Consider the following 115,343-nt stretch of genomic DNA (forward strand, 5'->3'; position numbering starts at 1 on the left):
CTCTTCCATCTAAGTTTTCGGAAGCCGCCAGAGGGAACAAAATTCCTTGTTTCCTGTTTCTTCTGGCTTTTTAGCATAACATATATATTGACGTAATTCTTATTATTGAAAGAGGATTTCTTTTAAATAAAAGTAGTTCTAGGTTTGTTCTTCTCCGTTTCTGAACGAAAAGATCCTGATTTAAGCATTTTGGAATGAAATTTTTACTAAATGGAATTTTTACTGATGATTTGTAAGTTATGGGGAGTTACTTCTTATTAAGTTTACAATTACATGCAGAATTTTCTGTTATATGGTTATACCAGTTTCCCAGAAAACCTTTGTAAGGCACTTTCTGGTTTTGATATCAAATTTTTACATTGACAAGTGTAAGGACAGCGTGACTGATGACAATTTCAAATGAGACCGCAGTCGGTATGGAAACCGTCGAGCTTGAGCCCTTGAGGAAAGATAAAAAGGAAATTTTTGAGGATATTCTAAAATATCTCAAAAACAATCAGAGAGGCTATATCAAGGTTCCTACAGGCTGGGGTAAAACCTTTCTTTCGAAACATATAATGAAGAAGTACTACGACGAAGGAAAAGTCGTGCTTTTCCTTGTCTCGAGAAATAATCCTCTTCTTAGCCAGACCTATTATGACAGGAAGAAAAAACGGCCCCTTTTTCCCAACAGCGCACTTCTCTCGTCCGAACATAAGGTGGACCGAAAAGAACTTGCTGAAACTTTGAGGTTTTTTGGGAAGGAAAAGGATAAAGGTTTTGTTCTTTTTGCCTCGCTTCAGACCGTACTTGGAAAACAGAGCTCTGAGATCAAGAACCTGATTCTTGAACTTGCCGACCTTGCAATAGTGGATGAGATCCACAATTTCATTAACAATCGAGGAAACGATTTTCTCAATGAATTGGGGGAAAGGACAAAAATCCTGGGAATGACTGCAACTCCATTCCAGGGAGTTGTCGGGAATGTCAAGTTCGTGGATGAAATTGCAGGGGATATGAGGGAGGTATACGCAAAAACCCTTCCTGAATGCATCCTGGACAACGAACTTGCCCCACTTAAGTACACGATTGCCGAGAGTTCTGAGGATATCTTTGAAATCTTTGATTTTGAAAGAGGGCTTGATGAACTTGATAAGCAGGACCTTTTCCTTGATTGCAGTACTCCTGACAAGTTGAAAAAGGTAATTCGAAGAACTCAGCTTGCAAAAGATGTGTACGATTCTCTGATAAAACACAAGCATGCAAAAACACTCGTCTTTTGCGCCCCTGTGAGGAAGCGTGTCTATGGCGTAGGGGCTGAAGGTGAGGAAATTAATGCTTTCCATGCAAAGCTTACCTCCTCGGTTTTCAATGGGGAAATTTCAGTTCCTGAATCCGAAAAGGATCCTGAGCCTATCCTGCCCTTAAATTTTGAGAATTATACTCCTGAAGGCGAGTTTCGGGATACGGTTTTTATAAGCTCGGAGCTGTCTAAAAATGAACAAAGTGACATTCTTGCAGCTTTCAGAGAAATGGGAAAGCCTCCTTATGTGCTGTGCACCGTAGGCATGCTGATTGAAGGTTTTGATTTTCCGGGACTTGAAGCCCTTGTTTTGCTGCGTCCTACCCTGAGTATGCGGCTCTTTGAACAGCAGGTCGGAAGGGTGACAAGGCTTTCTTCAGTCTCAGGTAAGCAACAGGGCAATATATTTGAGATTTCGGATAGTATTGACTCTCTCTACCAGCGCTTTGGAGAAGGCGTTTTTTCCGGGGAAAAGGTTGACCAGGTGCAGATGCTCCAGCCTGAGATCCGCCTTGAAGAACTTTTCTCAGAGGGCGATGCAGCTAGAGCAATCGAGGAAGGAAAGATAGAGATTAAGAAGGTAGAACTTGGCTTTCAAGGAAAGGGGAAAGGGAAAGGAAAAAGAAAAGTGGCTCAGTTTCGTGAAATCCCGGTAAGACTTCCTCCGACGTCCATCAGGGCAAAGTATTTTTCGCGTCTGCTCGCACTGACCGAGGAAAAGGACATAGGAGCTTTTGAGCGGGAAAAGCGGGAACTTATGCGAGCTACCCTGAGATTCCGGGTCAGAGAATTCAGGGATGCAGAAGAGCTTGCAGAGCTTGCAGGCAATATAAATAGGCTCAAGAGGGAAGCTTATGAAGACCGCAGGCTAGGGGATGTTTCAAGGCAGCATAAACCCAAGGTTTTCGGGGAAGTAGAATGGCTGCTGAAACTTCAGGCCCTGAACTCCCTCAAGTATAACGGTGGGCACCTCTCGATGCCTGAGAAAAACCAGATCTTAAAAGCTCTGAACTTCGAGCCCGATTTCCGAAAGATAGATAACCTCAGGCTTAAATGCCTGAAGCTCGGTTCGGCTCAGAAGACTATCCCTGAACTTGTAAAAGTGCTGGGGTTCGTAAGCCGCCTCTCGTCTTCGGAAACCTACCAGTTCCTCGACAAGAAGAAAAAAGAGCACTGGAAAAGGGAGTTCCTGCCTGCGGTTTACTGGGGCTTCTGTTTTATAGATGATTCCCCTGAACTGAAGGAGCTTTTTGAGTCTACGGAATGGGACAGGCGGGTCAAAAATATTATCCGGCAAAAATAACATGAGGTTTCCTGACAACTGATGGCTTCCGCAATGATGTTTTCTGACCCGGTGATTGAGATTATTCAGAGCATCAAGAGACCATCAAGAGATCATCAAGAGATCATCAAGAGATCATCAAGAGATCATCAAGCGACCATCAAGAAGCAGGAATCTTTTGTTTTTCTCTTCTTCGCCTTGCAGGACAGAATCGGCTCGCCAGCCGGATAAATACTTAATTTGACCCAGGAAACCGTTGTTTCCTATTATCTGGTTGATATTATTTTCAAATGCTCGTAAAGTAGTTTTCAGGTCCTTTTTGTTTTGAAACTCAGTGCAAATGGAGCTTACTTGTATTCCTTGCACAAAACGCAACTATTTGGCATACTGAATATTTAATCAGGGTAATGTCAACCATGCAATACTGGACGACTAAAGAATTAATTGTCTCTAATTTGATATTTAGGGCTTTATCGTTTTTCCTTTTAAACACCGAATATAATATGGTGAAAAACAAGTTCACTAACCTTAATTTTAAAGAATTTTAACTTTTGAAAAAATAACGCCTTAAATAACTGAACCTGGATTCTTGTAACTTTCTAATTATGGCATTACTATCTTTTTGAAAAGCTTTATATAGACAACGATTTATAAAAAGTTAAAACTGATAGTAAGATGACGACTATGTTCCATGAAATACCTGACCTTATGAAGGAACGAATGAATTACCTTGAGCTTATCGATAAAGAAGATAGAACTGATGGAACACCGAAATCACAAAGGTTAAGACAGATCCCACCTGAAACCGGCAAGTTTATTGCACTCATGCTAGCCTTTTCCCCTGACGGGATAGCTATGGAGATAGGTACAAGTGCAGGTTATTCATCCATGTGGCTTGCACTCGCTTGTATAGAAACAAATCGTAAATTAATCACTTTCGAAATACTGGAAGAGAAAGTGAAATTGGCACGTGAAACTTTCTCAAAAGCTGGACTGGAGGACATCGTAGAACTCGTACATGGAGATGCTAGATACTTAATAAACCAATATTATGGAATATCCTTTTGTTTCTTAGATTGCGAGAAAGAGTATTATCTTAACTGCTATGAGGAAATCATACCTAAAATGGTTAGAGGTGGCATATTGATAGCTGACAATGTGATAAGCCACGCTGATACGCTCAAGCCGTTTCTTGACTGTGTGTATAATGACCACCGAGTCGATGCAGTACTTATCCCACTTAAAAATGGTGAGTTGGTTTGTCGGAAAAAATGAGTTTACCAAAGATGACGAGCAGTCGATAATATATCTACATATACTAAATATACTAAAAGCCGATCAATTCAAGAGCCCATTATCGAATTGTATTGTATCAATTTGGATTAGGTATATACATAACTTGACTATGTCGCATTACAAGGTGAAGCATTATCATTAGATCTCTTATACAAAAGATATCGTTCGTAGTGAAATCGATACCAGCGATTGGATTAATTGTCTAATCTGACAAGTCAAGATAGGTTCCAAGACTTTTCGCAGATGTACACATTTGGACTAGAAATCTAAACGATAAAATGATTAAAAGTAATATTCAAAAAACGTGATAGAAACGTTATGTAGTCGAAAACGAAATCCCCTTAGCTTCCTCTATAATCAGATCGATGTTTTTTATGGCTTCACAGGCTTCTTCTACCGTTACATGAGGTTCAAGTTTGTGAATTCTTCTAGAACGATCCTCAACGCTTCCATCAGTATCTTCCTTCCGAGTTACATAAAGAGCTGTTGATATTTTCTCAAGTGTGGGGACTCCATAAGATGCAAAATTTTCAGAGATAAATTTTACTAAGGGTTCAAATTTTTTTATTGTTTTAGGATACATGTTTTTTATAAGCTGGCTGTTTTCGGCAGGTAAAAGACTCGGCGCATAAAACTGAAATTTTGTTCGTAATTCAATAATATTATCCGCTCTCATAGCTGTTAACTCATCATTAAGATCAAAAGAGTAAGGGCCATGTTTGTAAAGAATAAACTCAAGTCCCAATGGGTCTCCAAAGAGTTCTTCCAGTAGATAACATGCTTTCTGAATATGAACTTCCCCACACCGGCTGCCCTTGATTTCCATATGTTCTATTAATGACAATAAAACAGCATCTACTTGCAGTCTTTTCATTTAATATCACACGCTATTCTTCTGTTGAAGGTTTGAGAATACGTTCTCAGTTAACATTTAACCATTTGGTAGCAGTTATAGACAGTTTGGATTTATATAAATAGAATCTATAGCAGCAATAGGTATTTTTGGTAACACATCAGATATAGATAGAGCGGAAACTATTCTTCTGTTATTCAAATACACGGGAAAAGTGGAATCTCCGCCTCTTTGTTTTTCTGTATCATATATCACATTATTTTCTCCAAATTGTTTCTTGAAGTCATTGTAGATGGCTTTTTGTGCTTCTAGGTTTTTAGAGATATCTTCTTGCTTTCTGTCATACAATAATCTGAAATGATTCCTAGTTACTATTCGTTCTGCATACTCATGGCCCGGATGACTTTGATCATGTGCGACTTCAAATAATCCTACAAATACGTCATTATCGGTCATTTGTAAGTGACTCTCAACTTTAGTGATAAAAACTCCATCTTGCAACCATGTTTTAAGGAAATCTCTCAGGTGGATGTCATAGATCCGCCTAACAGGGTGAAAGTATAATTGTGTATACATGAAATATCTAGCAAGAAGCATAGCTTCAACTGCATGTAATCCACCATTTTCAATACCCAATGCAGGTTCTTTAGATCCATAATTATAATATTTTGGAAGGATCCGCATAGTTTCAATTAACCTATAATGATCAAATTTTCCATAAGCTACACCCGTGTGGTGAGAATCCCTTAAAAGGTAGTCCATTCTATCTACTCCAAGAGCATCACTAACAATTATTTCGGAAAGGATTGCCTCCCAATGGGTAAAGTTGTAGTTTTTATAATATCTCGGCCCTACTGCTAATTTAACTACATCCTCGGTTTGAATCTTGAGATCATTCCATATTTTTGTCATATCCTCACTGCGGATGATCTCGGCAGTTATCATTTCATGATTCCAATCATCTGGCAGAAGTTCTTTTTCGGCCGCATGCGAAAAGGGCAGATGTCCCACATCATGGAAGAGAGCAGCCATACGAAGTGTTCGTCGCCAATACTGCAGTTCAAAGGCAGATTTAGGAACGATGTTTCTTATTGAATCATAGAGTATGTTATTAGGATCAGTAACAACATCATAGACTCGACTTGCGAGTTCCATTACCCCCAACGAATGTTCAAATCTTTTATGGGTAGCTCCAGGATAGACAAGGTAAGTCAAAGCAAGTTGGTGAATATATCTGAGTCGCTGGATAGGTCTTGAATCGATTGCTTTTCTTTCCTCTGTGCTATAATGTATAAAATTGTGTATTGGATCTCGTAATTCATGAATATACTTTAACATTGAATACCCCCCATATAAGTCCTGCAAAAAGTTATTATTAAAAAGCGATGTGTAAATTTTCTTTAACTGTTTTTATGCAGCTATGTTATTTAATTATAATTGATAAGAGAGATTCATGCGTCTTCGTTTAAGTGGGGAATCGTGACAAATTGCGTCAATTTTCTCAACATTTATCAAAAATATTGTATATTGTGAGCTGAAATGGGTATCGATTTCATGTAAATAGGCCAAAATTTAAGGCCGGCTTCTAATGCAAAATCAATAGCTTTCAGGCAAGAAAGTTCCTTAACCGATGACCAATGGAGTTTAATTAAGTAAAATTCGTTTTTAGACAAAAATATGGTGTATTTTTGATGGGAAAATTAAAATTAATTATTTTTCCAAGAATAAAGCGTTTAAACAACTGGTTATCAAACAACTGGTTATCTCAAACAATTTTTAAGGTCCCTAAATTATTCAGTACTTAATGTTCAGTACCTAACGTCAGTACCTATCATTCAGTGCTTGACCAAACTAGAGATTTCCTGAACGTCTTCACAGTGCGCAATTTCGTTTCTGGATGCAGACAGTTTGGACGCAGACAGTTTGGATGCAGACAGTTTGGATGCAGGCAGTCTGGATGTAGAAATTTTATCCGTACTCCTGAGAAACCTGTAATATCCAAAACCTATCAAAAAGATCGGATAAGCGACTTTCCAGGTAAACCCTGAGACCAAAAAACTCAGGGACACGAGTGAAAGAGCCGAAAAAATCCATTTTTTCCAGCCGTTTTCGGTTTTCCAGTATGCAATTATAATGAAAGCGTAGAGGAAAACGTAGTTCTGGCTTACGAATAGCATCATAGTTGATACCGGAATTTTGAAGAGATAACTTCCGAAAACCAGGAAAATTGAAAGTGCATACAGCCCAACCAGGCTGGATACAGGGATATTCCTTTTTGAAAGCCTTCCGAAGACCTCAGGAAAAATTCCTTTCCTGCCCCCGGCGTACAGCAAGCGGCTTGCAGTAAAGTTCCAGGAACAGGCATTTGCTGAAATAACCACTATCATGAGCCAGATGAGCAGTTTTCCTCCGGGCGTAAAAAGCACGAGGCCGGAAAGCCCTGCTGCTCCCTGAAGAGAAGCGCCTGAAACACTGGCTCCCGTGCTGATTAAGGCAAGCAGAAGGTAAATTAAGGTTACAAGGGCAAAACTGAGCCAGTAAAGGCGAGGTACATTTTTTTCAGGGTTTTTGATTTCTCCCAGGGAAAAAGAAAGGTTTTCCCAACCAATAAAAGCCCAGAAAAGGAGAGCTGCAACTTTCCAGATGTTATGCAGGTCTATATGCACGTTACCGCTAATTGCTTCGCTGGCAATCCTGAGGCCCGAGCCCAGAAAATCAAGGTTAAAAGCAATAAGCAGGCCTATTAGCAGAAAAAGGACAGCCAGAGATGCGTAATTGATCAGAGAGATAACCCTCATTCCTGCCATGTTCGAAAGAAACATAAGGGTTACAAGCAGAACCGCAAAAAGGGCTGCTCCTGCTTCTGACAACTGAAAAAGATGCTTCATATATTCGCTGCCTATAAGGGCAACCGCAGGAAGCCCGAAAAAGAAAGAGCCTCCCACAAGGTAGGAAACCGCATATCCTCCCCAGGGCCCAACAGCCTTTTCAGCATAACCTGCAAGTCCGGCTGTTGAAGGAAATTTAAGGCCAAGGCTGGAGCAGACTTCGATAAGAGGGACTGCGACAATCGCTATAAGGAACCAGCCGAGGATTGCTTCATAGACGGTGCCTGCATCAAGTGCCAAGCCTGGCAGTGCAAGAATGCCTGTGCCTATAAGCATGCAGATTGCAAGCCCCATGCCCCGAGTGAAGGAAATCGTTTTCTTAAGTTCGGTCATTTTTATCTCTTAGGCTACCTGTAAAAGGTTTTGTATATTTATTTGTTCGCAAACAGGCTTTCAGATAATTAAAACACATACTAAATATATTTTTCCAAAAAACTCCCAGTAGAAGAAAAAGACTAAAAAATCGAAAAAGAATTAAAATATACCCAGGTAATGCAAGAAAGCAACAGCAAGCGCCACGAAACTAAGAATCAGCAAAAACCCCGAAATCCGGATGTACCTATACTTAATTTTCACCATATCCTCAAATTTTTCCTTTGAGTCCCTGGTCGAATTTATGTTAATCTCATACTTTTTCCTGAAGAGCACCATTACCGCAAAAATCAAACTCAGCAACCACAGCACAAGCGGAGCCAGATAGATCAAAACCGAATACCCTTCTGCTCCCTTAATATCCGAAAAAGCAATAGCGTGAAAATAAATTCCTTGAAGCAGCCCTGTGACAACAACAAACTGTTTTGCCGTATCTTCTACAGCCGAAATAGATTCCCCAACAAGCTTTTCAGCATTCTTTTTCCAGAACGGATTGGGCTCAGCGGGAAAAGAAGGAATCTCTTCTTCACCAGCCCCGCTTTCAACTTCTCCTTCAGTCATACCTTTACTTCCCATTCGAATTCTTTTTTACAATTAGAATTGGGACAGGTAAGATCTATAAACATGCTTTTGGGAGTTTTTCGGCTGAATGCTTTTTTAACATCAGAAAACCCTAAACGTACTGCGATAGCTTCCCCATCTTCAACAATTTTTTCTACATCTGTGAAATATTTGTATCCGCAGTGAGGACATTTAATGAGTTCAGAAGTCATTCATTCACCAGCCTTTCAAATTCGGCATCAAATTCTTCTTCTCCCATCTTATTTCGCAATTCAGCCAGATCACTTGCAGCCAGTTGAACGTATGGAGAATTAAGCGATTTAAAAATCGAAAAAGCAGTTAAATACGCCTGAAGAGCAAGAGATAACTCTTCCCTTTCCGCATATATTCTTCCTAATTGTCCCAGTGTTATTGCAATTCCGCTTTTGTTTCCCAGCTCTTCTTCCATTTTCAGGGACTGGTTATACTTTTTCACTGCTTCTTCGTAGTTGCCCTGAGAATAATGGACATTTCCAAGCGCGTGCAGTGTTATTGCAATTCCGCTTTTGTTTCCCAGCTCTTCTTCCATTTTCAGGGACTGGTTATACTTTTTCACTGCTTCTTCGTAGTTGCCCTGAAGGTGATGAATCATTCCAAGCGCGTGCAGTGTTTGTGCAATTCCGCTTTTGTTTCCCAGCTCTTCTTCCATTTTCAGGGACTGGTTATATAGGTTCACTGCTTCTTCGTAGTTGCCCTGAAGGTGATGAATCATTCCAATTGCGTGAAGTACAACTGCAACCCCCCTTTTATTCCCCCCTTCCTCATATTTATATTTAATGTTATTATATATTTTAAATGCAGTATCTAAATCTCCGAGACGATAATAAATCGTCGCAAGGATGTACTCGGCATTTGTTTTTGTTTCTCCTGATGTCGTATCGATAGAATCATTTAATAGACTCATCGCAAGTTCAATATGTCCCCAGCGAATCAAGAGGTCTGAAGTATTTTCTACAACTTCATTTGCACTCTCCCAATCTCCTGCCTGGAAATAATAGTCGCGTGCTTTTAGATAATCCCAGAGGCTTCCAGTTTGGGAAACCAGATTTTCATAGTATCCAGCAGCCCTGATAAAAAGCTCTTTTTTGTCCAGTCCGCCTTTTTCCAGTTTTTTCCGTGCAAAATCTTTTACAATTGTGTGCTCCGAGTAAACACTCTTACCGTACTCCTGTTCTTTTGAAATGAGACCCCATTGGAGGAGTTTATTTAAAGATTCTCCAACAGAAAGACTTTGATCTTTCTCATTTCCTATAATCCATGACAATGCTTCAATTGAAACAGCTTCTTCGTAGATTGAGGCGTAGAGAAGCAGTTTTTTTGCTTCTTGATTCAGTTTTGAATAAGACTTGTCCAGCAGAGTAAACTCAATAAGCTTTTTTTGGAGAGGTTCAAGCTCTAATAAAAGATCATCTACTCCCTGACTGGAAGCAAGTACAGCAAACTGGCCTATTGTCCAGGGATGACCGCCTATGACATCATATATTTTCTTTTTCTTCCGCATTCCCAGATCTGCCAGTTCAGTAAAATTGTTCATTAACCAGTTTGTCTGGGGGAAACGGAGTTCTGGAAGAGAGATGTGTTCGATTCCGGCAGCAAGCCTGCCATCAAGAGGATCAAAATCATAACGAGTTGTTATGAGGTATTTTGTGTTTCTTGTCGTGGTATTAAGGAGTTGCTGGATGAACGCCTTAAGCTCGGGATTTTCTATGTCGTTCCTTTCTTCGTTCAGACAATCTTCAAAGTTATCGAAAATGACCAAGAACCTTATCTGCTTCAAGATTTCGACCAGTAAAGTAGTTTTGACTTCAATAGGAAACTGCTGGTTAAGGATCTGGTTCAGTTCAGGTCTTCCTTTCATCAGTAAAAAGCTGTTGAATTTGTTCAGGATATCTTCCGGCCTGGTTGTGGGAGTAAATTTTATCCCCAGCGTGCCTTCGAAGTAATAGCCCATTTTCAACGCAAATCGAGTTGCAAGTACGGTTTTTCCAATTCCTCCAAAGCCGTGGATAATTGCAGCTCGTTTTACGTCGGATTTGAAGCCTTTTTCAAGAAGCCTGAGTTCTTTTCTCCTGGCAACAAAGCCTTTTTCCATGACCTGTAAATCCGGCATCATCATGGGTTTGAAAACGAATTCCGAAGGTTCCGGTTTTAAATTCTCTACATTAACGCAGTTGCAGTCTGAAAGATAAAGTACCGGAGTTGCAAAGTCAAGTCCATTACCGTTTTCTAAGTTCTTCATCACGAGTCTTGCTTCTTTTAAAGCAAGGTCAACAGGTTTTCCGCTTGCAATTGCTCTGTAAAAATTGTACGCAAACTTTATGGCGACGTCATCAATTACCGAATACTGCATTGCCACGACAGCAGGAATTCCCTCTTTGGAAAGCATGCTGGCCAGATCCCCAAAAGCTTCTTTATTCGAGCCTTTAGCTGATTCACAGGAACTGAGCACAACAAGCCGGATTCCTCGTTCGGAAAAAAGGTCGGAAAGGGTTTTGTTGTCAATAAGCCTTGCTTTCTGGTCTTCGTTTTCAAAAACAAGATGACCTTTTCCATCTATGCTGATCCCGTGACCTGTAAAATGGATAATATGGTAATCTTGTTCGTTAAGGTAGCCTTCGACGTTTTCAAAGGTTGCATCTTCAGTAAAATCCACTTTTATTTTCTGGTCTCTTTGAAGTTTGTCCACGGCTTCAAGGATTATTTCCTGTTCTTTTTCCGTGTTCAAAGGTGAAATTATGGGGTCATCCGGGCCGGAAATTATTACCAGCATCCTGAGTACGGAATCAAGAGGTTCAAGCTTTTTCTTCTTCACGCCTGCTGGCAGCCTTGAAATCAGGATGTTTCTTCTTCGAATCAGAAAATCTTCGTCGTCGTGCAGGTATTCCCAGGGCAATGCTGAAATTTCCGGAACGTTTTCACCAAACCTGAGTGAAATCCTGAGTCCACTACCGTTTTCCTGAGCTTCCTTTATGGAGTTGTTGAAATACTCCCCGAGTTGACCGGAAAATACCTTGCTGTAAAGCATTTTCCCAAATTCGACATGCGGCTCTTCTCTATCCTTTTCTTCTCGTGCCTCTGCATTTTCTTTATGTTTTTCTGGTTCTTCAGGGCTTTCGGTAACTTTTTTCTCTATACTTTCAAGCATCTGAGAAAGTCTCAGGTCTTTCCTGAGTTCAAAATCGTTGCTCGCTACAACATTTTCATCATTCAGAATCGAGGCACGATATGTATAGGGGGATGATTCGGGGGATCGGGTAATCTGAAAATCAAGAGAAGAGTATTCCAAAAAAATCACCGATTGTTATTTGGATTTCATAATTAATAAATTTAAAGTGTATATATCAATAAAAATAATATTTAAGACTTAAAAATATGAATTAAAAAACAGAAATCCAGCTTTAAAGGTATCAAGGCTCACATAAAACTCACGAAAATTCAAATATATTTTGATTAAAGTTGGTGTAATCTCATATCAGTCTCAAAAGAATCATTTTCATTGGTTATCGGTTAAGGAATTTTCTTGCCAAAAAGCTATCGATTTTGCATTAGCAGCCGTCCTTAAACCTTGGCTTCTTTACATGAAATCGATACCCTTTTCAGCTAACAACTCATTAAAAGATATTACAAACGTTGAGACGTTGCTGCAATTTGTCATGATTACTCACTTAACCGAAGACGTATGAAGCCATGACTAATATTTTAATTGAATTCTTTTTTATATAACTATTAATATAGTACAAAATAGAGGGTGGGAAACCAGAAATGACAGGTATCGGTTATCTTGCAAATAAAAAGACCTTATCAGGTTTATTGAAGGAAAGCAGGCAGAAGGTTACTTTTTCGATCTTCTAAAGGAAATTTTCGTAAAAGCTACATTGTAAAATATAGGAAACAGTAACAGGTTCCTTCATTGATAAGGCTGTGGCTGCTTAGATGAGTTTTTGAAAAAAAGACGAAATTAAGAGTTCTACATTATCTTGAAAATTACTACGTTGTCTTTTTAAATAAGTGTAAGTTCTAATATGGAAATGGGGGTTATTATTTGGCTGACAGAGAAAAGATAACTGCAAAACTAAAAGTCGCAGAAGCTGATCAAAGAGATGTCGGAAAAGGAATTGTCCGGATAGATGATAGTTTCAGGGAAAAGCTGGACCTCAAGCCCTTTGACGTTGTGGAAATAAGAGGAGGAAAATCGACTTCAGCCCTGGTGGGACGTCCATATCCCAGCGATTCGGGCCTGGATATTATCCGCATGGACGGACTTATCCGCACAAATGCAAAAACCAGCATAGGGGAGTATGTGGATATTCGCAAAGCCGACTGGAAAGAAGCAAGGAGTGTAACCCTCGCGCCTGTGGCTAAGGGCATGCAGATCTATGCCCCAAGTGAAACTCTTAAAGCCGTATTCATGAACCGTACGGTTTCCAGGGGAGATTTTATTTCCACCACAAGCTTGAGGCGGTCCCGGGAAAGAGAGACTTTCGGTAAAGGAATCATGTTCGAGGATTTCTTTCAGGACTTTTTTGGTCCAGGTATGGAGCAGTCATTTGGGCTGGGAGAAATAAAGTTACAGGTGGTCTCCACTTCCCCGTCTGGAATAGTAAAGATTACAGATATGACAGAAGTTGAGCTTTTACACGAAGCTGCAGAGATAACTCCGGAACAGAATGTTCCTACTGTCATGTATGAGGACCTTGGTGGAGTTAAAGAGGCTATCACCAAAATAAGGGAAATGATAGAGCTGCCTTTGAAGCATCCTGAACTTTTTGACAGGCTGGGTATTGACGCTCCAAAAGGAGTGCTGCTTTACGGGCCGCCTGGAACAGGCAAGACAATGCTCGCAAAAGCAGTTGCAAACGAAACCGATGCTTATTTTATCTCAGTCAATGGTCCGGAAATTATGTCCAAGTACTATGGGGAGTCAGAAAAAGGGATCAGAGACGTCTTCGAAGAAGCAGAGAAAAACGCTCCTGCAATCATTTTCCTTGATGAAATAGACTCCATCGCACCTAAGAGGGCTGAGGTGACTGGAGAAGTCGAAAGGAGAGTTGTAGCTCAACTCCTCTCCCTGATGGACGGGCTTAAAGCGCGCAAGAACGTGATTGTGATAGGGTCAACCAACCGTCCTGAAGCAATTGATATGGCACTCCGCCGTCCTGGTCGATTTGACAGAGAGATTGAGTTAAGGGTTCCGGACACTGAAGGAAGGCTTGAGATTTTCCAGATTCATACGAGAGGTATGCCTCTTGCCGAAAACGTAAATCTCATGGACTTCGCTCAGATAACTTACGGGTTTGTGGGAGCTGACATTGCTGCGCTTTGCCGGGAAGCTGCAATGAGTTCCTTGAGGCGGATTCTCCCGAAGATTAACCTCAATGAACCTGAAATTCCAAGCGAAATCCTTGACACACTTCGGGTCACAAGGGAAGATTTTGAAAATGCCCTTAAAGATGTCCAGCCGTCTGCTATAAGAGAAATCCTTATCGAAATTCCTAACGTGAGCTGGGAAGATGTTGGCGGCCTGGAAGGAGTAAAACAACTTCTGAAGGAGGCCGTGGAATGGCCCCTTAAAAGTCCGGAATCGTACAGGGATATAGGAGTTGAAGCTCCCAAAGGAGTGCTTTTATATGGTCCTCCGGGTACTGGAAAGACTCTCCTTGCAAAAGCCATTGCCCATGAGTCCGAAGCTAACTTCATTACTGCAAAAGGAAGCGATCTGCTTTCCAAGTGGTACGGAGAGTCCGAAAAAAGGATTGCTGAGGTCTTTACACGGGCAAGGCAGGTCGCTCCATCTATTATCTTCCTGGACGAACTTGACTCTCTTGCGCCTGTTCGCGGGGCTTCCGTAAGTGAGCCACAGGTTACAGCCAGGATCCTTAATCAGCTCCTTTCCGAGATGGATGGGCTTGAAGAACTCAGAGCTGTAGTGGTAATAGGTGCGACTAACCGTCCTGATATTATAGATCCGGCTCTTCTAAGACCTGGACGTTTTGATGAGTTAATTCTAGTTCCCGTTCCGGATGCGGGAGCTCGTAAGGAAATATTTAAGGTCCATACCGCGAAAATGTCGCTTGCAGAGGATGTTGATGTTGATAAACTCGTATCCATGACCGATCAGTATACAGGCGCTGACATTGCAGCCGTGTGCAAAAAGGCAGGAAGAGACGCACTTCGAGAAGACCTTCACGCTAAAGAAGTAAAGCAGAAACATTTCCTTCAAGCGATTGCTGAAACCGGGCCTTCGGTTACTCCTGATACCATGAAATATTACCAGGCTGTACAGAGTGGTCTGAGAAAACGGCAGTCAAAAGAAATAGAGACTCCATTTTATATCTGAGTGCGAGACAGGAAGTTTGGCCTTCTTTTTTCCTTTTTCCTGTCTTCCTTTCTCTTCTCTACTTTTTTATAAACATCCTGACCCCAGCTAACTCAAGTGGTGTAGGTGGAAATAGGGCCTTTTTCGATAAGTAGCGGCAGTGTAACAGTTTTTTTGTAAAATCACAAATCTCAAGAAGTTAGTGGGTGAAAAAGAGCTTCACATGACACCGGGGCCTATCACGCCAATAACTGCTTTTTTGTCAATACCTGAAGTTGTCAATTGATTACCTCATGCTCCTCCTACCGCTTTCCGGTGTCCCGAAGTTCATCCGAACTTACATCAGTCCGAGATCGAGGTTACATGTAGTATTCTTTTTAGGCACACATTTCTATTCTTTTTAGGTACACATTTCTATTTTAGGTACACATTTCCTCGATTTCTGACGGCAAAACCATTTGTAACCTGATCGCTTCTTGCCAGCGTCTCCAGAGGATAAACAATCCAGCAGCACCAATCGCACCCCACGCAATTAACACGCCTAAACCCTGGCCAAAGATAGAAGAAACGACAAGAGGCAGGCCGTCCCACATTGAATGTAGAATGGAAACGAGCAGATAAGCATTAATTACCTTCCAGTTAATGCGGAAGTTGCAGCTCTTGCTTTCCCTGAACAGCACACTGGCTAAAATAGCTGTCCATGTTCCGTGTCCCAGTGGAGAAAGCAGGCCCCGGATTAAGGTCACCTCCACTGTTGCCGAAATGCTCCCATGACTTTCCAGGAGGGCCGTAAAGGCGTAACCATTACTTTCCAGGGCTGCAAATCCCATTCCCGCTGCCGCACCCAGAATCAATCCATCCATTTCCGAGTCATGCCGTCTGCGGCGTGCAATCACCAGCACTCCCAGGATTTTAGCAAACTCTTCGATGAATCCTACTCTTAAAATTGCCCTGAGATCTAGCTGACTGATAAAAAATGGCTCCAGAAGAGCAGCAGCAATGATACCCAGCAGCCCGCCATATATAAAAGCCAGGGAGACCGTTGGCATTGTCAGGCGGCTGAGGTGCCTTCGCTCGTATATGAAAGCTACATAAGCGACAGGGACCATAAAGCTGCCGACCATTGCCAGAGTTGGAAAAAGGTTTGAGTTCTTCGTCAGCAGCAAAGTCACCAGTAAGAGAATGTAGAAGACTACTGCTGTGATTAGAACTTTTAACCATTCATTTCGTCGGACCACTGGCACAGGCGGCTGAACTTCCGTCGTACTGTCCATAATGTCCTCCTGTTTAATTTGTTAATCTTATTCTGCGACATCCAGATCCTGCTGTTTTCAAGGTCTGTTATCAAAGGCTAATTGGGCTCCTGAAATTTTCAGTAACCACATTCAAAGTGCCGCTGCGAATTCAAATTGCTTTCGTGACTACGCAGTCTGTTTTCTGTCTGCCCTTTATAGCCTGTTCTCCAAAACATCTTTCCCCATGGGATAAAATAGCATTAAGATGTAGCTTTTAATGTTAACCCTCCGATAGCTGTACCCAGCAAATTTTATTAAAATCGTGACGAGGAGTGACCCAGTGCAGTAAAGTATAGCCAGATCCTTGAAAGATAACTGGTTTAATGGTAACAATCGAGATCTTTGCTCTGTCAGGATAATCTTTAACCACCCGAACCTGTGATTTCCAGAAACTTGCTAAAGAGTCAGTCCCTGGGAAAGTAAGAAGATTTCTAAAGATATGGCTTGAGAAGTTTCACAGGCATTATATCTGGACCCAGGTTGAATAGATACAAGTTTAATAGATACAGGTTGAATAGATACAGGTTTAACAGATTCAGGTTGAATAGATACAGGTTTAACAGATTCAGGTTGAATAGATACAGGTTTAATTTTATGAATTAATATTTTTTTCCTGGCAGATGTGTTCTTAATTCCGTTAAAGTTTCTATTCCGCGCCTACGTAATTCTTTGAGGTTTTCCTGGTATACGACTGCTGCCGGCACTAATAGTAATGGAATAGTTGCTGCAACTTTAGCTCCTTCTGAAATAGGCAGCGCAGCTAACAAGCTTGATCCAGTAACACCATAAATAGGAACTATAGGAAACAACATAGCTAAACCGAATGCTCTTCTGAAATGGATGCCTAATTTTGCAGCCAGAAAACCATTAGACCCTATAACCACACCGATGCCGATACTTGGTCCTATAGTCCGAAACGGATTATATGATGGTCCGACATATAGTCCAAAATCAACGCCAAAAAAGGAAACAAGTCCATTGAATTGGTCCCTTTCCTGATTGGAGTTTCCTCCAAGCCCTGATACAACTATGCCAATGTCCAGTTGCAGAGGTCCTCTTTCTGCTCCCCTTCCGTCCATTATACCATTACTTTCCTTAAACGGTAATAAGGTTTACCTATATTCTGATTTTTCCAAAAAGCTGTGGCCTTATTTCGGTGACGAAGTTTGCATGCGCACTACTCTAACAGTTTTTCTATTCGGCAGGTCACTCACAATTTCATATTCAAATCCCATGACACCTAAATCTGTAACTTCCCCGCCGCCTTCCTCATATATTTCAATGAATCCTGATTAGAATATTGAACTCGCTTTCTGATTCTCGTTTTCTACAACTTTGATTTTTAAGGTACTTCCTTCTAATTTGTTAAAATTTATAACATGTCAAATATGATTAGAACAATTGCTTGCCGTTGGAAAAATCTACTATACTCGCATAAACCCTGCGGGATTAGTTCTGCAATCGAAGGAATATAGTGTTTTTTACGGACATATAGTTTTGATTTTCCAGTAATAGTGGGAAAAATGGGGACAAATTAGAGTAAATATTAAGAAACGCAGCAAATTGAAATTAGTGTGCTTAGTAATCAATTTTTTATTAAGTCAATTAAAGTGTTAATTGTTAGAGGCTTTGGTAGTACAAATTATATTGATGCTTATAAATTGTAAAGTTTGGAATTCAGTCGTTTGTGAAATTGCAGTTGTCTGTGTACTGCATTTTCTAGAGATTTATATACATATTTTAGAAAATGTGATCGCTTTTCAGTTTCAAGATAATTTGTAAATGGATAGTAATGTAGCTTGGAAGGTATTATATGACTGTAAGCCAAAAAATCGAAAACTCAAAGATCCTGTTAATGCCCGAATCAGGATCAGATAAACAACCAATTATGCTCACTGTCTCTTCAGATTTGATGAAAAATTACGAAGCTGGTTCGCCAGTAAGCATTGAAAACTCTTTTTGTGTAGCCCAGGATAGTAAAGGTGAACCAATCATTGTGTCGGTTGGATCCGATAAGCGACTTTATGCAATCACTCGTGATTCAGGAAGCAAAACTGGCTGGGAGCAGAACGATATTACGCCAAAGGTGGAAGACGAAAAGCCCGGGAATGTAGTTGCATTTGAGATGGTTCAGATGGGTTCTGGACCAATCGTATTAGCCTGCTCAGTTTCATCTTCATCGAACGCGAGCAAGACAACAATGTATGTCTCCTCACAATTGTTGAAATCTGACACAACTATTCAGTGGGACAATTTTGCTCAGTACTGGCACGTTCGACCTTTCCAGGTATCTGGATCAAGAATGACAAAGATCTACATGGGAGAAGATTCCTCTTCAACCACGTCCTCTGTACTTGCTGTGGTAGCAATTGAGAAAGATAACCAAGCTGAATATTATCGACTCAATACCAATCTTGAGGAAAGTGAGATATGGGAACATCTCACAATCCCAGAAAACGCGATTAAAATTCATTTTCTAGCGCTTGGCAAACAACGTGGATATCCAGGTGTCTACTCTCTTTATGACACTATATATGGGCAATCGTTGCAATTTACATCCTTTCCAATTAAACGATTTAATGGAAAGACATTCTCGATTTTTTTTCAACAGCCCTTCGGCAGCAAGATCAACAGCTTTGCCGTCCTGCCAAGTGGCAGCAGTAATGATAATGTCTACGCAGCAGGCGAGGGAGTTTATCTCTTTCGTAAAGGTGCCACCAAACCCATCACGATTGCAGAGAAGGACATAACTCCTACGGTTCAAACATTGCTCGCTCGTCAGGATGATAAGTCTGTAACACTCTGGATGGTCAACAGTGATGGGATGTTAGGGATGACAGTGTCACCTTTCTCTTCTCAGACTACATGGCAGCCAGTTCTGCAAATTTGTAGAGATGTTTCCCAGACTGCAGCGTTACGTAACCGTTATTACAAAGCTAATCAGCTGTTCATGGTCAGCAACACTAATCACCTAATTTACCTGTGGCAGGACCCAGAAAATACTCAGTGGTACGAGACTAATATTCCACTTTACGACACTGAAAATACGCTCAGCTTCGACTGTTATACAACACATATGTCTTTCCGCGATCAAGCTTCTGGAGTTCCCGTGACTGATATCGAGCTGAATCTAAAGTCGTCAGCCTGGACATACCTCAAAGTGAACGGGAAGGCTCACACTTTATTGGGTAATGCCAAAAATCAAATCACCCTCAAGCCAGATTTGGCAGGAAACATCACCATCATTAATAGAGTTTCAACCATCTCAACTCCAGTTTTCGAGTTGAGTGCTGAATGGTTGAAAAGTGTGGTTGATATTGACCCAGCTACCAAGGTGCGCAATACGTTATCCAGGATACAGTCTGGTGACGAGTTGCGGGCTGTGGTTCTAGCTGATGGGAATAAGCTGGTTTCAGATTCCGTAAGCAAAGAATCAGTTGATAGTGCAGCTAGTGCAATCAAAAAACTCACAGATATTGCCAACACGTTACCTAAGGATAGCGCCAGCAGATCTGTAAGCGGCGGAACAGGTGATCCTTCAAAACCTACTACCTTTGCGGCACTCTTACGCGATCCGACAGGAAGTAGTCGAAATCTGCTCTCTGCCTCGAATACTAAAGGTGATTACTTCTGGGGTATGCGTTTTGATGATGATAATGTGACCTATTACGAAGGTAGGGATGCACGCAAAACCATCGTTAATAGTAGCTTCAAGCTTGACTCAGTTAGCCCTGAACTGCTTGGTAGTTCACCAGCTCAGGCCCTGGCTTTGGATATCGGTGATATAGGAAATGCCATTCAGAGCGTTGCCGGTGATGTGCTCAAAGCACTTGAGAGCGGCATAGAAAAAGTGGGCGGATTTATTGTTCAGGTGGCCGAGGGCGTATTTGAGTTTATTGTTGAAGTTGGCGGTAAACTCCTTAAATTTGCAATCGAAACGGTAGAAATTGCGATGAACATTATCAGCTGGGTGTTTCAGAAAATTAAGGTTTTCTTTGAGGATCTCGTCAAGTGGCTCGGTTTCATGTTTGATTGGGATGACATCATTCTGACTAAGAAAATAATCGTTAACGTGACCAACCAAACACTCGAACTTGCCAAACACAAAATAGGTGATGCTGAGACTATTGTCAACAACTTTTTTGACGAAATCGAGAAAGAAATCGACAAGATCGGACCAATTCCAAGTGAAGTAAGCTCTCTGAATTTGCTTAGTGAAGGAAAGAAGTTCTGTGATTCCTACTCGGGTGCCCAAGACTTTTTGGATTCCGCTCCTGGTAATTTTGCAAACTACCATATTATGCAGAGCATGGAGGCATCGTCTAATTCAGATTTTTCTGTCAGCAGTAACACGGATCCACTAACAGTTTTCTTTACTCAGGTGGTCTATCCATTAGGTGAAGACATAGCAAACATAGTTTGTACCTTCACCAGAGATATCTATGATCTGTTCACCACTAATAACCTGACAATAGGTGAATGTTTCACCAAACTGAGTAAAGATATGCTCAAGCAAGTTATAGGCTTGGCTCGTACGACCATAAGCGGTCTCTTGAAAGTTCTTGAAAGTGCATTTTCGCTAATTAAAGAAATCGTTAACTCTACATTACGTATCCCTGTCCTTTCTGCATTCTACAAATTCATAAGTGGTGGTGATGACTTCTCATTGCTGGATGTGGTTTCCCTTATGCTTTCCATTCCGGTTACCATGCTCTACAAGGCGCTAACTGGATGCAGCCCTTATCAAAGAGGGTCTGGCAACCTGGAAAAAATGGGATATCAGGAGTTATTCGATGCTCTTAGCGATGATTCAACACAGCTAACAACGACACCACTCGCGACAAGGTCGAAGGCAGTTGATATTGCTTTATCTGAGGACGAAGTTATTGAAGTTACAGACTTACCAGTTTCTACAAGGTTGAAGGCAGTTAATATTGCCTTAGATGAGGAAAAAATTATCAACATGACAGAATCACCAGTTGAGAGAAAGTCGCAGGCGATTGATATTGCTTTAACTGAGATTAATGATAGAACAGGAGTAAAAATATACAAATATGTAGGTTATGCGGCTTACTTTTTTGCTGATGCCTATGCCTTATTTTTACGCTCCATCAAATATTCAATGGAGAAACTCCCCAAACCTTTGGAATATATTAATTTTTTACTTTCGCTTGTTAAAATAGCTGTTACTTTCCCATTTAAACTAAAAAGGAGTTTGGAAGACGATCTTTACAATCTTAGCTGGGGTACTTCTATTGCGATTTTCCTTGGCAGTTTCATCAAAGTAACTACACCTGGAGATAATGAAGGAGTGAAGGAAGGAGTTGAGGTATGGAATCTTATTTGTTTGCCAATCAGTGGTATTCTGGGATTAATGATATTGATAAACAAATTGATAGACCAAGTTACTGAAGGTCCAAATGCTGGGGAAATTTTACTTGACGTAGCAACTTTTGCTGAAACTTTTGTGCGCTCTCATGGTGGCATGTTAAATGCAGTGGCGACTCTCGATCCGGACAAAGAATCTGGTGCGATTTTCGCAGTTGTCTCAATCATAGAAGGTTTATTAGCAACGACGATACGCGGTGGCAGAACTGTAGCTATTTGCATATCAGAATGAGTTAACACGTTAAAACTGTAGACACATTTGTGCTAATTTGTTGAAAAATATTTGTCTAAGGAGGTAAAAAGAAATGAGTGAACAAAGATTAGATGTAATGGGTGTTTCTGGCCTTTCCAGTAAAACAATAAGTAAACAATCAATTACTAACAATAAAATATATTCGATGCAGGCGGTTTCTTCAAGCAAGAGTCCTGGAAACTGTATCACTGGCTACGACATGGTCGCAGCCATTACTCAGGATACTATCAATCTGCAGCTTTTGTTGCTCTGGGACCTTTTAGATGAAGAATGTAGAAAAATGAAATGGGAATACACATTAAAACATGGAAGGTTTACACTTAACTATTCGTTCGAGGGAGAGATGGATGCACCTGAGGTGATCCTGGGAACCAGTAAGGCGCCGAACTTCCAGGTTAAGCTGGCCCTTAATATTCCAGAGGGCACCCTTACTTATGGAGTAGGTGAAGACAAAGACTCTGTCACAATCAGTGACTGGAAGTACGTATTTGACGTTGACGTCAACTTTGCCCAGATCGAACAAGACCACATTCAGAACAGTATTGCAGTGCCGGATGTGGTCAAAAACATGTTACACAAATTCAATGATGAATGTTTCACTATCCGTCACCTGTTAATGGACTTTCAGAACGCAAACATTGCCAACTATGATGAAGTGGAGAGCAAAATAACTCTCTCAGAGGATTTTACAGAAGATGATTTGATTTCATTCCAGGCAGGTCTAACCAAATACTTCAGGGATCTGGCGGAAACAGACCATCCTTTTGTATTGGGTTACTCGATTGAAGAGAAAACACCTGATTCGGATCCATCTATTCCACCGACATTTACACCCACTGGTGGAACCTACTGGATATTTTTTGAAGAGGATGAATCTAAACGGTCACAAAGCACATTGAACTTTCTTTTGACTACTGATACTGTTAAGAAACCTCTTCCATATCCTACAAAGCCTAATTTCAATAACAATTGGATGAGCAGTAACGAGTACGACGGTAGATTTGTCCTTGCTAAGAGTCTTTTCTTTGGAGAATTCATCCTGCCTAAATTGCAGGAAGCGCTTGGCCATTATATCACTGGCTATCGAGACGGGGACAAATCATGTTTTGCATTTAACTCAGGACTTGAATGGACTGTGACCGAGTCCCCCGAAAAAGGTGGCTCCAGATGGAAATATACATATGACAAAACTTTTAATTGGGACGCAAAAGATGTTGAAGTATGGGCGGTAGTTAAAAACGTCCCAATCGAGGTCGACCACTCGATTACTAATAAATTCTGGTTTACCGTAGAGCTCGGAGAATCGACCAGTAGTAACACGTTACCAATCAAACTCAATGGTGAATTTTATGTCCATCATGAATTTCTATGCCATCCGCTGGGTTTCACTAATGAAAGGATGTCATTAAGCGCCAAAGTGGGATGGGAAGGAACTATCGATGTCACATGCGGGACACAGGGTGTCATCGAGCTGAAGCCATCCATAAGTTTGAAAAAAACAGATATCAATCATGATGGTAATTTTTGGGGAGATATCGACCAGGCTTTGTTAGAAAGCAATGTTAAAGGTCTGGAAACCGTCGCAAACTGGATTAAATCTCAATATGAAAAAGAAGTCAATAATTTGTTAAATTTGTTCGCACCACTGGGGAACCGATTTGTACTGCCCGCTGGAGGTGTCTTTGCTTTTAAAAACCCACAGTTCGACGACTTCCAGAATCTGCTTTTTGATATAACATATAAAACTGAAGGCTTACCATCAGACACGGACAGTGAGGTCGTCTCAAAAAAAGATCAGATTACCCTCCCAATAGATGAAAGAGGATCTAAATCCCTTCCAATAAAGACCCTTCCAATAAAGACCCTTCCAATAGAGATTATTGAGAAAGCTGAGGAGCTTTAAGTAAAGGTCTCCGAGGAAACTGCTGAAGTCCGTGCTATTAATGAAGTAATTCCCGAGTGCTAGGAGCTTGAAGATCTAATTAAAGAAGCCGGGGCCGAAGTAGAAGAGGGGAAAGTTATAGACAAAATAATAGAAGCAGAAATCAAAGAAGAAGCTGAAGAAGAGGCTTTTGGAGACAAAACTGACACCAGTCAAAAAAGATCAATGAATCAAACATGAAAATGCTATGATAAAAAATCAAATGGGATACGATACTCCGAATTAGGACTTACGCACTTGAGGAACAAAATCAATTATGGCAAAGACTGTGGATTAAAGTCACGTTTTAGACATTTAACGGTCCAATGCTGTTGATTTTTCAGTCCAACTGCGTAAGTCCTATGAATATTAGGTAATGGTAAAGGGCATGATTCCAAAGGGATTAATTCTTTAATTAAGAGACATTTTTTTATTTCTTTTTTTTCGATCTATTTTCTAAATGAGATCACCCTAAAGCCATTTAATCTTTAGTTGTTAGAGGCTATTGTTGTTAGAGGCTGCTCGTTGGTTACTTTTAGATCTCTTGGAATTATAGGGTTTTCGGATTTTGGTTCTTGAAAGACGGAAACCAATTCCCGCTATTACTCACTATAAGACAGTCTTGTCTTTTATGGAGTTTGCATGCGCACTACTCTAACAGTTTTTCTATTCGGCAAATCGTTCACGATTTCATATTCAAACCCCATGGCGCCTAAATTTGTGACAAACCACTTAGGAATATGACCGCAAATGACGTCCAGTCTGTTAAATTCTCCATTTTCCAGATAGGGGATCAGAATTTTCTTTGAAGTCAAGTCTGGATTTTTAAACATGACGTCTTCTATATTAATCGAAAAATCACCTTTATTCACATCGGGTTCCAGAAATTGCATGATGTCAAATTTTGGCGGTTCTTTCTGGCGTTCTTCAATTGTTTCAAGCATTTCTTTTTTGATTGAATCAAGAAGATCCGGCACATTACCTTCCACAATGAATATGTCAAATCTCGCTGCTTGAAAAGTCCCGGACGCTATTCCTGGGATTTCACTTGCAACAATTGCTTTTATGTCGCCAAGCTGTTTTATTGTATCCGCTACAGCCGTTCGTACCGCAGCCATGCCTTTCGCGTTGAAAACTTGATTTTCAAACCGGGTCATAACTTTCCATTCCCCGCCGTCTTCCTCATATATTGCAATGAATCCTGGTTCGAATATTGAACTCGCTTTCTGGTTCTCGTTTTCCACAACTGCTATTTTCAAGGCGCGTCCTCCTATCGTGTTGAAATTTATGAGATTCGGAATGTGATTAAAACAATTGCTTACCATTTGATTATTACTCGATTTATATAAGCTCTGCTGGACTCATTTAGCAACCTGTGATATATCGTTTGTGGACGCGTTTTCAGTCCATTTTATCAGGCGAACAATGATCCTTTTATATCTTTTCGGAACGCGCCGACTATCTGTTTTAGAGAAACAATGCCGACTATCTGTTTTAGAGAAATAATACCGACTATCTGTTTTAGAGAAATAATGAACTGTGAGATTTCCGGAAAAAAACATTGACTATAAACAAAAAAACCAGAACAGATTAAAGCCAGAACAGATTAACTCCGCCAAAGGATATTGCAACCGGGGATGGAAAGCTGCATAGAACTGGAAACCACATGAAAATACAAAGTCTGTTTATCGAAATCTTTGTGATAGGTTTCAGGTTAGAAAGCGAATACAATTTTCCGAATAAAAACCCCAAATCCTGTGAATAAAAAATCTGAAATCTGTAATCGTTACAATAAGAGAGCATCAGTTACTTTAATTTAAATTTCAGAAAAAAACCAGGGTTATCCAGGTATCGGTGACTTTGAATTCGTTTAACTTTGAGGTTATTTAACTTTGAGTCCATTTATTTACTTATTTAATTCTCCCAACACACAGAACCTGGTCTTTCCACTGGATTCAGGAGCTTTTCCGCAGTTATTCAGGAGAAACTCAGGCTTTTCTTCGGATAGTTCAAGTTTTTCGGCATTCAGGCAGAAGTATTCCCCTTCAAATCGGAATTTCCTGAAAAGTTCGCAGGTTTCACAGAGGCAGCCCTGTTTTTTTCCCTGTTCCAGATGTTTGCCCCTGGAGCAAAACATCCCTGCACCGCCTGAATAAGAAGGACAGTTTTTGCAGGTGCAGGCTTTAAGGTTATGGTATGAGCCGCAGATCCCGAAGTATCTTCCAAATTCTTCCCTGGTCTGCTGTACAATGTCAGATGTTTTCTCCCCGGATTTTTCCTTTTTCCAGGTATCTTCTTTATTTCCTGCTGCGAGTCTGGAACTCAGAACATTCCTCCTGTGTGCAGAAAGACATGATTTATAAGATGTCAAAATATATTATATATTGCTTAAGGATTTGAAAAGTGTATATTACCTGAGGCGGTAAAAAGATTTTGTATCCAGAAGGGTTGGTGGAGAGGTAGTAGCTATGGGATTCAATCAACTGGCTGAAAGCGACGAACTGATTCTTGGTGAAGCACTGGAAAGACAGCAAGTTCTGGAAACCGTAATTAATAACAGTCCTGTTATGGCTTTTCTCTGGGCTCCGGATAAAAAATGGCCTGCCAGGTACGTTTCGGAAAACGTAACCCAGCTTGAATACAGCGCAGAAGATTTCCTTACAGGAAGGATGGTGTATGCAGACATAGTCCACTCCGAGGATATAGATAAGGTTAGAAAGGAACTTACCCGATGCTGTGAGGCTGGAAATGAAAGCTTTGTACAGCGGTACAGGATTCTTACCGGAAAGGGGGAAGTCCGATGGGTAGAAGAAAAGACCTTTATCCAGCGTGATGAAACTGGAAATGTAGTGAATTTTCAGGGAATAGTCAGGGACATTACTCAGGAGATTAAAAATGAAAAGGCTCTGAAGGATGCTCTTCAAAGCCAGAAAGCCCTCATGGAAAAACAAAAAGCTCTCCTTGAGCGGCAAAAAGTCCTTGAAACCGTAATTAACAATAGCCCGATGGTAGTGTTTCTCTGGAAAGCTGAAAAATACTGGCCTACGTTATATGTGTCTGAGAATGTCAGGCAGTTTGGGTACGCTCCAGATGACTTCCTTTCCGGAAAAATCCTTTACGGGAAGATAATTCATCCCGAAGACCTGCTCCTTGTGGAACTCGAACTTGAGGAAAATTGTGAAGAAGGGGGAAAGGAATTCAACCGCCAGTACCGGATTCTTACTCAGAATGCTGACGTCCGCTGGATTGACGAGAAAACCTTTATCCAGCGCAATGAGGAAGGAGAAGTTACTCATTTCCAGGGCATTATAGAAGATATAACCCGAAATGTAAAAAGATCCTGACCTGTAGACTGAAATCAGGGAAGATCAGAAGCAATCTTCAGGCTTTAAGGGTCGGAATTGAAGTGATTTTCATGCGTCTTCGGTTAAGTAAGGGATTGTGAAAACTACGTCCAATCCCACGACATTTATTAAATAATTTAACAGTTGTTGTTACATATTTTAATATTCGCTGACTGGAACAGGTTATATATTTTATACAAAGAGATGAAAATTTAAAGCCGGTTTCTAATGAAAACTTGATAGTTTTTTGCCACGAAAATTCCTTAACCGATAACCAATGAAGTGATTTTAATTATTTTCGGAATTTCATGAGTAAAAGTAAATTTCATGTATTTGCTGAAAATTTAAAAATAGATCTAAGTTTCAAAAACGACTTCAAGCAATGGATTAAACTGTATAACTGTATGGTAAAATTGTTGCACATTTTTCGAGTTGAAAAAATTCCATTGTATTTAAAGAGGATACCTTTTTTATCTTTCAGGCCCAGTTTAATTATATAAATATATATAAAGTAGATAAAAAACTCAAGTACTTTCCAGAGTCGCTGAATTCCCATGAGATTGAGTATGTTTTATATGGCTGCTGTTACGGAACTATTATAAAGTATAAAGCCTGAAAACCGTACAATCTCAAAAAACAGTATAATTTAAAAGCAAGTAGAGTATAAAGGATACAAAATATTATTAAACTATAATATTATACTAATTGAACTATAATATTACACAAATATTACACAAATCCGAAATCCAGATTATACTGAAATAAATCCCAGGTTGTACTAACCTGAAACGGACGAAGCATAAAGCAGGCATCCGAATTATTCAAAATACCATACACAGGAAAAATTATCATAAACAGGAGTAATTTAATGTATCATCTTAAATGTATCGAATGCGGTGCAGAGTATTCCAAAGACGAAGTAATCTATACATGCAGCAAATGTGGTGGGCTGCTTGATGTAATTTATGACTATTCCTCAATAAAAATTGACATGGAAAAACTTAAGACCGAATGCCCTTCGGTCTGGAAGTACGCAAAACTTCTTCCTATTGAAAGAGAGCCTGTAACTATCAGAGAAGGCGGAACTCCCCTCTACAAATGCGACCGTCTAGCTGAAAAAATCGGAATTAAAGAGCTTTATGTAAAACATGAAGGTATGAACCCGACGGGCTCTTTTAAGGACAGGGGTATGACTGTAGGAGTTACAAAAGCACTTGAACTTGGCATGAATACCGTTGCCTGCGCATCTACAGGAAACACTTCGGCAGCCCTTGCAATCTATGGGGCAAAAGCCGGGATTCCTGTAATAGTACTTTTACCTGCAGGAAAAGTCGCTCTTGGAAAAGTAGCCCAGGCTCTTATGCACGGAGCAAAGGTCCTCAGCATTCGCGGAAATTTTGACGATGCGCTTGCCCTTGTACGTACTCTTTGCTCCCAGGAAAAAATCTATCTCTTAAACTCGATCAACCCCTACAGGCTGGAAGGCCAGAAAACTATCGGTTTTGAGATTGCAGACCAGCTCGGTTTCAAAGTACCTGACAGAGTTGTCCTGCCCGTAGGAAATGCAGGAAATATTACAGCTATCTGGAAGGGCTTCAGGGAGTTTAAGAAGCTTGGCATAACGGATTCGCTCCCAAAGATGACCGGAATTCAGGCCGCAGGCTCCTGCCCGATTGTAAATGCCATAAAGAGTGGGGCTCCTGAAATAACTCCAGAGGAAAACCCCGAAACCGTTGCAACAGCAATCAGGATAGGAAACCCTGTTAACGCGAAAAAGGCCCTTGCTGCCATCAGGGAATCCAGTGGGACTGCAGAATCCGTTACTGATGAAGAAATCCTTGCAGCCCAGAAAGACCTTGCAAGGCTTGAAGGAATAGGTGTCGAGCCTGCAAGTGCAGCTTCGGTTGCAGGGCTTAAGAAACTTGTTGATATGGGTGTTATAAGCAGAGACGAGACCGTTGTCTGTATTACTACGGGACACCTGCTTAAAGACCCGCAGACTGTAATTGACGTCTGCGAAAAGCCTACTGTTGTGGATGCAAATATAGAAGCCATCCGGAAAGCTATCTTTGGAAAGGCAGAATAAGATCTGAAAACCGCTAACATTAGGAATAATAGTGGAATAAATAATAGTGGAATAAATAATCGTAGAAGATAATAGTGGAATAAATAATCGTAGAAGATAATAGTAGAAAGATTGACCTGACCGAAATCCGGCTCCTTCAATCCTTCATGGTTTACTGGGAGAGGTTATAACTCCCAGAAACCTCTTACTGTTATTTAGATTCAGACTGTTATTCAGATTCAGACGGTTTATCAAATTCTTTTGGTAATATCAAATTTAATCGAATCAAATTTTTTCAATATAAGAATAATCAATGGGCGTGAACATGAATGGAGCAGGATTATAAGCCTCACGAGATCGAAAAGAAATGGCAAAAAAAGTGGAATGAGAGCCAGATTTTCCAGGCCGAGCCCGATAAGCGAGAAAAATTTTTTATAACCATCCCTTACCCCTACCTGAACGGGAACCTGCATGCAGGGCATACCCGGACCTTTACCATAGGGGATGTTGTTGCAAGGCATAAGCGGATGCTCGGGTATAACGTGCTTTACCCTATGGGCTTTCATGTGACAGGTACACCCATTGTGGGTCTTGCCGAACTGATTGCAAATCGGGACCCTCAGACCATGGACGTTTATGAGCGCCTTCATGGAATTCCCGGAGACATTCTGCCAACGCTCGATACACCTGAAAAAATTGTTGATTATTTCAAGCTCGAATCAGAAAAAGCTATGCGTAATATCGGGTACTCCATTGACTGGAGACGTAAGTTTACGACGACTGACCCGACATATAAGAAATTCATAGAATGGCAGTATATCCGGCTTGAGGAGAAAGGTCTGATCGTAAAAGGCTCCCATCCGGTAAAATGGTGCCCGAACGATAATAACCCTGTAGAGGACCATGATATTCTGCATGGGGAAGAAGCCACTATTGTTGAATATACGCTGATCAAGTTCCGGTATAAAGACCTGGTCCTGCCCTGTGCAACCCTCAGGCCGGAAACAACGTACGGTGTAACTAACCTGTGGGTCAACCCTGATGTGACTTATGTAAAAGCAAAGGTCACACTGGACGGAAATGAGGAGTTCTGGGTTGTCAGCAAAGAAGCTTTCAGAAAACTGACTTTTACGGACCGGACAGTCGAGTATATTGAAGACATGCCTGCGGAATCCATAATAGGAATAAAACTCACAAACCCGGTTACAGATGACGAAGTAATTTCCCTTCCTGCATCCTTTGTCAGGCCTGAAAACGGAAGCGGAATAGTAATGAGCGTGCCTGCCCACGCACCTTTTGACTACCTGGCCCTTCGCGACCTTTATGATGTTGACCTGAGCGAGTACGGGATAACCGAAGACCTCAGGAAAATCAAACTGATTTCCCTTATCAAGGTGCCTGAATTTGGAGAATTCCCTGCAAAGGAAATCGTTGAAAGCATGGGAATTACAAGCCAGAACGACCCGAAAGCCGAGGAAGCTACAAAGATCGTATACAGAAGGGAGTTCCACGGTGGAGTACTTAAAGAGCTTACAGGAAAATACGAAGGACAGGCTGTCTCCAAAATCAAGGATATCCTTACAAAAGACTTCATCAGCTCAAACGCCGGGGAGATCTTTTACGAATTCAGTGAACCTGTTGTCTGCCGCTGCGGCACTTCCTGTGTAGTAAACATGGTCAAAGGCCAGTGGTTCCTTAATTATTCAAACCCCCAATGGAAAGCAAAGGTCTATAATTGCCTGGACCAGATGCGAGTTATTCCCGAAGAGTACAGGGTCGAGTTTGAAAACAAGATTGACTGGCTTAAGGATAAAGCCTGCGCCCGCAGAAAAGGCCTTGGAACTCACCTTCCCTTTGATAAGGAATGGCTGATTGAATCCCTTGGGGATTCGACAATTTACATGAGCTATTATATTATTGTCAGGTTTATCGAAAGTGGAGAACTGAAGATAGAAAACCTTACCCTGTCATTCTTCGACTACGTCCTGCTTGGAAAGGGCGATCTGGCAGCAGCCAGTGCGGATACTGGCCTCAGTCCTGAGCTTCTTGAAGAGATCCGCAGGCATTTCAATTACTGGTATCCGGTTGACCTGCGTTCTTCAGGCAAAGACCTTGTCCCGAACCACCTGCTTTTTTTCCTATTCCACCATGTAGCCCTCTTTGAAGAGGAAAAGTGGCCTAAAGCTCTTGCAGTAAACGGCTTTGTCTCTCTCGAGGGACAGAAAATGAGCAAGTCCAAAGGCCCGATCCTGACAATGGAAAGCGCAGTAAGCACTTACGGAGCGGATATAACAAGAATGTATATCCTTTCCACAGCCGAACAGACACAGGATGCGGATTGGCAGAAAACAGGTATCGAGTCTGCCAGAAGGCAGGTGGACAGGTTCTATTCTTTTGCAAAGAATGTCATAGAAAGTGGAAAACGTGCAGATCTGAGCACCGAGCTAAAGCAGATCGACCGCTGGATACTCTCGAGGATACAGAACTATATCCGGGATACAAATGCAGCCCTTTACTCTATCCAGACAAGAGAAGCAATCCAGAACTCTTTCTTCCTGCTGCAAAACGATATTAAGTGGTACCAGAGAAGGGGAGGAGAGACCCTGCTCTACTATGTGCTGGATAACTGGGTCAGGCTTATGTCTCCTTTTACCCCGCATCTCTGTGAGGAAATATGGGAATCAATGGGGCATAAGGACTCGGTCTCTCTTGCCCAGTACCCGCTATATAATGAAGATCTGATAGATGACGGTGCGGAGCTTGCCGAAGAAACGATAAAGGGAACCCTGGAAGACATTGAAGAGATTATAAGGGTAACAAAGATGATCCCGCAGAAAGTCCACCTCTACACGGCTCCTGCCTGGAAAGCCGAAGCGATAAGGTGCGCCTGCGAGATGCAGCTTGAATGCTCTCTCGAAGTAGGTACCCTTATTAAAAAGCTGATGGTAAACCCCGACTTCAAACGCTTCGGCAAGGAGATCCCGAAGTTCGTACAGAAAATCGTTCCGGAGTTCAAAAGCGGAAGCTCAGACAGGTATGAAATCCTTACAGGCCCTGATATTGATGAACAGGCTCTCTTGAAAGAATCGGTTTCCTTCATGGAAAAAGAGATTGGATGCCCTGTTGAAGTCCACAGTGCGGATTCTCCTGCCTTTGACCCTGAAAAGAAGTCAAGGTTTGCAGAACCACTCAGGCCTGCAATTTATATTGAAGGAAAAAAGAAAGAAGAGTAAAAGTCGATAAATAGGAGAACTTGATCAAGCTGCTTTATCTAAAACCAAAAAACCTTTACAACCATAAAAGATGCGAAAAGCACTGAGAAAATGTGCACCGCATTTACTTTCCTTTTTTCTTTTTTTCAGTAATTTTTTGCACGTTTATCTTTGTGCTCTTTAGTGTCATACCAGAGAGACTCTGGGGTTATATTTCTTTTGAAAAAAGATATGCCCTCTTTGTGAAGCCAATATTTTCATAGAATTTATGTGCATCTTCACGGTGAAATGCTGAATCGAGTTCGATTAGTTTGCATCCTTTTTTCTTTGCGGCAGCAATAGCAGTGTCTAATAACTCAGTGCCAAGATTCATGCGTCTAAATGATTTGTCGATTATCAATTCATTTATATGTCCTACTAGATCTTCCTGCCAGAGACTCTCTCTAATTATCAAAGAACAGAACCCGGCTACTTTATCATTAACTTTAGCACATAGATAGATACTATCTTTAGATTCAATGCCATTGGAAATTATTTTCATTAATGCATCGCAGTTCAATGTTTTGTCGGGCCAAAGCTGCTTAAGAAGCTCGATAATCTCATCAAAATCACTTAATACAACTTCATAGATCTCAGCAATCATCTATCCATCCTCCAATTTTGCAACCACAAAAACTTTTGTTTTACGATAACATTACTTAAATCCATAAGAGTATAAAAAAAGGCAGTTAGAGATGCTCCATTATCGGTGTTCTACGTATTTTAGTATCAGAGCTCATCCCAAAACTTAAAATTGCTTCTCTGAATTTCAAATGTTTAATGATCTAGTTTTGGCTCATGGAAATGGTTCTGAAACTCTTTTTATGTGAAAATAAAATTGGTTATGGAATGAGCTTTCAGTATTAAAAAATGGAAAGTATGAAGATAAATATCGTCTACCCAGGTCATAGAACGCCGTTTTATATGGCACTATTCACTTTAAGACACTCTCTCAGAGACGGTTATTCTCTATAAGGATTTTCAGTCCCAATTATAGGTTATAGGCTTCTGATAAGTCAACAAAAATTTCTATTACTGTTAGTAGTAAGCGGTAATTAGGTTTAGACTGCCTGTAAAAAATAGGGAAAACAAGTGGATAGAAACAAGTGGATAGAAACAAGTGGATAGAAACAAGTGGATAGAAACAAGTGGATAGAAACAAGTGAGTAGAAACAAGTGGATAGAAACAAGTGAGTAGAAACAAGTGGATAGAAACATGTGGATGGAAAAAATGCTGGCTGGTTGGATAAACAGTTCCACTGATCCCCAAAGTCGATAAAATCCAGATATTCGAAAGTGTTCTTTAACTGACCCGACAATGCCTCTCAATAAACAAAAAAGAAATTAGAGTGGAGTGATAATGAAACAACAAAATATAATTGAAAATGTACTTGAAAAAGCAGGCAACAAAAACTTAATTAATGAACTTACAATCAGGCTGTCACAATCTGAAATTAATACACTTCTGCTTGCTCTTTCAAAAGAAATAGCAAACAAAAACACTCCTAATGATATCTTAAACAAGTATAAATATAACCGATTTGTAAAGCCATCTGAACTTAGTCCTATTAAGGTGAAGCAAGTAGAAATTTTAATGCTCGAAATGGCTGAAGCCTCAGGTTTTTCGTCTATTTTGCTTTCTCCTGCAAGCCTTTTGGGAAGCTGTTCTGTTATAGCTAAAGTTGATCAAAACAATGTTATCTCCGCAACAAGAGGGTTGGAGCTAATTGCAGATAGCACCAATATGCTCGCCATATACCTTGCAAATGGAATAAAGAATAAAACCATTGATAACACAAAAAGTCCTGTCCATTTATCCGCAACCTGCAGAGTTACTCGCGGACAAATGTATAAGACTGACGAATTTGTTTCTCATTTTAGCTTGTTTACTATTGTTAGTTCTGGCAAAAACACAGGTTCTTATGGTTTTGAAAAGGATGCAATAGCCAGACATATGCAGTTTTATATAAACTATTTCGAAGAGAAATTAGGGCATAAACTCACAGTAACTCTGAACGTAAGAAATGGCTATACTGATAAAATTGGATTTATTGATAGAATTCATTGCCATCTTCGCGAGATATATCCATATACTGATTTTATCATGAATGTAGAAGAAACTGAAAACAGTTACTATCAAGGTATTAATTTCAAGATTATTGTTGAAGGTATAGAACTTGTAGACGGTGGCTTCGTTGACTGGACACAGAAGTTACTTGGCAATAAAAAAGAACGCTTACTAATCAGTGGAACAGGAATTGACTTACAGCTTATTACTGGAATGCTGGACAAGATAATTTGATAGCTTGGTAACTGAAACTTGTAACGCATTTTCCGCAGTAAAATTTACAGATTTTGTATTTATTAGGACTTACGCAGTTGAACTGAAGAATCAACAGCATCAGACAGTCAACTGCCTAAAACGTAACTTTAATTCACAGTCTTTGTTGTAATTGATTTTGTTCCTCAAGTGCGTAAGTCCTATTTATTAAAAAATCATGCGGGTACTTTTAATAAAATTTCTACCATTTATGAGGATTTCCGTCATTGACCCATCTAAAAGAAGAAAATTACAGGTTTTTTGGGTCATTATAACATTATCTGCTATACTGGATCGTTCTTGCAGGTCCGCCACATAAACAGGCAGAAGGTCATTATTGAAGGGAGGTCATTATTGAAGTTTGAGTGAAATGGTTCCGATGAACAGGAAAATTTTCATTGAGTCAGGAAGCATTTCTCATAAATTTTTTTCTTAATAAACAAGTGAATTCCTTCTAATTTATCAGCCAGGCTGAAAGTATAGGTCTATGGCCGAATCCGGACTTTCAACATATTCTAATCTTTTTATTTTCTCGTTTTGCCAGATCAATAAAGCAATCATAGAGATCATTAATCCGGAGATTAGAAACATAAGGGCAATCCCCCTGTTTTCTCCTGTTCCAGTAATAAGACCTGCCGTTTCAACCAGTAGACCATCCACCTCTAAAAGGGGGTTGAAAACTTTATCGGCTAAAAAACCTGCAACTGCAAAAGCCATTATGGAACCAAGATAAGTAATCATGGAAATGAGAGACCATACGCGCCCCTGTTTTCTATTGTCAATATTTTTTCGAATTAAGACCTCAATAGAGGTGTTAATAAAAGGCAAAGTGGCAAAAAACATGAATCCTGCTAGAGTAACAAATATGATATTCTTTGAAAGTCCTAAGTTTGCAAAGAATATACCTGACAGGAATAAAGAGATAGATAATGTTTTTGCATACCTGTTCTTGCTGCCAAATACTCCAATAAACAAGCTTCCGATTAGTATGCCTGAAGCACATATTGATTGAGAGATCCCCACTGTTTTTACTGTTGTTAAGCTCAGCAGCAGTGGAATAAAAAGAGACTGAAGCAATCCGACAAAAAAAAGTGTGATCATGGTAATAATAACCAGATTAACTACGCCTCTATTATTAGAGAACTCTTTCATTCCCTCTTTAAGGTCCGCTATGATATTTTGTTTATGCTGGTCTATTTTTACCTTGCCTGAAATATTTCTTATCCAGATGACAATTGAACTGGAAATTAAGAGAGTGGTGGTATCGATTAAAAATATAAATTTAATATCAATTATTGTTAACAAAATTCCGGCTAAAAAAGGAGAAATTAAATATTGAGCAGAACTTGCTAGCTGCACCAGCCCACTTGCTCTGGCATATTGAGCTTCAGGTAAGAGGTCAGTAATTAAAGCTTTATAGGCTGGTTCCTGAAAAGCCGAAAAAACAGAACTTGTTGCAATTCCAAAGTAAATTTGCCAGAGTTGAATGTTTCCTTTTAGCATCATAAAGAATATGAAAAGAAGCCCAAGAGTTGCTCCTAAGTCTCCTAAAATCATCATTAAACGTCTGTCGTAACGGTCTGCCAGTATCCCTCCATAGGGCTTTAGCAGAAAGGGCGGTAAAAAGACACACATTAGTATGAAAACATAGCTGGAAGTAGTATTTGTTTGCTGATATACGTATACCCCTAAAGAGAAAATGGTAAGCCCGGTGCCTATTACTGAGATAAATTGTCCAAACCAGATAAATAAAAATAAGGAATAAAGATTTTTTTTGTTCAACCGTCGTTTTTTCGGATTCGTCTGTCATTTAGTGAGCCTCATAAACCGGATTTTGAGTTCCAGGAGCGAGATTTTGAGTCTCAGGAATAGGGCTTACTTTTGAAAAAAACATCTCTTTGTCTAATACAATAATAATAGCAATAATTACAGTAATAACCAGAGTCTCAATGCACTTGGTCGTCTGAGTCATATTCAGTGCTTCCTGGAAGATATTTATAATAAAGTGAAAGAGAATTGCTGCAGGAATACTTTTTCCATTTTTAATGCATACCCAGCTGACAAATACTCCCATAGGGATAATGCCGACAAAAAAGTTCACCGCATACCATATGTTTTCATGATAAATTTCATATTGATAAAAATGGTTGACAAATATCAGAGGGAAGTGCCAGAGCGACCATAGTATACTGAAAATTACTGAAGCCGTAAAGTAGGTGTATCGGCTCTGCAGACTGTCAAATGCATACCCTCTCCATCCAAGCTCTTCAAAACATGCGGTAAGCATAAGAAAAATCAATACCGGTATAGACCCTGTGGAAAAAGAGAAACCATTAGCAAGTTGAAATTGCGAAATTGATCCTCCAAACGGAAGCGAAAGTAAGATAGATATGATAACAGTGATAGGCATTATCAAGAAAAATAGTGGAAGCATTCTTGGTTTTATTAGCCTGAGGTTGATAAGCCTATTAATAAACTCCCTTTTTAAATTCGAATTTTTTGACGTAAAAATCATAAAATGTGAGATCAGAAAAGGTACCACCAACCCAAGAAGCGTAAATAACAAATAAAGTCCATTTTTATCATCCTGAAAACTTAGATATGCTCCTGCAAACCAGAAAGCATAAGTTACGATAAAAGTCGCAGCAAAATAGACCTGGGGCTTGTATCTGTAGTCAGAGACCATTTATATATTCCTCCAAATTTAAAAATTCACTGCATAGTTTCTATTTTTCAACTCAATGCAGTCTTGACGCCAAAAGTAACAAATTGTTCTTAATTTTGTTATCTTCGACAAAAAATGTAGTAAATTCCATTAATTTATTGAATTGTTCATAATATATACATTTTTTTATCTGGTGATTATATTGTATTCTGAAACGTGAGGATGAAATGTAAAAAAGCAGGCTCTGATTGGACGTAATAAACGCAGATTCTGATTAAACATAATGAAAAAAACATCTGGTTGAAAATAATGAAAAAAACGTCTTATGTTTCGTGCATCAAGCTTGCTATTAACCTTATTTAATTGCACAAAAAGCATGATGCACCACTAAAAGTGTTTTGGAAACAACATCAACTAACTAATAATATGCGAACTGCTTCCAGGTCTTCCATTTTTATAAAAAGCACAATATATCTCAATCTCGCACACTATATATTCCTCAAGAAAGTGGTAATAATGCATACCCGAAATCCTGACGAACTGACAAAAAATAGATAGGTAGAAAAATAGATAGGTAGAAAAAGTTGACAATACATTTATAATTAAAACCACTGGCCAAGAATTTATTATCTGATTCATGATGCGACTTTAAGACATTCCGCAGCTTTTTGGGGAATCTAAGGCTTATAAGGTAATAATTAGCTGGTTTTCTTCTGTGTATCTCAAAAAGAGTTCAGCCACTTCTTTTGAACAGATAAATTCGATTCCAGGGATCACTTCTTCTTTCTTAAGCCCAATCATATCAGAGGCAAGCTGGCAGCATTTAAACTCTACTCCCATATCGATGCATTCCTGAACAGTAGAATCATATTTTGGTGATCCTCGGTTTTTATCTTTTTTTGCAAGTAGCACTCCCATAGGTCCCCAGAGAATCACCAGTACTTTGAATCCCTTACTCCGGTAATACTTTGCAAATTTGAGAGTTTCCTGCGGGCTGGTGCTTTCATACACCATATTTTTAAGTAGTAATAATACCTTTTCGACTTTTGCCATAGAACTCCAGGTCTAAATTGATACCGGATAGTTATATTAAACGAAAACAAAAATTTTTCTTTTCCATCATTGGATTTAACCTGTGTTTTCAGGAAGGAAATTCGAACGTCCTTGAAACGATGCCTAACCATCTTCAGGAAAAAAATGGAGGAATATGAAGAGATTTTGAACCTCGTATAGAGGCTCCAACTTTGATTCTTTTCTGTTTCAATGCTTTTTCGATGCTTGAGAAAAAGTTCTGGAACGTTTTTCTCCTGGTAATACTTCTGGTTTATACCGTTGATGCTGATTTCTCAGTACCTTCCAGATAAGTTTTTGAAGCGGTAGTTGTACTCTATTTTTTCAGCTGGGATTAACATGTATCTATTCAGGAGGTATTTATTCAGGAGGTATTCGGGAAGTTTAAGCTTAATTTTTGTTTCCTTCGTTTCTCAGTAGTCACAAGTAATTAAACTGGCCAATACATTTACTTCCAATCCCTTATTATCGTAGTCTCTTTATATAAATTTAACAAAACTGATAACAAGTTTGAGCTTTAAAGGTAACAGATACTTGATCAAACTCATTAAACAAGAGCTAAATCATTAAACAAGAGCTCATCATACACGGTATATGTCAATGCAAGTAGATACAGCCAATGCAAGTAGACACCGTCAATGCAAGTAGACACAAAAGCAATATGGAGATCTCAATAATAAGTCCCAGCTAATTGAAAAGTATAATTTTAGCTTGGTTTTTTACAATGAGGATAATAACGTTCCAGATAAACCCATCTTTTGCGCTCTTCTAAAACAAGAAAATCTGATGAAAAATGTCATAAATTATCCTGGTAAAGCGGGAGTCTTAGAATGAATATTGCCTGGATAAAAAAACTAACTTTATTTCAAATATCAACAGACTTGAATCTTTAAAAATCAAATTTAATTTTTAAATACATTTATTACGCATAAATACACAATTAGTAAACGGACAATGCAGATTAGCCAATGTATTGTCAAAATTACGGCAGATAATAATAAGAAAATGGAGGAGATAAAATGTATCAATGCTTTATAGTGGAACATTACCTTAACAAGGCTGTAGACGTTTACTGCGGTGGACCAGATATTTTCAAGGGAACCATAGAAGCCTGTGCCGATAATGTCCTCACTCTCAAAAACGACGGAAAGTATACCCATTTAGCCATAGATAAAATAATCGCCCTGTGGCCTCAGTAAATATATAAAGAAATTTAAAGACTTTTTATTTTTCTGTCCTTCTTTTTTATTGGTCATCCAGTGTTATATGGTTGATATTGCCATTATTGAATATTCAGTATAACAAATACTTGCGTTTTTATGCAAGGAGCGAAAGTCAGCTCCGGTTGCACCGAGGTTCGGACAAAAAGGTCCTGAAAACTACTTTATGAACCTGGGAATAATATAAACCAGACAATAGAGAACTACCGGTAAATTAATAGGAACGTTTATTCTACTTTATTTGGGTTCTAACTACAAGTTCTATTTTGTAATCATACCTCAAACGTTTCAGGGCTGTCCTTAGTCTCTCCGATCCACTGATAATCTTCTTCCCTGTTAACCACTCCAACAGTAAACTCTATCCCGCTTGTTTCCACATACTCCTTTATTCTCTTAAGGGCGTGGTCAACCATCCCGCCAGCCGTAAGGATAAGGCAACGTTTTCCGCAAAGGGCCGTCAGGATAGTTTTGTCTATAACGCCTGAGGAAACGTCCAACCTGATTCCATCATGCTCAGCAAGAATTTTACTTTTTTTACCCATTGCTCCGACAAAGACGATTTCTCCCTCTTTAAGGATTTGTTTTACTTCTGGCAGGGAATAATTATCAGTGTCATAAATCAGGACTCCTCCGGCTTTGATCCCTTTACGCTTTAACTCAACAATAGCCCTTCCGTCTGGATGTATATGCAGCACGGTAGCGTTAACAGCTTCGTAAGGAGACTGAGTCGCATACTGTCCGTACATGATCCCTAAGTTCAGGCTATCTCCTTCTTTGATTCCCGGAGGGACATCAACCCATATAAGGTCAATAGGTTTTAGGGTATTGACAAGGTCAGGGATGGTTTTTGGGGAATTTCCTCCAGATGCAAGCCCTCTTCTTTCGATTTCATGATAGATCTCAAGAGTAGTAGGCTGTCTGAGCCCGGTTTTTTTGAGGAGCTCAAAGTCTTTGAAAACTTCTGCCGGAGTGCCCTGTCCTATAATTTTGCTGTTTGACAGCAGGAACACGTAATCAGACCAGCGATATGCTAAATCCACGTCATGAGTGGAGATAATAATGGTGCTCCCAAACTGGTTAAATTCATTAAGCAAATCCATGATTTCATCCGCGCCTACAGGGTCAAGATTCGAGAGCGGTTCGTCAAGGATAATCACTTCAGGTTCCATTGCCATAATCCCGGCAATTGCAACCCGTTTTTTCTGTCCTCCACTGAGGTGATGGGGCGGCTTATCTTTTAAACGGGAGAGCCCCACCTGTTCAAGGGCTTGCTGTACGCAGGTATCAACTCTTTCTTTTGAATAACCCAGGTTTGCTGGCCCGAAAGCTACATCCTGGTACACTGTAGGGGCAAAGATCTGGTCATCCGAATTCTGAAAAACAATTCCTATGGATTTTCGGATTTCCCTGAGGGATTTTGAATCGTACTTAAAAGGAACTCCATGAAAAAAGACATCACCTTCAGCTGGTTTTAAAGTCCCGTTAAGTAAAAGAAAAAGCGTGGACTTTCCGGAACCATTTTGCCCTACGAAAGCTACCTTTTTTCCTTTTTTGATTTCAATGTTCAGGTTCTGAATAGCTACAGTTCCGTCAGGGTATGTATATTTAAGGTCCCTGGTCTCAAGAATGATCATGATCTATTACCTCAAAAAATGGATATGTTTTTTGTAAAATAAAACAGTGCAAGAGTTGAAATAAAGTAAGCAGAGGTTAAAAGTAATTCTGTTGCCTTTACCGGCCTCTTAACCTCAAAAAGAGTCATTTTTCCGTCATAGCACCTGGAATTCATTGCCAGAAAGAGCTTATCCCCCTGTTCCCAGGAACGAATGAAGAGAGTGCTTGCAAGCATTCCAAGAGAATTTATAGAACGCTTGAAGTTTGAGTACCCGAGTCTTACAGTCTGAGCATACCTTATGCAAAGAGCCATATCAAGGAAAACAAAGATGTACCTGTATATAAGCATTGAAAGTTCTATAAGAGATTCCGGAAGCCTGGCAGCTTTGAGTACGGCAAAAAGTTCGATCATGGGGGTTGTCAGCGCGAGGAAATAAAGACAGCACATCCCACTTATTGACCTTGCAAGTACCAGCAGGGCAAGCTCAAGTCCATCTGTTCTTACAGAGAGAGGATAACCGAGAAATTTGAATGACAACAATTCAGGCCCCGACCCGGAAAAGAAGACAATAATAATAATACCTGCAATAGCAAAACCCAGAGGAGCCAGCAAGAGCTTGAAATAAGTTTTAAGAGGCGCCTTACCAAGAGCCACTGTTGCAAAACTCATACACAATGCTATAAAAATAGGAGGAATAGGGGACGTGGCTGAAACTCCCGCGAGTAGGCCGAATAATACTATCGCCAATTTCAACCAGTTGTTTCGGTGCCTGAGGGGGCTCATTAGAGCATAATCGTCAAGGATATTGGTCATTAGGGGATCCTCTCAAATAAAATTAAATCAAGTTGAGTTGAGTTTTGTTCTATATAGTGGTTATTATATAATGGTTATGGTGATCAAGAAACCTGATTATTTAAACCTGCATCTCAGGGGATCTTATTGGGGATAAGCAACTAAAATATTCTTTTGTTTCCCATGTATTTTTTCCGGATTTTCATGTCCGCAATGACAGCTTTCCCCTGAGGCTGTAAGTGGATCTACATGAATAGTTGTTCCGGAAAGATAGGAAAAGTTCTCCAGAAGCTTTTCTCTTATCGCGTTAGCAATTTCATGCCCCTCTTCAATAGAAAGAGACGGGGAAACCGAAGCATTGATCTCTGCGTGGAGTTGGTGCCCGATCCAGCGGACTCTAAGGTCCGTAACTTCATAAACGCCTTCAACACTCTCAGCAATATTCTTTACCTTATCGATGATTTCAGGTTCAACACCGTCAAGAAGGCGAGTAAACACGAGTTTGCTTGTGTCAAGGACTATTTTCAGGATTGTTACTGTGATTAGCATACCAATAAGAGGATCAATTATCGGGTATCCTAGCCAAACTCCTGCAGCTCCGATAAGGACTGCAAGGCTGGTAAAGCCATCTACCCGGGCGTGGTAGCCGTCAGCAATAAGAGCTGCACTACCTATTTCTTTCCCGATCTTCATCCGGAACTGGGCCACAACCTCGTTTCCGATACAGCCTATAATTCCAGCAGCAACCACAGCCTGCAAATGATCTATCGGCTGCGGGTTAAAGAAGCGATTTACAGATTCATATCCTGCTACAATCGCACTGAAAAGGATAAGGAAAACAATGATCACGCCTGCAAGATCCTCTACTCTGCCATACCCGTAGGAGAAGCGTTTGCTTGGTTTTCTTCTGGCCAGGGAAAAAGCTATTGCAAGAGGAATTGCAGTCGATGCATCCCCGAAGTTATGGATGGTGTCGGCAAGAAGGGCAACACTGCCTGACATATAAACGATGATAATCTGCAGGACAGCTGTGATCATCAATCCTATAAATGACCATTTGACAACCCAGAGCCCTTTACTGGTAGCAATTACGGAAGGGTCAACAGTTCCATGAGTATGGCTGTGCTTGTGGGAGTGCGTATGGGTGTGAGTACTGGAGTGGTCATGAGAATTAACGTGAAAACTGGAGAGAAAATTGAAAAATCCTTTTTTGCGGATATTCTCATGGAACTGTTCGGAACCGTCCTCCTCTCTATTGGGATAAGAATTAGAATGCTTTTCAGACATAACTGACCTCTTGATTATTTTTATTATAGAGTATATCTTGAAGCCCATTTCGTTCCTGATAATCAGAAATTTCCAGAATTGCTCTTTCATGACAAGAGACTTAATTGGTTACCGAAAAGGACGAAATTCAAAGAGCAAATTTTGATCAACGGTATGAGCTCAATAAGAACACTTGGAGGCCGTTTTATAAATAGGTATTTATCTTTAGAAAATATTTTTTTATGCTGAGATTCATACGTTTTTTTGGAGAAATGTTATATAACGGAGCTTTCCATCACGATCAGTTTGCAGCTAACCTTCCCGAAAGAAGCAAAAAATTAGATATTTATTACTGAAAATTAGAGATGAGATATTCCCGTGTATTGACAATAGTTCTTGATAATGATTTTTCGTATGGACTGACGAGCTCATATAATGCTTTAATCTTTTAGTGCAACGAAAAATTCGAATTTTCAATAAATATCAAAATCTCATTATTACAAATTCTCACAATATAATACAAATTTATGAGGAATTCAGAAAATTAATTATCTGATGAAAACAAGTAATAATGAATTATCAATGAGTATGACGATATCTGAAAAACACATACATGCGAAATAATAACTAAACGAAAAAATAGAGAATACAATTAAATTTGTTTTTCTGCCAAATTTACATAAAAGTTCCATTCCTACTCCCCTAAACAAAAACTTTTATATATAATCAATTTTTGCAGAAATCAGGACTGGGGAAAAAGAGTTTCAGAAATCTGTTTGGAAAACTATATGCAAATACTCCGCAGGAAAACTCAAAATTACAAAGGCAAAGATGTATCAATTGGCCATCGGTTAAGGAATACTCTTGCCTGAAAGCTATCGACTTTGCATTAGAAGTCAGACTTAAATTTTAGCCTGTTTGCATGAAATCGATACCTCGTTCTATCTCACAACTTGTAAAAACATTAGATAAATGCTGTGAAACGGACGCAATTTATCACGATTCTTCACGTAACTGAAGATGGATGAAGCTGTATCTATTTGGAAACAAAAGACTTATTGAGCTGTGGAGTTGCGTATAATCACAATCCGCTTGAGGCAATTATTACATACGAGGTTTTGCCAAAGTTGACAAAATACGTTAAAAATTAAAATAGATCAAAAATGTTTGGTTTGTGTCCGGAAATTATTGATCAATTCCGAAAAAATAGTAAATCTCCCGAATTTGAGAAAAATAGAAATTCTTTTGCTTGCAGTTTTCAATAACTCAAGCCCATTAACTGAATATTGAAAACTGGAAGGGAAAAACTTTCCTTCGTTGAAGGAAGGAAAAAGAATATGGCAAAGAAAAATGTACAGAAGATGTTTTTAAAATGTACAGAAAATGTTTTTAAAATGTACAGAAGATGTTTTTATAGAGATTGCTTTTCAGGTTCACTTCCGGTTTTGAACTCGATTTTTTTTTCATAGTTGTTCTTAGCCCTGTAATAACCAAAGAAGTATCCGAGAATTCCTGCACCTATGGCTGCTTGAAGACCGAAAAGGAGGCTTTCGATTTCCCCGCTTGGAGGTTCCCAAATAGGTTCTGCAATTGGTTTATAGGTCCCTCCAGTAATATCATTAATTGCGTTTTCGGCTTGCCCGTCAGCTCCTCCGTACTCAGCATCCGTAGTTGAAGACATATAAATGAACTGCGCCGCAAAGATCAGGAAAATGGCAAGTACTATAATTTCCAGCTTTCTGCTCATGCAGAAGTCCCCCTCAACTTTTTCACAACTTTATCTTCAATAATTTTCATTTCCACGAGGATATCACTTTTGACATTAACAACATACTTGAAGAGCAAGGCACTTACGGCACCTTCCATGATTGCAAGGGGCACCTGAGTCACTGCAAAAATAGTCGCAAACTTAGTAAATGAAGCAAGGAATCCGCCGGAAGCTGCCGGAAAAGCCAGGGCAAGTTCTACAGAGGTAGTTACATAAGTAGCCCAGTCCCCAAAGGCTGCAGCGAGAAATACGACAAGATATAAATTAAGATTGGCTTTCATGCCTGCTTTATACACATAATAAGCCACGACAGGACCCACAATGCCCATGGAGAATACATTGGCTCCAAGGGTGGTCAGCCCGCCATGTGCCAGGAAGAGAGCTTGATAGATAAGCACAATTGTTGAGAGAACTGCAGTAATAGCAGGCCCAAACATGATCGCACCTATGCCTGTTCCTGTAGGGTGAGAACAGCTTCCGGTAACCGAAGGCATTTTCAGTGAAGAAAGTACGAAAACAAATGCACCTGCGACGGCAAGCAAAGGTAAAATTTCACGTTTTTCTTTCACTAACTTATTTAGTTTGTAAACACCTAATGCAACAACTGGTATTGATATTGCAAACCAAACTATACACCAAATAGCAGGTAAAAATCCTTCCATTATATGCATTGGATCACCATTAAACAGTAAATATAATAATAGTCACTTAAACATGAAAAGTCACACAAGTAAATATTATTGAAGTTAAGACAAGTTAAATTGCGTTGTTTTATATATATAAGTTACGGTAATGGAAAAACAAGAGCGTGAACGCCCCTAAGATTAATTAAAATGTAAGAATGATTTCAAGATGATAGAAAATTAGAGCAAAACAAGATAACTTGAATTAATATTATTTAGAGATTCAAAAAATTTCCCTGCTTTTTTCTATTATGTAATCCAGTTTTGTTGAATACAGGACTAATGATATAAAGTACAAAATCAAGTACGTAAAATAATGTTAAACTTTATGATTTTAATTTACACTTTGAACATTAAAAGGCTTGAGACGATTGATTTTTTAATTAAACTGTATTAGTTCAACTGCTATTTTGATTGCTTGAACCTATTTTTTAGGATGTTATTTGCATTGGTGAAACTTACCCGGGATTCCGGAATAAGAAGTTTTGAAGTTTGTATTTTGAAAAGCGGCGCAAACTAACACGCGCCTTTTTTCTTTTTTTCATTTTCAAGCTCACTTTTAGAATTCATATTTATTTATGGCTTGTTTTTTAACTTAAACATAATTCAAATTATTTTTTGTTTAAATATGGTATAGATCTACTGTTTTACCTGAATAGCTAATAATTATGAGCCAAAAACCCTATTTTATGCGTTTTATCCCCCTAAATGCTCCAGATATTAAAGATATAATACAGAATCGGCTGTTCATAGGTTTCAGAAGATTCTGGGTTTGAATTAAAGGTAAAAATCGAGAACTTTCAAGTTCAATTTTAAAACTTGAATTTTGTTTTGGCATAAGTTCCAAAATAAAATTAATTTCAAATTAAATAGGACTTGCGCAGTTGAACTGAAGAATCAACAGCACCAGACAGTCAACTGCCTAAAACGTAACTTTAATTCACAGTCTTTGCTGTAATTGATTTTGTTCCTCAAGTGCGTAAGTCCTATTAAATCTGCATTGTGAACCCATCATTCTGGTTATATTCTCCTTCCGGGCTGTACCAGGGTTTATTATACATTTTCTGGAGATGTCACATTGAATAGATACATAGTGTCATTAACTTTAGTTCTATTGTTGTTATTAACAAACATTGTATCGGCAGATGGACAGGAAATAAACACTACTGACAGTACCAATGATAGTACCAATGATGGTGCCGATGACAGCATCGATTACGGTACCAATGGCAGTGCCGATGACAGAATCGATTACGGTACCAATGAGAGTGCCGATGACAGTACCAATGACAGTACCAATGACAGTACTAACGATACATTAGGATTAACAACTACAGGAGTTTTGGGTGATGAAAATACATCTATTAACGAATCTTCTGATTCTCAGGTCGTAAGCACAAAACCAGAAATAGCTTACGTGTTATCGAGACCTTATGATGTCACTTTTATGGAAAAAGTGGCAAGATATCCAGAAATAAGTTCACAAATGAATATAAGTGTCTACCTTGGGACTTCATATTCAGATCTAAGTTTTGACCTTAGTGATAAGGACATGGTTGTCCTATCAAATTTGGATTCCTATGTAATTGAAAATATTATACCTACAGTAAACAATGCCAAAACAAATGGTGCATATGTTATTTCACTTGGTGATACTTTAGAAGCATACGGGCTTCATAACGTAAATACGTCCTCTCCGGAGTATTCAGACATTGATCAGTATCTACAGTATGTATCAGAAGTAAATTTCTATCGTTTCAATACTTTTATCGGAGCTACGTTCTTCGGGTTGAATTATTCTATCGAGGCTCCTGTAGAAAGGCCAATATATGGTATCTATAATCCTTCTGCACCTCAGATATATGAAAACCTCACTGATTATCTGGAATGGTACAATTCAACCGGTATATACAAGCCAGAAAACCCTACGATTGCTGTAATAATTGACAGTTATAAATATGTGGAAAGAGACATGCCTCTTCTTGACCCGCTAGTCAAGGAGATAGAAGAAAGAGGATGCAATGCGATTGTTTCAACTTATGCTTACAAAGACAATCAGTCAATGAGCTACCTGATGCTGGATAATCAGTCTATTGCAGATACTGCAATTGTAATCTCCCGTGGCTCACGCCTGAACTATTCTGATAATGAGCAGGGAATTACTGACCTACAGACACTGAACATTACAGTCCTGAACGGAATCCGCCTGTTCTCGGGAGTAAGTGTCGAAGAGTGGGAGAATAGTACCATTGGAGTGCCAGCTGACCAGCAGTACCAGGTAGCATATGCGGAACTTGATGGGATAATTGAGCCTATAGTCATTAGTGGTAAAGCCATAGACGAAGCAACCGGAATCGAATACAATATGCCAATAGACTACCAGGTGGACTGGCTTGTTGACAGGGCAATAGCATGGGCCAAATTGCATGAAAAAGCGAACTCCGAGAAGAAGATCGTAATTCCTTACTATAGCCCTGAAGGTGGTAAAGCTAATGTGGGGGCAGATATCGACTACTACCTTGATGCACAGGCAAGCCTGGCAAAACTGCTTGAAGCTATGAAAGAACGTGGATATGATGTTGGTACTGCCCCGCTTCCAAATGCTACCGAAATTGCGACACTGATGGTGGAAAGAGGGCATAATATCGGCAACTGGGCTCCCGGAGAACTTGAAAAATGTGTTGAAAACGGCAGTGTGATACTCATACCCGAATCACAGTACATGGAATGGTTTGAAGAACTCCCTCAGGAGAAACAAAATGAAATGACATCTATGTGGGGAGAGGCACCAGGTGACATTATGGTCTATGAAAATTCCACAGGCAAATATCTGGTCGTACCTGTGCTTCAGTTTGGTAACATCATTCTTGCACCCGACCCTCAACACGGATGGTCTTCAAGTGAGAAAGCATTGTATAACAATGCATCGTATCCACCCACCCATCAGTGCTTTGCTTTCTATAAGTATATGTCCAGGGAATACAAGGCAGATGCACTGTTTACTATATTCTCAAGCGTGGAACTAATGCCCGGAAAAGAATGTGGTCTTTCTTCAAAGGACTGGGGAGCACTTTTGCTTGAAGACATGCCTCATGTCCATGTTCTCCCAATGGATGCTGAAGGTGTATTTGATAGAAGGAGAGCAAACATGCTCATCATTGATTTCATGACACCTACTATAGTGCCTTCAGGCCTTTATGGTAACCTTTCCAACCTGCAACAGGAAATAACATTATTTAAACAGACTTCTGACAGCGCGGTGAAAGAGAATTACAGGCAGGATATAATTAACCAGACCAGAAACCTCAGCCTCGATAATGATCTGAATGTTGACGTTGATTCAATTGCAGGTGACACAAACCTTACGGATGCTTTCATTGACAAACTTGCAGATTACCTTTCCGAACTGAAGACATCTTACATGCCTTATGGTTCTCACGTACTTGGAGAAGTTCCTGAGGGAGAAAGCCTTGTTATGCTCATAAAAAGTATGCTAGGGAATGAGTATGTAGAACATGTCGAGGCACTTGGAGGGAGCGAGGAACTTTCAATATCACTTTTGAATGAGACCATATTGAATGGAACATCTCCATATGATGCACAAATAATGGTGCTTGGTCGGAACTCTACAGAACTTGGAAACGACCTTGACCTGTCATTAGAATATCTTGAAAGGATAAAGCAGTGTGACTGTGAAATTACAAAGATACTTGATGCACTTGAAGGCACATATATCACTCCAGGCCCATCCGGAGACCCTATCAGGAATCCAGATGCTTTGCCAACTGGCAGGAATCTCTACACATTCGATGACAGGCTCATCCCGACAAAAGCAGCATGGAATGTAGGGTCACAGCTCGCAGAAGAGACGCTGAAGCTAAAACTTGAAGAGGACGGCCAGTACCCTGAAAAGATAGCTTTTCTGCTGTGGTCTGTGGAAACTACAAGAAACCAGGGTGTTATGGAATCCGAGATATTCCAGCTTCTGGGAGTCGAACCTGAGTATGATGAAAAGGACAGGGTTACAGGCTTAAAGCTCATAGATTCTAAGGAACTTGGAAGGCCAAGGATTGATGTGATGGTAACTACTTCGGGGCTCTACCGGGATGTATATCCAAGCAAGATAGAACTTATAGACCAGGCTATCAAGATGGCGGCTGCAGCAGATAACGATACATATCCCAACTATGTAAGAGAACATTCCAATGCAACATACCAGAGCCTTATTGCAAAAGGATACAGTGAGTCACTTGCATACAACCTATCAGTTTCAAAGATATTCTGTCCGCCGCCCGGAGGGTATACACCAGGCATTCAGGAAGCTATCACCAGTGATACATGGGAAGATGCGGACGAGATCGCAGGTCTCTATATTGACAGGATGGGATATGTCTATGGTCAGGATATATGGGGAGAACATTACTCTGATGTATTAGAACTGAACCTTGCAGATGTTGATACTGCAATTTTTAGCAGGACTTCGAATCTTTATGGTGTGCTTGACCACTCGATGGTAGCTGCCTATTTTGGTGGCTTGAGCATGGCAATTGAAAGTGTTAGCGGTGCTACACCTGACATGTATATTAACGACCTTAGCAGTTCAGCAGAAATTGAAACCCTTAACGAGTTCCTTAGTAAGGACCTTCGTTCACGTTACCTGAATCCAAACTGGATAGAAGGAATGATGGGGAACGGATTTGACGGTACGAGATATATGGACTCAGTATTTGAGGTCATGCGTGTGTGGGACGTAACAAACCCGGACCTTGTTACCGATGATACATGGAATGAGATGTATGACACATATTTCATGGATAAATATAATACCGGTGTTACTGAGTTCCTTAAATCTACAAACCCATATGCTTACCAGTCAATGGCTGCTACAGCATTAGATTCTATTCGCACAGGCTACTGGGATGCCTCCGACGAGGTTACACAAAGCCTTGTTAAGGAATACGTGGAATCTGTGGCCGAAGATGGTGTCACATGCTGCCACCATACCTGTGGAAATGCCCTGCTTGATGAATATGTACAGGGTGTAATGTCCGTTCCAGGTGTTGTTGACGAGGAGACTGCAAATGAATACAAGAAGTTGATGCAGGAAGCAACGGAATCTTCAGAGCAGTCCATTGAGAGCAGCAGTAGCAGCAGTAGTGGTCATGATCATGACACTGGAAAAGCTACCGTAGTTTCAGAAACCAGCACAACCAGCAACCAGACCGCAAGCGCTGGTGAATCTACTAATAATCAGACTGCTAAGGGTTCAGATACAGGATACGGCATGGATACTTCCAAACCTGTTTCTGAAATTGGAAAATCCGCAGATTCAGATTATGTGGAAGGCTATGAAATGCAGAAAGAGTCAGCTGAAGAAAAAGAAAGTGGAGGTATGTCCTTCTCTGGTGCTGATATTTTTGGAGTTATCGTCGTGGTGGCAGCAGTGGGTGGAGTTTATCTGGGATTCCGTAAAAAGAAGATGTAAATACTTCATGAAAGAAGAGAGCTTTCATTTTATGCTCTTTTCTTCTCATTTTCCTCCTTTTTGCTCTCTTCCTTTTTGTTCTCTTCCTTTTTGTTCTCTTCCTTTTTGTTCTCTTCCTTTTTGTTCTCTTCCTTTTTAACCTGTCAGCCTACTATCTTAGTTCGTCTCTGAATTAATTTCATGCTATAACTCTGGTTCTCTGCTACGATGGGTTTCAAAAATGAGTTTTCCTGGCTTCCGGTATTTTTCAGCCGGTTTTTCAGTATGTAGCCCATTTTTCAAACTTATTTGGACTAAATAATCATAATTTTATAATGTAATCTTATACTTCTTTATTTATTCTTATCTTTTTAACTAATGATTATTATCTAAAATCACAGGTTTTTATATAAATAAAGTAAACTTGAGCTTAAATTACCTGATATATTTCCTATGTTCTCTAAAACGTCTTTCAGAATCACTCATTGAAGGATATATCCTTCAGTGTTGATAAGTAAATTTTACTTTATTTGTATAAAATGAGATTTTTTGTTATTAAATCCGATTTTCCAAATTTGTTATATAAAGTTTAAGCTATTCTTTGAAAAGTACCCTTGAAAACAGCATTCAGTTTCAAGATTATGCTCTGATATTCTAACAGAGCTGGAAGTTAAATTTACTGGAGAAGAGTTTATGATAAAAAAGTTGAATAAAAGAACATCTCCTTTGAGTAAAAAAATTAAAATTTACGGATTAATTTTTTTGATACTTCTTGTACTGGTTTCGACTGCTCAAGCATCTGAAGATAAAGATGAAGATACACTTTATGAGCTGGTTGCAAATACAACCTGTGACGAGAGCGGATATTATATATTTAAAAATATTCCTGATGGCAACTATACTCTTGTTGCAACTAATTATTCTGATGAGAAAAGTAAATGGTACACTGCATCGCTAAACATTACGATAAATAGTGCAGATCTGATTGACCAGAACTTACTCATAAACAGCAGCAACAATATTGACCCTTACTGGGTGCAGAATATACTGAATAATTCTTCTATTTCTGAATCTTCGGATGCTGGTTTCTCTGTTTCTGGGATTTCTTATGTTATGAAACTTGAATATCCGAAAATGAGTACTGTTATTTTACTCAAGAACAAATCCGGCTCTGGATTTGTAGAACTTCCAATTATCTCTGGTTCTTCAGATTCTAATTCTTCAGATTCTAATTCTTCAGACTCTGATTCTTCAGACTCTAATTCTTCAGATTCTAATTCTTCAGATTCTAATTCTTCAGATTCTAATTCCTCAGATCCTGATATTTCGGATCAAAATGATACCGAAGCTCAAGACTCAGAAGAAAGTCAGAACTCTACATCGGAATATCTGTTTGAATTCGTTTCCAACACTACCAGTGATGAGAATGGAGACTATATTTTCTCAGACGTTCCAAATGGGGAATACAGGCTCATGGCTGCAGTATACAGCTCTTCTATGGGTGGGATGTGGCTTACCAATGAAAGTGAATTCGATATTGAAGATGGTCAGCCTGTAAATATCACTTTTACGATGAGAAGTGATGAGAGTATAGATTCCGAAGAGATCCTTGGTTATCTGAACAGGACCACTATCTCTGGTAAAACAATAAGCAAAACAGGAGAAAACAAAGCTGGAACAGATTTAGTCCTTACAACTCAGGCTGGAGAATTCGTTGCCAACACTACAAGTAATGAGAACGGAGAATATATCTTATCAGACATTCCAAATGGAGAATACAAGCTTTCTGCTGTCATATATAGTTCTTCTATGGGTGGGATGTGGCTTACCAATGAGAGCGAAGTAAGCATTGAAGACGGACAGCCTGTAAATGTCACCTTCAGCATGAGAAGCGATGAAAGTATCGATTACGGAGAAATACTGGGATATTTGAACAGGACTATCGTTTCGGGTAAGACAATAAGCAAGACAGGAGATAACAAAGCCGGAACTGACCTTGTTCTTCTCACTCAGGCTGGAGAATTCGTCACCAACACTACCAGCGATGAGAATGGAGAATACCTTTTCTCAGATATTTCAGACGGAGAATACAGGCTTTCTGCTGTAGTATATAGTTCTTCTATGGGTGGGATGTGGCTTACTAATGAGAGTGAATTCAATGTTGAAGACGGTCAGCCTGTAAATATCACTTTCACAATGAGAAGTAATGAGAGTATAGATTCCGAAGAGGTCCTTGGCTATCTGAACAGAACTACCATCTCCGGCAGGACAATAAGTAAAACCGGAGATAGCAAAGCCGGAACAGATCTGGTACTTTTAAAAAAGACATCTGGTTCTCTGACTAAGAGTTCGGATTCTTCACACTCCGGTAATGCTTCCCATCTCAATATTGCCATAATTACGGGATACTCAAATTATGACCTCAAATTAAATGCTTTAGCAGAGAGAATTAACGACAACTCTTCCCTTAACATGAGTGTTTCCTATTACCTACCTACCACAAGCGGAGAAAACGTTGACCTCAGCGGCATGGATCTAATTTATATTAACATGTTTACTGATAGCGCCAGCAAACTTGAAGATACTGTCAACGAAGCAATAGCAAACGGAGCTGTTGTCATAGGTTATAACACTTATTTGCCTGACAGCATAGACAACACTTCCCTACCTTCTTCTTTTACTAATGTAAGCGATTTCAAAGACTATCTCCAGGAATACTGGGTATACGGAGCCACAGATGACTCAAATTTTGATAACCTGATTTTCTATCTGGCCCAGACGTTCTATGACCGGGACGATCTTCAGGTCTCAGCTCCGGAAGGGGCCGAAAGTGCTATTTATCACCCGGGTATGGCTAACAGTTCCTACTTCACGTCCAATGCGAGCGAATACTTTGAATGGTACAGCAACAGGAATGAAAGTGAGCATTCTTTCAATGAGAACGCTCCCACGGTAGGGATACTATTCTACCTCTCCTATTATCCTGCGAACATGCAGCCTATCGATGCACTCATAGAGGAGTTTGAGTCAAGAAACGTGAATGTTATCGCATGTTATGGGTCCAGCAAAGAATACGTTGACAAATTCCTCAATTACAGCAATTCCACAAAAGTAGATCTTATAGTTTCGACTACCTATCGTAGCCAGTACTTTAATGTTGAAGAGCTGGGAGTTCCGGTTATCAACTGTGTCCTCAATGGTTACATGAACCTTACCGAGTGGCAGAATGTCAGTGACCCTCTGACAAGCACTTATATGATAAGACTCTACAGGCCCGAAACCTGGGGCTGGATCGACCCGATAATGATCGCTTCTAATGAGGTAGATCCTGAAACAAATACTGAAACGTATGTCCCTGTTGAAGGTCAGGTGGACTGGCTCGTTGACAGAGCGGTTGCTCAGACCGAGCTTTCCGGAAAGAACGAATCCGACAAAAAAGTTGCAATTCTCTATTACAGCCACGGTTGCGGAAATGACAGCATAGGAGCTTCTTATCTTGAAGTTATCCCGAGTATCAACAACCTTCTTGAGGGAATGGCAGATGCAGGATATGATGTTGACAGGTCTTCTATTCCGAATGAAACTGAATTAACGGACTTGATGTTAAAGCAGGGTACGAATATAGGGACCTGGGCTCCGGGAGAACTCGAAAGGCTTGTTGAGTCCGGGGAAGTAGAATTAATTCCCGAATCTACCTATCTTGAATGGTTTGAGGCCCTGCCTGAAACCTGTAAAGAAGAAGTTATTGAAACGTGGGGACCTGCTCCCGGGGAAATAATGGTTTACGAAGATGATTCAGGAGACAAATTCCTTGTAATTCCGAAGATTGAGGTCAGTGACAATGTAATCCTTGCACCTCAGCCAACAAGAGGATGGCTTTCGGACAATGAAATCCTCTACCATGACGGAGATCTACCTCCTACTCATCAGTACATTGCATTCTATCTCTGGCTCCAGAATGAGTACGGAGCAGATGCAATTGTAAATATGGGCCGTCACGGGACCGTGGAATGGCTCCCCGGAAAGGAGTTTTGCCTTTTCAGTGATGAGTGGCCTGCAATTATTAACGGGGACATTCCGGTAATCTACCCCTATATCATGGACGGTATGGGAGAAGGAATGCAGGCCCAGCGCAGGGGAAATGCAGTGATTATAGATCACCTGATTCCGCCTGTGGTGCTCTCGGAAAGTTATGGGAATTACACTGAATTAAGCAGCAAGATTTCCCAGTACCAGACTCTGCCCAGTGAATCGGAATTGAAAGAACTCCGTATGCAGGAAATAGTTAATCTTACAAAGGAACTCAATCTGGATGGCTTTGTAAATGTAAATCTCTCCGAGAGTGAGGATACGGAAGAAGAATTCCTCGATGAGCTTGAAGATACCCTGGAGGATCTTAAGACCACTTCCATGCCCTATGGGCTCCATATACTGGGGACTGCTCCAGAGGGAGAAAACCTTACACAGATGGTATATGCGATGCTGGGAGACGAGTTTGCCGAAGAGGTAGCCGCTTCCAATAATTCCGAAAATGCTTCTCTTGACCTTCTGGATCTTGTCTTGCTGCAGAATGTGAGCATTGCAGACGCCCAGCAGCAGGTTCTTGGGAACAGTTCCGAGGAAGTTAATAATTCTCTTACTACAGCTCAGGAATACGCAGAAAAACTCGGAGAAAGTAAAAATGAAATTCAGCAGGTTCTTAAGGCTCTGGACGGTAAATACATAGAGCCGAATATTGGTGGAGACCCCATACTCAGGCCGGATACGCTTCCATCAGGAAGGAACTTCTATGCCTTCGATGAGCAGCTTCTTCCCACAAAGCAGTCATGGGAACTAGGTAAGGAAATGGCTAACCAGACAATCGAGGCGTACCAGGCCGAGCACGAAGGCCAGTATCCAAAGAAAATCGGTTTAGTTCTCTGGGCTGGAGAATCTACCCGGAACGAGGGTGTAACGGAAGCTGAGATCTTCTATCTGCTTGGGGTTAAGCCAGTCTGGGATGATGATGGGGAAGAGGTCATAGATGTTGAACTGATAAATTCTTCCGAACTGGGCAGGCCGCGTATTGACGTGCTTGTACAGATTTCGGGGCTTTACAGGGATACTTTCCCTCATAAGGTCGAGCTGATCGATAAGGCAGTTTACCTTGCTTATAATGACCCTGATAATCAGTATGGAGAAGACGAGGAAAGGCCTGCTCCCAAATATATATCCTATGATCCGGAAGAAAATACGAATTATGTCCGGGAGAATACAAATGATCTATTCCTTGTCCTTAACGAGTCCGTCCAGAATGAGACAGCCTCAATGACCGTGGCTCTTTTGCGGGTTTTCGGACCTGAGGATGGGACTTATGGGACCGGACTGGCAAATGTTGTTTCTGCGAGCAATTCCAGCACTAGTGAGCTTGCTGAACTCTACATAAACAGGATGAGTTATGTTTATGGTGAATATGTTTGGGGAGAAAGTGTAGCTGAAATTCTTTCTCAGTTTCAGGTTGATAGCAGTTCTGTTAACAACACGGAGATCTTTAAGAATAACCTTGAGGATGTGGGGACTACTGTTCTGAGCCGCAGTTCAAGTACCTACGGTGTCCTGGATAATAGTGATGCCTTTGAATACCTGGGAGGTCTTAACCTTGCAGTTTCCTCAGTTTCAGGAGTCTACCCCGACTCTTATATAATGAATCTTCAAAATTCGGGCTCTGAAGAAATAGAAACCTTGAGTGAGTATCTTACGAGGGAAATAATCACTCGCAGCCTGAACCCGAAATATATAGAGGGAATGCTGGAAAGTGGTTTTGAAGGTGTGAGCCAGTTATCAGAATTTGTCGAAAACCTCTGGGGCTGGGAAGACACTAATCCTGACCTTATCAGTGATGATGTCTGGACCCAGGTGTATGAAACCTATATCGCTGACTCCGAACTCAGCAGTGAACTCAAAGAGAGCAATCCCTATGCATACCAGTCTATGACCGCCAGGATGCTGGAAACCGCTCGCCAGGGCAACTGGGAAGCTTCGGATGAGGTAATTGAAAGCCTGGCTACCGAATATGCAGAGTCCGTGGTCGAAGACGGAGTCGCCTGCTGTCATCATACCTGTGGAAATCCAACTTTAAATAGCTATGTTGCAGGTTTGGTCTCTGTGCCTGGTTTCACCGAGGAAATAGAAAAGGCAACATCAAGTGAATCTTCACAGCAATCCAATGAGAGCAGTAGCAGCGACAGTAGTAGCAGCAGTTCTCATGATCATGATACTGGAAAAGCTACCGTAGTTTCAGAAACCAGCACAACCAGCAACCAAACAATGAGCACGAGTTCCGAGGAATCATATAGCAATCAGAGTTCTCAGGCTTCAGATACAGGATATGGTGTGGATTCTCCAGAAGCTGCTCCTGAGATTCAGAATTCCGCAGATTCCGATTATGTGGAAGGCTATGAGATGCAGAAGGAAGTCACCGAAGACGCAGAAAAGGGAAATTTTTCTTTTTCGGGTTCTGACGTTTTCGGAATTATTTTCGTGGTAGCTGCCGTGGGTGGAATCTATCTGGGATTCAAGAAAAAGAAGTTTTAATTTTGTATTTGAAAAGCGGCGCAAACTAATAAAGCGCCGTATTTTTTTCCGGGGGAACAACCCCTGTTTATTTCAGCCATATAACCCGTAACTTGCTGTGGGATGCACAAGTATAACTCAGGAAATAGTAGAACCTTACAGGAAAGGATAACGTTTGTTACCCAAATAATCAGATCTAAATAATAATATTTAAATTCTTTTTTAAATCCGCTAGTATATCCATTAAATATCATTTTTTAGGATTAGCTGGGTGCAGACTGTGATGAATTGCTCGGCAAATAGACTTTTACTTCTTTATCCTCGAAATTTGTTCAAACCTCAGATGTGCCGAGTAGAAAGCCTCTCCCGACTTCCTTCTAGAACTCATGAGCGGAAACCAATCTGAATTTCTATAGGAAGATGATAACTCTTGAAAAAGAAGAGAATACTCGTATTAACTGCCGTTTTTGTATTGTTAATCCTGGTATCAAGCTCTGCGTCCGCAGCTACTCTCTGCGTGAATGAAGGGGGAGGTACGGGAGAATACGGAAGCCTGCAGGAAGCCATAAATGCCGCTGCTGAAGGGGATGTCATCCTTGTCAGGGAAGGAAATTACAGTGAAAATGTACTTGTAAATAAATCCCTTGATATAATCGCCAGGAATCCACGCCCCGATAAAACCGTAATCACTGCTCTGGACCCCAAGCGCCCTGTATTCCATGTGGTTTCTGATTCCGTAAATATCAGTGGATTTACTTTGAAAGGAGCAGATTCAGCATATGGAATTTATCTTGACGGAGTTTCAGAAAACAATATCAGCAACAACTATTTTTCAGGAAACTGGAGAAATATTGTACTGAGAAATTCATGTAAGAACTCTCTGGAAAACAACTGTTTATCTAACAGTGATAATGGAATCTGGCTTGAAAGCTCGGAACAAAACTCAATAAAAAACAACAGGGCAGATTCTAATCGTCATTACGGTTTCTATTTGAACGCATCCGAAAACAATACTCTCCAAAATAATTGCGCATTTAAGGGAGCAATTGGCATTTACATGGAAAACTCTTCCGGCTGCCGTGTTATTGACTCAGAAACCTCAAACAACTTTTACGGGATCTACCTTACCGGTTCTGGAGAAAGCCTGCTCGAAAATAACACCGCAAACTCAAATGAAATGTATGGCATATACCTCGGAAACTCAAATGGAAGCACTCTGGAAGGAAATCTTGCAAACTCAAATAAATGGGGGATTTATCTCGACTCAAGCTTCAATGTGCTTAAAAATAACACAATGTCTGGCAACAACAGAAATTTCGGAGCCTATACCTATCACTACACTGGAGAGATGAATAACACAATAGATACCAGCAACACTGTAGATGGAAAATCGATATACTACCTTGTAGGGGTTTCTAACCGGACTCTTGATTCCGACTCAAATGCAGGAGTTGTCTATTGCATTAATTGCAAAAACATTACCCTAAAAGACCTGGTCCTGAAAAACAACAGTTTTGGAGTTTACCTGTACAATACTCAAAACTCACTGCTTGAAGGAAACAATATTTCAAACAATGAACACGGAGTTTACCTCGGAAAATGTTCGGTAGTAACTCTCAGAGGCAATGAGGTCAATTCGAATGAAGGTGATGCTTTCATCTTAAGCAACTGCAGTAACTGCTTTGTAGAGGAGAATAATGCTTCGAACAATATGGCAGGTATCTGGCTCTGTGACATCAGCAGAGACAATATCCTCAGAGAAAACACAGTTACTTCGAGCAGCTGGTGCTGCATAGACCTTGGGGATGAAAGCTGTAATAATACTCTTGAAGGAAATAATCTTTCCGGGGCCTATGAAGGAATCTACCTGTACGGGGCCAGTGAGAAAAATACTTTGAGCAATAATACTATCACAGCCAGCTCTTATGGATTATTTACAGAGGGCTGTGGCAACAATACAATTTCAGGAAACAGTATTTTGGGAAATGACGCCGGCATATCTCTTAACCTGAACTGGACCGATGGGACAAATTCGAGTTACAACACCATATATAACAACTATTTGAATAACAGCAAAAATGCCGAAGACTACGGGACAAATATCTGGAATATTTCAAAAACCGAAGGTGAAAATATCGTCGGAGGACCTTACCTGGGTGGGAACTTCTGGGCTTCTCCGGAAGGAGATGGTTTTTCAGAAACAGCTTCGGATGAGGATGGAGACATGATTGCGGACCTGCCGTACAATGTAACGGAAACGAACTATGACTATCTCCCCCTTGTATTCGAGAAGCCTTTAGAAAAAACCGAAAATGAGGATGGGAAGAAGTGAGAGAAAAGCAGGTAAGCCTGGATAAAGAAAGAGGAAAAAAGCCTGTATAAAGAAAGGAGATAAAAATATGTACGGAAAAAATTTCAATTTATTGGTTCTGTTAATCCTGGGTATAATTGTTTCACAATTAGTCCTCCCGATCTCGGCCGAAGCTTCTTGCAAACAAGAAAATGTGAGTCATGGAACTGTCATAATCGGCACTGTTGAAGGGGATTCACACACTTATGTGAAGGATAATGTTGCGACTGCGCTTGAGAATGAAGGTTTTGAAGTAATTGATCTTGGAGAAGGCGTTTCGGCTGAAAGTTTTGCTGCAAACGCGAAAGAGAAGAAAGCTGATTTTGTGTTCAGTTTCGCCTCTATGAGTACTACAATGATCCACCAGATACAGATTGAAGAACAGCTCAAAGCTACAGGGATCAGGGATAAGGTCATAACAGGTGTAGGAGGATCGCTTGTCACTCAGACCTGGGCCGACCAGATAGGAGCCGACATATATATCTCTGGCCCGGAAGACGCTGTTTCCAAAGCAAAATCGGCCCTAGTGAAAAGTAGTAACAACGTTCCAAAAGCCAGTGTTCCAGCCAATAAAAATGCCAGTTGCAAAAAGCCTTAACGCATAAATTTGTGACTATCAAATCTTTGAAGAAGATCAGATTTTGAGAGGAAGGAATACTTATAGGACTTATGCACTTGAGGAACAAAATCAATTACATCAAAAACTGTGAATTAAAGTTACGTTTTAGGCAGTTGACTGTCTGATGCTGTTGATTCTTCAGTTCAACTGCGTAAGTCCTATACTTAATTTAAATCATTTCATGAAACTCTACAATGTAAAAGTTATACAATGTAAAAGTTATACAATGTAAAAGTTATACAATGTAAAAGTTATACAATGTAAAAGTTATACAAAGCCAAAAGTTGTTTAGTAAAATTATTAAAAATTGCAAACCAAAGTTGGTTTTCAACTCTGGTCAACGAGGCTAAAGGGTTGTTTTGCCAGATTTATCAATAATCTCTCACCCTTTAGTCTCGATTTTTTTCTCTTTTTTCAGTTTAAAGGYTTATTCGTTTTCAGAATATATTCCMGGTCTGGTATTTGTTGTCACTGTTATGTAATTTGTTTTTGTTACAGTATTGCTGCCCGCCGCATTGCTTACTGTAAGTACAACCTTATATTTTCCTTCCTGTAAATACTCATGTTCTGGATTCTGGACTGTTGAAGTTTTTCCGTCTCCAAAACTCCATTTCCATTTAGTTGGTATTCCAGTACTTTTATCAGTAAAGGAAACCGTTAATGGAGCTTTTCCTGAGGTCGGAGACGCAGAGAATTCGGCAACCGGCTTTGTTACTACTTTTATATAATCTGTTTTTGTTACCATGTTACTGCCTGCAGCATTTGTTGCTGTAAGCTTAACAGTATAACTCCCTACTTTGGAATACTTATGGGTTGGATTCTGGAGGTATGACTTTGACCCATCTCCAAAGTCCCATGTCCACTTTGTAGGTGTTCCTGTGCTTGTGTCAGTAAAAGCAACCTTTAATGGAGCTTTTCCTGATGTAACACTGCTGGTGAAGTTTGCAACAGGTTTTGTTATCACTTTTATATAATCTGTTTTTGTTACCGTATTACGTCCTGCAGCATTCTTTACTAGTAAGCTAACAGTATAGACCCCTGCCTTTGAATACTTATGAGTTGGATTCTGGAGGTATGACTTTGACCCATCTCCAAAGGTCCAGTACCAGGAAGTAGGTGTTCCTGTGCTTGTGTCAGTAAATTTAACGTTTAATGGTGCTTTTCCAGAAGTTGGAGAAGCAGAAAAGTTAGCTACCGGCTTTGATGGAGATGGACTGGAGACGTCGATGTACCCAGTTTTTACTTCAGAATCGCTTCCACCCGGTCCGGTTACAGTAAGATTGACGGTATAGTTACCAGCTGCAGTGTAAGTGTAGATCGGGTTCTGCTCAGTACTGTCTACAGTTCCATCGTTCTCAAAGTCCCATAAATAGGAAGAAACAGTGCCAGTTGAAACATCAGTGAAGTTCACAGTAAGTGGTGCATCTCCAGAAGTAGGCGTTGCTGTAAAATCTGCAACTGGTGCTCCAGGTAGCGGTTCACTTACGACAATGTACTCGGTTTTTACCTCAGAATCGCTTCCACCTGCATTGGAAACAGTAAGATTGACGGTATAGTTACCAGCTGCAGTGTAAGTGTAGATCGGGTTCTGCTCAGTACTGTCTACAGTTCCATCGTTATCAAAGTCCCATAAATAGGAAGAAACAGTGCCAGTTGAAACATCAGTGAAGTTCACAGTAAGTGGTGCATCTCCAGAAGTAGGCATTGCAGTAAAGTTTGCAACTGGTGCTCCAGGTAGTGGTTCACTTACGATAATGTATTCGGTCTTTACTTCAGAATCGTTACCTTCTTCATTTGCAACCGTAAGATTGACTGTATAGTTACCAGCTGATGTATATGTATGAGAAACGTTCTGGTTGGTAGCATTGGTACCGTCTCCGAAGTCCCAGATCCAGGAAGTTGGAGAACCTGTAGACTGATCTGTAAAGTTGACAGTGAGAGGCGCAGTACCGCTCGTTACATCAGCTATGAATGCAGCAACTGGCGGTTCTGCAGGTGTTGAGTTTTCAGAAACAGTGATATAGTCCATCTTTACAGTACTGTTGCTGCCTACGGAGTTCTTGATAGTGAGATTTACGGTATAGTTACCTGCCTCAGTATAGGTATATATTGGATTTTGCTCGGTACTGTCAATAGTGCCATCGTTCTCAAAGTCCCAGGCCCATGATGTCGGTGAACCGGAGGACGTGTCATTGAACTGTACCGTGAGCGGTGCTTCACCACTTGTCACGTTTGTGGTGAAGTTCGCAACCGGTGAGATGGAAGAGTCCTTGAAGGCATAGACTTTCTGGTCGCCTCCTATACTGAAAAGCATACCGTATGAAAGTGCAGGGGAAGAACCGGCATAAGGAGCATACCAGACTACATCGCCAGTTGAAGCGTCCAGAGCATAAAGGTTTTCATAGCCGAAATACCCGGTTCCTTCACTTCCCACATAAACGAGCCCATCTGCAACAGCTATTGAACAGGTCCAACCTCCTATACCTCCTTCATCTATTGCCTTTGAAGGTGTTGACCAGACAAGTGAGCCTGTAGTCGCATTGAAGCAGTAAGTTTGCAAATTGCTATAACCACTTGCTCCTCCGCAAACATAGACATTTCCATAGGCAAAAGCAGGGGTAGAATCTGTCCTTTCAATTGACTGTTTCCATATTATCTGGCCGTCGGATGCATCTAAAGCAAGAAGCTCTCCATCTCCGTAGAAGTTGTAAGTCGTCAGGTAAAGAATACCATTCTTGTAAGCCGGAGAACCACAGAGGTTATCTACGACATTATTGGTGTGCCAGATTTCTTTCCCAGTTTCTGCATCTACACAGTAAGCATGTCCCTGATATGAAGAACCATATCCCCAGCTTGTCAGATAGAATTTCCCGTCTGCATAGGCAGGCACAGACTGAGCAGCTCCCTTTACTTCAAACCTCCAGAGCAGGTCTCCAGTGTACTCGTCAAGACAGTAATAATGGCTTCCGTCCCAATCGTTGAAGATCACCTTACCGTCAGCAATAGCGGGCCCACTACCGACCACACCTTGAGATCCAAGCGTGTCGTCAAAGCTCCAGAGTTTTTCTCCTGTTTTTGCGTTATAACATCCGAGTTCAGGTCCAGTTGCCGTAAAGACCATACCGTTATCATAAGCAGGAGATGCCCAGGAACCGTACACGGCTTCAGGGATGCTAACGTTCCAGAGTACGTCTCCTGAAGACTCGTCAAGGGCTGCTAACTGGGAAATATCGTCTGTGCCACCGCTCATTGATGCGGGACCGCATATAACAAAGACTTTCCCTCCTGCAATTACCGGCGAGGAACTGCTGATAGCATCGATGTCTTCACTTACCCATTCAGTCCGGTTGGTTTTGGGTCCACTCTCAGAGTAGCCAAGATGGTCTACTTTCCCATGAAACTGGAACCAGGAGTCTTCAGGGATAGTTTCGTTTTCCTGTTCTTCAACATAATTGGAGAACGGAAGCACTAGCGGGTACTGATCGGTTCCTTCATCAGCAGGGTAAGACGTATCCCCTATTCCGTCCCCGTTTGAATCTTTTCCGGTATAGTCGTCGTAGTAATTACCCATATACCCTGTCATTTTTGTTCCATTCCAGAAATATTCCACAGTCTCAGAGCTCTGGAAGAATGAACCTGACCCTCCGGATATGTGGGCATTTGAACCTCCCATTTTCTTCCCGTTGTTGTTAATGAAGGTGTTCTGGTAGATCCTGTTGTCCCCTATGTTATCAAGAACTGCTGCAAAGTCCCAGCAATTGGAAATATTGTTTCCCTGAAGGGTGTTTCCAGTCCCAGTTAACCATACACCTTCGGCGCAGTCATCGATCAGGTTGTCTTCTATCAGAGTACCTTCTGACGAAATACTGATCGCAAAGCACATCTCTTCGGTCCCTGTAATTTTAAACCCGCTGAACTCCACATCGTCAGCGCTGATGGTTACGCCGGAAACACCTGTGAAACCCGAAGCGTTCAGGACAGGGTCTCCTATACCTTTAAAGGTCAGGGTCTTGTTAACGGTCAGGACTTCATGGTATTCCCCAGAATAAACTTGTATTATGTCCCCTGAATTTGCTGTATCAATAACCTCTTGAATTGACTCCCCATTTTTGACCGTCCATGTTGTAGGAGCTTTGCTTGTGTAGATATAGTCTTTGGCAACTTTTGTATCTTCTCCGTGTTCGTTTTTAACAGTAAGGGTTACGGTATAGTTTCCGGCTGTGATATAAGTATGAACCGGATTTACTTCGGTTGAAGTGTTTCCGTCTCCAAAGTCCCAGAGGAATTTGTTGGCGTTAGAAGACGTATCTTTGAAGGAAACAGTCAATGGGAAGGAGCCTGTCTGTTTGTCCGAACTGAAGTTTGCCACTGGAGAGATGGCTTCGCCCTGTCCTATGCAGTAGAGGTATCCATTATCAGTTCCGTAGTAGACCTTGTCGTCGGAAAGAGCCGCTCCCTGAAGGGTATATGCATCATCTGCAGGTGGGTTGTAGTGCCAGGCAAGTGTTCCGTCAGGGTTCAGGCAGTATATAGAGCCGTCCACGATAGCTTCTGTGAAGTAGATGTACGGTTTCCCATTCTTGATAGAAACAACAGGAGAGGACTTTACACCTCCACTAATCGGTGTCTCCCAGATTACCGATCCGTCGGAATCATTCAGGCAGAACATGGACCCGGATTCTCCGTGTTCCCCATGTCCAACATAGACCCTTCCGTTATACACTACCGGAGTTGAAGTTGAAAATCCGATTGAAGTTGCCCAGCCGGTGTTGAGGAACTGGCCTGTATCAGGGTTAAGACCTACTTTGAAGCAGTAGCCTGTTTCCTGTCCTCTTTCAGAGGAGGTGTACAGGGCGCCATCAGCATAGGTTACGGAACTTCTGAACATTCCGGGATCGGTTAGTGCAAAGGATACATCGGAACTGTTGCTGAAGTCAACTTCATCTACAAGAGTTCCGGTGTCTTTATCGAGACAGACGAGTTTCCCTTCGAAGACAGGGTAGACCAGATAGTTTCCTACAACTGCTGCCCCGCTCCAGATAAAGCCGGAAGTGTTTGTGTTTTTGTGCTTCCATACTAAGTTCCCGCTGTCATCGTAACAGTAGTAGTATTTGTCTCCACTTCCTCCTTCAAGACCATCTCCGATGTAGAGTTTATGGTCATAATAGGTAATGGGACACTCAAAGTTACTGTCTGTCACGTGTGTGTTCCAGAGTTTATCCCCTGTTTCTGGATCAAAGGCATAGAGGTCTCCTTCAAGGGTAGGGACAAAGAGTTTTCCATCTCCCAGGGCAGGAGTTGCTGTTTGTACCAGACCGCCGCTAAGCTCCTTTGACCATATAAGATCTCCGGTATCTTTGTTAAAGGCCCAGACAGAGGCATTGCCAGCAGTTACGAAGACCTTGTTTCCTGAAATCAATGGCGGAACATTGACACCCCCGCTCCCGCAGGGTTCCTGAGTTGAAGAAGTAAGGCTTTGCCAGATGAGTTCCGGGTCCCTGGTTGGAGCAGAGCTGAGGATATACCCGCTGTTTGAGCTGTCCTTCTGGAATTCCAGCCATTCGGATTCAGAGCTTGCTTCTTTTACTGTGATATAGTCAGTCTTTGTTTCGGTGTCATTTCCGGCTGCATTTGCAACAGTAAGGTTGACGGTATAGTTACCGGCTGACGTGTACGTGTGTGAAACGTTCTGCTCGGTATCAGTCAAATTGTCCCCAAAGTCCCAGAGCCAGGATGTGGGTGTATTTGTGGACTTGTCAGTAAAATTAACAGTGAGAGGAGCATCGCCAGAAGTCGGTGTTGCTGAAAAGCTTGCAACTGGAGCTGAGGGTGGTTTGTGTGTTTCTGAACTCCCGTAGTTTTCATTTGGAGATATTAGCGGAGCGTAGTCAGTGCCGAAACTGGAAGGTACAGTATAAGAGATGTCACCGATTCCGTTTCCGTCACTGTCAGATCCTGTGTAGGCAGTACCCCAGAAATTGCCTAGGTATCCGGTGTGGGTTGTACCGTTGTAAGTGTATTCCATTGGTTCAGTGGAATTCCAATAGGTTATAGCTGGAGGTGTACCGGACATACCAGAAGTGTTCGCGAAATTGTTCAGGTATATTTTATTGCCATCACCCGCATTTTTCACAACGTTTATAGCAATTCCATTTGAAACTATATTGTTTCTTACTATAGTATTATTCTTTGAAGTTGTTGAATAAAGTGCAATTGCTGCTCCTATATCGTTCAGGAAGGTGTTGTTTGCAACTGTGGAATTTTCTCCTCTTAGATAAACTGGGTTGCTGTTGTTGAAAATATTGTTTTCAATAATATTTTCAGTTGCTGTATTTGGGATATATAGAGAAAAAGTTGATGTAATATTTGAAACAATATTATTTTTAAAAGTATTGTTTTTTCCACCAATGCTAATACCAGAATCAGAGCAACCATCAAATACACAATTTCTAACTATGCAGTCATTAGCGCTAATAGTTATTGGAATCATTGGAACACTAATTGCCACATTTTGAACGATACAACCAGTACTATTCTGGTAGATTGAGATTCCGTTAGGTTTTTGCCCAGCAGTCATTAGCATTCCTGTGAAATTCTCTATTACACAATTTGGTGCTGCCCCGTTACTCCCTCCTACACCTAATATATGGTTATTGGACTTAATAACCACTCCATCTCTGCTCTCACCCCTGAATGTTATATTCGGCACTGTAATAATTTTATTATCGCCGATCTCATATACTCCATTCATGACAAAGATAGTATCTCCGTCTGCACAATTGTTCAGAGCATCCAAGATTTCCTGAGATGTGTTTACATTCCAGGTCTTTGCAGATGCTGGTGACACTACCATTATTGAACTTAATATTACAATTATAAAAATATAATATATTGTTTTCATATTACCGCCTTACTTTTAGAGCCTGCCGCGAAATTATCTATGCCAACTGATCGTACATTGGGACTCTTATTAACGACTTTGAATCCTGAAAATCAAATTTACAATAGAAAACATGCAGAGGTTATTCTGTGACGAGCCCTGATCCCATCCGTAAAAAGAGTAAAGAAAATACAAAGATACTTTCTACAGATATACGGTCAGTGGCTGACTCTCTAAAAAGAAAAAAGATTATGTTATGGTGTTGCCACCAGTTTAACATAATCTGTCTGAATGTTTGAATGCGTGACGAATCCATCATCTTCACCATTCTGAACAACTAGCACAGTTACGTTGTTCGAATTGTCAATGTAATTTCCGATGTTCGATATTACTCCTCCATTCAACGAAAATTCATACTGTCCATTTGCGCCTGCATTCAGTTCTTCATATGTTGATAATGCATTGTTCCATATGTACAACTTGGCACCGTAGACATCATCAGTACTATACGCTTTGCCTTTCCATGTTACATCAATAGAAGTAATCCACGGCTTCTCATTGTCATCAATCTTGAATACAAACCGATGTGCAGAATAATTGTCCTCATCAGTTGTTACACTAGATGCGTAGTCATTATCATCTGCCTTAATGGCATCGTATTCACCAGAAGAGAACTCTATCGTCGGGTCCGTAGCAGTAGTAGGCGTATCATCTACCTGGTACTTGTAAGCCCACATGTCCGTACTTCCGTTAAAGTCGTAGCGAGTATAGTTGGCACGTCCATGGAGATATCCATCATCATTTCCATAGAAGGCCCAACCACCTGAGATGGCAGCTCCGGCCAGGCTGTAATGATTACTGCCTGAGGAAGTTTCACTCCAGGCTGTATTTCCGCTGCTGTCCACGCAGTAGATGCCTCCGCTTGCGGCGTTTGTGGTGACATAGATGTACTCATTGCCCGGACCATAGAAGGTTGATATTGCGGGAGAACTCTGTACCAAGCCTACCGGGTCATTCCAAATAGAATTTCCGTTTGCCTCATTCAGGCAGTAGAGCCCACCACTTGATCCCACGTAAATCCTGCCGTTGTAATATGCCGGAGTGGAGGTACTGTACCCTATACTATGACTCCATTTGTCATTGGTGTTAAATTGGCCTGTATTGGCGTTAAAACCAATGGCATAGCAGTACCCTGCCTTGGAGCTGAAGTAGATCCTGCCGGTATCCGCGCTGTAAGTGATAGAAGAACGGATCTCTTTCACATCAAATCCAAAAACCGTTGAGGCATCGATTTCCTGGATAGTCACAACCTGGTTGTTCGCGAAGTTCGTATAGTCCACCGAAACAAGATGGCCATCATCATCTCCGTAAACCGCATAATCTCCAATTATTGCTGCACCTGCCCAGTAATACCCTTTTGCGGATGAACAGGTTCTTTCCCACTCTTTTGACAAGGTAGTGGCATTGTAACAATAGTATTTTCCTCCATCGCTCAGATTCACAGGGTCCGTTGAACTCATATTCACGGAACCGAAGAGAACGTGCTTATTTCCGTTGCTGTCTTCCGTATAGGTAACCGGAGTAGAAAACTGGATGGGAACGCTAGAAACTACACTAACTCCCGTGCTGCTGCCGTCATCTGCATTGATAGCATAGAGGTCATACGCAGGATCACTGGAATATCCGGTATTCACCACGTAAATTTTCCCGTTGCCTGCCGCCGGCGTGGAATACTGAAAACCGCCATTGACAATGGAAACCGGCCAATTTCCTCCGGCTGCAGTCCCATCTTTAGAGTATTTGTCAAGATAACCGTCGGCCGCAACTGAATATACATAGTCTCCATACACAATTGGACTTGCATCAATTCCAGCCCATCCGTTACCGGAGACGGTATCTACTGCCCAGGATATTCCTGAATCAGGGGTAGCTATCGGAGCGCTGTCACCTGTAACTCCACTGCGTACTTTGTCTTTCTGGAATTGGTCCCAGTCTGAACCCAGCGCCGGTTGGACAACCGCCACCAGGAGCAAGGTTAAACAAACCATTAATACTTTAGTAAATTTATTCATATTTTTATATCTCCTATATTTTCGTGGGTTTTTAACGAGATTCAGCCTGTCTGCGCGGAAATGTCTAATCTCCCGAAGGTCCAATGGGCATTAGATCAAGCAGGAAATTGTTTTTGGTTCAAGGATTTTCGGATCTTTGAAGTAAGCAGATGGTGGCTGAATGTGTTTTTCGGTTTTTGAGTTTCACAGAGTTTAGGAATTCTGAGGATCAGCCGGTTTTGAAATATTGTTTTTGTAAATTTCCGGTGATCGAACAGAAGAAACAGCATTTCAAAATCCGAAAAAAATGCTGAATATGAAAAACACGGCTCTATTTTTGAAAAAATTGTAGCCTTTCAGGTAAAGATTATTAACACTCGCCAAGATTTTTGCTGAAAGACAAACCTGACTTTCCAGTTTTTTGGAAAAATTTTAGGCTTAGAGCTGTGTAAAGAAAAATAAGTGATTTTAGTTTATTTTTTTGAAGACCTCCTATATTTTCATGGGGTTGAGTGGTCTGGGCAGAAGAATCTGACCGCATTTTTGGTATTATGGCTGCGGCAGGATCAGGCTTCGGACCTTTTGAAGTGCCAGACCAACTTGACTTTTAAGAGATTATTGAATCATATGCGCAGGAAATTTTGTTAACTCCTGAAATTTTCCCTGCAGATATCGTATTTGTAATCAGTTAACGAATTTTATACACGACATAAATGCCATACATGTCATTTTTCTAACATGATCTAAACGTAAAAACTATTATAGTTCAGACTTTGATCTCACCTGAATTTTTGTCTCTCACCTATTTTTGTATCTCACCTGAATACAAATAGCGACCTTTGAGTTGGAGTAAACTTTTCTTCCTGAAAGTTCTCAAGGATTTATAATGGATATCTGATTAAACTAATTGTATATGATTAAACTAACTACTTGTTATACATTTCCATAAATAAAAGTCTATGGCTAATTATTCTTAGCTTGTTGGCTAATAACTTATCTTTTAAATTATAAAAGTAAGGATGCTTTTAAATTGAAGATATTTTTAGTTTTATTCCGTATTTTCTATTTCATCGGCTTTCAAGAACCTGAGGCTTGAGATTGCTTTTTAATCAGGTTATGCCACTATCAGATCATAAAAACTTTAAATCATACGAAAAAGATATATTTTCCTATTTCGTTATATAATTCCTCCTATGTTTTCATAGGGGTTAGGTTAGCCTGTGCGGAACCTGTGTATCCCCATAAGAGGTGTACTCAGGAAAGGAATTCGGACTCCTTGAAGTGGCAGGCTAACCGTTATCCGAGAATAATGTGAAATCAATGGAGGATTTTGGACCCCATATAGGAGGGGCCCTTAATTTGTTTCCAAGCCTTTTTTGCGTTTTTTCGAATTTAGAGGGATATTTATGGACCTGTTTTTTTGTTGAAGTTTACAGGTTTATGCAGTTGATACTTATTTTCAGTATCTCCTACATAAACTCTGTCTGTGCTGATTGTATTCGATCTTTTTCATCTGGGCATAACTAAAAGTTCTTAAGAGGTATTGGAAGGTATACTGCTTAACTTTGTATCCTCAGTTAGCAGATATTCATAACGAGTTTAACTGGCCTATTCCATTACTTCCATTTTTCAGCACAGTGATTCCAAAGCATATCCATAAATCTGAAATTTTGAATCTATCTATGGATCAATGAATTTCACATTAATAATGGGTTTATTTTGGAACCTTACAAACTGTAATCTGAATAACTAAATATAAATTTAACAAAACCGATAATAAGTTTGAGTCTTAAAGGTAACATCGAGAAATTATCCTCAAAAAATGTAACATCATGAAATTATCCACAAAGTAATCTCTGTCAAAACCCTAATTTGACAGAAGCATACATTTTTATAATGTACAAATAGGCTTCAAGCTTCTGTTTTCTTCATACAATTCAAATTTATCTTTTGTGTTTATTGATTTTTAACATATTTTATTTTTTGCTTTCCTAAAACGAATACTTTTTGAAATATTTTTTTCCTTATTTGCAATTCATCTATTAAATTTATCACAGCTCAATAAATAGCATTCGATGTTATTTTTTGGTCTATTTTTTAGTCATCATTACCTTTTTAGCTAAGGATTATTACCTAAAATTTTAGTCTTTTATACAAGTAAACTAAAATTGAGCTAAAATTATGTAATTGTTTACGATATTGAGATACGCATTTGAGAATTTGTGAGGCTATTGTTTTTTAAAATATCCTTTAATAACAGGTGTTAAATGGTGTTTTTCTTTGCACTGATAAGTAAAGTTTACTTTATTTATTTGTGTATAATGCAATTTCTCGTTCTTATTTATTGATTTTTTATGCCTTTAAATAAAAAATTTGAAAGTTAATCCGTGGGGATTTCTTCAAATCAGCGTGCAGTCTCAAGATTAAGAATAATATCCTCACAAATCAGAATCTTAAATTATTTTCTGGAGTAGGGATTATGAATGAACAGTTGAATAAAGAAACGAACCTTTTGAACAAAAAAATTAAGGCTTCAATACTGGCATTTTTTATGCTTTTAACGTTGTTTTCGATTCCTCCGGCGGCTGGAAGCGGAGATCTTCAGTATGAACTTGTTGCCAGCACAACCAGTGATGCCGAAGGCAATTACCTGCTTTCCGATATTCCCGACGGAAACTATACGCTTGTAGCTCTTTACAACGAGGACAAATGGCGCCGTGCCGATGAGCAAATTCAGGTTCAAAACGGAACGGACCTTATAGTGAATCTTGATACCTCAAGCAGGAATATCGATGAAAATGAGTCTCAGGCCCTTCTTGACCTGCCTGTCAGTGAGGCTGGCCTTTCTGGAAGTGCCAGAATCAGTGGGCTCACCCGCCAGAAACAGATGAATGCCGACCCTATATCTCGGGGTTCCACAAACGTTCTTTTGTTAAAGGAAGCTGGAACAGAAACTCAGAGTAATTCCAGCGAAACTCAGAGTAATTCCAGCGAAACTCAGAGTAATTCCAGCGAGACTCAGAGTAATTCCGGAAGCAGTCAGCACCTGAACATCGCCATTGTGACCGGATACAGGAGCCATGAACTCCCACTCAAAAACCTGGCGGAAGGGATAAACAGTAACAACAGCCTGAACCTTACTCTTAGCTGTTTTATGGCTGACTACGTGATGGAAAATGACGTTGACCTGAGTACAATGGACATAATCTACATCAACATGCTCAGTCCTTCGACGGCCCAGAAGATCACACCGACTGTGGACAGTGCAATTGCTAACGGGTGTGTGGTTATTGATGACGATACCCTTCTGAATGAGAGCATCCCTCTTCCTGAAGACCAGATTGAAAGCTACAGGGAAAAACTGAATAACTACTGGCTTAATGGGGCTTACGACCAGGACAACCTGAAAAATCTTGTGTTTTGCATCGCCAGTGACTGCTGCGGCAGGTCTGACCTGATATATGAGGATCCGCATACGCTTCCTGAAAGGGCTATATACCACACAAACATGACAGGTTACTTTACCGATTCTCTTGATACCTACTTTGCATGGTATTCAAACAGAAGCTACGGAGGGCATGTATACGACCCTGCAAAGCCTACAATTGCAATTACCATGTACCAGAGCTATTTCCCCTTCCAGATTGAGCCAATTGATGCCCTGATCTCAAAACTGGAAGCAAAAGGCTACAATGTCATTGCCACATACGGATCTGATAATCTTTCCTCCGGCGACTTTTTCAAGCAGGGGGATGAGGTCCTTGTGGACGCAATTATTTCATTTACATACTTTGGCAACAAATTTGATGCCGAAGAGCTCGATGTGCCTGTAATCAACGGCATTATTGATAATTACATGAACAGGACCGAGTACGAAGCCAGCAGCCGGCCGCTTCCTTCGGATAAGATGATGAAGCTCGATTTGCAGGAACTCTGGGGAGCTATTGACCCGGTAATAATGGCTGCAACGGAAGTAGATTCCGAAACTGAGACTGAAACTTCGGTTTCCATAGATTACCAGGTAGACTGGCTCGTTGACCGCGTGGAAAGCTGGGTGAACCTCAGTGAAATTCCGGAGTCGGACAAAAAAGTTGCTATAATCTATTATAACCACGGAGGAGGGAAGGATAACATCGGAGCTTCTTATCTCGATGTCATTCCAAGTTTGTCCAACCTTCTCAGCGCTATGGCTAAAGACGGATATTCCCTGAATGAAAACCAGACCTTAAACGAAACTGAACTCCTGAATTTGATACTTACCCAAGGAATAAACATAGGGACCTGGGCGCCTGGGGAACTCCAGAAAATGGTTGATACCGGCAAAGTCGTTCTTCTCCCGGAAAGTACCTATGAGAAATGGTTCTCGGAACTCCCTGAAGAGAGGCAGCAGGAGGTCATTGACCAGTGGGGCCCTGCACCCGGAAAGATTATGGTATGGGAAAACGAGACTGGAAAATACCTTGTGATTCCCAGAATTGAGGTAGGGAAGAACGTGATTCTGGCTCCACAGCCTTCAAGAGGCTGGCTTGATGATAACGAGGCTCTCTATCATGACAAGGATTTACCTCCTCACCACCAGTACATTGCTTTCTACCTCTGGCTCCAGCATTCCGATGAAGAAGGAGGATTCGGCAGTGATGCCCTTGTTCATTTCGGCAGGCATGGGACTCAGGAATGGCTACCTGGAAAAGAGTTCGGGCTTTCTCGGTATGACTGGCCTTCCCTGATGATAGGTGATAAGCCTGTGATTTATCCTTATGTCATGGACGGGCTTGGGGAAGGAAATGAGGCAAAGCGCAGAGGAGGAGCAGTCATTGTTGACCATCTTGTACCCCCGATTATTTCAGCAGGAAGCTATGGAAATTATTCAAATCTGAGCGAAGCTATCCAGAACTATAAACAGGCAGAAGCAGACGCTTCCCTTAAAGCGGCTCACAGGTCTGAAGTCTTAAACCTGACTCAGTCTCTTTCCCTGGATGAAGAATTCAACATGACAGAGGCAGAAAACAACGAGACTTACTTTAATACAACTTTCCTGGAGGGGCTTGAAGATCTTCTGGACGAGTATAAGAGTCAGTCCATGCCTTACGGGCTGCATGTCCTTGGTACAAGCCCGAAAGGAGAGCAGCTTGTAGGTATGGTAAATTCAATGCTTGGAACTGACTTTTCCGACTCTGTTAATGAATTCAATAAAACCGAAGGGTCCCAGCTTTATTTGCTTGACCTTGTCCTCAACCAGGGAGTCAATTCCACAGCCGCTCAGAAGCAGGTGCTCGGGAAAAGCAATGAAAACGTCAGTACCTTCCTTTCCAATGCGGAAGACTATGCTGCAAACCTGTCTCTTGGAGAAGAGGAAATCGATCAGGTGCTCAATGCCCTGGACGGCAAGTTTATCCTCGGAAACCTAGGAGGCGACCCTGTTCGAAATCCTGAAACTCTGCCGTCTGGAAGAAACTTCTATGCTTTTGACCAGCGGATAGTGCCGACAGAAGCTGCCTGGACTTTAGGGCAGGAGATGGCTGACCAGATGCTTGAAGCTTATGTTGCCGAGCACGGAACTTATCCTAAAAAGGTGGCGTATGTACTCTGGGCAGGGGAAACAACAAGGCATGAGGGAGTTATGGAATCAGAGATCCTCTACCTGCTCGGGGTCAAGCCTGTATGGAACAGCGGCCGAGTAGTTGATGTGGAGGCTATTCCCATGGAGACTCTGGGCAGGCCAAGAATTGATGTGGTAGTGCAGATCTCCGGACTCTACAGGGACATGTACCCTGACAAGGTCCGCCTGCTGGACAAGGCCGTAAAACTGGCTTATGCCCAGGAAGATTCTCCCAATTATGTCAGGGAAAATGCTGATGCACTGAAATCTTCTTTGACGAGTGACGGTTCTCTTAATGAAAGTGAGGCTCTGGACCTTGCCCTGCTCAGGATTTTCGGGTCTTCGGACGGCGCCTACGGCACAGGCCTTCCCAATGCGATATCTTCAAGTGATACCTGGGAAAGCAACGACGCGCTTGCAGAGCTTTACATCAACAAGATGTGCAACGCCTATGGAGAAGACGTATGGGGCGAAGACCTGAAGGAGCTTTTCGAAAAGAACCTTGAAGGGGTTGAAGCTACAGTGCACAGCCGGAGCACAAACCTCTACGGGACTCTGGACAATGATGATTTCTTCCAGTACCTTGGAGGCTTGAATCTTGCGATCAGTTCCGTTTCGGGAGGAGAGTATCCTGATTCATATATCACGAACATGCTGACAAACGGGGACGAGAAAACCGAAACCCTGGAAAAGTTTCTTACGAGGGAAACCTACTCTAGATATTTCAATTCAAAGTGGATTGAAGGTATGCAGGGAAGCGGTTATGCAGGAGCCAGGGAAATGTCGGATTTCGTTGAGAACTTATGGGGCTGGGAAGCTACGAACCCGGATTTGATCAGTGATGACATGTGGAACCAGGTGTATAAGACGTACGTGGCGGACCAGGAACTAAGCGACTGGATTAAGCAGAATAATCCTTATGCTTACCAGTCCATGACAGCCCGGATGCTGGAAACCGCCCGCAAAGGCAACTGGGATGCCTCGGATGATGTACTCGAAAGCCTTGCTACGGAATATGAAGAATCCGTGGTCGAGGATGGGGTTACCTGCTGCCATCATACCTGCGGAAATCCCCTTCTCAACAGCTACGTATCAGGCATGGTCTCGGTCCCGGGTTTTAGCGAAGCAATAGAAAATGCTACGCAGGAATCTCTTGAACAGGAAGAAACTGAAAAACAAAGCAGCGATGGTGAAAAACACAGTAGTAGTGGCAATAAAGGAAGTTCAACGCCTGTAATTCGGAGTACGGAGAGCAGCAATCAAACTGTTGTAGAGAGCGATGCAGGATATGGAATCGATTCTCCCGAACCTGCGCCCGAGGTCTCGAAATCAACTGCTGACCCGGATTATGTTGAAGGCTATGAGATGCAGAAAGATTCCGCAAACGAGCCAGAGGATAATGGTTTCTCATTCTCGGGTTCTGATATTTTTGGAATGCTCTTCGTGGTAGCAGCCATTGGTGGAATCTATTTCGGGTTCTATAAAAAGAAAATGTAAAAATTTATTGAAAGAGAATTGAAAGAGTATTGGAAGAATGTTGAAAAAGTATTTGAAGAATGTTGAAAGAGTATTTGAAGAATATTGGAAGAGTATTTGAAGAATGTTGAAAGAGTATTTGAAGAATATTGAAAGAGTATTGAAAGAAGAGAGCTTTCTTTTGATGCTCTTTTCTTTTATATTACAGTACTCAAAAATTTGACTTTGAATTTATTGAAAGATTGGCACGCTATCCAGTCATCAAATTCAAAATCAAGGGATGCTCATTTTGTAGTCATAATCTGCATCATATTTTCTGTAGTCAGAAGTAAGCTCTTCGCCTGGTTGTATATCTCTTGCAGCGAAAGTTATTCCTTCGTTCTCTTCTATAGGAGATTCATCTATGCAGTTAGGGTCATCTGAGTGATTAAAATAACGAGCATCATCAAGACATAGAATGTATTTATCTGTATCCGGATTAAGATATGCGTATTTCAAAAAACAGTCTTTCGTTATCTCCGACAGTTTAGCAAGTTCATTTTTATCAATTTTGATATCATATCCAGAGTGAAATTTCCATATTACAGTTCCTTTTGGAATAAATTGATTAGCGAAAAGACCAATACCGTTTATCGTACTTGGCCCGATTTTTGTTTTTATTAACAGCATAAAGAAAAATGTGAATTTAAATATTTGAGTATTTCGATAATAATGATAGCATTATAAAAACCAAGGCATGTTTCTTAATACCTGACTTGCCTAGTATCTTGAAAATTTAGTTATTGGTCACATGTTAACTCTGAATCGCTATCTGTTGATGGAAAGCTATCAAAGGTTTGTTCAATAATTACATTTTCATGACACTAGTACATAGATTCTCAAATAAACATATAATAAGAAAATACTTGAAGCCTATGATGCAAATATTATTTAAAAGTCACGTGGAATTTTATAACACGGAAACGCAGCCGGTCGCAGAGTGATTCGATCTGGATATTACAACCACGGAAAGCACGGAAGAAACACGCCTTTACTACTGATTTCCGTGTTTTCTGTGCTTTCAGTGGTTTTCAAAAAATTCATTCTGACTTAGAAACTAATGTCCTCCAGCTGTTCTTTAGCATTACAGCAATTGCAAAAATACCTCCAAATTTGGGAAAAATTCATAGACGTTCTCCCATTCTCCATAGGATTTATTCGATGTTAAGATCGTTGAACTCTTTTCATAACGTATTGAAATTAGCTGAAATAAACAGTGAGCTCCTACTTTATCAAATGGGAGATATTTGAAAAATGTATGCTTTGAAATTAGTGAAAGATATTGAACACCTTATAAGAAAGCCACTTGCAGGAGAAACAGAAAAAAATGTGCTGGAAGAAAAACAAGTCACCTTTGACTTAATCATTATTACAAGGTTTGCACCCAGTTCTAAATTAATCAACAATCTGTGTCTTAATCTGCCTTTTTTGGTTCGGCTACAAAATCATACAGGAACGCTGCGACAAGTGCTCCCGCTATGGGACCTATGATATAAATCGGGAACTGAGTCCAGAGGTTGGCTCCACCCAGCAAGGATTCAGCAAGATAAGGGCCGAAGGTGCGGGCAGGGTTCAGAGAAGAACCTGTAATGTTGCCTACAACAATCACATCCGCAGCTACCACAATCCCTATGGCAAGCCCCGCAAATCCAGGGGGAGCCCTTCGGTCCACGGCTGTACCCATAATAGTAAGCATAAGGAAAAAGGTACACACAGCTTCGCAGAAGATTGCCTGCCCATAACCGACCCCGTAGAACATAGACGTGGCTCCCAGACCTGTATCAACAGCCCTCATCCCCAGGATTGCCACAAGAGAAAAGGACGCAAGGCTTGCACCAATAAGCTGGGCGATAATATAGGCAGGGAGGTCTTTTGTGGGAAAGCGGCCTGTGGCCCAGAGAGCAAGACTTACCGCAGGGTTGATGTGGGTACCTGAAATGTGGCCGAAAGCATAGACCATGGAGGTGATTGCAATTGCAAAAGACATTCCTATGGCAAACCAGGCCGCAATGTCAATCCCTATGTTAAACTGGTTTCCGGGAAAAGCCTCCCAGCCCTCCATAAGAAGCACGGTCGTTACCACCGAACCAGTACCCAGGAACACCAGGACATAAGTCCCTATTAATTCCGCAAGCGCACGTTTCATGAGGTTTGTTACTGCCATATCAAGCTCCTCATTTACTCCACTTCCCTTTGCTCCCGCTACCCTTTACATTCTCTTTGCTTTACCCCAGCTACTCTTTACATTCTCTTTGTCGTTATGGTCAAACTCCGTTAAACTGCCTCTGACCAGTTGCAGTAGTTGCACTTGTAGTCAAAATAGTTCGCCGAACAGAACTTGCAGACCCTTGCCGGAGAATGTGCCTGCTGCTTGTGCAGTGCGATGATATTTGTCATAAGCGTTGCAGTCACAGGCTCACTTGTCAGGAGGCAGGGGAAATCAGCCAGGCGCATAAGAGCCGAGAAACGGACAGTGATTGCACAGGCCGGATAGGTGTAACGCTGAGGGTTTTGCAGGACCTCGTTCCTTTCAATGGGGCTCAGGTCGATAGGCACACCCTGTACAATGCACCCGGCCCCCCTTGGAATATGGTCAATGATTCGTTCACCCTTTTCAATCATGTCAATGAAATCCACGTTATGCAGCTCAGCTGCCGCTCCACGTCTCGGGTTGGTCAGCACAAGGTTGTGGAAGCGTTTGACCAGCAGGTCAAGCACCATCATGGTGGTAAACCCGTCCATCCAGAGGATTTTAGTGACTGCAGCGGCTGTTGCGTCCGTACCGATGGTCAAAGGTGAGTATTCGTCCCTGAACTTGCCTTTTGCCCGGTTCATGGTACTTTCAAGGACGTCTGTTACAGCATTGATAACTGCCAGCACGACGTCGTCTTTTGTCATATTGTACATAGACTGGGAAATGTGGTGGGCTACGTCACCTACGCCATAAGCAGGTACTGTCACAATATTCCCGTAGAAAACATCGGCATTCATGGCATCCTTTACGGTTTTTCGTATCCTCTGCTTATATGTCTCCATATATTTCCTGGTGTCAAAGGACGTATGCCCTGCTTCTTCCATGAGTTTTACCTGAGCATCCACCGGGGACTCGTAGACCATCTTGAGCATGTCAATTTCTTCTTTTATGGCTTCCGAAGGAGTTTTTCCGTCTTCAACCGCTGTCTGGAACTTCGCCCCTACACCATAGGAAGTGTTCATACCCCAGGACTTTGAAGACAGGATCGTCCGCTTGTGCTCCACAGGGATGTCCATTTTCTGGAGGATCCTGTTTACGACATTACTCGTGCTTCCGGGCACAAAGGCAAAGTCTACTACACAGGTCGGACCGTAAAAGCCTCCGTACCTGCGAATTGACTCTTTTCCTATCAGGGCTTCGGATTTTCCTATTTCCTCCACGAACTTCATGACTGATTCATGGAAAGCCGGGTCCTCTTCATAGAGAATTTCGAGGATGGGAGGAGTCTGGTAATGCTCTACAAAAGGGTCATCTTCAGGCCTGACCGTGTCCGTAAGGCTCGTAAGAGTTTCGTAGTGGGTGTTTACAGAATCGATGTGCAGGTCGAAGACTTCCTTACACTGCTCTCCAACCGGCTTCATTTTGTTTACTGCGTCTACGTAGGGTTTTGCATCTTTTATCTTGAACTCAGTGCCCCGCTTTTTATTAATCACTCCCACTACGGCTTTCTGGGCACCTACAGCCTCGTCTGCCATCTTATTATACATTTCCTGAACGTCAACTCTAACTTCCGTTATCATATTCACTCCCCAAAATCACTTTAAAGCTGCCAGGAAATCCGCGAGGGATTCTTAAAACCCTTAAATCCAGGAATTCAGACCTTAAAAACCTGATAACTTAAATCCAATATCGAAATTCATCCAATATCGAGATTCAATAGAAATAAGTCCCCCATAATAAAAACCAGAGATACCCAATCCAGATAATTCCTGTTATTAATCTTCTGGATTCTGCAGCTACTTATATATTCTCATTTTTATACTATGATTCTTTTTTATTCTATAAATAGTTTGATTTAAAGAGTAAAGCCTGATTTAAAGATTCAGAAACTGATTTAAAAGTCTCAATTTGAGAACTATTGTTAAAGGGTTAGAGTTGAAATACTCAGATATTGGCTTTTAATGCTCAGGGATTGGCTTTTGGAGAAAAAAGAAACAGAAAAATCATTAGGGGAGCAGAGTAGTTTGTTTACTCTTTGCTACCAGGCCGTCAAGGTCAAGCCTCTGTTTTATCAGCCCTGCAAGGACTTCATTAGCAAGCCTGATTACTTCGTCCTTATTTTCCCGCATTTCGTATGCAGGGTCATCGGAAGGGATCTCAATTTTCGTTATATCGGCTCTGGCTTTTTTCAAATGTGCTTCCTGAGCTTCACAGACTATGCTGGGTTTTTCCAGGTACTGTTCAAGATGTTTTTGAGTAATTCCTAGAAGCTTCAATTCCCTGCGGAAACAGGGCCTTTCAAACAGTCTGGAGACCACATATACTCCCACAGGAATTCTGAAATCCAGGTTGATTTTAAGAAGCTGGGACCTGAGAATAGAATAAATTTCTTCCGGATCTGAAAGTTCAGGAGGCCTGGGTTCTTTTCTTTTTTCGGATAAAGGCTCTGTGGCCTTTTCAGGTAGGGCATAAATCTTCGAAGGGGGAACTTCAGTTTCTTCCAGAATATCAAGGTCTCTGAGCGCCCTGAGATAGCCTGTAAGAACCAGGCGGTGCTCCTCTATACCTATGGTTTTCAGTTCTCTGGAAAGCCCGCTGATTGAGAGCTTCTTGCCTTCAAGTAGTTCCAGGAGTTTGAGGTGAAGTTTTTCGTCCATCTGTACCGACATCATGTTTTATTGTTGTTAATTGATTCTTCAGGACTCCAGCCGGAAAAACATTGTTTTTCAGATCCGCCGGGCAAAAGAGCCCGTATTTTCCCGAATATTTCAAAAGACCTGACCTTTTTCTATCTATGAGAGGAGTAAGCAAGAAAATTGCAGGGAGTAATACACGATGTAACTATCCTGCATAATATAAAGCTTATGAGAGAGCCTGTAGGGAAGAAGTATAGAAAATATAGGGAAGAAATTGGTGTATTTATCTAAAAAGACCTGTTGAACTTTCAAATGAATATTTAATAGGTGGTATAAGTATACCACTTTCAGTAGCTGTTGATAGAGCAAATCGCCACGATAAAAAGCTTATAAAAAGGATGCATTCCTGGCTAAACAGATTTAGAAGACTGCTTATAAGATGAGATACAAAAATTAAGAATTGCTTTTCTATGTTCCATTTCGCATGTGCATGGATAACATTCAGAGAAGCAGGACTTTTCGTATAGGCTCTAAATAACAATTAAATATATTAATATGTTAAAATGCGCTTGCTGCCGAAAGTAGAAAATAAATAAGAATTGAGCTTTTCCCGGCAGAATTGAAGGGCAACGCTTAAAAATAATAATTGCCATCTGGATTAGGCTTAAATTGATTATTTCACAAGGCTGCAAAGATGATTACGAAATTAATTCCCAAAAAAGTATTTTTTACAAGTGGAGTTGGTACACATCCTGAAAATCTTGAATCATTTGAAGTTGCACTCAGGGATGCAGGTATTGAGAAATTTAATCTTGTAACTGTAAGTTCTATCCTGCCCCCTAACTGTGAGATTGTGTCCAGAGAGGAGGGACTCGAAGAGTTAAGTCCAGGAGAGATCGTATTTTGCGTAATGTCCAGGATTTCTTCCAATGAGCCAAGAAGGACGCTTAGTACATCGGTTGGTTGTGCACTCCCACAAAACATGAACAAGCACGGTTACATATCAGAATATCACGCTTATGGAGAAACCGCTCAGGACGTTGGGGAACATTCCGAGAAACTTGCAAGAAGCATGTACAGCACCTGGACAAACGAATATCCTCTAAAAACTCTCAGCTTTCCCAGGTCATCTTCTGTAGATGAACATGGAGACTGGATGACCGTGATATCCGCAGCAGTCTTTACTATCTGAACATTTGACAGTATGCCTGTAATAATTTCTTAGATTGTTTACGAACTCCTCTCTGAAAATTAAAATATACTCCCCATTATGTTAATTTCACATTCTTTGATCCTGATTCAAACCCTGCAAATTAGTTTTCCTGAAGAAGATTCATCTCTCATGATATCGTCATGGGAAGAAGCCGCATATATTGATATTTAATAAAATAATATAATTATATAGCGTTATTTGTATATCTTACCGCCTGTCGCCAAATGTCTTCAGGTATAAATGTCTTCAGGTATTATAGTCACGCCTGTAATTGTTGCAACAAAAAGCTTCATTGTACCTCATTGGACAGTTGCATTATTCAGGTATGATAAAAATATAACTTCAAATTTGCAGTTCAGAACTTTATCCGTAATTTCAGTATCTCAATAATGATTCTTGGCAACAAATGCCTTGATATTATACTTGAATCATTCCTCAGCTTCGTGACTATATAAATCACATGCAAAACTATCATTATCTGTTTATTAGGAGAATGGTATGCATCTTAATGTGTTCACAGATAACCCAACCGTTCCGATAGATGTAAAGGACAGGTCTGTAAGCGAATTGATGGAAGGAATGCTTAAGACAGGCTTCCAGGGAAGAAAGCTAGCTGAATCTGTCCAGGCCTGGCATAACATGCTAAAAGAAAAGAATATGACTGTGCTGATGGGACTGTCTGGGGCTATGGTCCCTGCTGGCATGCGTAGGGTTATTTCCTATATGATCCGGGAGAGGATGATAGACTGCCTTGTAAGCACAGGAGCAAACCTTTTCCATGATTCACACGAAGCGCTCGGCAAGAAACATTATGTGGGTTCGCATCTGGCTGACGATGAAGACCTCTTTGAGCACGGTGTTGATAGGATCTATGACGTTTTTGCGGTTGAAGAAGAGTTCAGAACCGCAGATAACCTTATTGCGGATTTTGCAGAAGAAATTGGGGAAATTTCCTGTTCCTCAAGGGAGTTCATGTACCTGCTCGGAAAGGAACTGGCAAAGCGCGGAGCGGCTGAGGATTCTATAGTTGTAAGTGCATACAGGCGCAATATTCCGATCTTCGTTCCTGCACTTTCGGATAGTTCAATAGGAATCGGGTTAACCATTGCAAAAAGAAGAGGATTGAAACTTGAAATTGACCAGATAAAAGACGTTGATGAGGTCACTCAGATTATAGAAAAATCAGGTAAAACAGGAGTTGTATACGTTGGAGGTGGAGTCCCTAAAAATTTTATCCAGCAAACCGAAGTAATAGCTTCTATTCTTGGAACGCAAGTCGGAGGGCATGATTATGCAATTCAGTACACTACTGATGCTCCTCACTGGGGAGGACTTTCAGGCTGCACTTTCGATGAAGCTGTTTCCTGGGGAAAAATTGCAGTTCAGGCAAAAAAAGTGCAGGTCTTCGTGGATGCTACTATTGCTCTCCCTATTGTGGCCCATGCACTTCATGAAAAATGCCGCGAACTGAAAAGAAATGCCCCGACATTTAACTGGGAAAGGCCTGAAGGGCTTGATATTGATTACAGAGAGTAATCAAATTACGAATCTTTATTATATTTGAAAGCTTATAATGTAAGACGAGAAGGAGAGGAGTAAATGGGTAAAAGAACTCGAATAATTAACGATCCTTCCTATTTAGTACCATTGCTCAGGACTTTTGGGTCAAGAACTCACAAAAAGATATTTGACGCACTTTCAAACAAATGGATGACAAGAGCAGAGATAGATGAATTCATGGGCGCAGACTCATCAAAAAGCCTCCATATCCTGAAAAAAGCCGGGCTACTGGAGAGCCAGTGGAGAGTTCCGGAGGCAGGGCAAAAACCTTCCAAAGAATACCATAGTTCCTATTCCAAGGTTCAGGTTAATTTCCAGTGTTCTTTTGAGGATTTGAGTGATATCATCATGCTGACCTTCAAGCCATACGAGGAGGTCAAAGATGCAATGGAAGAACTGGAAAAGCTGGTAGAAGAAGGAAACACCTCCATGAGCAGCCTCACACGGACGCTTAATAGAAACCCATTTTATATTTGCGCTGTCGCCCGTAGATCTGAAAGGCTTTCTGTGATGGGACAACGGTTAAAAGTAATTGAAGATGTAGAGGAGAACTACGATTGATGATTAAAATCCTCCAGACTAAAAGCGGAGTAACCAAGTTTCAGGTCCTTATCGAAATTGCAGCCCATCAGCCGAATGTAAGACAAAAAGAAATTGCCGCAAAGATAGGAATAACTCCTCAGGCAGTTTCCGAATATATCAAAGAACTTGTCAATGACGGGCTGATAGTTACTGAGGGCCGGGTTCGCTATAGGATTACAAAAGAAGGTGTAGAATGGGTCCTTGATAATGCCACGGAAATGAAGCAGTACGCCCGCTTTGTCATGGAGGACATAATCAACCATATCTCAACCTGGACAGCGATTGCAAAAGAGGATGTAAAGGAAGACCAGCAGGTATACCTGAAAATGGAAGGTGGACTCCTGTACGTCAGCAGCATGGAAAAAACAGGTGCATCAGGCAATGTAATTTCCGACGCATCTGCCGGGGAAGATGTAGGAGTAACGAGCCTGCGAGGCCTGATCGACCTGGAAAATGCTACAATTACAATCTGCAAGGTCCCGAGGATCGAGCGTGGAGGCTCAAGAAAGGTAGATATTGAACGCCTGAGGTCCCTGACAAGTTCAAAACCCTATATAGCAGCTATAGGCGTGGAAGCACTTATCGCTCTGCGCAAGCTCAACATAGCCCCGAATGTTATGTTCGGAAGTAATGAATCAGTTATTGAGGCTGCATATCACGGCTTATCATCCCTTGTAGTCTCAGTAGATGAGCAGGTTCCTTCCCTTCTTAACAGGCTGGAAACCGAAAATCTTGAGTACGAACTCGTAGACCTGACTCTCGAGTAATTTCTAATTTTTAAGTCAAAATTGCGCTGGCGCACCCCGCTGCAAACTGGCGGGGTATTTGACTGAAATAAATGCACTGCTTTCCTTATTTCTCATTTTTTTTCGTTAACTTATCTAACAGTTCAGAGCCTGGTGCCTCTCCAGTTAAAAGAATAATTGCAATAAGGATAACTGCCATTGTTATAAGAATAGTATATCTAGTTAGGCTCTCTTCAGAATAATACATACCGACAAGCGGAGCAATAATTATGAATGCAATAGTTACCAACCAGCCTTCTAAGCTAGCCGGGCTAACGCCCCAACCAATACGCCTTTTATGAAACCATGCTTTTTTGGTAAGTCTTTTCATTCTTTGCCTCCATTTGTTTTTGTTTCAATCCTTGTTTTCATGTATCTTGCCCGCTAATAACTTTCAATATATTATAGGAATAATTCAAATATAATATCAAGGGTTTTTGTTGCCAAAGATGATTATTTGGGGAAATAGTATAGATAAACTCACAAACTGATAATTTTTTTAGGTTCTTCGTTGTTTTGTGTGGATCTCCTCATAATATTCTCATAAAAACCAGTGCGTTCTTGAATTGAAAATCATCTTATCCATAGGAAATAACGAAGAGCCTATTTTTATATTCCTAAACATGAATGAAATGCCTGAACAGGAAAAAATGATTTTTACCCTTGATCTTTTGTTTCAAAGGTGGTTTTATGATTTGACTTTATAAGATTTAAAAATATTTATGTTTACTTGAGTGGAATCCACGCCGTTGTCAGGGCCTTTTCGGTCAAGCCTTTATTCAAAAGGGTTGTGCTACAACCGTTGCGCCGGTTGATCACGCCGATAGGGTYTAGGGATAAGGTTATCAGACTCAAACARTTCTTGGGGTTTTCGGTCAAGCCTTTTTTCAAAAGGGTTGCGGTCAAACAGTTTTTCAAAAGGGTTGCGGTTAAGCCGTTTTTCAAAAGGCTTACCATAGATTTATCTCAAAATAATATATTTCATATAATCAGGAGATTTTACATGAAGCTGATTGTACTTTCCGATACTCATCTGAAAACTGGAGTAATTCCCCAGCAACTTCAAACACTCCTGGACGAGTGCGACCTTATAGTCCATGCAGGGGATTTCAGTACTGTAAAAGCCTATAATGCCTTCAACGCCAGTGGCAAATTAAAGGCCGTTTTTGGAAATGATGACACTTCCGAACTTAAAAAGCTCCTTCCAGAAAGGCTGAAATTCGAGGTTGAAGGCGTAAAAATCGGAGTTGTACACGAAGGAGGGCTTTCGGTTAACGATACAACTGCGCAGGGTTACCTGGCAAAAGAAATGGATGTAGACATTCTAATTTTCGGTCACCTGCACAGACCCTTGATAGAGAAAAAAGATGTTGTGCTTGTTTGTCCCGGCTCTCCTACCAAACCCAGGATGTCAAACCCAAGTGTTGTAGAACTTATAATTGAAAAAGGAAGCATTAATGGCAGGATAATTACTCTTGAAGGAAGTACCTGCGATTACATAAAGTTCCGGGATTCCCTGGAGAAAAGCAAGCAGGAAAAAAACCAAAACAAGAAAAAGGCTTGAACGTCTCTGAAACTGGCAGGGATAGAACGAAGGAAATCACAATATGGACTACCCTGTAGGACAACCCTGAGCAGGGGCTTATTTACTGCTTGAAATCAGGCATATGCCCTGCTAACCAGGGTTAGGATATTCAATTTTAGCAAGCGCGGTTTACAGTGTTTCCAGTTTGAACATGGCACCTGTGCCCTGAAGACTCAGATATACCTTGTCCCCAAATTCGAGAATTTTCTCGACACTGACACTGCTATTCCAGTTATATACAAAATCGTAGCTGCCCTTCACGGGCTCAAATCCCAGAGACATTAGCCGTTGGTTTACTTCTGACGGACGGGCCCCTTCACTGCTGAACCAGACCAGAAGATAGGTTTTCACAGGATCATCTCACTTATCAGTTTAGTTATTTACTCCTAAGTTTCATTTAAACACAAGTTACTCATTTTATACCATGTCTCGTTTATTTATGTATATTTTGCCTCTTCTGGCTCTGAGACCATTGACAATATCAATATTTACATAATATAGCAGAAGTTAAAAATTAAATAGAAAAGTTGCAAAATGACTCTTCGCTATTCTTTATGGAGAAAACGATTTTCAATTCAAGACCACATTGATTTTTATAAGGAAATTATGAAGATATCCACACAAAACAACGACGAGCTACATTTTGAAGCTAAATGCAAGTTACCCACTCAAAATAGTGAAGAGCCATGTGGCTCTTCGTTTCAGAACTCATTATTCGATGATATTTATTGACTCACGAACTAATCGTTTTCCGGAAAAGGGAAACGGTGGAAATTTTCGGAATCTATCTTTGTACCTTTATATTATGGACTCGCTTGATAGGGAATTGTCCTTCTCCAAAGTTGTCCTGTTCTGATTCTGAGAATAGTACCAGAGCGGGAGATAAAGAGCAAGCACCACGAAGCCAACTATCGTTGAAGTCCAGCCTAACTCAAGGCTGTTCAGGTATATTATCCCAATAAGACACAGAGGCAGGTTAAAAAGCCCAAAGAAAAGGGCTACGTGTCTCCAGCCGTTTGGAGCTTTGAAAGGTCTTTCAAGCTTCGAGAACCTCGGATCAGTTTTTGCCTTAACATATGCGAGCAGACTTATCCCATTGGCACAGACATAACCTATTGCCGAAGCTGCAACTATAGCTGCAGGAGTTCCCAGGCAGATGAAACCCATATTCAAGAGGGCAATGACAATCATTGCATTGACTGGAGTTCCATGTGCATTCATTTTTCCAAAGAACCCTGGCAGATTTCCTTCTTCAGCCATGGAATACATAGCCCTCGAAGCTCCGAGGAAGGCAGTCTGGATAATTAGAACCATTGCCGCAATCAACATGAAGATCGTCAGAGACCCGCCTATGGGACCAAGAGTCATCTGGGCTATAGGCAGCATCGGAGAAACCGGTTCGGATAGTATTCCTTCAATTCCCAGAGCTCCTGTACAGGCTGCCTGGACGAGAATGAAGGTCACAAGACAGATCGCACCGCAGATAAAGAGGGCTTTTGGAACATCCGATTTTGGCTGTTTATATTCGGGCCCGTAGATCGCTGCGGTTTCCCAGGCACAGGCACTCCACTGGGCCATTGCAAAAAGACCAAGCAGTATCAGGATATGCTGAATGTCCCAGCTCCAATCTGTGGGAAGCCAGGCACCGGTAATATTACTGAACTCAAAGTGCCCGGTTACGAAAGGTGCAAGGGCAATAATGATAAGTGGGGCAAGCGAAAGCACGGCAAGAATGTACCCGAGCGTTGCTCCACCGGCAAGCCCACGATAGTTGACCAGGATAAGAAGCACGAATACAACTGCGCCGGATGCCAGGTAAACAACAAGGTCAGGCACGCCTGCAAGTGCAGGGACCAGGCCTTTAAGATAGCTCCCTATCAGGATTGAGTAGATTGCAAGGACCGGATTCCAGGCAAACCAGTAACTCCAGGCGCTGAAACCTCCAAGCAGTTTGCTGAGGTCATACCGGTTGTTTGCATTCCCCGTAAAAACACTCTGGGCGTACCCTGGAAGCCCTGATGCTTTCGGGAACATTGTAGCAAGTTCGCCGTAAGCAAAATTTTGCATGAAACCCTGAAAGACAGATAACGCCCAGATAATGATTGCAAAGGCCCAGACATAATTTGCAAAATAGCCTATGGAAGGCAGGATCAGCACAGGAACTCCCAGGGCAATTGCAAGGCCCTGCTTCCAATCAATTGTTCGCTGGAGCCCTTCGTTTTCACTTTTTTCGTCACTCATCTTCAAGCACACTCCTATAATTACTATAGATGGAAATTGACGATTCGCACAGCTCTTGCAGCACAAATCGACTCATAAAAGCCTGCAAATGGAAAAAGTGGAAAATCCGAAAAATTAAGCTATTCTTAAGATATTTTCAAGAGATATTTTCTCAAGATATTTTCAAGCGATATCTTCCAGAAATATCGCCAAGAAGCATTATCAGGAAATATCCTGAGAAATATCTACAGGAGATCTATATCCGCTTCTTCGTATCTTTTTGGTTATTTCGGAGTTTTTCTTTACGCTATCTGCTTTCTGAATAGGTTACAGGAATTAATCTTAATATCGAGCAACTTTTCGATGTTCATTTTTGCAGCAATACCTTTTGCAGCGCCTGGCACTGACGTTATAACTCCGACGTTGAGTTCTTCACGCAGCTCACGCATAACGTGCTCATCCACAAGGTCCATCTTGTCGACCCCGAGTTTCTTTGCAACGTATTCTTTTGCCTCGCCTATGCGCATATTCTTTGAGAACTCCATCCTTGCAACAAGGTCACCTGCAGCCCTAATTCCAGTCATACCTGAAGCCATTATGTGGGAAATCGGCATACCCATTGGGTCGCCGACTCCGATCTATATGCCGTCGACGCCTGCAATTTCGACCATTGCTTTGCTCGCTCTGGTAACCGCATCAATCGGAGGAGTTTCAAGCATTGGAATTCCGCCAACTCCCATACCCATATTTACATGACAGGGAATTGGAGAAGCTCCTACTGCAGCCTTGATGAAAGTAACTGCACGGGCAAGGTTCCAGGCTGAGGTCTTGCTGGTGTTGGTGTTGCACACTGGCCCGAAAACATTTGCTCCTGCCTTTGCAATAAGAGGAGCCTGCTGATGAGGCCAGAGGCCTGCAAGGGTAACGCCGTCGTACTGAAGGTTTCCGTGCATACCAAGGACACATTCTCCTGCCATGCCTGCTTCAATATACATATCAGGGAACTCTTTTCTAAGAGCCTCGATTGCATGGAGTGTACCATACATGTCACCGTCGCCTGCTGCACCGGTTGTGTCGAAGTTGACCCCATCGGCACCGGAGGCAAAGAGTTTCTGCATGACCCAGACCGTGTCTCTTGTAAGGTGTTCTGCAGCATGTTCCATTGATTCCCAGGCTTCCTGAATCTTAAAAGCCTTCATAAGGTCGCCAGGGTTCTCAAAAGGTCCATCAGGTGTGTAATAAAGTCCCATATTGGGCATTGCACCATAAAACAGCGGGATGACCATGTTCTGCTGGCAGACTTCCATTGCCTGGCATTCATTTGATACGACAGGCTTGACAGGCTTGAAACTGTAATCAATGTGCCCGAGTTCCATTGTGTCAGCACCAAAAGCACGTTCGTGCATCATACAGCCTACAAGGCGGCTGGAAGGAATGCCGACACCGCTGTTGCCCTGGTCGCCGTCAAGCCTGATAGTGCCGATGTCGTGCGTTACTGGGATTTCCATTCCCTGTTCCACACTTACAGCCTTGCCGGGCATTATAAGGATCTCTGCAAGCTTGTCCATTTCATTGGCGCTCAGAGTAGGGATTTCACCAAGATCGGCAGCATTTGCAGTTCCGGCTTCAATCTCTGCAATTATCTTTTCTTTGGTAAGGTAGACACGTTTACCGTCTCCCATACGCAAAGCGTGTTCAGTTGCCATTTTTATCCTCCATAAATTCAACTTAATTTAGACCAACAGATATTCTTGATAATTGGGGTTCAGAGTATTGGGATTCAGAGTATTAGGGTTCAGAGTATTGGGATTCAGAGTATTGGGATTCAGAGTATTGGGATTCAGAGTATTGGGATTCAGAGTATTGGGGTTCAGAGTATTGGGGTTCAGAGTATTGGGGTTCAGAGTAGCATTTCCTTTGCTTTTGCGACAGCTTCGCTTGCGTTTTCAGCATAGCAATTTGCGCCGATTTTGTCAGCCCAGGCCTGGGTTGCAGGGGCTCCGCCTACCATAACTTTTACTTTGTCCCTGAGTCCTTCTTCCTTGAGGAGTTCAATTACAGACTTCTGCCCCTGAAGGGTTGTGGTCATAAGGGCGGAAATTCCAATCATATTGGCATTGACTTCCTTTGCTTTTTCGATGAAGTTCCTGACCGGAACATCACGGCCAATGTCGTATACTTCAAAACCAGAAGACTGGAGCATCGTGGACACTATGGACTTTCCGATATCGTGAACGTCGCCTTCGACCGTACCGTTTACGATAACCCCGAGTTTCTTGCTCTCTGTCCCTGCTGGAAGCTCAGCTTCAAGCACTTTAACCCCTGCTGTCATTGCATCAGCAGCTATCATTACATGGGGCAGGAAAAGTTTCCCTCTCTCAAAAAGAATTCCTACCTGGTTCATGCCTGCAGAAAGACCTTTGTCAATGATTTCAGCAGGTTCCATGACCTTTTTTGCTTTCTCGACAGCTGCAAGAACTGCATCTTTTTTACAGGAGATAACTGCATCAGAAAGCTCCTGAATAAGTTCTTCTTTAGTTGCCATTTTTTGTACCTCCGTGACTGCCAGAAATTCCCTTAGTATTTGAAGAAAAAACTGAATCTGGCACTCTAATTATATATTTAATATATAAGTCCAGAATTATTTAGCCCAACCTGTAGAGTTTTTTCAAAAAAGGCAGGAACTTGAGTACTGCATGTGCATTTGAAAAGCCAGTATGCTATGACACCCCTGATGGACATCACTCAAGTTATGAGATTTTTCAATGGTATTGAAAATTTCAACGGGATTTTGTAGAACTAAATTTCAAGTGCGGTTAATGACTGAAGTAAAAAGACATTTAGAACTTAAAACCTGTAAATTCGATATCTATGTAAAGCCTGGAAAGATAAATCAGTAAATATGCGTCATTTTTGGTATCGTATTTCCGTTGATCTGGAATTCATATGCTACCTCCTCTTCCATTTTTTAAATGCTCTTGATGCTCTTTTAGTTTCTGGAGTTTTCGGTCAAGCCTTTTTTGAAAAGGGTTGCGGTCAAGCCTTTTTTTAGAAGGCTTGTGACCAATCCAGGCAGTAAGTACTGGGTTTCGTTAGTATTAATTATCTATCAGGATAATAAACTACAATTATGATATCAAGACGGCTTCAGGATTCTGCAAATCGTTTATTCAGCAAAGCAGTCGCGTTCATTAAAGATGGAAAATATGACAGAGCGCTTGAGAGTCTGAAAGATGTTGAGAAACTCATGAAAAAGGAAAAAGACCCTGAAATTTCTTTCCAGACCTTATTTTTGAAGGGGTACACTATAAGGGAAGCTGGAGATCCTGAAGGAGCTCTGGAATTTTATCAGGAGGCTCTCAAAGTTATCGAACCTCTGTTTTCAGAAGAACCTGAGAAAGAGGAATATCAAAAATTCATAAGTAATACAATTGAGGAAATTGGGAATTCACTTGACGAACTTGACGACGAGGAAAGTGCAAAAGAGTTGCTGGAACCGATGAAAAAACAGCTCGAAACAGTTGTCCAGATATTTGAAGAACTGACGAAATCAGGCCCTGAAAATAAGCAACGGCTTTCCAAGTTCCTGAAGGTTATTGATAATCTGGGAGTATGTTATCAGGCAGGAGGTTTGATGGATGAGACGGTGAAGCTTTTCGATACAAAAATAGATCTCTACGAAAAACTCTTCGAGCTTGAACCTGGAGAAACGGATCTTCTCGACGATTTTGATGGAGACATCGAACGTTATGGGTTTTTATTCCGGAATTCCGGGTACATGAAGGAAGCCGAAAGCAATTACCTTAGAGCGGTAAGCATTTACAGAAAAATAATCGAGAAAGCCCCTGAAAACGACATGGCTGAATATTACCTGAGTTATACTTACAGCTACCTTGGGAGCATGTATTCAGGCATGGAAAATCTGGAAAAGGCAGAGCGGTATTTTGAAGAAGCTGTGGAACTGATGGAAAAAAGTTATAAAAAAGATCCTGAAGACCATGCATATGCCATCTCTCTCGCCAACATTTATGAAGACTTTGGCAATGCATTTTCTGGGAGTGAAGAGCTTGAAAAGTCAATAGCGAATTATACAAAAGCAAGGGAAATTTACCGGGACCTTATAACAAATTATCCCTCAGAATTTGCATACAACAAAAAAATTGCGATATATCTGGATGATCTAGGGGGCTTATTTTCAAAAATAGGAGAATTCGAGAATGCAGAACTCTGCTACAAAGACAAACTGGAGATTTACCAGAACCTGCATGAAGAAGATCCTGAAGACCTGAATCCCATAATTTATATTTCCGATACCTACGATGACCTGGGAGAACTCTTTGCAGAACACGGGGAAATCGAAGAAGCAAGGAGCTACTATGAAAAAGAAATAGAAATCTACGAAAGCCTTCTGGAAAAAGAACCTGATGCTCTGGATTTTAAAACATATAAGGCTGGGATACAAAATACTATTGGAGAGCTTTATCTTTATGAAGAACCCGAAAAAGCACAGAAATATTTTGAGGATGCTTTTCCCGTGCTTAAAAACAATTTTGAGCTGGAACCGGAAATGGATATACATTATTCAGGGTTCAAGGAAGTACTCAACAACTTAATAACACTGTTCAAAGGCCGGAAGGAGTATGAAAAAGCAGTCGAGATGTACGACAAAATGCTTGCAGCCCAGCAGCGTGTGATTGACCTGAAACCCGATGAATGGGAATACAGAAAAGACCTTGCAGCAACTTACACCAGCCTTGCACTTCTTTACTCTGAAAAAGGGGATCTTGAAAAAGAAGCTTATTATCACAGGCTGTCTCTCGATATTCTGGAAAAAGTAGTGGAAAAATATTCTGACGATCCGGAAGAGCTTTGCAGGTTTGTGACTGGCCTTTATGTTCTGGGATCAACTCTCAAACTCGGAGAAAAAAACAAGGAAAAAGAAAGTTCTATTGTCAATGAGTACCTTGAGCTTGCTCAAAAAGCAGATGAAAAACTTCAGGCTGCCAAACCGGAAATAATAAGAGAGAAGGAACTGCTTGCCGAAATCAATGAAAGGATGGGTATTGCCTTAAGAGAGAACGAGATGTATGAGAAGGCGATTGAAGAATTCAAAAGTTCCCTTGCAATCCGTGAAAAATTGCATGAAAAAAACCCTGAAAATCTGAATTATTTAACGGTTCTTGAAAGTACATATTATCAGATGGGAATAACATTCTTAGCCACGGAAAATTTGGAAAAAGCAAAAGAAGCTCTCGAGAAAGCAATGAATCTCAATGCACAACTGCTTGAGACCGATTCAGAGGACTTTGACTACCTGAGCCGTGCTTCAATGATTTTTGAAAAATATTCAGATGTGCTTGAAAAAATGGGCAAATCTGAAGAGGCTGCGCAATACCTTAAGAAAGCCGAGGAGATTAATACAAGACTGGAAGAAGATTCTGAATAAGCCTGTATAACCAGGCTTTTTCTCACATTTATGTATAAATTTTTGCAGGATTTTTAGAATTTGGTTTTTGTTTCCGGCGGTTGGTTTTTTGTCCGGAGGGGAGGGGGCGGTGGACCTATTTTTTAGGGGAACACACAGTACTTTTTCCCCTAAAAACACTCGATAGACAGTCTCATATCTGCGTTTCTTATATTTTTTGCGTTCGATGGAGAAGCAATTTTTAGATGATAATTTTTAGATTAATGTTACTTCAGGTATGACCTTACCGCAATTGAGAATATTTCCTGGGAAGGGGTGTATCCTTTTTCTTTATGTTCAAATTTTGTGTCGAATTCTTCTGCATCAATTTCATTAATTTCCAATACCGGACTGTATTTATACTTCCAGTTATGCCCTTTAACAGATCCTTCTTTTAATTCTAAAGCGAGCATTCCGTAAGGGTATTCGCCATTCAGATCACTAATATTGAAGTCTTTGCTGCTTTTAAAACCGTGCTTGCAATAGTTATGGGGGTCGCCGAATATAACAATTATATTTATTCCATCGTTTTTAGCAATATCAATTGTGTGGTGAATTAATGCACCGCCTACGCCTTTCCGCTGATATTTCGGTAATACACTTATGGGGCCAAAACTTGCAATTTCCATCTGACCGCCATCTTCCGAATACAACCAGGCTCTGGTGTACATAATGTTACCAATTATTTCACCATTATATTCTGCAACAAAATCAAGTTTCTTAATAAAATCAGGATGATCTCTCATGATATGTACCAAATAATGTTCATTACAGCCAGGTACATAGAGGTTCCAAAATGCTTCTCTCGTTAAGTTTTCTACTTGATTGAAGTCCTCTACTTTTTCATTGCGAATTGTAATATCCATGATTAATTCCTTTTTATTGTTTTATTCGGTATATGTGATTAGTATTATTACGGCAATTAAATGATATTAAATATTAGCATATTGGGCTTTATATCGTTTTAAAGCGATGGTTTTTGCCTAAGGTTACTGTATTTTTCATTTTATATCAATAAATAGTCCTCAATTACAACTCTATTCAGGCAAAAATCATGTGGGTTTACGAAAACAAGTGTACACTACGTAATATAGACCCTAGCTGCACAGGATGACCAGATTACGTAACTTAATGAAATTACACAGAAACAGGCTGTTCATATTCAGAGTTTCATTCAAGAAAACAGGATGTTGAATGCTAATATTTTGTCTGAAGTCATTGAGAAAAAAACTTGATGGCTTTTTTGGTAGATCACAGAACAACCGATATAAACTAAGCAAACAGATTTAACAGTTTTTAACTCACATACGAAATGCTTTCCAAATCATCTAACCGTTTGTTATCCGATTAAATCTCTAATACGAGAAAATAACCCCAAAAGCGAAGCTTTTCTAAACTGAGTAGGAATTATGGTGAAGCTTCTCATAATCAAATACATGAGCCTAGAATAAGCATTCCTTTACTCTTAAGCAGCCAGGATTTACTCCGGATTTTTTGAAATCTTTCCCATTACGTATTTTCCTGTATACGTCAATGCAACTAAGTATATCCCGGATAACCTGTCAGCTTCTGGGAATAATATATGTGGAATTGATAACATGAAAACAAAGATTCCGAATATAAGCCATTTAACTGAATTCACTATCCCATTTGACGGGTCAGTGGAAGAAGAACGTTTTATTTTATAATATGTCCACGCTCCGAGAAGAATAGACACCGTAAAGCAAAGTGCAGCTAGAGACAATATTGCTTTTATTAATGAACCGAGATCATATAATGAACCGTCGGCATACTCGTTAAAATTGATTGCTTTGATTACGTATACTACAAGCCATAGCAATAATGAAGATAACACGATAATTTGGACTATGTTCTTATTTATAAAAAATGAAGATGGTTCAATTTTTTTATAATTTCTAAGATTTTCAGTAACCAATAAATCACCTATCTCAACACTTAACGATTAATCTTAAACACGTCTTCCTAAATTTATCTTTTGATTTTAACCAATTTTTACTGAAGATTTTCTGAACTCGATCATTCCATAGACAATAAGAATATCTGAGTTTTCACCGATTAATAGGTGGTTAAAGATCTAAAACAAGATCTAAAGCAAGATCTAAAAAGTAGGAAAATAAGCCCAAAAGCAAAGCGTTTTTGGACTGGGTAAGGATTATGGGTAGCTTCTTATAATCAAATACAGGAGCTTAGAATAAGCCGTCCTTTACTCTCAAGTTAAGCCAGAGTTTACTCACAGATATTTTGAAATCTTAGACGGCTTTTTCCTTTTTTACATGCATGTCTTTTCGAGTTCAGCCCCCATTTTTTTTAACAGAGTGTCTCTTACATATTTTACTGTAAGCAGCAATACAATTAAGGATATTTCAAAGATTGTGTTGGATTCTGGGAAGAATATAAGTGAAATTGACATCATGAGAACAAGTAATCCTAATGTAAACCATTTAACTAATCTAATTGGCCATTTTGACTGATTATTGGAATCTATATTTTTTGTTTTATTGTGCATCCACATTCCTACAATAATAGACAATGTAAATGAAAAACTGGCTAAAAATAATAGTACTTTTATTAATAAATCTATACCAAGTGATGAACCGTCTGAATATTCGTTAAAATTAATTGTTTTGATTATATATGCTGCAAAAAACAGTAGTAATAAAGATAACCAGATAATTTGTATTATAATCCCTTTTATAGAGCATGATGATGGTTCAATTTTATTATAATTCTGAAGACTTTCAGTATCCAATCAATCACCTATCTCAAAACTTAATGATTAACCTTAAACACGTCTTCCTAAATTTATCTTTTGATTTTAACCAATTTTTCCTGAAGATTTACTGAACTCGATTATTCCATAGATAATAGAAATCAAGGATTTTTACCAATTAGTAAAATTAGTTCGAGCAAAAAAGCATAAGGAATGCAGGAACAAAACTAAAAGCATAGAATGCAGAAGCAAAACTAAAAGCATAAGGAAGACACGACTTTGCCATAAACAATTTTCAGATCTCCTCTCCTCTGATTTATGTGCGTGAGTAAATGCCTTACACAATTTTGATTCCCAGAATCCGCGCAAGTTCTATTGCTTGCTCTGCATTGACTATAGCCCCTCTGAGTTCCTTGCATGTATCGGATATTGCAATCCCGTCAATGATACAATCCGTTAAATCAATGTCTTTGAGTAAGGCTTTAAAGAAATCCGCTCCTGTGAAATTAACCGCTTTCAGCCTGGGCTTCTTTAGCCGAATCTCGGATAAGAAGGCTTCCGTGAAATTGCAGTCACGAATGGTGCAGTTTTCCAGTACAGAACTTGAAAAATCCGCATATCGAAAGGAATCGTCCGTTAAAGAGGTTTCTTTCATGCAGCTCTTGCTGAAGTTACCGCCATCGCCCTTGCACTTTAACATTTTGGAGCCTTTCCAGTAACTGTCCATAAATCTGCAATTCGCAAAATTGCAGTTATCAAACACCGAATTGTAAAAGAGGGCTTTTGAAAAATCACAATTGTTGAACTGGCATTGTATAAACTGTACCGACTCGAATTCTATCCTTGCGATATCGACGTCCGAAAGCGTCTCGCCTTCAAAGCGTGTGTTTTCTATATAATTGTCATCGGATTTTGCGGCTATAATTTTGCTTTCCAACATGCTTCCGTCTCCATATATTGATGTTTCCAGGTGTTATAATATAAGAGTTAGGAATAAAAGACTCAGAGTTAGAAATAAAAGACCCTAAATAATATTAACAAATTCAACTGGTAAAATAGTATTTTCTGACGTCACATTTCAATTATTTATATAACACACAGATAAATGGAATTTTGTGATTTCTCGATCGAAGTTACAATCTCAAAACTCATTATTTGAGAGATGGAGGAAACTCTCAGATGAGAGAAGAAAAAAAAATATTTTCGGGTAAAATGTTTGATTCGCGCAATAAAGAACTGAGAGACATCAAACATAAGGCGCACATTGCATGTCAAAGATACAATGCAATGGACGAATATGATCCCGAACGTTTGCCAATTATCAGGGAATTTATCGGCGGCATCGGCAAGAAATATTATTTTCAGGGACCTATTCAGTTCAATTACGGCTGTCACACCTTTATTGGAGAAAACTTTGTTGCGAATTTCAATCTGATGGTGATGGATGACGCACGTATTTATATTGGCGACAATGTATGTTTCGGGCCGAATGTTTCGTTAATGGCCACTTCTCATCCCCTTATTGCCCTGGAACGTATGGGAACAGACGAAAACGGGAACACGATAATGGCCGAATACGCCGAAGAAATCCATATCGGCAACAACGTGTGGATTGCATGTAATGTTGTTGTACTGGGCGGCGTACATATAGGAAACAATGTGGTAATAGGTGCCGGTAGCGTCGTAACAAAAGATATTCCGGATAACCATCTTGCTTTTGGCAACCCTTGCCTTCCGGTTCGTCTAATCACCGAAGACGACAGTAAAAAGCATTTGATTTTAGAAGAAGATCTCAAGCATTTCGGATATAACGTTAAATAATTGAGGTCAAATTAAGATCAAATCAAGGTCAAATTAAGGTCAAAGTATACCTGAATTTCATAAAAGCGGAAATGAAAATAGCATCATTAGACATTAAACTAGTGTATCGATTCCAAAGTATGTCAGAAATGAATTTTTTGAAAACCACTGAAAGCACGGAAGACATGGAAATAAGTAGTAAAGGCGTGTTTCTTCCGTGCTTTCCGTGCTTTCCGTGTTTTCTGTGGTTGTAATATCCAGATCGAATCACTCTGCGACAAGCTGTGTTTTCCGTGTTACAGAATTCCATGTGACTTTAAAATGATATTTGAGTTGTAAGTCGTAATTATTTTCTTATTATGTACTTATTTGAGAACCGATGCACCAGGATTATGAGATTGTGTCCCTAATTCACAGACCTAATTGCTCATTATCCAGTCGTGTATAAGTGTCCATAACTCGCGAGAGTTGTAATCAAGGGCTATGCTACCGTGGCCCTGGTTCTTCCAGCTCATGGAAGTAACCTTATCATTAATTTTTCCGACTTCGTTTTTGTACCACCAGGAGCCATAGTCACTGAAACCTCCCCCAAGCCCAATATAAAGAACAGGGGAAATTATTCTTGAAAAGTCAATTTCATAGCCTTCCACATTCCCCATCAATCCGGCCATGTAAAGATCCAGGTGCTTAGGTGCGTAAGGAACAGCTCCTCCGGTTAAGGTTAAGTTAAGTAGCCTGTTTTCGTCAACGTAATAAAGGCCGTCCAGATCTCCACTCCAGTAGTGATAATTCGGAGTATAGGGAGATGCATTGAATGCATGAGTCTGGGTAGCCATAAGCCGGAAAAATTGTCTGTTTGTAAGGTCAGGTTGAAAAACAGATTCTCGGTCAGGATCGGTTAAAGCCAGATCAGCTACCTGCATCATGAAAGCCATACTGTTGCTGCTATATGTCCTTTTTTCCAAACATCTGGAGATTGTGTCAAATTCCTGTACCTGAGATCTTATTAACTCAGAATGTTTAGGCTCGTACTTAATAACGATATCAACAGTTACCATTCTGTTAACCGAACCTAAAACAAGGTCGTTGTATTTGCTAGCACCGTAAGCAGTAAGGATCAAAGCCCCATGACTGTGGCCAATTGCCGTAACCTCGATGTCCTCTACCGCTTTATCACTCAGGAAAGCTGTATGAATTCTTGACACAGCGATGCCGTTGTATGTATCATTCAAGTAACTGTCAATGTTCCAGTTTTCCATGTAACTGAAATCAGTCTCATTTATCGGAACATTTGTCTCTCTTCGATCCAGAATGTATGTACTGTATCCTTGCTGAGCATAGTATATCGCCATATCGGAATAGAAACTTTCAGTCAAAGCCTGCCCTGGAAAGATTATTAAATTTTTATTTTGAACTGTGCTCCAGGCGATCTTTTCTTTTACATAGTTGGTGAGTACAATGTAATCATACTTTCCAAATCCGACCTTTATCTTAAGCTTATACTCTGCCACGTCACCGCGGACAAGGCCAATTCTATTGCTTTTCACCAGGGGAGAGTACATATCTGGTACTTGGAACGAAACAGGATTATGGAAAAAAATCCCCAGCTTATCAGATTGAACAAACAGGGTCTCGGTTTTATTCTCAGGGTTGATAGTTAATGATGCTACTTGGGTCTTCATCTTTTCACCTTTGTGAAACTCTCGAGTTAGGTTCTAGACTCGAGAATCCATATTTTTGTGAAACGCAGCGGACTAATTTTCATTTTTGACTTCAAATTGCGGTAGCGTAAAACAGCAAGAAGAAAGCCCATAAGGCTAAAACCAAAGCCTGGAGATACAATAACGTAGGGATCGTTTATCGCCAGGTACGGCATATAAAGCCAGAACACAGCCATTCTTTTTTCAAATTACACACATCAGTTATAAAATATTACTTAATTAGTTATATAATTTTACACAGATAAGATTTGTGGTTTGAGATTTTAGCTAAATTTTAGTTGAATGTTTACATTTGTGCATAAGTAAATAACATTTGCAGAAACGCATGAGAGACAGGCGCACAAATGCTGCAGAAAAAGAGAAATGTACAAGCATATCCGGAAAAGATAGGTACTAAAATACCCAAGTAAAATATAAATAAACACCAATAACCCCATTAATTGGCACGAAAAGTAATATTGCCATATTAAATCATAGTTAAATATTTAAACTTATTTTAGAAGTTTAGTAGAATACTCAGGATATTATCAAAAAAGCCGAAAGTAAATTAAACAAAAGTGCTCATTGCATGCCGGAAAATATTGATTTGAAGTAAACTTTGCTCTGTGAAGATCAATACTGAGAATTTTAGAAAAAATTATTTCAAAAAGCTATTGTACAGGTAATTTAATACCCTCTGGAAGGAGGTATCAAAATTGAAAAAATATTTGCCTATGATACTGATGTTGATCTTTATTTCCGGGGCTGTATTATCAATTGCTGTTGCTGGTGCAGCCGATAACCCAGTAGTAAGTGAAACAACATCAAAGATTATACAGACCAACGAATCCGTCAATAAATCTACTAATCAATCCACATCACAGAATAAGACATGTAACATAAACCAGACCGAATCTGCAAACCAGAATGAGTCCACAAACCAGACCGAACCTGTAACAAAAACTCCTGTGGCTGAACAGAAGTTCAGGGTGGGCCCAACTGTTGTACTGAGGCCAGTTAATGATGTAATAACCAAAGATGAAGATGGCCTTGTTGAACTCTATATTGATAACCCATCTCTCAATGATATAACTCTGAATGTAGATGCAAGGGTCAGTGTACCTTCTGGAATTCACGTATATGGACAGGAGTTTGCTCAGACTGGTGCAGCGGGTACGGCTTATGGAACATTTTCCGTGCCCCCAGGAAGTGCCCGGACAATCTCTATAGATCTCAAGGGAGACAAAGTAGGCACCTATACAGTACATTTCAGCGGCCTCTACTGGCCTGGAGACAATAAGGACAATTTCAACCCGCTTTCGCTCAGCCATCCCTTTGAAGTCAAGGAAGCTTCCGAAAATACCGAAGAGGCTACCAGCTCCAGTGAGAGTGAAGGATCCGAAGCTGGAAATACCGAAGGAGTAAAAGCTGAAGGAGAGGGCTCAATTAGCGCCCCAGGATTTGGAATATTAATTGCAGCTATAGGCCTGTTAGGGGTTTATGCTGTTAAGAGGAAGTAAATCAGGTTAAAAAGCATTTAAATGCAATTGCGGGAAAAATATATGCATTTTTCCTTTTTTAAATTTTATAATTAAGAAAGGCATCCGTAACCAGGAGAAACTTTTTACTTAAGCTTCTCTTGGTTACTACAGATGGCAGCCCAAAAAAAGGTGGTAAAATGTCTGAGAGGGCTATTTTAAAAACTCTAATAGTTTATCTTTTAATTGGTTGTTTCCTGGTAAGTAGCGTTTCGTGTGTATATGCTTCATCTGAGGCTTCGGTAGATTCTTACGAGAACAAAACAGAGGTTTCTGAAGAAGAACAGCCTTCAGAGGAGGCACAAAATTCCGAAGAGCAGTCACAGTCCTCAGAAGAGCAGTCACAGTCCTCAGAATATGCAGACATGCAAAGTTCAGGAAATGATGAGACTGAAAGTGAAGGAACTCAGCCCCCTGAAAATACAAAAATAGAATCTGATAATGAAACCGAAACAAACTCCTCGGAAAATACAAAAATAGAATCTGATAATGAAACCGAAACAAATTCCTCGGAAAATACAAAAATAGAATCTGATAATGAAACCGAAACAAATTCATCGGAAAATACAAAAATAGAACCTGATAATGAAACCGAAACAAATCTTTCGGAAAATACAAAAATAGAACCTGATAATGAAACCGAAACAAATTCATCGGAAAATAACGAAACGATATCTTCCGAGAACCAGGAAAATCAGTCTTCAGGTGATGAGGAAGTAGGAACCGAAGGTACGGAAAACCAAACTTCAGAAGAGATAGAAGTCGCAGAGGATACAGAGAACGATTCTTCACATCGCACAGGAAATTCGTATCATATAGAACATTCAGAGTACACTATAATAGAGAATAACACATATGTACAATCTGAATCTGTAAATAAAGAGGCTTTGGAAAGTTCAGAATCAACTGAAAATTCAAAGTCTGCTGCACAGCCCTCTGCAAGTGTCAATCTTCACGGGGAAAAGACCAGGGTTGTTTCTGGAGAAGACATTCTGCTTAAGCTTTCAGCCGTTAATCTTATCACAAAACCTGTTATGCACGTCCAGGTCATAATAATTCCACCCTCAGGAATGAGTGTTTCTTCCTCGGAATTCGTCCAGTCTGGCGCAGGACAGTATACGACAACCTACGAGCTTGAACCCGGACAGGGAAGGGATATTGAAGTAAGGATTGAAACAAACCAGCCCGGAGACTTTAATGTTGAGGGAAGGGTTGTTTATTATTTTGGGGAAGATACTGAAAACGCCGAAGATTATACGCTTAATCTACCTATAAAGGTCGAAAAAAAATCGTCTCCTGTAGAAGAAGAATCTCTACCTGGATTTAGACTGACGAGCCTGGTACTTGCATTATTAGTGGCATTTATCTTAAAAAGACGTTAAGTAAAAGGCAGTGTGCCAATTTTTCGGTAAAATCATGAATTTCAAGAAGTGATTGAAAATAGGCAGTGTGTCAATTTTTTGGTAAAATCATAAATTTCAAGAAGTTATTGAGTAGAAAATTCTATGTTGGCAGATTAATTATCGGCATAGTACGCAAAAACTTGACTTCAAATTTACAGCAAATTTGAGACACTGCCGCCTTTTGCAATCAAGTTGGTGCTTAAAAATTTTCCTTTTTTTGCAGGAATCTAGATTAAAAATCTCTATCATTCAATTTCCTGCATATACAGGTTTTACATTAAAACCTGTGTATTTGCCAAAAAGAATTAACTGTTGCCATACCCATTAATGCTCTTTCACCAAGAAAAATTTGAACTTTCTTTTTTTCTTTCTTATTAGTAAAGTTGTATAAACAGCAATATATCCGAAAATAATGGTTGTCGCGATTATTGGGATTAAATTCTCTTTTAACCAAAAAAATGAGAAAATACTTAAAAAAACAAAAACAATGGATAGAGCAACAACAACTGTACATAGAAATAAGTCAAGTTTGTAGTTTAAAAGTTCAAATTCGAATATCCTTTTTTCATATTCTTCATGTAATTTGTAATCTAAAAAATCGTTTTCATTAATTCTGTTTGAAAGATCACTATTTACAGAGGGCATATGTAATTAAGTATTAACTGGTTTTATTTAAATCATTTGTTATATTTTGTAAAGTTATCTTATTCCAAAAGATTTCGCTCCAAAAGATGCACAAGTTTTAGCCTAAAACCGGTTCATTTCTCAATAATTATTCAACTTTTTTACAATATCTGCAATAACTTCACGCAGGAATATGCGATAATTTTCCATTCAGCACTTTCCTCCCATTGCCCCCTCTTTAATCATACATTTCAAGTACATCCACACCCAAACAAAAGCAATCATTGACCCAATCACTGTGCCCACAACCAATCCCCACCATACCCCAGGCAGGCCCCAGCCAAATCCGAAAGCAAAAAGTAAGGAAAAGAAAAGAGTCATAACAAGGCTCCGCAGAAGGGTAGCAGCAAGGGCGCTTGTGCCTTTTCCTGCACCCTGGAAAAGAGAAACTGAGAGCATTCCAAAGGTGACGACTGGATAGAAAAAAGTCATAATTTTAAGGAGCCTTGTCAGTTCAGGAGCTATACGGGCTGCGTTTTCGGTATGTGTAAAGACAGCAGTAATATCTGAAGCAAAAAGATATACTACAACGGCAATTATCGTTTCTACGAGAAAACCAACTTCAATTGCATAGATAAGGGTATTCTGTGCTTTTTTAAAGTTTTTCTCCCCAAAGGCAGCCCCACTGATCGAGACTAAAGCAATTGAAATTCCTATGAGGGGAGCAACTGCAATACTTGTCACTCTCCAGGCTGTGGAGTAAACTGCCACTCCATCCGTACTGCCAACGGTTGCTATAACAAAGTTCATTATAAGGGCAGTCAGTGCCAGAGCAAACTGTTCTATAGATGAGGGAATTCCTACTCGGAAAATATCCATGATGATTGATTTGTCGAATTTGAAAGAACGAAATCTGAAAGAAACATAGGTATCTTTTTTAATAAAAAACCAGTAGAGCATCAGCAGTCCCGAACTGGCAAAAGAGATAACTGTAGCTAAGGCTGCCCCTGCAACCCCAAGACCCAGAGTGTATATAAAAATAGGGTCAAGCACTATATTAAGGACTGAACCAAGAACCATGGATCTCATAGCTCTTTTTGAATCTCCTTCACTCCTCAGGATAGAATTCGCAATATTTGTAAAGAAAAAAACAAAACTGCCTGCAAAAATCACCCTGGCATACTGAACTCCAAGCTCGGTTGTTTTTCCGGCTCCACTGTACATGAAAAGATCCTTTATAAGCGCAAGTCCAAGAAAAGTAAGAACAACTGTGAGGATAAGCATTATCACGAAAGCATGAACTGCAACATTATCTGCGCCTGTTTTGTCCCTGGCTCCTATGCGCCGAGAAATTGCAGCTCCTCCTCCAACCCCTAACCCGCCAGTAAGCGCCATCTGGATTACATAAAACGGAAAAGCAAATCCAACAGCAGCCAGAGCATCAGCTCCAAGCCCGGAAACCCAGAAGGTATCAGTAAAGCTGTATATAGTCTGTACAGACATGGCAACTATTATGGGAATTGAGAGCTTGACAACGGCTTTTCTGGGGTCACCGAGGAGAATATTCACTCCTTCTGTACTTTTTTGAAGAACTCCTTCTTTTTCTCCCCGCCTGTCCCATGATTGTTCGTCGGCATCCTCGCTTCTGATTAATGATCCACTGTTCATTCTCTCCCGCCGTTTTTCCCCTTGCTTTTAAAATCAAGTGCACTTTGCTGGTTCTTTTCTGCTCTCTTCTGCCTTTAATGCTTCCTTACGTGCCGGACCCTTTTTACTTATTATCCAGGTGGGATATAATGGAACAAATTTTTTCTTAGATCATGCTGGATTAAAAAAACTGTCACTTTCTTTTGTTCAGTTATATAGACTCCATACTGAAGAACTTCCCTGAGTTATAACAAGGCCTGAGATGTGAAATCTTCATTTATATGGAGAGGGTCATGAGCTTTATATATAAAAAAGTAATACTCAGAACCATCTTTTATTGAACCTCTATTTACTGTTAGGCTTATTGACTACATATAGAGATGAAAACAATATGAAAACAGTAATATTTGGAAGTCAAAGTTTTAAAATTAATCAGTTTCCTTTTTCTTACAGGATAGAAAAAATCACGATTAATAGTCTTAGGGCTTAACGCATGGAACTTTTATTTCAAATTGTATCTTTGTGCAAATTTCTGGAACAAAAAAGGTGAATATTATGTTTTCCAAGTCAGAGTTCAAAGAAGTAGTAAAGTCTATGGGGCTTGTTTTTGGAGATATTGGGACAAGTCCAATTTATACTTTAACCGTTATTTTCCTTCTAACAAGACCTACGCACACTCACATAATAGGAGTTTTGTCGTTAATTATCTGGACACTTATAGTACTTGTGACTATGGAATATGCCTGGCTTGCAATGAGCTTGGGTAAAAAAGGGGAAGGAGGTACAATAGTCTTAAAAGAAATACTCGTTCCTCTGCTCAAGTCAAGTAGGAATGTAGCTCTGGTCACATTGTTAGCTTATATAGGAACGTCTTTCCTAATGGGAGATGGAGTAATTACCCCTGCAATAAGTATTCTGAGCGCGGTCGAAGGCTTGCGAATCATTCCTCAGTTTGAAAATATAGGTCAGGGCACTATCATACTTATTTCTGCTGTAATTGCAATAGGACTTTTTTCAGTTCAGAGCAAAGGAATAGAAAAAATTACATGGGTTTTTGGACCTGTAATGATTTTATGGTTTGCAGCCATTGGGTTCTCAGGTATTGCCTCTATTTTTTACACCCCGGAAGTACTTAAAGCCATTAACCCTTATTATGCCATCAGGTTCCTTATGGACAATGGAATTATAGGATTTTTTGTACTATCCGAAGTCATCCTGTGTGCTACAGGAGGTGAAGCATTATATGCCGATATGGGACACCTGGGAAGAGAGCCTATCTTAAAAGCCTGGAGATTCGTATTTGTAGCACTGGTTTTGAATTATCTCGGGCAGGGTGCATTTCTTATCCGAAACCCGGGTTCGACAAATTTCTTGTATGAGATGATAAATCAGCAGGCAAACATACTCTATATCCCATTCCTTCTCCTCAGTGTCGTAGCTACAATTATCGCTTCTCAGGCTATGATCAGTGGAATGTTCTCTATAGTATATCAGGGAATAACAACCCGGATAATTCCAATGTTAAAGATTGATTATACCTCCGGTTTGTTGAAGTCCCAAATTTACATAAGTACCGTAAACTGGTTACTCCTCGTTTCTGTATTATTTATGATGCTTATATTCAGAGAATCGAGCAGACTTGCAGCTGCATACGGCCTGGCGGTTACAGGAACTATGTCTATTACGGGCATAATGATGACTTCGATATTTTATCACAGAAAAAACAGAACCAAAGCCCTTCTTTCGCTATTTATAACGCTTATTGATATAGTGTTCCTTCTCTCAAATAGCTATAAAATCCCTCACGGAGGCTACTGGTCAGTCATCATAGCAATGTTCATCCTCTCTCTCATACTCATATATACATCGGGACAAAAGAAGCTGTATAAGTTGATGAAGCTCATGAAGTCCAAGGACTTCCTTGAAAAATACAATCAGGTATATGCTACTCAAAACAAAATCATGGGTACTGCCCTTTTCTTTACACGCGACATCGAAAGAATCCCCCAGTATATTTCCCATGTAATGTTTAAAAACAACATCATTTACGAAAATAACATTTTTATCTCCATTATTAAGTCTGACAGTCCTTTCGGAATAGAAAGCTCGTTCACAAAAGAACCGGCAAAAGGGTTAAAAATTTTGGAAATACGAGCGGGATATATGGAGATTGTTGATGTTGAACAGATTCTTAAAGATCAGGGCGTTGGTGAAAAAACCATTTTCTACGGAGTAGAAGATATCTTTACTAATAATATAATTTGGAGAGTCTTTTCCATAATTAAAAAGATATCTCCATCATTTGTCCAGTTTTACAAGCTCCCTACTGATGAACTGCATGGAGTTATGACAAGGTTCGAAATGTAAAAACAGATTAAAAACAGATTAAAAATGGATTAAAAAAGAATTAAAAACGGATTAAAAACAGATTAAAAGCAGATTAAAAACAGATTAAAAACAGATTAAAAACGGATTAAAAATGGACATGTACATTCCGGGCCTTCAACCTGGATTTAAGACGAGAATATGTCTTGTCCGCATGAGACTGGGGTAGTAACCAGAAACCCTAGTTTCATGATTCTCTTTGTTTTTTCTACAGGTTTTATTTAAGTCGAATACCCCGCTAGCTTGCTGCGTGGATGGAAACCTCCCCGGTAACCGTTGATAATTATATTGTTTATCAATTCCATTTTTATCAGACAGCCTGTAAAATTCTAATAGTTGTGGCTCTCCAGATTACCCTTTGAAAATAATTATAAAATAGTACTATAATATTACAAAGTATCTTATACTATTACACTATTTTAATGCTGAAACTCAGATCACCACTAATACTATTCTATTATTTATGGTAATAGGATTGTGTGGATAGATTTTCGTAATGGCTGTATTGTCTGCAAAAAAATCAACCTGGAACAGACATAATAAATTATTTCTGTATGAATCTTTAAGCTTTATTAAAGGTAAACAGGCGGGTAAAATGTCAGATAACATATTTACTTACATTATCAGGATTATTTGGCTAGTTGCCTTTATAAATTTTTTTTTGTTAATTACCCTTCCTTTTGTGGCAGAATATATCTCGGGCGATAATATTTTAAACGAGTCAATAGGACCATCAAAAGACCTTGAAGCCAATATATTATTAACTGAAAATGAAAAAGTAACTGTTGTATTCAAAACAGAAGAAAGAGATTTAAATTCCGAATTGCTGAATATATCTTTAGTTGATCCGCAAAAAAAAGAGCTTTTCTGGGAAAAAAGCTTTACTCCTGCTCCATCTGATGAGACTGGAACACAAAAAAAAGATACGACACAACAAACCATCGATTTCTTTTCATTTATGCCGAAAGCATCAGGGATATATCATATCAAAATAAGTAACGCTGATTTTCAAACAGATGTCAAAATAGTCTCAGGAATGATAACTCCATCCGAACAACCTTCCTACCTGCCCTTACTGATAATATCTCTTATAGTCATGTTTGCTGGCATTTTATTCAGGAGTATCAGAACGGGCTTTAGAAAATTTTCAGTTAGTGGAGCAATTAATTTTATTATATCTCTATCTCTGAGCCTGATTACAATCTATAAAGTAATTGGTTTCTGAGAATTTCGATAAACCCTTCATGGGTATTCTTTGAAGGGTTTATCGAAATTCTCCATAATATATCTATTTTAATTTACACCAAAAGGGCGCAGAACCCCGGCTAAAACAGGCAATTAACCCTGTAAGCATGGCGTTTCAGAACAATCTATTCATGGGGTACACTTACTCCCAACAACATTCAAACCCCCAGAACAGAAGCTAATTCCGGCAATCGCCTTTCTCTATTACCGGTAAAATGCCGGATTTTATGGGTTGATTGCAAGGGATGAAACAGACAGAAATCAAAGGATGAAACAGACAGAAATCAAAGGATGAAACAGACAGAAATCAAAGATGACAATAATTATACTTCGCTAGATGAGGCTCTTGAGTAAACTATTTATTTAATGTAAGGAAAGAGGTAACCGATTGGTGATGAAATCCGCCTGTACTTTATAGTCTAAACCATTTGTGTTGATGGCTTCTACATCGAATATTGAGGTTTTAATGTGTATACTATTCTGGTAGGTATAGGTGGTTTCATAAGTGCTACCTTGAGATATGTTTTTAGATGACTGGATTCAAAATAGCTTTGTCAATTTTCCAGCAGGTACATTAAACACAAACACAATTGGAAGTTTCTTATTAGGGAAGTATCTGGAAGCAATAAATGGTTGGAAGTGTTGATATGACTGAAAGACAGGTCGAAAGTGTAATCGTTGAAATTCCAAAAGGGAACCGGAACAAATTCGAATATGATAAAGAAAAGAGACTGATTAAATTCGACAGAATGCTTTCTTCTTCAATGGTATATCCTTCGGATTATGGTTTTTTCCCCGATACTCTGTCCCTTGATGGCGACCCTTTAGATGCTATGGTTTTAACCTGGGAACCCACATTTCCGGGCTGTGTAATCGATGTATATCTTGTAGCATTATTTGACATGGAAGATTACAAAGGAAGAGATCAGAAAATCCTATGCGTTCCAAAGAATGATCCAATGTGGAATTATATTGAGTCGGTTGACCAGGTTCCGCCTCATTTATTTAAAGAAATCACTCATTTTTTCCAAACTTATAAGAACTTAGATAAAAAACAAGTGAAAGTTATAGGTTGGAAAAGCCTCGAAACAGCAATTACTGTACTTCAGGAGGCTAAAGATCGATACGCTGAGCAGAAAATATAAAGCAGACGAAAAGCAGGAAAATCATTGTTATTAGTTGCAGTTCATGTGATTAGGGGTCTTCCTTGTAGAAAGGTGAAGAAAAATAGTTGACGAAGTTACTTGATTTTTGAATCCTCACTTTATTTTTGATCCGTTTTCAGTTTTTTACCGATTCTAAGTTTATTCGTTATTGTGTTAAGCCTTTAAAAGCGTAACATTAACTGTCCTGCTTCTCGGCCCATCCATTTCGGCAAAAAAGATTCTCTGCCACATCCCAAGCTCAAGCTTTCCTGCCGAAACAGGCAGGGCTTCACTTGCTCCAAGCAGTACTGCTTTGAGATGGGAATCTGCATTGTTATCTATGCGGTCGTGCCTGTAACCTGCGCCGGCAGGAACAAGCTTATTTAAAAGGTCCAGAATATCCTCTTTCAGCCCGCTTTCGTTCTCGTTTATTATGATGCCTGCGGTAGTGTGCCGTGTACTGATAAGGCATATGCCTTCAGCTATTTCGCTTTTACTTACTTCTTCCTGAACTTGCGAAGTGATATCAACCAGTTCAATACGTTTGGACGTCTCAATTTTGAGTTGCAAAGTCTTTACCTCTAAAGCTTTCCAGATTATATTTCAGTCTTTTCTTACAAAAAATGCATTGATTCAACGCAATATATTCAGAAAGCTGGATATGATACGGAAAAAATAGTATCCTGAAAAATAACTCGATAAGTACTCCGGAAAATAAAACTCAAAAAATATGGGAATCTAAAAAAGTAATCAGGAGGGTAATTTTTCAAATCTGACCATAAAAGACAGATATACTTGCTTGCCTGGTTGGATCAATAACCCTCACTGCCTTACTACATTTCACACTGCTTTATTTTCCCTTATTTCTATACAGGAAAACACATAATAGACATACAATGCCACTGATCATACTAAATCCAGGAATGCTTTTACTTACTTCAGCTACCTTATTTTCAATAGTACTTGCATTGCTGCCTGTACTGCTAATTACATGACTGATTGTACTATTAATTGCATTACTAATTGTACTATTAATTGCATTACTAATTGTACTATTAATTGCATTGCTGATTGTACTACTAATTGAATTGATGCTTGCATTTATGCTTACATTGCTGCTTACATTGTTGCTTGCATTACTGCTTGTACTATTAATTGCATTAATACCTGCATTGCTGCCTGTAGTATTATTTGTGGCTTTTTGAGCAGGTTCTGCAGCTATTGTGTTGCCTTCGTTTTTTGTGCCTGTTATTGCGAAGGACGAGTAGCCAGGTACGTTTGCTGTGAAATACAAGAACTGATCATCTTCACCTGTTAGACTTACTGGCAGTTCCGTCCATTCTTTTTTCTCGTCATCGTACCAATCAAGTATAATCGAGGACCTGTTTATGTTGTTCTCGTCTACCCATGAGGTATTAACTTTAAAATTGACAGATGGACTCTCAATATTCTTTGAGGTACCATAACCACCGTTTCCAACCCATATATTGAACGACTTGTAGACGATACCTTCAGGAAGCTCGGAAACCAGGCTTGACTTATTTTTCAGTTCCTCTACTATTGTAGTGGTCTTTCCGACGGTTTTTGTTGACCTGAATGTTATCGATTCAACACAGGTTGCATTATTTGTAAAATTAAAATCCACATCCCTTCCACTGGCAATAAAAGTCTGTAAAACCTCTTTTACCTGGACATTCTTCGCTGGTTCAGGAGACCCGCCAACGCCACCACTGCTACTTCCGCTCTTGTGGCTGTGTCCTCCACTACTGCTACCACTGTCACTATCACTGTCACTATCGCTTTCGCTGTTGCTATCACTATCGCTGTTACTGTCACTGGAATTGCTTTCTTCCAGTACGTTTATTGTATTGATTTCTGAGGCAGTTTTGTTTTCATTAACTACTGTCAGGTTGACATCATAGTTTCCGGGAGAGGAATAAGTGTGCATTGGATTTTGCTCGGTTGAATTAGTTCCGTCTCCAAAGTTCCAGTACCATTCGTTTGCATTTTGCGACAGATCTGTAAATTGAACAGAGAGAGGTGCAGAGCCGCTCGTGGTATCTGCATCAAAGTCCGCTACAGGAAGGATTTCTTCTTGACCCGGTTCTTCCTCAACAGTTATATTTAGAGATTTCGAGCTCGAACCATTTTCATTATTTGCGGTCAGGACAACAGTATAGTTTCCGGCTGAACCATAGGTATAAGCTGGACTTTGCTCGGTTGAGGTATCTCCGTCTCCAAAATTCCAGTCCCACCCATTTGCATTTTGCGATAAATCTGTAAATTGAACAGAAAGAGGAGCAGAGCCACTTGTGTTATCTGCATCAAAGTCCGCTACAGGAAGAATTATTTCTGGAGTTGGTTCACTCTGAACAACTACTTTTTGAGTATCTGAGCTTGAGCCCTTTTCATTGTTTACAGTCAGGACAACAGTATAGTCTCCAGCTTCAGAGTATGTATGATTTGGGTTTTTCTCTGATGAAGTACTTCCGTCTCCAAAACTCCAGGACCAGGAAGTTGCGTCTGTACTTTGGTCAGTAAATACTACATTCAATGGAGCTTGTCCCGATGTAGTGGACATAGAAAATGCAGCAACCGGCGTATTTACATCGTTATCATCGGGAGTTTCATCGTTATCTGTATCATCGCTTCCACCGGGGTCCCATCTAGCATAGTACGGCAATCCTTCTTGATACACGCCACTAATACTTTCTGTGGTAACGGTTTTTGTATCAAAAGACGTATCGATGAATTGCCCATTCCCTATGTATATTCCTACATGGCTGATAAGCCAGTAAGTCCTATTGTTTTCAGTAATGTCTTTTTTCCAAAAAATTACATCACCAGGTGTCGGAGAATCTGTAGTAACATAATATGCATTTTTTTTCATATTAGGCACAGTTTGGAATACAATGTCTTTGGCTCCGGCTTGCTTGTATACTTGATACACTAAGTGAGAACAATCAATGCCCGATCGGCTGTTGCCGCCATGTACGGATTTAACTCCAATCCAGCTTTTTGCGGCTGCTACTACTGTGGACTCGGATGTTCCTGCAGGAGCTGCTGATGCAAGGGGTATAAATGCTATTAAGATAGCTACAAGGAGTATGGCTATTAATTGATGTTTATTTATCTTCATTTTTGCTCAGTGCCCGTACTTTACTAACTTAGTTGTACTATCTGCATTTTATTATTAGAGTAACGCAACGACTCAACTGAACTTTTAAAGGCATAACTCAATTTGAATGAAAACGGAGTACCAGTACCCAGTTATAGATATAAAATTAAATATATTGACTTTGCATTTATAGTCATCCAGTCGGATTTATCCAGTATCCTATTCATCAAATATCTATATTTTCCTTTATAGAACTGGCTTTCTTAATAAAAGTGTAAGTAACTTTTACCTTATTAAAATATAGTTACAAATGTAGTTCCTCTGGTGCGTACTGTATATATCCAGCAGTTTCACTTCTCTTAATTATAAAGCTTCCACACCTTTGGAGATTTAAAAACAGGTCCCTGGCCTACATCAGGAAGTTTTTGATTCTTTGTAGAATTGAGTTCCTTTAAGTTTTCATAAAAAGTCGTTAAGAGACAGAAAGAGTTCAGCTTTGAGCCTTTCGGCCAACTGCTTCGGGCCTATGCTTCTAAAAAAAGCAGGAGTTTTTTAACTTTCACATATTCTATTATTCCATCCTCTCCAGCACAGTCTTGTAAAACCTTAAGGATAGATTTTTAGTCTTGGCACTGGTAAATTCATGGATTTCCTTTGCAGTAGTTTCATTCAAACTCAGGAATCCGGCATAAATTTTTGCTGTATTTTCTGGAAACCCCAGCTTCTTGAGTTTGAGAATTTGATTTCCATTGCCCCCCTTCAGCAGTATTTTTGTTCAGGCAGTATCATCAAGCTTCTTCAGCGTTGTAAACATTATTTGCAGGCTCTCCTTATATGCAAGGATATCTTCTTCATCCAGCCTTCTGAGAATCTCGGAGACATTTTCTTCAAGTTTTCCTATGAACCATTCCCTGTAAGCATTTCCCTTTTCG

70 protein-coding genes and 2 pseudogenes (1 of these 72 only partly in view) are annotated in these 115,343 nt (G+C 40.3%); 29 read left to right on the top strand and 43 right to left on the bottom strand.

Annotated elements, in window-relative coordinates:
- Positions 1-386 precede the first annotated feature (386 nt).
- The 3 genes from FXW07_RS02465 to FXW07_RS02475 all read left to right on the top strand — a co-directional run bounded on the left by FXW07_RS02465 (position 387) and on the right by FXW07_RS02475 (position 3,839).
- On the top strand, positions 387-2,585 hold the full coding sequence (locus tag FXW07_RS02465; protein WP_229393607.1) for a DEAD/DEAH box helicase: 2,199 nt from the start codon (positions 387-389) through the stop codon (positions 2,583-2,585).
- Between the two features lie 21 nt (positions 2,586-2,606).
- Positions 2,607-2,795, top strand: coding sequence for a hypothetical protein (locus tag FXW07_RS02470; RefSeq protein ID WP_229393608.1), 189 nt, complete (start codon positions 2,607-2,609; stop codon positions 2,793-2,795).
- A 489-nt stretch (positions 2,796-3,284) separates the two neighbouring features.
- A complete protein-coding gene (locus tag FXW07_RS02475) occupies positions 3,285-3,839 on the top strand; it encodes an O-methyltransferase (protein WP_229393609.1) in 555 nt (184 codons plus the stop codon).
- A gap of 337 nt (positions 3,840-4,176) precedes the next feature.
- On the opposite strand, the gene FXW07_RS02480 is transcribed toward FXW07_RS02475, so the two are convergent.
- The 6 genes from FXW07_RS02480 to FXW07_RS02505 form a co-directional block, all read right to left on the bottom strand.
- Positions 4,177-4,734: a hypothetical protein gene (locus FXW07_RS02480; RefSeq protein ID WP_229393610.1), complete on the bottom strand. Its 558-nt coding sequence runs from the start codon at positions 4,732-4,734 to the stop codon at positions 4,177-4,179.
- 75 nt (positions 4,735-4,809) lie between these two features.
- Positions 4,810-6,051, bottom strand: coding sequence for an HD domain-containing protein (locus tag FXW07_RS02485; RefSeq protein WP_229393611.1), 1,242 nt, complete (start codon positions 6,049-6,051; stop codon positions 4,810-4,812).
- Positions 6,052-6,548: 497 nt separating this feature from the next.
- Positions 6,549-7,934 (bottom strand): APC family permease, encoded by a 1,386-nt coding sequence (locus FXW07_RS02490; protein WP_229393612.1) that lies wholly within the window; start codon positions 7,932-7,934, stop codon positions 6,549-6,551.
- A gap of 141 nt (positions 7,935-8,075) precedes the next feature.
- Positions 8,076-8,534, bottom strand: coding sequence for a hypothetical protein (locus tag FXW07_RS02495; RefSeq protein ID WP_229393613.1), 459 nt, complete (start codon positions 8,532-8,534; stop codon positions 8,076-8,078).
- The gene (locus FXW07_RS02500) at positions 8,531-8,746 is read right to left on the bottom strand and encodes a hypothetical protein (RefSeq protein ID WP_229393614.1); all 216 of its coding nucleotides are present in this window, start codon (positions 8,744-8,746) and stop codon (positions 8,531-8,533) included. Before FXW07_RS02500 ends, FXW07_RS02495 begins: the two co-directional genes overlap by 4 nt.
- Complete coding sequence (locus tag FXW07_RS02505; protein ID WP_229393615.1) at positions 8,743-11,859, bottom strand: tetratricopeptide repeat protein; 3,117 nt, start codon at positions 11,857-11,859, stop codon at positions 8,743-8,745. The genes FXW07_RS02500 and FXW07_RS02505 overlap by 4 nt, the downstream gene beginning before the upstream one ends.
- A 756-nt stretch (positions 11,860-12,615) precedes the next feature.
- On the opposite strand from FXW07_RS02505, the gene FXW07_RS02510 reads away from it, so the two are divergent.
- Entirely contained in the window at positions 12,616-14,910 is a 2,295-nt protein-coding gene (locus FXW07_RS02510) for a CDC48 family AAA ATPase (RefSeq protein ID WP_229393616.1), read from the top strand.
- 398 nt (positions 14,911-15,308) lie between these two features.
- Here the strand turns inward: FXW07_RS02510 and FXW07_RS02515 are convergent, their stop codons facing one another.
- Together FXW07_RS02515 and FXW07_RS02520 are read right to left on the bottom strand one after the other, a co-directional pair.
- A complete protein-coding gene (locus tag FXW07_RS02515; RefSeq protein ID WP_048119573.1) occupies positions 15,309-16,163 on the bottom strand; it encodes a PrsW family glutamic-type intramembrane protease in 855 nt (284 codons plus the stop codon).
- Positions 16,164-16,783: 620 nt separating this feature from the next.
- Complete coding sequence (locus FXW07_RS02520) at positions 16,784-17,263, bottom strand: hypothetical protein (protein ID WP_229393617.1); 480 nt, start codon at positions 17,261-17,263, stop codon at positions 16,784-16,786.
- A 734-nt stretch (positions 17,264-17,997) separates the two neighbouring features.
- On the opposite strand from FXW07_RS02520, the gene FXW07_RS02525 reads away from it, so the two are divergent.
- Both FXW07_RS02525 and FXW07_RS02530 read left to right on the top strand, forming a co-directional pair.
- Positions 17,998-21,804 (top strand): hypothetical protein, encoded by a 3,807-nt coding sequence (locus FXW07_RS02525; RefSeq protein WP_229393618.1) that lies wholly within the window; start codon positions 17,998-18,000, stop codon positions 21,802-21,804.
- Positions 21,805-21,877: 73 nt separating this feature from the next.
- Positions 21,878-23,728 carry a hypothetical protein gene (locus FXW07_RS02530; protein ID WP_229393619.1) on the top strand — a complete coding sequence of 617 codons (1,851 nt, stop codon included), beginning with the start codon at positions 21,878-21,880 and terminating at the stop codon, positions 23,726-23,728.
- A 647-nt stretch (positions 23,729-24,375) separates the two neighbouring features.
- Here FXW07_RS02530 and anfO read toward each other — a convergent pair.
- Positions 24,376-25,005, bottom strand: a complete 630-nt coding sequence (gene anfO, locus FXW07_RS02535; protein ID WP_229393620.1) for a Fe-only nitrogenase accessory protein AnfO — start codon at positions 25,003-25,005, stop codon at positions 24,376-24,378.
- 647 nt (positions 25,006-25,652) lie between these two features.
- A complete protein-coding gene (locus FXW07_RS02540; protein WP_229393621.1) occupies positions 25,653-26,117 on the bottom strand; it encodes a DUF2769 domain-containing protein in 465 nt (154 codons plus the stop codon).
- Between the two features lie 97 nt (positions 26,118-26,214).
- On the opposite strand from FXW07_RS02540, the gene FXW07_RS02545 reads away from it, so the two are divergent.
- The 3 genes from FXW07_RS02545 (at position 26,215) to leuS (ending at position 32,388) form a co-directional block, all read left to right on the top strand.
- On the top strand, positions 26,215-27,090 hold the full coding sequence (locus FXW07_RS02545; RefSeq protein ID WP_229393622.1) for a PAS domain-containing protein: 876 nt from the start codon (positions 26,215-26,217) through the stop codon (positions 27,088-27,090).
- A gap of 868 nt (positions 27,091-27,958) precedes the next feature.
- Positions 27,959-29,176: a threonine synthase gene (gene thrC / locus FXW07_RS02550; protein ID WP_229393623.1), complete on the top strand. Its 1,218-nt coding sequence runs from the start codon at positions 27,959-27,961 to the stop codon at positions 29,174-29,176.
- 308 nt (positions 29,177-29,484) lie between these two features.
- On the top strand, positions 29,485-32,388 hold the full coding sequence (leuS, locus tag FXW07_RS02555) for a leucine--tRNA ligase (RefSeq protein ID WP_229393624.1): 2,904 nt from the start codon (positions 29,485-29,487) through the stop codon (positions 32,386-32,388).
- A gap of 187 nt (positions 32,389-32,575) precedes the next feature.
- Here the strand turns inward: leuS and FXW07_RS02560 are convergent, their stop codons facing one another.
- Positions 32,576-33,010 (bottom strand): GNAT family N-acetyltransferase, encoded by a 435-nt coding sequence (locus FXW07_RS02560; RefSeq protein WP_229393625.1) that lies wholly within the window; start codon positions 33,008-33,010, stop codon positions 32,576-32,578.
- A 756-nt stretch (positions 33,011-33,766) separates the two neighbouring features.
- Between FXW07_RS02560 and FXW07_RS02565 the strand changes: the two genes are divergently transcribed.
- Positions 33,767-34,708, top strand: coding sequence for a hypothetical protein (locus FXW07_RS02565; protein ID WP_229393626.1), 942 nt, complete (start codon positions 33,767-33,769; stop codon positions 34,706-34,708).
- Positions 34,709-35,188: 480 nt separating this feature from the next.
- Here the strand turns inward: FXW07_RS02565 and FXW07_RS02570 are convergent, their stop codons facing one another.
- From FXW07_RS02570 to FXW07_RS02580, 3 genes are all read right to left on the bottom strand, one after another.
- Positions 35,189-36,508 (bottom strand): MFS transporter, encoded by a 1,320-nt coding sequence (locus tag FXW07_RS02570; RefSeq protein ID WP_229393627.1) that lies wholly within the window; start codon positions 36,506-36,508, stop codon positions 35,189-35,191.
- 28 nt (positions 36,509-36,536) lie between these two features.
- The gene (gene mmrce1 / locus FXW07_RS02575) at positions 36,537-37,412 is read right to left on the bottom strand and encodes an MmRce1 family CPBP family CAAX prenyl protease (protein WP_229393628.1); all 876 of its coding nucleotides are present in this window, start codon (positions 37,410-37,412) and stop codon (positions 36,537-36,539) included.
- Between the two features lie 663 nt (positions 37,413-38,075).
- Positions 38,076-38,444 (bottom strand): DsrE family protein, encoded by a 369-nt coding sequence (locus FXW07_RS02580; RefSeq protein WP_048154462.1) that lies wholly within the window; start codon positions 38,442-38,444, stop codon positions 38,076-38,078.
- A gap of 1,037 nt (positions 38,445-39,481) precedes the next feature.
- On the opposite strand from FXW07_RS02580, the gene FXW07_RS02585 reads away from it, so the two are divergent.
- Positions 39,482-39,661: an MM0924 family protein gene (locus FXW07_RS02585; protein ID WP_229393629.1), complete on the top strand. Its 180-nt coding sequence runs from the start codon at positions 39,482-39,484 to the stop codon at positions 39,659-39,661.
- A gap of 293 nt (positions 39,662-39,954) precedes the next feature.
- On the opposite strand, the gene FXW07_RS02590 is transcribed toward FXW07_RS02585, so the two are convergent.
- The 5 genes from FXW07_RS02590 to FXW07_RS02610 all read right to left on the bottom strand — a co-directional run bounded on the left by FXW07_RS02590 (position 39,955) and on the right by FXW07_RS02610 (position 45,794).
- Complete coding sequence (locus tag FXW07_RS02590; protein WP_229393630.1) at positions 39,955-41,316, bottom strand: ATP-binding cassette domain-containing protein; 1,362 nt, start codon at positions 41,314-41,316, stop codon at positions 39,955-39,957.
- Positions 41,317-41,327: 11 nt separating this feature from the next.
- Positions 41,328-42,110, bottom strand: a complete 783-nt coding sequence (gene cbiQ / locus FXW07_RS02595) for a cobalt ECF transporter T component CbiQ (RefSeq protein ID WP_229393631.1) — start codon at positions 42,108-42,110, stop codon at positions 41,328-41,330.
- 123 nt (positions 42,111-42,233) lie between these two features.
- A complete protein-coding gene (locus tag FXW07_RS02600) occupies positions 42,234-43,376 on the bottom strand; it encodes a cation diffusion facilitator family transporter (RefSeq protein ID WP_229393632.1) in 1,143 nt (380 codons plus the stop codon).
- A gap of 1,390 nt (positions 43,377-44,766) precedes the next feature.
- The gene (locus FXW07_RS02605) at positions 44,767-45,102 is read right to left on the bottom strand and encodes an energy-coupling factor ABC transporter substrate-binding protein (protein WP_229393633.1); all 336 of its coding nucleotides are present in this window, start codon (positions 45,100-45,102) and stop codon (positions 44,767-44,769) included.
- Positions 45,099-45,794, bottom strand: a complete 696-nt coding sequence (locus FXW07_RS02610) for an energy-coupling factor ABC transporter permease (protein WP_229393634.1) — start codon at positions 45,792-45,794, stop codon at positions 45,099-45,101. Before FXW07_RS02610 ends, FXW07_RS02605 begins: the two co-directional genes overlap by 4 nt.
- Before the next feature lie 1,129 nt (positions 45,795-46,923).
- On the opposite strand from FXW07_RS02610, the gene FXW07_RS02615 reads away from it, so the two are divergent.
- The 4 genes from FXW07_RS02615 (at position 46,924) to FXW07_RS02630 (ending at position 60,770) form a co-directional block, all read left to right on the top strand.
- Entirely contained in the window at positions 46,924-51,291 is a 4,368-nt protein-coding gene (locus FXW07_RS02615) for a cobaltochelatase subunit CobN (protein ID WP_229393636.1), read from the top strand.
- A gap of 672 nt (positions 51,292-51,963) precedes the next feature.
- Positions 51,964-57,843 carry a cobaltochelatase subunit CobN gene (gene cobN / locus FXW07_RS02620; RefSeq protein WP_229393637.1) on the top strand — a complete coding sequence of 1,960 codons (5,880 nt, stop codon included), beginning with the start codon at positions 51,964-51,966 and terminating at the stop codon, positions 57,841-57,843.
- A gap of 409 nt (positions 57,844-58,252) precedes the next feature.
- The gene (locus FXW07_RS02625; RefSeq protein WP_229393638.1) at positions 58,253-60,154 is read left to right on the top strand and encodes a NosD domain-containing protein; all 1,902 of its coding nucleotides are present in this window, start codon (positions 58,253-58,255) and stop codon (positions 60,152-60,154) included.
- Positions 60,155-60,221: 67 nt separating this feature from the next.
- A complete protein-coding gene (locus FXW07_RS02630) occupies positions 60,222-60,770 on the top strand; it encodes a cobalamin-dependent protein (RefSeq protein WP_229393639.1) in 549 nt (182 codons plus the stop codon).
- Positions 60,771-61,218: 448 nt separating this feature from the next.
- On the opposite strand, the gene FXW07_RS02635 is transcribed toward FXW07_RS02630, so the two are convergent.
- Entirely contained in the window at positions 61,219-67,644 is a 6,426-nt protein-coding gene (locus FXW07_RS02635) for a PKD domain-containing protein (RefSeq protein ID WP_229393640.1), read from the bottom strand.
- Positions 67,645-67,925: 281 nt separating this feature from the next.
- On the bottom strand, positions 67,926-69,743 hold the full coding sequence (locus FXW07_RS02640) for a PQQ-binding-like beta-propeller repeat protein (protein ID WP_229393642.1): 1,818 nt from the start codon (positions 69,741-69,743) through the stop codon (positions 67,926-67,928).
- A 2,458-nt stretch (positions 69,744-72,201) separates the two neighbouring features.
- Here FXW07_RS02640 and cobN (FXW07_RS02645) point away from each other — a divergent pair.
- Complete coding sequence (gene cobN / locus FXW07_RS02645; RefSeq protein ID WP_229393643.1) at positions 72,202-76,818, top strand: cobaltochelatase subunit CobN; 4,617 nt, start codon at positions 72,202-72,204, stop codon at positions 76,816-76,818.
- Positions 76,819-77,070: 252 nt separating this feature from the next.
- On the opposite strand, the gene FXW07_RS02650 is transcribed toward cobN (FXW07_RS02645), so the two are convergent.
- The 5 genes from FXW07_RS02650 to FXW07_RS02670 all read right to left on the bottom strand — a co-directional run bounded on the left by FXW07_RS02650 (position 77,071) and on the right by FXW07_RS02670 (position 81,687).
- A complete protein-coding gene (locus FXW07_RS02650) occupies positions 77,071-77,466 on the bottom strand; it encodes an SET domain-containing protein (RefSeq protein ID WP_229393644.1) in 396 nt (131 codons plus the stop codon).
- Positions 77,467-77,920: 454 nt separating this feature from the next.
- Positions 77,921-78,106, bottom strand: a complete 186-nt coding sequence (locus FXW07_RS02655) for an ATP-binding protein (RefSeq protein ID WP_346655619.1) — start codon at positions 78,104-78,106, stop codon at positions 77,921-77,923.
- Between the two features lie 144 nt (positions 78,107-78,250).
- On the bottom strand, positions 78,251-79,000 hold the full coding sequence (locus FXW07_RS02660; protein ID WP_229393646.1) for an MIP/aquaporin family protein: 750 nt from the start codon (positions 78,998-79,000) through the stop codon (positions 78,251-78,253).
- A 110-nt stretch (positions 79,001-79,110) separates the two neighbouring features.
- Entirely contained in the window at positions 79,111-80,610 is a 1,500-nt protein-coding gene (locus FXW07_RS02665; RefSeq protein ID WP_229393648.1) for a DUF2193 family protein, read from the bottom strand.
- 426 nt (positions 80,611-81,036) lie between these two features.
- On the bottom strand, positions 81,037-81,687 hold the full coding sequence (locus FXW07_RS02670; RefSeq protein WP_229393649.1) for a hypothetical protein: 651 nt from the start codon (positions 81,685-81,687) through the stop codon (positions 81,037-81,039).
- Between the two features lie 317 nt (positions 81,688-82,004).
- Here FXW07_RS02670 and FXW07_RS02675 point away from each other — a divergent pair.
- From FXW07_RS02675 to FXW07_RS02695, 5 genes and pseudogenes are all read left to right on the top strand, one after another.
- Positions 82,005-82,193 (top strand): annotated as a pseudogene (locus FXW07_RS02675) (hypothetical protein); the annotation flags it as partial.
- 167 nt (positions 82,194-82,360) lie between these two features.
- Positions 82,361-82,858 (top strand): arginine decarboxylase, pyruvoyl-dependent, encoded by a 498-nt coding sequence (locus FXW07_RS02680; RefSeq protein WP_229393650.1) that lies wholly within the window; start codon positions 82,361-82,363, stop codon positions 82,856-82,858.
- A gap of 519 nt (positions 82,859-83,377) precedes the next feature.
- Positions 83,378-84,415 carry a deoxyhypusine synthase gene (locus tag FXW07_RS02685; RefSeq protein ID WP_229393651.1) on the top strand — a complete coding sequence of 346 codons (1,038 nt, stop codon included), beginning with the start codon at positions 83,378-83,380 and terminating at the stop codon, positions 84,413-84,415.
- Positions 84,416-84,478: 63 nt separating this feature from the next.
- Positions 84,479-85,000 carry an ArsR family transcriptional regulator gene (locus FXW07_RS02690; RefSeq protein WP_048119462.1) on the top strand — a complete coding sequence of 174 codons (522 nt, stop codon included), beginning with the start codon at positions 84,479-84,481 and terminating at the stop codon, positions 84,998-85,000.
- Positions 85,000-85,788, top strand: coding sequence for a MarR family transcriptional regulator (locus tag FXW07_RS02695; protein WP_229393789.1), 789 nt, complete (start codon positions 85,000-85,002; stop codon positions 85,786-85,788). Before FXW07_RS02690 ends, FXW07_RS02695 begins: the two co-directional genes overlap by 1 nt.
- Before the next feature lie 85 nt (positions 85,789-85,873).
- Here FXW07_RS02695 and FXW07_RS02700 read toward each other — a convergent pair whose 3' ends face one another.
- Positions 85,874-86,137: a hypothetical protein gene (locus FXW07_RS02700; RefSeq protein ID WP_229393652.1), complete on the bottom strand. Its 264-nt coding sequence runs from the start codon at positions 86,135-86,137 to the stop codon at positions 85,874-85,876.
- Positions 86,138-86,532: 395 nt separating this feature from the next.
- Positions 86,533-86,763 carry a hypothetical protein gene (locus FXW07_RS02705; protein ID WP_229393653.1) on the bottom strand — a complete coding sequence of 77 codons (231 nt, stop codon included), beginning with the start codon at positions 86,761-86,763 and terminating at the stop codon, positions 86,533-86,535.
- A 46-nt stretch (positions 86,764-86,809) separates the two neighbouring features.
- Here FXW07_RS02705 and FXW07_RS02710 point away from each other — a divergent pair, with 46 nt between their 5' ends.
- Positions 86,810-87,370: a metallophosphoesterase gene (locus tag FXW07_RS02710; protein WP_229393654.1), complete on the top strand. Its 561-nt coding sequence runs from the start codon at positions 86,810-86,812 to the stop codon at positions 87,368-87,370.
- A 150-nt stretch (positions 87,371-87,520) separates the two neighbouring features.
- Here the strand turns inward: FXW07_RS02710 and FXW07_RS02715 are convergent, their stop codons facing one another.
- The 4 genes and pseudogenes from FXW07_RS02715 to mtbC all read right to left on the bottom strand — a co-directional run bounded on the left by FXW07_RS02715 (position 87,521) and on the right by mtbC (position 92,156).
- The gene (locus tag FXW07_RS02715) at positions 87,521-87,742 is read right to left on the bottom strand and encodes a hypothetical protein (RefSeq protein WP_048119470.1); all 222 of its coding nucleotides are present in this window, start codon (positions 87,740-87,742) and stop codon (positions 87,521-87,523) included.
- 447 nt (positions 87,743-88,189) lie between these two features.
- On the bottom strand, positions 88,190-89,632 hold the full coding sequence (locus FXW07_RS02720; RefSeq protein ID WP_048154421.1) for an APC family permease: 1,443 nt from the start codon (positions 89,630-89,632) through the stop codon (positions 88,190-88,192).
- 281 nt (positions 89,633-89,913) lie between these two features.
- Positions 89,914-91,317, bottom strand: a pseudogene (gene mtbB, locus FXW07_RS02725) ([dimethylamine--corrinoid protein] Co-methyltransferase).
- Positions 91,318-91,511: 194 nt separating this feature from the next.
- Positions 91,512-92,156: a dimethylamine corrinoid protein MtbC gene (gene mtbC / locus FXW07_RS02730; RefSeq protein ID WP_229393655.1), complete on the bottom strand. Its 645-nt coding sequence runs from the start codon at positions 92,154-92,156 to the stop codon at positions 91,512-91,514.
- Positions 92,157-92,741: 585 nt separating this feature from the next.
- Between mtbC and FXW07_RS02735 the strand changes: the two genes are divergently transcribed.
- Positions 92,742-95,057, top strand: a complete 2,316-nt coding sequence (locus FXW07_RS02735; RefSeq protein ID WP_229393656.1) for a tetratricopeptide repeat protein — start codon at positions 92,742-92,744, stop codon at positions 95,055-95,057.
- Positions 95,058-95,302: 245 nt separating this feature from the next.
- Here FXW07_RS02735 and FXW07_RS02740 read toward each other — a convergent pair whose 3' ends face one another.
- From FXW07_RS02740 to FXW07_RS02755, 4 genes are all read right to left on the bottom strand, one after another.
- Entirely contained in the window at positions 95,303-95,941 is a 639-nt protein-coding gene (locus FXW07_RS02740; RefSeq protein ID WP_229393657.1) for an N-acetyltransferase, read from the bottom strand.
- Positions 95,942-96,555: 614 nt separating this feature from the next.
- A complete protein-coding gene (locus FXW07_RS02745; protein ID WP_229393658.1) occupies positions 96,556-97,011 on the bottom strand; it encodes a hypothetical protein in 456 nt (151 codons plus the stop codon).
- Positions 97,012-97,365: 354 nt separating this feature from the next.
- On the bottom strand, positions 97,366-97,845 hold the full coding sequence (locus FXW07_RS02750; RefSeq protein WP_229393659.1) for a hypothetical protein: 480 nt from the start codon (positions 97,843-97,845) through the stop codon (positions 97,366-97,368).
- A 298-nt stretch (positions 97,846-98,143) separates the two neighbouring features.
- The gene (locus FXW07_RS02755) at positions 98,144-98,746 is read right to left on the bottom strand and encodes a pentapeptide repeat-containing protein (RefSeq protein ID WP_229393660.1); all 603 of its coding nucleotides are present in this window, start codon (positions 98,744-98,746) and stop codon (positions 98,144-98,146) included.
- A 239-nt stretch (positions 98,747-98,985) separates the two neighbouring features.
- On the opposite strand from FXW07_RS02755, the gene FXW07_RS02760 reads away from it, so the two are divergent.
- The gene (locus FXW07_RS02760) at positions 98,986-99,627 is read left to right on the top strand and encodes a sugar O-acetyltransferase (RefSeq protein ID WP_255678590.1); all 642 of its coding nucleotides are present in this window, start codon (positions 98,986-98,988) and stop codon (positions 99,625-99,627) included.
- Positions 99,628-100,025: 398 nt separating this feature from the next.
- Here the strand turns inward: FXW07_RS02760 and FXW07_RS02765 are convergent, their stop codons facing one another.
- Both FXW07_RS02765 and FXW07_RS02770 read right to left on the bottom strand, forming a co-directional pair.
- A complete protein-coding gene (locus FXW07_RS02765; protein WP_229393662.1) occupies positions 100,026-101,288 on the bottom strand; it encodes an alpha/beta hydrolase in 1,263 nt (420 codons plus the stop codon).
- 26 nt (positions 101,289-101,314) lie between these two features.
- Positions 101,315-101,503 carry a hypothetical protein gene (locus tag FXW07_RS02770; RefSeq protein ID WP_229393663.1) on the bottom strand — a complete coding sequence of 63 codons (189 nt, stop codon included), beginning with the start codon at positions 101,501-101,503 and terminating at the stop codon, positions 101,315-101,317.
- A gap of 519 nt (positions 101,504-102,022) precedes the next feature.
- On the opposite strand from FXW07_RS02770, the gene FXW07_RS02775 reads away from it, so the two are divergent.
- On the top strand, positions 102,023-102,826 hold the full coding sequence (locus tag FXW07_RS02775) for a PGF-CTERM sorting domain-containing protein (protein ID WP_229393664.1): 804 nt from the start codon (positions 102,023-102,025) through the stop codon (positions 102,824-102,826).
- Between the two features lie 158 nt (positions 102,827-102,984).
- Entirely contained in the window at positions 102,985-104,226 is a 1,242-nt protein-coding gene (locus tag FXW07_RS02780) for an MSCRAMM family adhesin SdrC (protein WP_229393665.1), read from the top strand.
- A gap of 345 nt (positions 104,227-104,571) precedes the next feature.
- Here FXW07_RS02780 and FXW07_RS02785 read toward each other — a convergent pair whose 3' ends face one another.
- Together FXW07_RS02785 and FXW07_RS02790 are read right to left on the bottom strand one after the other, a co-directional pair.
- Complete coding sequence (locus FXW07_RS02785) at positions 104,572-104,892, bottom strand: hypothetical protein (protein ID WP_229393666.1); 321 nt, start codon at positions 104,890-104,892, stop codon at positions 104,572-104,574.
- A gap of 189 nt (positions 104,893-105,081) precedes the next feature.
- Complete coding sequence (locus tag FXW07_RS02790) at positions 105,082-106,539, bottom strand: MATE family efflux transporter (protein ID WP_229393667.1); 1,458 nt, start codon at positions 106,537-106,539, stop codon at positions 105,082-105,084.
- A gap of 534 nt (positions 106,540-107,073) precedes the next feature.
- Here FXW07_RS02790 and FXW07_RS02795 point away from each other — a divergent pair.
- From FXW07_RS02795 to FXW07_RS02805, 3 genes are all read left to right on the top strand, one after another.
- Positions 107,074-108,885 carry a KUP/HAK/KT family potassium transporter gene (locus FXW07_RS02795; RefSeq protein WP_229393668.1) on the top strand — a complete coding sequence of 604 codons (1,812 nt, stop codon included), beginning with the start codon at positions 107,074-107,076 and terminating at the stop codon, positions 108,883-108,885.
- Positions 108,886-109,399: 514 nt separating this feature from the next.
- Positions 109,400-110,128, top strand: a complete 729-nt coding sequence (locus FXW07_RS02800; RefSeq protein WP_229393669.1) for a hypothetical protein — start codon at positions 109,400-109,402, stop codon at positions 110,126-110,128.
- Positions 110,129-110,795: 667 nt separating this feature from the next.
- Positions 110,796-111,293: an inorganic diphosphatase gene (locus tag FXW07_RS02805; protein ID WP_048119422.1), complete on the top strand. Its 498-nt coding sequence runs from the start codon at positions 110,796-110,798 to the stop codon at positions 111,291-111,293.
- A gap of 174 nt (positions 111,294-111,467) precedes the next feature.
- On the opposite strand, the gene FXW07_RS02810 is transcribed toward FXW07_RS02805, so the two are convergent.
- The 3 genes from FXW07_RS02810 to FXW07_RS02820 form a co-directional block, all read right to left on the bottom strand.
- Positions 111,468-111,863, bottom strand: coding sequence for a secondary thiamine-phosphate synthase enzyme YjbQ (locus FXW07_RS02810; RefSeq protein WP_229393670.1), 396 nt, complete (start codon positions 111,861-111,863; stop codon positions 111,468-111,470).
- A gap of 280 nt (positions 111,864-112,143) precedes the next feature.
- Complete coding sequence (locus FXW07_RS02815) at positions 112,144-114,432, bottom strand: PGF-pre-PGF domain-containing protein (protein ID WP_229393671.1); 2,289 nt, start codon at positions 114,430-114,432, stop codon at positions 112,144-112,146.
- A 754-nt stretch (positions 114,433-115,186) separates the two neighbouring features.
- A protein-coding gene (locus FXW07_RS02820; RefSeq protein ID WP_346655614.1) for a MarR family transcriptional regulator crosses the window boundary here: on the bottom strand, positions 115,187-115,343 show its 3' portion. The gene runs 332 nt beyond the window's last position; the window shows 157 of its 489 coding nt (coding positions 333-489); its start codon lies off the right edge, out of view — the gene reads right to left on this strand; its stop codon occupies positions 115,187-115,189.

Source organism: Methanosarcina sp. DH1, from assembly GCF_020804205.1.
Taxonomy (GTDB): domain Archaea; phylum Halobacteriota; class Methanosarcinia; order Methanosarcinales; family Methanosarcinaceae; genus Methanosarcina; species Methanosarcina vacuolata.

Bases quoted from the DNA above. Each gene is read 5' to 3' on its own strand.
- FXW07_RS02710 (WP_229393654.1), top strand. From the start codon at position 86,810: ATGAAGCTGATTGTACTTTCCGATACTCATCTGAAAACTGGAGTAATT.
- FXW07_RS02500 (WP_229393614.1), bottom strand. From the start codon at position 8,746: ATGACTTCTGAACTCATTAAATGTCCTCACTGCGGATACAAATATTTC.
- FXW07_RS02695 (WP_229393789.1), top strand. From the start codon at position 85,000: ATGATTAAAATCCTCCAGACTAAAAGCGGAGTAACCAAGTTTCAGGTC.
- FXW07_RS02770 (WP_229393663.1), bottom strand. From the start codon at position 101,503: ATGGCTGTGTTCTGGCTTTATATGCCGTACCTGGCGATAAACGATCCC.
- FXW07_RS02630 (WP_229393639.1), top strand. From the start codon at position 60,222: ATGTACGGAAAAAATTTCAATTTATTGGTTCTGTTAATCCTGGGTATA.
- mtbC (WP_229393655.1), bottom strand. From the start codon at position 92,156: ATGGCAACTAAAGAAGAACTTATTCAGGAGCTTTCTGATGCAGTTATC.
- cbiQ (WP_229393631.1), bottom strand. From the start codon at position 42,110: ATGACCAATATCCTTGACGATTATGCTCTAATGAGCCCCCTCAGGCAC.
- FXW07_RS02815 (WP_229393671.1), bottom strand. From the start codon at position 114,432: ATGAAGATAAATAAACATCAATTAATAGCCATACTCCTTGTAGCTATC.
- mmrce1 (WP_229393628.1), bottom strand. From the start codon at position 37,412: ATGGTCTCTGACTACAGATACAAGCCCCAGGTCTATTTTGCTGCGACT.
- FXW07_RS02755 (WP_229393660.1), bottom strand. From the start codon at position 98,746: ATGTTGGAAAGCAAAATTATAGCCGCAAAATCCGATGACAATTATATA.
- FXW07_RS02700 (WP_229393652.1), bottom strand. From the start codon at position 86,137: ATGAAAAGACTTACCAAAAAAGCATGGTTTCATAAAAGGCGTATTGGT.
- FXW07_RS02490 (WP_229393612.1), bottom strand. From the start codon at position 7,934: ATGACCGAACTTAAGAAAACGATTTCCTTCACTCGGGGCATGGGGCTT.
- FXW07_RS02665 (WP_229393648.1), bottom strand. From the start codon at position 80,610: ATGATAACGGAAGTTAGAGTTGACGTTCAGGAAATGTATAATAAGATG.
- FXW07_RS02740 (WP_229393657.1), bottom strand. From the start codon at position 95,941: ATGGATATTACAATTCGCAATGAAAAAGTAGAGGACTTCAATCAAGTA.
- cobN (WP_229393637.1), top strand. From the start codon at position 51,964: ATGATAAAAAAGTTGAATAAAAGAACATCTCCTTTGAGTAAAAAAATT.
- FXW07_RS02800 (WP_229393669.1), top strand. From the start codon at position 109,400: ATGGCTGTATTGTCTGCAAAAAAATCAACCTGGAACAGACATAATAAA.
- FXW07_RS02515 (WP_048119573.1), bottom strand. From the start codon at position 16,163: ATGGACAGTACGACGGAAGTTCAGCCGCCTGTGCCAGTGGTCCGACGA.
- FXW07_RS02545 (WP_229393622.1), top strand. From the start codon at position 26,215: ATGGGATTCAATCAACTGGCTGAAAGCGACGAACTGATTCTTGGTGAA.
- FXW07_RS02580 (WP_048154462.1), bottom strand. From the start codon at position 38,444: ATGGCAAAAGTCGAAAAGGTATTATTACTACTTAAAAATATGGTGTAT.
- FXW07_RS02640 (WP_229393642.1), bottom strand. From the start codon at position 69,743: ATGAATAAATTTACTAAAGTATTAATGGTTTGTTTAACCTTGCTCCTG.
- FXW07_RS02660 (WP_229393646.1), bottom strand. From the start codon at position 79,000: ATGGCAGTAACAAACCTCATGAAACGTGCGCTTGCGGAATTAATAGGG.
- FXW07_RS02495 (WP_229393613.1), bottom strand. From the start codon at position 8,534: ATGACTGAAGGAGAAGTTGAAAGCGGGGCTGGTGAAGAAGAGATTCCT.
- FXW07_RS02470 (WP_229393608.1), top strand. From the start codon at position 2,607: ATGGCTTCCGCAATGATGTTTTCTGACCCGGTGATTGAGATTATTCAG.
- FXW07_RS02735 (WP_229393656.1), top strand. From the start codon at position 92,742: ATGATATCAAGACGGCTTCAGGATTCTGCAAATCGTTTATTCAGCAAA.
- FXW07_RS02720 (WP_048154421.1), bottom strand. From the start codon at position 89,632: ATGAGTGACGAAAAAAGTGAAAACGAAGGGCTCCAGCGAACAATTGAT.
- FXW07_RS02605 (WP_229393633.1), bottom strand. From the start codon at position 45,102: ATGAGCAGAAAGCTGGAAATTATAGTACTTGCCATTTTCCTGATCTTT.
- FXW07_RS02785 (WP_229393666.1), bottom strand. From the start codon at position 104,892: ATGCCCTCTGTAAATAGTGATCTTTCAAACAGAATTAATGAAAACGAT.
- FXW07_RS02560 (WP_229393625.1), bottom strand. From the start codon at position 33,010: ATGATTGCTGAGATCTATGAAGTTGTATTAAGTGATTTTGATGAGATT.
- FXW07_RS02530 (WP_229393619.1), top strand. From the start codon at position 21,878: ATGAGTGAACAAAGATTAGATGTAATGGGTGTTTCTGGCCTTTCCAGT.
- FXW07_RS02585 (WP_229393629.1), top strand. From the start codon at position 39,482: ATGTATCAATGCTTTATAGTGGAACATTACCTTAACAAGGCTGTAGAC.
- FXW07_RS02600 (WP_229393632.1), bottom strand. From the start codon at position 43,376: ATGTCTGAAAAGCATTCTAATTCTTATCCCAATAGAGAGGAGGACGGT.
- FXW07_RS02650 (WP_229393644.1), bottom strand. From the start codon at position 77,466: ATGCTGTTAATAAAAACAAAAATCGGGCCAAGTACGATAAACGGTATT.
- FXW07_RS02760 (WP_255678590.1), top strand. From the start codon at position 98,986: ATGAGAGAAGAAAAAAAAATATTTTCGGGTAAAATGTTTGATTCGCGC.
- cobN (WP_229393643.1), top strand. From the start codon at position 72,202: ATGAATGAACAGTTGAATAAAGAAACGAACCTTTTGAACAAAAAAATT.
- leuS (WP_229393624.1), top strand. From the start codon at position 29,485: ATGGAGCAGGATTATAAGCCTCACGAGATCGAAAAGAAATGGCAAAAA.
- FXW07_RS02680 (WP_229393650.1), top strand. From the start codon at position 82,361: ATGATTACGAAATTAATTCCCAAAAAAGTATTTTTTACAAGTGGAGTT.
- FXW07_RS02670 (WP_229393649.1), bottom strand. From the start codon at position 81,687: ATGGACGAAAAACTTCACCTCAAACTCCTGGAACTACTTGAAGGCAAG.
- FXW07_RS02475 (WP_229393609.1), top strand. From the start codon at position 3,285: ATGAATTACCTTGAGCTTATCGATAAAGAAGATAGAACTGATGGAACA.
- FXW07_RS02520 (WP_229393617.1), bottom strand. From the start codon at position 17,263: ATGGACGGAAGGGGAGCAGAAAGAGGACCTCTGCAACTGGACATTGGC.
- FXW07_RS02805 (WP_048119422.1), top strand. From the start codon at position 110,796: ATGACTGAAAGACAGGTCGAAAGTGTAATCGTTGAAATTCCAAAAGGG.
- FXW07_RS02610 (WP_229393634.1), bottom strand. From the start codon at position 45,794: ATGCATATAATGGAAGGATTTTTACCTGCTATTTGGTGTATAGTTTGG.
- FXW07_RS02765 (WP_229393662.1), bottom strand. From the start codon at position 101,288: ATGAAGACCCAAGTAGCATCATTAACTATCAACCCTGAGAATAAAACC.
- FXW07_RS02790 (WP_229393667.1), bottom strand. From the start codon at position 106,539: ATGAACAGTGGATCATTAATCAGAAGCGAGGATGCCGACGAACAATCA.
- FXW07_RS02485 (WP_229393611.1), bottom strand. From the start codon at position 6,051: ATGTTAAAGTATATTCATGAATTACGAGATCCAATACACAATTTTATA.
- FXW07_RS02690 (WP_048119462.1), top strand. From the start codon at position 84,479: ATGGGTAAAAGAACTCGAATAATTAACGATCCTTCCTATTTAGTACCA.
- FXW07_RS02525 (WP_229393618.1), top strand. From the start codon at position 17,998: ATGACTGTAAGCCAAAAAATCGAAAACTCAAAGATCCTGTTAATGCCC.
- FXW07_RS02685 (WP_229393651.1), top strand. From the start codon at position 83,378: ATGCATCTTAATGTGTTCACAGATAACCCAACCGTTCCGATAGATGTA.
- thrC (WP_229393623.1), top strand. From the start codon at position 27,959: ATGTATCATCTTAAATGTATCGAATGCGGTGCAGAGTATTCCAAAGAC.
- FXW07_RS02465 (WP_229393607.1), top strand. From the start codon at position 387: ATGACAATTTCAAATGAGACCGCAGTCGGTATGGAAACCGTCGAGCTT.
- FXW07_RS02565 (WP_229393626.1), top strand. From the start codon at position 33,767: ATGAAACAACAAAATATAATTGAAAATGTACTTGAAAAAGCAGGCAAC.
- FXW07_RS02480 (WP_229393610.1), bottom strand. From the start codon at position 4,734: ATGAAAAGACTGCAAGTAGATGCTGTTTTATTGTCATTAATAGAACAT.
- FXW07_RS02780 (WP_229393665.1), top strand. From the start codon at position 102,985: ATGTCTGAGAGGGCTATTTTAAAAACTCTAATAGTTTATCTTTTAATT.
- FXW07_RS02795 (WP_229393668.1), top strand. From the start codon at position 107,074: ATGTTTTCCAAGTCAGAGTTCAAAGAAGTAGTAAAGTCTATGGGGCTT.
- FXW07_RS02590 (WP_229393630.1), bottom strand. From the start codon at position 41,316: ATGATCATTCTTGAGACCAGGGACCTTAAATATACATACCCTGACGGA.